The following is a 115,343-nucleotide window of genomic DNA, read 5'->3' as shown; positions in this document are numbered from 1 at the left end:
TGGCCTCGATCTCCGCATAACGCTGGATGGAACGCTGCGCGAGTTCCGCCCATACCGGATCGCCGTCAAACCCACGGGTAATACGCGCTTCGTCGTAGTGGCTTGAAAATACGCCTTTGTGGCTCTTGCGATCAGCAGGCTCGTCCGGCCCGATCAGCGCCACGCCATCCGTTTGCGCCGAAAGGTGCCGCGCCGCGGCCGCTCCCATCATCCCGGCCCCGACCACGATATATTTGAAATCCGGCATGACATGCTCCGTATCAGATTTATTCCTGACTACAGCATGCCCGCGCGAACCGGAATCGCTTTTCGCAAAAGCCTGGGGCGTTCTCGGATTTCCGGGCGGAAAACCCGTTCCGCTTTTCCAGGAAATGCTTCCTGAAAGATACTCGGACCTCAGCTGGCCAGCAGCGCCTGCACCTTTCCGCAATAACGTTTGGACACCGGATTCATCCGTGTGGCGCCATGGCCGGCATTATAACGCAGGATGGTGCTGCAGACCTCACCGCCGCCAAGCTGATGGGCGGTCGCCAGATATTGCATGCCCCAGCGAATATTGGTCTCGGGATCATAGAGCGCCTTTGTCGTGCCGCGAAAGCCCATCATGCGCGCCGTTGCCGGCTTGATCTGCATCAGCCCGACCTCGCCGGCACTGCCGCGCGCCTTGGGGTTGAACTTGCTTTCCACTGACACCACGGCATGCGCCAGATTGGTGGGAACGCCATATCGCTTGGCATATTTGACGATCAGATCGGAATAACCATTCTTGAGCGACGAAGGCAGACTCTTTTCCGGAATGGGATAACCGGGCTTGCGGAAGAAGGTCTCCAGCGTCACGGTTTTGGTCTTGACGTCCTCGTCTTTGGCAAAAGCAATCCCCGCCTGTGAAGCGAGCATAACAACACCCGCTGCAACAGCAACAACAACCCTGTTCATATGTAGAAAAAGTCTCCAGATCGGATGACTGAACCAATGAAATGACAAAAATAGTCAGCGCCCGGAAAGTCGATCGTGACCTTCCGCAGTCCAGTCTCCTTGATTGATATTGACGGCTGGTTCCCCTGAAGAACGGCACCGCATACAGTGCTGTTCTTAAACTTCCTCAATGCGGATTAACTGTGGCACATCAAAAAAAACGACTTGAAAGCCCGGAAAACAAGGAACTATTTTCCAGAATTCGCGTTCAGGCGGCCGAAAATTTCGGCAGGCTGGTGATCAGCCGATGCAACGTGTCGATGGTGGAAAAATCCGCAATGCCATCCACAAGCGCCGGGCGAAAATGCCGCTGGAAGGCAGCCACGGCACCTTCGGTGTTTTCGCAATAAGAACCTGTTATTTCAACGCCATATCCATAAATGGACAGCATCGATTGCAACGCCTCGACGGGCTGACCATGATCGCCGCGCTGGAAAAAACGCCCGCCGCGGATCGGCGCAGGCTCCACCCAATGGCCAACGCCATGCTGCGACAGGATGTCCCACGGGAATTTCTCACCCGGATCGACCTTACGGATTGGCGCCACATCGGAATGCGCCAGCACCCGCTCAGGCGCGATATTCCAGCGCTGGCCGCAATCGCGACACAATTCGATGACGGCGTCGACCTGTTTTTTCGGGAATTCCGGCAAACCGCCGGGGTGGCCCTGATTGGCGATTTCGATGCCGATGGAGCGGGAATTAATGTCTTGATCCCCCGCCCAGGTGCTTTTGCCCGCATGCCAGGCGCGACGGGTTTCCGGCACCATCTGGATGACGCGGCCGTCCTCGAAGACGAAGTAGTGGCTGGAGACCTGGCTTTCGGGGTTGCGAAGCCACGACAGCGCGCCGTCCGCCGTCGTCATGCCGGTATAATGCAGGAGAATGATATCAGGGCCGACAACATCAAGTCTCGCGCCATGGTTAGGCGACGGCGCAACGGCTGCGCCCCCGAAATCCGGGATAAAATCCGGCAGACATTCATTCATGCGACGCGGCGTTCTTTCTCGATGGCCGCATAGGCGGCGTTGAGAGCCGCCATACGCTCATTGGCGGCAGCATGCAATTCCATCGGCACGCCCCGTGCAATGAGCTTGTCAGGATGGTGTTCGGCAACCAGCGAACGGTAACGCTTGCGAATATCCAGAAAATCGTCCGAGGGCGAAACCCCGAGCACGCGATAAGGATCGCGCCCGTCCATATGGACATGCCGCGCCATGATCGTTTCGAAGTGGTCTTCGGTGATATGGAAGATTTCCGCGATCCGGCCGAGGAAGGCCAGCTCCCGCTCGTGGATCAGCCCATCGGCCTTGGCGATATGGAACAGGCCGTCGATGACGCTTTCCAGCATCTCGCAATTGTCGTGGCCGGAACCGCAAAGACCGGCCAGCCGCTCGGCATAAGCCTCGTACCCGGCGACGTCCTGACGCGCGAGATTATAAAGACGTGCAACGTTTCGCGCTTCTTCTTCGGGAAAATCGAAGATCTGCCGGAAGGCGCGCACCTCGGCATCGTTGACGACGCCATCAGCCTTCGCCATCTTGGCGGAGAGTGCGATAATCGCTACGGAAAAGGAAACCTTGCGCCGCGTCTCCGGATCACCTTCGAACAGGGTACGGATGGCTTCAACCACGCGTCCAAGCGCACCACCTGCCGCGTCGCCGATTGCGCCGAGCAGCCGCTCCCACAGGGATGAAATTTGCAGACAGGCAAAATCGAACATCATGACGCCAAGCATGACGGGATATTGCCGTGAATGCAATATGTCCGGCAGTGCTGCGGCATTAACTTTTATTCATCTTTGCGACAGTTTTGCTTCAGGAACAAGAGCGGGGCAAACAGCATGACCGGGGTTTTCCACAGGCGCAACGAGTGGACACCGGCAGCTGGCAGCCTCGATGCGGATTGAAACGATTATATTCGGCCAGTTTCCTCAAGCCGCTGAAAACCCGCGAGAAATCGGCGTTTTTCTTGATAAATTCACTTTACACCTACACGCGGCTGTCGCATCCATTTGCCAGACATGTATTTGAGTATATGCAAAAAGGAGAGCCATGATGGCCAAACAGAAAGTCGCAATGCTGACCGCGGGTGGCCTTGCCCCCTGTCTCTCTTCGGCCGTTGGCGGCCTGATCGAGCGCTACAGCGACATTGCGCCTGAAATCGACATCGTGGCCTATCGCTCCGGTTATCAGGGCGTGCTTCTGGGCGATCGCATCGAGATCAACAAAGACATGCGCGAAAAGGCGCATCTGTTACATCGTTATGGCGGTTCGCCGATTGGCAACAGCCGCGTCAAGCTCACCAACGCCGCCGATTGCGCCAAGCGTGGGCTGGTCAAGGAGGGTGAAAACCCGTTGCGCGTCGCCGCAGAACGGCTGGCCGCTGACGGCATCACCATTCTCCACACCATCGGCGGCGACGATACCAATACCACGGCCGCCGACCTCGCCGCCTATCTCGGCGCCAATGGTTACGACCTCACCGTCGTCGGCCTGCCGAAGACGGTGGACAATGACGTGGTACCGATCAAGCAGTCTCTCGGCGCATGGACCGCCGCCGAAGTTGGTGCCGCCTTCTTCGACAATGTCAGCAACGAACAGAGCGCTGCGCCGAAGACCTTCGTGATCCATGAAGTCATGGGCCGCCATTGCGGCTGGCTGACAGCGGCAACCGCGCGCGCCTATATCCAGAAGACCAGCGGCAATGAATATGTCGAAGGCCTGATGATGAACACGCAGATGAAGAACATCGACGGCATCTACCTGCCGGAAATGGCCTTCGACATCGAGGCGGAAGCCGAGCGTCTGAAGGCGATCATGGACAAACACGGCTACGTCACGCTGTTTGTTTCCGAAGGTGCCGGCCTTGATTCGATCGTTGCCGAACGGGAATCGTCCGGCGAAGCCGTCAAGCGCGACGCCTTCGGCCATGTGAAGATCGACACCATCAATGTCGGTGGCTGGTTCCAGAAGCAATTTGCCGGCCTTATCGGCGCGGAACGCTCCATGGTACAGAAGTCAGGCTATTTCGCCCGCTCCGCCCCGGCAAATGGCGCCGATCTGCGCCTCATCCAGGGCATGGTCGATCTCGCCGTCGAAAGCGCGCTCAACAAGGTCTCCGGCGTCACCGGCCATGATGAAGATCAGAACGGCAAATTGCGGACGATCGAGTTTCCGCGTATCAAGGGCGGAAAGCATTTCGACCTTTCTGCAAAATGGTTTACCGAAGTGATGGAACACGTCGGTCAACCGTTCACAGCGGCCTAATTTTACGATAGGCTAATTAATGCGGTGACAGGGAGGGCAAGGAGGAAGAGAATGTCTGGACAGGCCTGGCTGATTTTTTGTGCAGCATGTGCCGTTGTGTTCGCACTTCCCTCTCCCCTTGTGTTCTCTGTCGCTTCCTATGCCGCCATCCGCGGCAAGAAGACCATCTTCGCCTCCGTCAGCGGCGGCGCGCTCGGCATCGTCACGGCCATGACGATTTCGGCCATTCCGGTGGCCGGTCTGGCTTATCTGCCGCAATCCTTTCTGGGTATAGTGCAATGGGCCGGCATCGGCTGGCTGATGCTGTTTCTGCTGTGGACATTTGCGACGCCCGCCGCCCAGGCGGCCAATGCCGACAACGACAATCTGCCAGGCAAATCATGGAGCGGCATTTTCCGTGATTGTTACGCCATTGCCGCGTTGCGTCCGCGCTACTTCACGTTCTTTCTGGCGCTGTTGCCGCAATTCATGTCCACCTCCGGCAACGCCGTGGAAACGCTGGCCATGGCGCAGGCCGCGATCCTGCTCGTGGCGCTCGCCGTTCTGACCGCACAGGCGCTGTTTGCCGGCGCCACACTGGCGCTGGTGCGCCGCATGTCCGGCGAGAAAAAAATCCGGCCGAAGTACCGCACCCACTTCATTTCCGGCCGCGCCGTCAGCGCCGGATACAGGCGCATCGCGGCCTGAAAAACCGGGACGCCACGTCCCGGCTTGCCGCTATCCTTACAATAGGGTAATGAAGGCTCGACGGGACACTGCCTGCTTCGCTTGACGCGGGGGTATCGAGAGACAGGCATAACGAAGGCGGCAACATGCGAAATTCGGGCAAATTCCGCGGAAGAAGTGCACTTCTTCTGTCTTCCACCGTGGGTCTGGCATTGGCATTGAGCGGCTGCACCAGCGTCGAATATACCGCGAAGGAAGGTCCGAACGGCCCGAAAATCGCGACAGTCAACCCCGCTACGGCACCCGCCCAGGCATCGACGCAGACGACAGCAGCCGAAACGGTACCCGGCGTAACACCCGCCGCACCGGCGACCCAGACCGCTGATGCGGCAACCGCTCCCCAGCCTGCAGCACTTCCCAACGCAGTCGCCGTCAAGGGCGGACGCGTGGCCCTGCCGCCGGCTTCTGAAATCGCCGCCGCCGCGGCAATCTCCGCGCAGATGCAACAGCCGGTCGAAGTGGCGCAGGCAGGTGTGACAACATCCGCGCCGACCGCGGCAGCAGCTCTCGCACCGACAAACGCCACTCCGGCTGCGGCCGCGATCGAAACCGCCAGTGCTGCGGCAAAACCGGCCGCTCACAACGCCGCCGCCGATCTGCCACAGGTCGTTGCCGTGAAGGGCAGTTTCCCGCCCGCACCGCCGCCGCCCGGCTCGCCTTCCATCGGCACGGAACTGACGGCCGAGCGGAAAGTCATCCCGCTGCCGAAGCCCGACAGCACGGTTCTCGCCTATGCTTCCGGCCCGACCAACGCCGCCCTTGCCGCCATCCGGCAGAACGAAGCGATGACGGTGCCGCTCAAAGCAGCGCCCGCAGGGCGCGAAAAGCTGAGCGGGCTGATTTCCAAATATGCCGTCATGTATAATGTGCCCGAAGATCTGGTTCACCGCGTTGTGCAGCGTGAGAGCATGTACAATCCCGGCGCCTATAACAGCGGCAATTTCGGCCTGATGCAGATCAGGCACGCCACGGCCCGCTCCATGGGCTTCGATGGCCCTGCTTCTGGCCTGTTCGATGCCGAAACCAACCTCAAATACGCCGTCAAATATCTGAGCGGCGCGTGGCTGGTGGCCGATAACAACCGCGACAACGCGGTCCGTCTTTATGCTCGCGGTTATTATTACGACGCCAAGCGCAAGGGCATGCTGCACGTTCTGCGGAAGTAATAGCTTTGACTATGGTGAAGAAGCCACGCAGCTTGCAGCTTCTCTGGTAAACATGCCAGGTACTTTGTTTCGTCATCCTTGGGCTTGTCCCAAGGATCTAAGCGCATCGAAAAAATCGATCCGTTACAGATCCTCGGGACAAGCCCCAGGATGACGTCTACGTGAGTGCGTGGCTCGCATTCCCATCTAGCGACGCGCTCTTCTTTGGTGTCCGGTTCAGGGCGGGCACGGGCTGGTTTCCGACCGTCTTTCTGATTCGTTGCTTTCACCCACAGCCCCTGTCATCAAACTGTAGCGTCACGGTTGTAGACGCCTCTCAATCGACTGAGAGGTGAACATATGACGAGTGCGGCACCCAAGACCGGCTTCAGCAAAAACACGAAACTGAAGTCCGCATTGCTCCAGCACAAGGCACTCTCCAAAAGCGGCCTGTCCGAACGGTTCTTCGGAGTTCTTTTCTCCGGTCTCGTTTATCCGCAAATCTGGGAAGACCCGGAAATCGACATGGAGGCGATGGAGCTGGGCGAAGGCCACCGCATCGTCACCATCGGTTCGGGCGGCTGCAACATGCTGGCCTATCTCTCCCGCAACCCGGCCAGCATCGATGTCGTGGATTTGAACCCGCATCACATCGCCCTCAACAAGCTGAAGCTCGCCGCCTTCCGCCACCTGCCCGCCCATCAGGACGTGGTGCGCCACTTCGGCCGCGCCAATACGCGCAGCAACAGCAACGGTTACGACCGTTTTATCGCCGATCACCTCGACGACACGACCAAGGCCTACTGGTCGAAGCGCACCCTGTCCGGTCGCCGCCGCATCTCTGTGTTTGACAGGAACATCTACCGTACCGGCCTGCTCGGCCGTTTCATCGGCGCCGGTCACCTCATGGCCCGCCTGCACGGCGTCAAGCTGACGGAAATGGCCAACAGCCGCACGATGGATGAACAGCGCCAGTTTTTCGACAGCAAGGTCGCGCCGCTGTTCGACAAGCCCGTGGTGCGCTGGCTGACGAAGCGCAAAAGCTCGCTTTTCGGCCTCGGCATTCCGCCCCGCCAATATGACGAGCTGGCCAGCCTTTCCGACGACGGCACGGTTGCCTCCGTGCTTAGGGAGCGGCTGGAAAAGCTCGCCTGCAATTTCCCGCTCAGCGACAATTATTTCGCCTGGCAGGCCTTTGCACGCCGTTATCCCGAGCCGCATGAAGGCGCCCTGCCCGCCTATCTGAAGCCGGAATATTACGAGACGATCCGCAACAATACCGCCCGCGTCGCAGTGCACCACGCCACCTATACCGAGCTTCTTTCCAAAAAGCCGGCAAGCGGTGTTGATCGCTACATTCTCCTCGACGCGCAGGACTGGATGACGGACGGGCAGCTCAACGAATTGTGGTCGCAGATCAGTCGCACCGCCGCAGCAGGCGCGCGCGTCATCTTCCGCACCGCCGCCGAAAAAAGCGTTATCGAAGGTCGGCTCTCCACCGCCATCCGCAACCAGTGGGTCTATCTCGAGGAGCGTTCGCAAGAGCTGAACGCCATGGATCGATCAGCCATTTACGGCGGCTTCCATATCTATCAGAGGGCTATGGCATGAAAACCATCGGCGAGAATGTGGGCCTTGCAGACAGCGCGCATGCGGGCATGATGGACCGCATGTATCGCCACCAGCGGCATATCTACGATATTACCCGCAAATATTATCTTCTCGGCCGCGACCGGACCATTTCCGGCCTCGACGTACCGAATGGCGGCACGCTGCTGGAAGTTGGCTGTGGCACCGGCCGCAACCTGCTTTTGGCCAGCCGCAAGTTTCCGCAGGCAAAACTGTTCGGCCTCGATATTTCTTCCGAAATGCTGCTGACCGCATCGGAAAATTTTGCCGGCAAGGCGGAGCGCCCCATCCTGCGCGTGGCCGATGCCACTGCCTTCCGCGCCGCTGAATTCGGCCAGCCTGACGGTTTCGACCGCGTCATGATCCCCTATGCGCTATCGATGATACCCGATTGGGAAAAGGCGATCGAGCAGGCGCTCACGGCGCTGAAACCCGGCGGCTCGCTGCATATCGTCGATTTCGGCCAGCAGGAACAATTGCCGAAGTGGTTCCGCACCCTTCTGCAGGCGTGGCTCACCCGTTTCCACGTCACGCCGCGCGCCAATCTTCGTTATGTTCTGGCCAATATGGCTGGCCGCTTTGACGGTAATCTTGAATTCGAAGAGATTGCCCGCGGTTACGCCTGGCGGGCCATCATCACGCTTCCGGTCGCCGAAGTGCAGCCGAAAATCAGCCGGATGTTGGCGGACGCCTGATTTTCGACGGATTGCGCCTTGTCGATTCGGATGCAGGCGCGGCACCGCCCGATACTATTCCAACCGCTGCGCACCAGAGAGAACTCCGGCGTTTTCTTGCGGACCGGATGACAAATCGCTTCATATTCAGTGCCTTGCAAGGCCGAAAAAGGCCGTTGCCCCTTGCCATATCAGTTTGTTTACCATGTTATGGCTAAATTGGGAGATGCGCCGCGCCATGTTGCGGCTGCGGGATGGGCAACAACACTTTCATCAGGGTTCAAATGCGGCTGCGTTTATCGGCACTATTGTCGGCTTTGCTATTGATCGGCGGCTGCACCTCCACGAGTTACGACCTGCTTGAAACCGCATCCGTTTCCAAGCCGAAATTCGCCGATACCGATCCGCAGGATTTCGGCATGAACAATCCGCATCGCCATGAGGTGCACGGCATCGACGTGTCCAAATGGAACGGCGACGTCGACTGGCAAACCGTGCGCAAATCCGGCGTCTCCTTCGTCTTCATCAAAGCGACCGAAGGATCAGACCGCATCGATCCGAAATTCGGCGACCATTGGCGCAGTGCGGCAGCGGCAGACATTCTGCACGCGCCCTACCATTTCTACTATTTCTGCTCGACAGCCGATGCTCAGGCCGACTGGTTCATTCGCAACGTGCCGAAGGAAGCCGTCACCCTGCCCCCGGTTCTCGATGTGGAGTGGAACCCCTCCTCGCCCACCTGCAAGACAAGGCCCGCGCCGGGCATCGTTCGCGCCGAAATGCAGCGTTTCATGGATCGCCTTGAAGCCCATTACGGCAAGCGACCGATCATCTACACCTCGGTTGATTTCCACCGCGACAATCTCGTCGGCCAGTTCAAAAACTACCATTTCTGGGTGCGCTCCGTCGCCGCCCATCCGGCCAAGATTTACGAAGAACGGCAATGGGCCTTCTGGCAATATACGGCAACCGGGGTTGTGCCCGGCGTCAACGGCCCGACCGACATCAATGTTTTTGCCGGCAGCGAGAAAAACTGGCGTAAATGGGTCGCTTCCGCCAAATAAACACGGCCAAGAAGCAACACATTCGAAAAAACCGCGTTCTCACCTGTCGTCTGGCTGCGAGACCCGTTTTTTTGTCGCAAACATATGGGTAAAGCGGGCCTACAACCCATTGAGGAAATTCCCATGTCTACCTTCCGGTCGCGCAGCATCGTTTTTGCCGCCGCTTTGTCGCTTCTTTCCACTGGCTCCGCCTTTGCCACGCCGCCCGTCGCCTCGCCTGACGATCCCAAGCAGGTCGCCTGCGGCGGTGATCTCGGCGCATTTCTCGAAGGCGTGAAGGCCGATGCGCTGGCCAAGGGCATTCCGGCCGACGCGATCCAGAAGGCGCTTGCCGGCGCGCAGATCGACCCGAAAGTGCTGTCGCGTGACCGTGCACAGGGCGTCTTCCGCCAGACCTTCCTCGAATTCTCCCAGCGCACCGTCAGCCAGGCCCGTCTTGATATCGGCCGCAGGAAGCTGCAGGAGCTCTCCTCCACCTTCGGCCGCGCCGAAAGTGAATATGGCGTACCGGCCGGCGTCATCGCCGCCTTCTGGGCCATGGAAACCGATTTCGGCGCCGTTCAGGGTGATTTCAACACCCGCAACGCGCTGGTGACCCTCTCGCATGATTGCCGCCGCCCGGAACTCTTCCGTCCACAGCTGCTGGCATTGATCGAAATGGTCCAGCATGGCGATCTCGACCCCGCCGCCAACACCGGCGCATGGGCCGGTGAAATCGGCCAGGTGCAGATGCTGCCCAAGGACATCATCGCTTTCGGCGTTGATGGTGACGGCAATGGCCACATCAACGTCAAGGACAGCGCTCCGGATGCCATCCTGACGGCTGCAAAATTCATTCAGCATCTCGGCTTCAAGAAGGGCGAGCCGTGGATTCAGGAAGTCTCCCTGCCGGAAAACCTGCCATGGGAAAAATCCGGCCTCGGCGGTCCGCTCACCGCCGGCGAATGGTTCGCGCTGGGCGTGACCCCGCGTGACGGCAACAAAAACTTCGCTTCCCTGCCCGCAGCCCTCATCATGCCGCAGGGCCGCAAGGGACCGACCTTCATCACCTATCCGAATTTCAACATCTATCTGGAATGGAACCAGTCTTTCATCTACACGACTTCGGCCGCCTATTTCGCCAACCGCCTGATGGGCGCCCCCGTCTACACCAAGGGCAACCCCGAGCCGGGCTTCGATGACGCGACGATGAAGGAACTTCAGACCAAGCTTGAAGCGCGCGGACACAATGTCGGCAAGGTCGATGGCATCCTCGGTTCCGGCACCCGCGTCGCCATTCAGAAGGAACAGCAGCGCCTCGGCATTCCCGCGGATGGCTGGCCCTCGGCGGCTCTTCTGCAGGCGCTTTAAGCAATCTTAACGACGCTGGCGGGCCTTTAATCTGTCCGCCGGAATCAAGGCGAAATCGTTAATCTCGACTGGATGACTGGGGATAACACCCCGGTCATTTACTTTTTTTAAATAAATGAAGCAGTGCGTGATGAGAAAATAATCCTTTATTTTCAATATATTACAGAAAACGCTTTTTTATGCGGCTGCCAAACGTGCTGCACTGCATCACAGAAACCGCTTTTCAACTGCCACAAAACGGTCATATTATCGAACCTGTCAACAACAGGAGGCACCCATGGGACTTACAAAATCTCTCAATGCCTTGGCAGTCGGTTTGGCGTTTTTGTTCGTAGCGATGATGCTGTTCATCTAACGAGACGTGAAGACCAAACGCAGATAAGAACCGTAGATGACACGAATTTAAAAAGCGCAGGCCCCGAGGGACCTGCGCTTTTTTCATGTCGGTATTTCACTATCAGAAATCAGGCGGCGCTGCGGCGCAGACGCTCCAGCCCGAGATTTTCTAGCACGGCATCCACCAGCGGCGCGCGGTTCATTGTATAGAGATGGAATTCGGTCACGCCGCGCCGCTGCAGATCGGCGATCTGCTCGGCGGCAACCTCGGCAGCGACGCGGGCGCGCCCTTCGAGATCGTCGTCATAACCTTCGAAACGCTCATCCAGAAAACCGGGAACGCTGGTGCCGCAACGGCCGGCGAAACGCTTGAGCTGATGAAGGTTCTGGATCGGCATGATGCCCGGCACCACCGGAATGGTAATGCCCGCCGCCGTCACCCGCTCCATGTAACGCTCGAACACGTCATTGTCGAAGAAGAACTGCGTCAGCGCACGCGTCGCACCATTATCCGCCTTGCGCTTCAGCATGTCGATATCAACAGCCTCGCTGGCGCTTTCGGGATGTTTTTCCGGATAGGCCGACACGGAAATCTCGAAGTCACCGATCTCGCGCAGGCCCTTCACCAGAGCGGCGGCGTTCTCGTAACCTTCCGGGTGTGGCTTGTAGTCCGTGCCGATGCCCGTGGAGGGATCGCCGCGCAGCGCCACGAAATGGCGAACGCCGGCATTGCGAAATTCTTCGACAACCTGATGCACATCGTCACGGCTGGCATCCACACAGGTCAGATGCGCGGCAGTCGGCAGATGGCTGTCACCGATCATCCGGCGCACGGCATCCAGCGTCGGCGCCTTGGTGGACCCACCAGCGCCATAGGTGACCGACACGAAATCCGGGTTCCATTTTTTCAGCTCGGCAACCGTTTCCCAGAGATGGGTTTCCATCTCGGCATTCTTGGGCGGGAAAAACTCGAAAGATAACCGGATATCGCCCCGGATATCGCTATTGTGGCGCATGGTTTCCGACCTCAACATATCATGCCCTCCGGGAGCCAAGTAAAACCGCCTCTTGCACCACATCGTCTGCCATCAGCAGCCGTTGGTCGCGGGCAACCCATATCGTCACGTCCAAAGCTTCGTCGGACGCTTTTTCAGAATGAAGGTCAACGGCGCGGTCGGGCGCGAGCCCGGCCTTTTTCAGCCATTCTTCCATCAGCGGATGCGAAAAGCCGAGCCGGATATGGGCATGGTCATCGCGCAGATATTCGAAGGAATGCGGCGCAAGATCGATGACGATCAGCCGCCCGCCGGGACGCAGCATACGTGCGGCTTCGGAAAGCGCGATTTCCGGCTGGTCGAGAAAATGCAGCACCTGATGGATGACGATCAGATCAAAATCCTGGCCTTCCAGCGGCAGGTTGAGAATATCGCCGTGGCGAACGGATGCATTGATCACGCCCGCCTTGTCGAGATTGGCGCGCGCCACCGACAGCATGTCGCGGCTGGCATCGACACCGATCGCCCGGCGATAGATGCCGCTCAGAAGCTGGAGAATGCGGCCGGTGCCGGTGCCGAGATCAAGCAGCGAATCGACCGGCGTGGTGCCCACCAGCTTCAACAGCGCGCCTTCAACGGCCTCGTCGCTCACATGCAGACGGCGCAGCTCATCCCAGGCGGACGCATTGCGGCTGAAATAATCCTGCGCCCGCTCCGCTCTGACCCGCTTGACGGTTGTAAGGCGTTCGCTATCACGCTGCAGAACGGCGTCAGCGGGCGATGCTGCGCCAAGCAGCTGCCGGACGACAACGGCGGGCTCACCATCCTGCCGAAGGCGGAAATAGGCCCAGGCGCCTTCCTGATAACGCTCGATCAGCCCCTCTTCCGTCAGAAGCTTGAGGTGACGGGAAATACGCGGCTGCGACTGGCCGAGAATTTCGGTTAGATCGGTGACGGTCAGATCGCCAGCCCCAAGAAGCGCCAGCAATCGGAAGCGCGTCGGTTCACCCGCCGCCTTCAGGAGATCCACCAATTTGTCTAAACCGAACGCCACTCTGTCGCGCCTCGCAAGCTAATCAACATATAAAGATATCTTTATGTCGATGTGGCGCGGGATGCAAGCACAAACTGTCTTACGCCTTGATCAAGTCCACTTATACACGCGAAAAGGCCCGCTTTACGGCGGGCCTTTTGCAGAGAGCGGAAAAGGATCAGCGCGTCAGGCGCTTGTAGCTCACACGGCCGGGCTTGATGCTTTCCGGACCGAGGCGGCGGACCTTGTCCTTTTCATAGTCTTCGAAGTTGCCTTCGAACCATTCCACATGGCTGTCACCCTCAAACGCGAGGATGTGGGTGGCCAGACGGTCGAGGAACATGCGATCGTGGCTGATGATAACGGCGCAGCCGGCGAAGGCTTCCAGCGCTTCTTCAAGTGCCGCCAGCGTTTCGGTGTCAAGGTCGTTGGTCGGTTCGTCGAGCAGCAGCACGTTGCCGCCGGCCTTCAGCATCTTGGCAAGGTGCACGCGGTTACGCTGACCACCCGAGAGATTGCCAACCTTCTGCTGCTGGTCGCCACCCTTGAAGTTGAAGGCGCCGCAATAGGCGCGCGAGTTCACTTCGAACTTGCCGAGCTTGATGATGTCGTTGCCGCCGGAGATTTCCTCCCACACGGTCTTGTCACCCGCCAGCGTATCGCGGCTCTGGTCGACATAACCGAGCTGCACCGTTTCACCCACAGTCACGGAACCGCTATCGGGCTGCTCCTGACCGGTGATCATCCGGAACAGGGTAGTCTTACCCGCACCGTTCGGACCGATGACGCCGACAATGCCGCCCGGAGGCAGCTTGAAGGTGAGGTTTTCGATCAGCACCCGGTCGCCATAGGACTTGGTGAGGTTTTCCGCCTCGATAACGACGCGTCCCAGACGTTCGGCGACCGGAATGACGATCTGCGCGTCGCCGGGACGGCGGTTCTCAGCGGCTTCCACCAGCTCGTCATAAGCACGGATACGCGCCTTGGACTTCGTCTGGCGTGCCTTGGGGCTGGAAGCGATCCACTCCTGTTCGCGGCTGATGGCCTTCTGGCGCGAGGCGTCTTCGCGGGACTCCTGCTGCATACGCTTGGCTTTCGCCTGCAAATAAGCGGAATAGTTGCCTTCGTAGGGAATGCCGCGGCCACGGTCGAGTTCGAGAATCCAGCCGGTGACGTTGTCCAGGAAGTAGCGATCGTGGGTGATCATCATCACGGCACCGGGATAGTCGCGCAGGTGTTTTTCGAGCCAGGCGATGGTTTCGGCGTCCAGATGGTTGGTCGGTTCGTCGAGCAACAGCAGGTCGGGCTGCGACAGCAGCAGCTTGCAAAGCGCCACGCGGCGGCGCTCACCACCCGAAAGGCCGGTGACGGCAGAATCGCCGGGCGGGCAACGCAGAGCGTCCATGGCCATTTCGACCTGGTTTTCCAGATCCCACAGGTTCTGGCTATCGATCATGTCCTGGAGCTTTGCGCCCTCATCCGCCGTTTCGTCGGAATAGTTCATCATCAATTCGTTGTAGCGGTCAACGATCGCCGTCTTGCTCGCCACGCCTTCCATGACGTTTTCCATCACGGTCTTGTTTTCGTCGAGCTTCGGCTCCTGCTCGAGATAACCGAGCGTCGCACCTTCGGCGAGCCACGCTTCACCGGTATATTCCTTGTCGAGGCCGGCCATGATTTTCAAAACGGTCGACTTACCGGCGCCGTTCGGGCCGAGGATACCGATCTTGGCATCGGGGTAGAAGGAGAGATGGACGTTCTCCAGAACCTTCTTCGCGCCATAGGACTTGTTCAGCCCAGCCATGTGATAGATGAATTGACGTGCCATTGTAGCGAATGCTCCACATCGGATTTTTAAGAGTACGTATCGGGAAATTTGCCGCTATGTAGGGTAAATAGGACCTTGGGGCAACCTCTGGCACGATTATGACCCCATGATTATGACAAGCTGCGTGATGACACGATGGGTGAGATGATGAATGAGACGATGGATAACTTCGCCTTCAGCCGGATAGAGAGGCTGGACGCCCCCTCCGGCGCATCCATCGCCTTCCGCCACCAGCCTTCCACCCTCGTCCCGGCCTGCGGCGTGCTGATGATCTGCCATGGCCTCGTGGAGCATGCCGGCCGTTACCGCCGTTTTGCCGACGTCATGTCGCAGCAGGGTTTCGAGGTCTATGCCCATGACCATCGTGGCCACGGTCGCACAAAAGCGACGGATTCGCCGATCGGCCGCTTCGCCTGGAAAGATGGTGCGGAGAAGGTCGTCGCCGACGTCATGGCGATGCGGGTCATGGTCGGTGAAAGACATCCCGGCCTGCCGGTCATCCTGTTCGGCCATTCCATGGGCGGCCTCGTGGCGCTCAACACCGCCGTTAGTCATCCGGATGCCTTCGATGGCCTGTCGATATGGAATTCCAATCTCAATCCCGGCGTGATGGGTCGTCTTGCACAGGTGGTGCTGCGGCTTGAAAAAATGCTGAAAGGCTCCGATGTGCCGAGCGCCATCCTGCCGAAAGCCACCTTCCGCGCCTGGAATGCAAAAATGCCGGAAAGGCGTACCCATGCCGACTGGCTGAGCCATGACAGGTTGGCAGTGGACGCCTATGTGGAAGACCCGCTCTGCCAGTTCGAGGCCAGCGTTTCCCTCTGGCAGGACGTCTTCGAACTCTCCTATCGCGCCCCGAAACTCATCGAACGCCTGCCGAAGACATTGCCGCTTTTGCTGGTCAGCGGCGACCAGGACGCCGCTACCAATGATGGCAGGGAGATCGTTTGGCTCGCAGAGCGGTTTCGGCAAGCCGGCTTCAGCCATGTCGAACACACCATCTACAAGGGCATGCGGCACGAAACGCTGAACGAGATCGGCTGGCAGGCGGTAGCGGCGGATTTCGCCGCCTGGTGCGGCCGCGTCGTTAACGGCTGAGGATGTCTTTGCCGAAACGGAATAAGTCCATGAGATAAAATCACATGCGGCGGGGCAAGGCGCGGTCTATAACCGGCAGGCACAAAATACCGGGGGACAGATGACCGACATGCCGAACAGGAAACCGCCGCTATCAGGCATTCGCGTCATCGAGCTGGCGCGTGTTCTGGCCGGACCCTGGGCGGGGCAGATGCTGGCCGATATGGGCGCTGATGTCATCAAGGTGGAAAACCCCGAAGGCGGCGACGACACCCGCACATGGGGACCGCCCTTCGTTGAAGACGCGGAAGGCGAAAACCTTTCCGCCGCCTATTACCACGCCACCAATCGCGGCAAACGCTCCATCGTCGCCGATCTGAAGACGCCTGAGGGCTGCGAGCTGGTGCGCCGGCTGGTGCGCACCGCCGATGTCGTCATCGAAAACTTCAAGCGCGGCGGGCTTGCCAAATACGGCCTCGATTACGAGAGCCTGAGAGTGCTCAATCCAAAGCTGATCTACTGCTCCATCACCGGTTTCGGCCAGACCGGGCCTTATGCCGATTTTGCCGGATACGACTATATCGTACAGGGCATGTCGGGCTTCATGTCGATCACTGGCGAACCGGACGGCCAGCCGATGAAAGCGGGCGTGGCGGTTGCCGATATCTTCACCGGGATCTATTCCGTGACAGCCATTCAGGCCGCGCTGATCCACGCCATACGGTCAGGCGAAGGCCAGTATATCGACATGGCGCTTCTCGATGTGCAGTCGGCCGTGCTCGCCAACCAGAACATGAACTACCTGATTTCCGGCAAGCCGCCCGTCCGGCTCGGCAATGCCCATCCGAATATTTCCCCCTATGAGGTGGTGCCGACGGCCGATGGTTTCCTGATCCTCGCGGTCGGCAATGACGGCCAGTTCCGCCGCCTCTGCAATATCCTCGGCATAGGTTTGATCGCCGATGACGAGCGTTACGCAACGAACAAGACCCGCGTGGCGCATAAGGTTGAAGTCCGGCAGATCATTTCCACGGAAACACTGAAATGGCAGAAGCGTGATCTTCTGACCGCCTGCGAGCAGAATGCCGTGCCAGCCGGACCGATCAATTCCATCGAAGACATGTTCGCCGATCCGCAGATCAAGGCGCGGGGCCTGCGCGTCGATCTCGAAGCGGAAGACGGCACCGTCATTCCCGGCGTGCGCACCCCCATCGTGCTCTCGCAAACCCCCTTGCGCTATGAACGCCCCAGCCCGAAGCTCGGAGAGCATCAGGCACAGGTACTGGCCGAACTGGAAAACATCGAAAGGACCACCACGCCATGAAAAGAACGGGCGGAGAACTGATTGTCGAAGCGCTGAAGGCCAATGGCGTCTCCCGCGTTTCCTGCGTTCCGGGCGAAAGCTATCTGGCGGTTTTGGATGCGCTCTATGAAAGCGGCATTGAAACCGTGGTCTGCCGCCAGGAAGGCGGCGCCGCCATGATGGCCGATACCTGGGGCCGTCTGACCGGCGAACCTGGCATCTGCATGGTGACCCGTGGTCCGGGCGCAACTAACGCTTCCGCCGGTCTGCATATTGCAAGGCAGGATTCCATTCCTATGATCCTGTTCATCGGTCAGGTACAACGCGAAGCGCGTGAGCGCGAGGCGTTTCAGGAAGTGGAATATCGCCGCGCCTTCACCGAATTCGCCAAATGGGTTGGCGAGATCGACGACGCCCGCCGCATCCCCGAATTCGTCACCCGCGCCTTCACTGTTGCCACTTCCGGCCGCCCCGGCCCGGTGGTTCTGACGCTGCCCGAAGATATGCTGGTGGAAGAGGTCGAAGCGCCGGAAGCAAAACCCTATACGCCCGTCGAAGCGCATCCCGGCCCGTCGCAGATCGCCGCCTTCTCAAAAATGCTGGGCGAGGCAAAACGCCCGTTCTTCATCATCGGCGGCACACGCTGGTCGGAAGAGAGTGTCGCGACTTTCGGGGCTTTCGCCGAAAAACACAAACTGCCCGTCGGCTGCTCCTTCCGCCGCCAGATGCTGTTCGACCACTTGAGCCCTTCCTATGCTGGCGATGTCGGCATCGGCATCAACCCGGCGCTGGCGAAGGAGATCAAGGAATCGGACCTCGTGGTGCTGCTCGGTGGCCGCCTCTCGGAAATGCCCTCCTCCGGCTATACGCTGCTCGACATTCCCTACCCGTCGCAGAAACTTGTTCATATCTATCCGGAAGCCGAAGAGCTTGGCCGCGTCTATCGCCCCGATCTCGCCATCTGCGCCGCACCGGATGACTTCGTCGCCGCCCTTGCCTCCGTCTCGCTTCCGGCAAACGCCGCATGGGCCGAGCGCACCGCCGCCATGCACGCGGCTTACCTCACCTGGTCCACCCCGCCACAGACCGGCCCCGGCCCGGTGCAGATGGGTCCGATCATGGACTGGATCGAGGCCAATGTGCCTGACGATGCCATCTTCACCAATGGCGCGGGCAACTATGCCACCTGGGTGCACCGCTTCCACCGCTTCCGCCGCTTCAACACCCAATCGGCGCCGACTTCAGGCTCGATGGGTTACGGCCTGCCGGCAGCCGTCGCCGCCAAGCACCTGTTCCCGGAGCGTGAGGTGATCTGCTTTGCCGGCGACGGCTGCTTCATGATGCACGGTCAGGAATTCATCACTGCCGTGCGTTATGGCCTGCCGATCATCACCGTGCTGGTCAATAACGGCACCTATGGCACCATCCGCATGCATCAGGAACGCGAATATCCCGGCCGCGTCAGCGGCACCGATCTCGTCAATCCGGATTTCGAAGCCTTTGCGAAAGCCTATGGCGGCCATGGCGAAACGGTCGAAAAAACCGAAGACTTCGCCGCCGCCTTCAAGCGGGCGCGTGCAAGCGGCAAGCCGGCGATCATCGAGGTGAAGCTGGACCCGGAAGCAATCACGCCCACCCGGACATTGACACAGATCAGGACAAAAAGCTGACATAACGCATGGACATGCCTCCGGCATGGTGTAAATCCTGACGCTCGCTTGACGTCATCCTCGGGCTTGTCCCGAGAATCCAACCACGTTGCGCTAAATCGATCGGTTGCAGATGCTCGGGACAGGCCCGAGCATGACGGGGAGACGTTTTACGCTTCTTTCAGCATCCACTAACTCAGGATACGACATGCCGGACGTTGCTCCTCCCGTCATCACCCCACGCGGCGCGAAGATCGAGCCCTCGGCCGGTGCGCCTTTCGAGGCCGTGCGCGTGGCCCGTGATGTCCTGCACACATCCCGCACGGCGGCACTTGCCACGCTCGATCCGGTCAGCAGCTATCCCTATACGACTGCCACCAATATCGGCATTGAGCCTGACGGCACCCCGTTCTTCTTCGCGGCCGGCCTGACGCTGCACGCCCGCAACATGGAGGCAGACCCGCGCATCTCGCTGACGCTTGCGCCATTCGGCAAGGGCGACGCGCTGACGCTGCCGCGGCTGACACTGGTGGGCAAGGTGGAAGTGATGGACGCCGATGACGTGCCGCTCGCCAGACAGCGCTACATCGCCCGTTATCCCAAAGCGAAACTCTATCTCTCTCTTCCTGACACACGGTTTTACCGGCTGCGGACGCAAGGCGTGCAGATCAATGGCGGCCCGGCTCGCAACGCCAGCAACATCACCCCGGCCGACCTGCGCACCGATCTGTCAGGCGCGGAGGAGCTGATGGCTGCGACGGAAAGCGAAGCGGCCCGCCTCAACGCTATCAAGGGCGAAGCAGCACGGCTTGCCGTTCTGGCTGGCGCAAAGACCGGCCGCTGGACAATCACCTCAATCGACCCGGATGGCATCGACCTCGCCTCGGCCAACGATCTGGCACGGCTGTGGTTTGCGGCGCGGGTGGAGACGGTTAAGCAGTTTGAGAAGGCGCTTGCTTTGCTTCTGAAATGAAGGGCGCAAACGATTCACAAACCTGGGACAATCGCCTCTCCTCCGTCATGCTCGGGGTCCTCGGACAAGCCCGAGGATGACGAAACGAGTGTTTCGAATTTCCCATAAAAAAAGGCCGGGTCGCATTCCGCGACCCGGCCTTTTTTGGAAAATCAGACTGATGCTCAGAGAGCAGCGGTCACGATGAATTCAACCTTGTAGTCCGGCGTTGCCAGCGCTGCTTCGCTGGTGGCGCGGGCCGGTGGGTTTGCCGGGTCGATCCAGCCTTCCCAGACGGCGTTCATTTCGCCGAAGGTGGACATGTCGGAGAGGTAGATGATGGTCTGCAGGACCTTCGACTTGTCGGAACCGGCGGCGGCCAGCAGGCGGTCGACTTCAGCCAGCGCCGACTTGCTCTGTTCCGTTACGCTGGTGCCTTCGCCAACTTGGCCGGCCAGATAAACGGTGTTGCCGTGAACGACGGCGCCGCTCATGCGCTTGCCTGGCTCGATACGCTTGATGGTCATGGAAAACTCCTGTTGATTGGCATTTAAAAATAGAATGATGCGCGAAAAATCAGCCGCGCAGGTGATGGGTCTTTTCGTAGATCGCCGTGGAGCGCGCGCCGGAACGGCAATAGCCGAGCATCGGGCGCTGCAATTCGTCGAGCGCATCCACCATGCCGGCAACGGCATCGGCATCGACGCCATAACGGCCGACCGGCACGTGCATGATGGTGAGGCCAAGCTGCTCGGCACGCTCGGCAATATCGGCAAAAAGCGGCTGACCATCTTCTTCGCCATCAGGGCGGTGGCAAACGATCGACTTGAAGCCGAGCGTCTTGACCTCATCCAGATCGGCGACGCTGATCTGTCCCGTGACCGAATAGTCGTCGTCTATACGCCTGATATCCATGTTTGCCTCCGCTGAAACCGACGTCCGCGCCGCTGGCACGCTCTCGCCATCCTTAGAAATCCGCATCCGATGTAAGGGCTGAAAACCCATGCGTCAATGATGCGCCGTGTTCATTCGGTACGGCGATCAAAGGATGTAAAAGCGCAGGCCGAAGGAGCGGCTTTCACCCGGCTGGAGAATATTGAACTCGCCGGCAGCCTCAAGCTCCCCGCGCCCCACCCAGCGATGCGAAACCGGCTCGATGCCGAGCACATTGGCCGGGTCCTGCTGGTTACGCCACATCTGCAGATAGGGCAGCGTCTCCGAGCGAAAGCGCACGGTCAGCGTCCTGCCGCCGATGGCCGCAATCGGACCAAGCTGCAATTCCGCCCATTCATCATTGCCGGCGGGAACGCAGAAGACGGTGCCCGGCTCATCCCCGAAACGCCAGCCATGGCCGCCTCCTTCCAGCATCGCGCCTTCCAGCCGCACGGCATCGTCAAACAGACGTGCACCGACATTCATATGATACATGAGAAAGACCGGAATCGGCCGCTCTGAAGTGTTGACGATCCGGTCATCGAGGCTGACTTCGCCGCTTTCGCCATCGATGCGCCATGTCCGCTCCAGCAGCGCAGTCCCGCCATCGGCAAGCTTCACGGGAACCTCGACGCGAGCCAATGCATTGGTCTCATGAACGTCAAAGGCAATGATCGTCGCGGGATGGGAGGAAAAGGACCCATGCAACGGATAGCGACGCCCCTCCCCGTCACCCGCGATTGGTTCGGGATGGCGGATATGGTCGGGACCACAGGTGAAAAGGAAGCCTTCCAATGAGTGGTCGATACGCGCATCGCCATCATCGGGAATGGCACGGCCGGGCGCGATGTCGATGCCATCGACAATACACGAACCAATATCGAAAACAGAGGTTTCATCGAGGAAAATATGGGGCGATCTGCCGGCCTGAAACGAACGCAAGACAACCTCTCCTGTGGCAGTAAAAACGCATGAATCACGGAAACGCTACTAGTCGTGACGGAAATTAAGATTGCATTAACCGCGAATTCACCTTTTTCACAATAGGGTCAAGATTGCGGTGTGTTTATGGGCGAACGAAGCAAGGATAGCAGAATCGTGAAACAGTTTCTTAACGCAGCTCTGGGTCTGACAGTCACGGTAGTGGCGGCTTTCGCCCCGCTACAGGCTGGCGCGCAGCAGCGTTATGGCGACCAGCAGACGATGCTGGTGACACCGGATGGCCGTGTGCTCGACTTCATGCCCGAGCGCGGCGATATCGTCATCAGCCGCGACGGGATGGGTCGCACGGTGTTTTACGACCAGTACGGCAATCTGCTCGCCACCGAAATGCCCTCCGGCTATCAGCAGCAGCGGCAGCAGGCGCGCCAGCAGCGCGACACAACCTATTATCCGCCCGCCCCCGGCGGCCAGTATCGTGAGCCGCAACGCGACTACGGTTATCAGGACAATGGCAGCGTGCGTGACTATCGCGAATATCGCGGCGACGGTTCCGGCGACAATGTCTATACCGGTTCCGTTCCCGGCCCCGGTGCGGTGGAAAGCGGGCCGCTCGGCCAGCCCATGCCCGGCGAAAGCACCACGGCCGCCGTTCCGCAGCCGGATCACCTGATCGAACGCCACACGCCGGTGACGACACCGGTCAATCGCTCCCGTCAGGAAATCGTCGCACTTCAGACTTTCCTCGACCGTGAAGGCATCTCCCCCGGCGTAATCGACGGCAAGATGGGTGACAACGTCAACAAGGCGATTGCCGCCTGGCAGGACATGACCGGCGAAAAGCTGGACCCGAACAATTCCGACGACATTCTGGAACGTCTGCGCTCCTCAGGCGGCATGCCGATCGTCGACTACACCATCAGCGCTGCCGATGCCGCCGGCCCCTATGTCGCCTCCATTCCGGACGACTATGCCGAGAAATCGCAGCTGCCCGCCTTGTCCTTCACCAAGACCTCGGAGGCGCTGGCCGAGCGTTTCCATATGGATGAGAATTACCTGAAGGAACTGAACCCCGGCATCGATTTCACGGTCCCCGGCACCATCATCAAGGTGGTCAATCCGGGCGAGACGAAAAAGGGACAGGTGGCCCGCATCGTCGCGCATAAGGGCATCAAGCAGGTCTTCGCTTATGGTCAGGACGGCAATCTGATCGCCGCTTATCCCGCCACCATCGGTTCCACGGATACGCCTTCGCCGAGCGGCACGCACACGGTGGAGCGTATCGCGCTCAATCCCGGCTACACCTATAATCCGAAGATCAACTTCAAGCAGGGCCAGAACGACAAGATCCTGCAGATCCCGCCGGGTCCGAACGGCCCGGTCGGCACGGTCTGGATTGCCCTGTCGAAGCCGACATACGGCATTCACGGCACCCCGGAACCATCGAAGATCGGCAAAACCAACAGCCATGGCTGTATTCGCCTCACCAACTGGGATGCGACCGAACTGGCCAAAATGGTCCGCCCCGGCGTTGTGGTCGAATTCGCGGAATAGAGCTGACGGTGAAAAACAATAGAAAAGCCCGGCGGATTGTGGTCCGCCGGGCTTTTTTTTCGTTGAGAAAGTTTTATCCGCGCTTTTCCGTCACGAAGTAAAGCAAAGCCGCCACCGGCAACGCAAAGCCGATCCACGAGGCTGCACCCCATTCACCCACAGCATAGGCCCAGCCGCCGACCGCAGAGCCGATCGCTCCACCCATAAAAAACGTCGCCATATAGATGCCATTGAGACGGCTGCGGAATTCCGCACCGAGCGTGAAGATTGCCCGCTGGCCGAGCACCAGATTGGTGGTAACACCGAAATCGAGAACGATGGCGGCAACGACCAGAATGGCGAGTGCCAGATGCGAGCCTTCGGGCGCAAGATGCGTGACGGCGAAGGAGAGCGCCACCGCCACCAGTGCGAGGAATGTGGCCGCATAGGTCCAGCCCCGGTCGGCCATGCGCCCGGCAATCGGCGCGGCAACGGTGCCCGCCGCTCCAGCGAGCGCAAACAGCGCGATCTCGCCCTGGCTGAGATTGAAATCCGGCCCGCTCAGATAAAGCGGCGTCGTGGTCCAGAACAGGCTGAACGCGGCAAACAGGAAGGCGTGATAGATTGCCCGCCGCCGCAGGAGCGGCGTATGCATGGCCAGTCTGCCCATCGAGGCCATCAACGCGCCATAACCCAGTCTTGCCTCAGGCATACGAGCAGGCAAAAGCCGGAAGAGCACGACAGCGAGGATCGCCATAACGCCCGCCGAGGTCAGGAAGACACCACGCCACGACACCACTTCCGACAACAGGCCGGAGACCGGCCGCGCCAGCATGATGCCGGCCATAAGACCACTCATGACGTTACCGACCACCCGTCCGCGAATGGCGTGCGGCGCCATATGCGCGGCATAGGGAACGATGACCTGCACCGCCACGGAACTGACGCCAACCAGAAAGGCCGCGATCAGAAACGGGGCCGCATGTGGCGCGAATGCCGCCGCCACCAGCGACAGTACCGCCATGGAAACGGCACTGACGACCAGCTTGCGATTTTCGATGAGATCACCGAGCGGTACGACGAACAGCAGGCCGACGCCATAACCGATCTGCGTCAGGGTCACGATCAGCCCGGTCGCGCCGGCGGAAAGACCAAGTTCCGCCCCGATGATGCCGGCAAGCGGCTGGGCATAATAAAGATTGGCGGCAATCAGCCCACAGGCTGTCGCCAGCAGAAAAGTCAAAGCCGGAGAAAGGGATGTTGCATCAACATCCTCCCCTTCAATTACACGCGTCGTCATCATGTTCTCCAATATGGAAACAAACGTTTCCTAAATAGACATAAAATCACTCGGCAAGCTTCATGGCGATATCCACCACGGCCACCATGTCCTTGAGGCTGCGCCCCGTCTTTCCCACCACGCGCATGCCAAACATCATGCACAGCATTGCGCGGGCGAGATCATCGGGATCGACCTTCGAATGCACCGAACCATCCTTCTGCCCCTCGGCAACGAGGCGAGCGACAATCCGCTCCCTCACCTTCACGGCCCGTTCGACCACGGCGGCAATGTCGTCATCCAGCGCCGCCAGATCGGCAGCAGCACCGACAACCAGACATCCATCAGAGCCGGCACCGCCATGCGACCGTTCCGCATAGAACATCAACCCTGCCCGCAGGCGTTCGCGACCGGTATCGTAACCGGCCACCGCTGCCTCGAAACGCTCGGTCTGCACGATCCTGTAGCGCTCCATCGTGGCGATGAAGACAGCCTTCTTGTCCTTGAAGGCCTTGTAAAGACTGCCCTGCGCCAGATCCATCGCATCGGTAAGGTCACCCACAGAGGTGGCATGATAACCTCGCCTGGAAAAAACCCGGATCGCACCATCGAGCGCGCGGTCAATATCGAACTCGCGCGGCCTGCCGCGATGGCGCTGTTCCTCGGACTGGTTGTGGCTGATATTGCTCATGACCGGAATATAGGAAACGATCATTTCCAAATCAAGCAAATAATGAAGCTGACAGGAAAAGCCGCGACTGCACTTGAGCGAGCCGAACGGCAGTCGATCGTCTGGAACATCATCCCGCCTCTGCGGCGATGAACTCCGCAGACGGATCGAATGTCGAAAGCAGTGTTTCAGGCAGCCTTGCGGGTGAAAAGGCGCGCGGGTGGTGTGCCGAGCCGCGACAGGCGTTTCGGCAGCAGGCCGAGCACTTCACCCGCGAATGCCTTGGCATTCTCCACCGCCTTGTCGATGTTGCTCACCTTGTTCTTATCGAGACAGAGAAGTGTGCCGCCTAGATCGAAAATATCGCGATAGGCCGCTCTCTCGACAATCGGCGTGCTGAGAACCGAGACATTTTTCTCGGCCAGCAGCATTTTGACGAGCAGTAGCGAACGCGTCGCCACCATGGCGTTCACCCGCGTCAGCACGATGGAATGGGCAATCTCCTTGCCCATCTTGCGGTTCAGGAATTCGATGTGATCAAGGACTTCGGCAGCGCCGCGCGCATCCATGGCGCAGCCCTGAACCGGGATCAGTACATGGTCGGAAATACCGAGCGCCATGGTCAGAAGCGGATTTTTCGCCCCCGGCAGATCGATGATGAAACAGTCGGTGCTGCTTTTATTCTCGCGGATATGGCCCTCGAGCGACGCCATGGTCACATGCGAAATCACCGAAAGATTTTCGATCTCGCCTGATAATTCGTGCCAGCGGGAAATCCACAATTGCGGATCGGCATCCAGAACCGTCACGCGGTGGCCGCTGCGGGCCAGTTCGGTTGCCAGAAGCAGCACGGCCGTGGTTTTTCCGGCACCGCCCTTGGTATTGGCGAAAGTGATGACTGACATGATACCCCCTGTTGGTCAGAGCCGTTTCATGCTCATTCACGCACCGAAGCAATTCATGGTGCTTTCCATAACCTTAACGAACATGGTTAAGAAAAAGCTAAGATCGTTTTGGACCGCAACAAAAAGCCCGCAACAAAAAAACGGCGCGGGCTTTCTCAGTTTTTAAAAGAGAACTCTCAGTGAGTGGGCAAAGGGACTCATATCGCCACTTTTTCACAACAGTTTCTGGCAGGGTCCGACATCATCCGGACGGGGACGCCCCGCCTTCAGATCTTCGTATCGCGGTACATTCGCATCGCGACCACCCATGTATTTTTCAAATGCTTTCCGATCGAGCGTTATTATACGCCCGCTGCTGCTGAAGCTAACCATTCCATTTTTACCGGAATAGGCCACACCCAGCCGGCCGCGGCAAAAATAACGGCTATTCCCTTTCGACAACGTCCAACCCAAAACGCCTGCCTTGTTGCTCGCGAGCGTCGAAGCTTTGTAACCTTGGCCAGAAAGTTCGTGAAAGGACGCGGCATGCGCCGTAGCAGGCAAGCCGAGAAGCACCATTGCAAGCAATAGCGCAGATACTGACGCGTTCTTCTTCACCGCCGATATCCCTTAAAAGCAAGCCTCAAAAAGCGCCTTGGTATTTTCCAGCGTCATCGGCACCGGATTGCCGCCGCAGCTAGGATCCTTGATCGCTTCCGCCGCCAGTTCATCGATACGATCCGGCTTGATGCCCATGGCGGTGAGATTTTCAGGCACGTTGAGCTCCTTGCGAAGTTCCAGCACGTAGTCATAGAAGCCGTCGAAACCACCGGAGATGCCGAGATAGGCGGCTGCGCGGGCAATCTTGTCTTCAATGGCCGGACGGTTGAAACGCAGCACCGCCGGCATGACGACGGCATTGGTCATGCCGTGATGGGTGTTGTAGACCGCGCCGATCGGATGCGAGAGCGAGTGAATGGCCCCGAGACCCTTCTGGAAAGCCACCGCCCCCATCGCTGCCGCTGCCATCATATTGGTGCGCGCTTCAATATCCGTGCCGTCCTTATAGGCGCGCGGCAGGAATTCCTTGACGAGACGCAGGCCCTCCAGCGCTACACCGGCGCTCATCGGATGGAAGAACGGCGACGAATAGGCTTCGAGGCAATGGGCAAAGGCATCCATGCCCGTGCCGGCCGTGATGACCTTCGGCATGCCGACCGTCAGTTCCGGATCGCAGATGACGACGCCGGGCAAGAGCTTCGGGTGGAAGATGATCTTCTTCACATGAGTCTGCGAATTGGTGATGACGCTGGCGCGGCCAACTTCCGAGCCGGTGCCGGCCGTCGTCGGAACAGCGACGATCGGCGCGATCTTCGAAGCATCAGCACGCGTCCACCAGTCGCCAATATCCTCGAAATCCCACACAGGACGTGTCTGCCCCGCCATGAAAGCGATCATTTTGCCCAGATCGAGACCCGAGCCGCCGCCAAAAGCGACGACGCCATCATGGCCGCCATCGCGATAGGCTTTGACGCCCGCCTCCATGTTGATCTCGTTGGGGTTCGGATCGACATCGGCGAAAATCGCCCGGCCAAGCCCCGCCTCCTCCAGCACGTCGAGCGCGTGCGCGGTGATCGCCATATTGGCAAGGCCACGATCCGTGACGAGCAACGGCTTCTTGATGCCGAGCGTCTTGCAGGCTTCTGCCAGCTCCTTGATCCGGCCACGGCCAAGCTTGACGGCGGTGGGATAGCTCCAGTTCGCGACGATATTCATTTCGTGACTTTCTTCAGATGGTAGGATTTCGGACGGGTCAGGTTCTGGAAACCGAGGACGGAGAGCGAACCGCCACGGCCGGTTTCCTTGACGCCGGTCCAGCAAAGGGCCGGATCGAGATAATCGGCGCGGTTCATGAACACGGTGCCGGTCTCGATCTCACGGCCGATCCTTGCGGCCCGGGCCGCATCCTGTGTCCACAGCGAGGCGGTGAGACCATATTTGCTGTCATTCATCAGGGCGATGGCTTCGTCGTCATTCTTGACCTTCATGATGCCGATGGCAGGGCCGAAGGTTTCTTCGGTCATGAATTCCATGGAATGATCGACATTGACGAGAATTTGCGGGGCGACATAAGCGCTCTCACCGTCATCGGCGGGGAACAGCTTGGGATCGACCAGCGCTTTAGCACCCTTGGCAACGGCATCGGCGATCTGTGCCCGCACCACCTTGGCGAAACGCCTGTTGGCCATCGGCCCCAGCGTCGTTTCCTGCTCCAGGGGATTGCCGAGCTTGTAGTTGGAAACCCAGGCCACCGACTTCTCCACGAACTCATCATAGAGGTTTTCAGTGACGTAGATGCGCTCGATACCGCAGCAGCATTGCCCGGAATTATAGGTGCCGCCGTCCATCAGCGTATCGACGGCGGCGTCGAGATCGGCATCCTCCATCACGTAACCGGGGTCCTTGCCGCCAAGCTCAAGCCCGAGGCCGGTGAAGGTGCCGGCAGCGGCCCGCTCGATGGCGCGACCGCCTTCCACCGAACCGGTGAAATTGACGAAGTTGAACAGGCCATCGCCAATCAGCGCCGAGGTCGTAGCGTGGTCGAGGAAGACGTTGATGAAAACATCTTCCGGCACACCGGCCTCAACAAAGGCCCGCACCATGCGCTCGCCGACCAGCAGCGTCTGCGCCGCGTGCTTGATGACAACGGTATTGCCGGCCATCAAAGCGGGAGCCACCGTGTTGATCGCCGTCATGTAGGGATAATTCCACGGCGCGATGACGAAGACCACGCCATGCGCCTCACGCTCGATACGGCGTTCGAAATTGCCGCTTTCCTCGATGACGAGCGGGGCGAGCGCATCGGCGGCAATCGAGGCGACATAATTGGAGCGCTCGTTAAAGCCCTTGAACTCGCCGCCGTAACGCACCGGACGGCCCATCATATGCGCCAGTTCCGGCACGACGTCCGCCACCATTTCGTTGAGGCGCGCCACACCCTTCAGAACCAGTTGAACGCGGTCCTCCAGCGGACGCCGCGCCCAGTCCTTCTGCGCCTTGCGCGATTTCGAAACGGCGGCCCGCGCCGCCTCCAGTGGCATCGCCTCGCGCTCGGCATAAACCGAGCCGTCGATGGGCGAGATATTCTGGATCATGGTCATGATGTTTTCCCGTAATGATTAGGCTCGTTCGAAACCGCGCGCCACTTCCCAGTCGGTCACGCGGCGGTCGTATTCTTCCTGTTCCCACCGTCCGGCATGCACGTAGTGATCGATCACATCGTCGCCAAAGGCCGCACGCAGCATTTTCGATCCGTCGAGGAAAGCAGTCGCGTCGCGCAAGGTCTTGGGTATCTCGCGCACGCCATTGCCGCCATAGGCGTCGCCGACAAAAGCGGGCTCAAGTTCGAGTTTATTTTCGATGCCGTCTATGCCTGCTGCGAGAAGAGCTGCCATTGCAAGATAGGGATTGAGATCCGACCCGCCAACGCGGCATTCGATGCGGATGCCTTTGGTGTCGGCACCACAAAGGCGATATCCCGCCGTGCGGTTATCGAGGCTCCAGATCGCCTTGGTCGGCGCAAACGTGCCGGCCATGAACCGCTTGTAGGAATTGATGTAGGGCGCCAGAAAATAGGTGACGTCGCTGGCATGGGTCAAAAGACCGGCCACATAATGCCGCATCAGCTGCGACATGCCATGCTCGGCATCCTTGTCCAGAAACGCCGGGGTCTTGCCGTCGAGGCTCCACAGCGACTGGTGAATATGCGAGGAACTGCCGGCGGCATTGTAATTCCACTTGGCAAGGAAAGTCACCGCCTTGCCCTTTGACCAGGCAATCTCCTTGGTGGCGTTCTTGATGATGGCGTGCCGGTCGGCCATGGTCAGCGCCTCGGCGTAACGCACGTTGATTTCCGCCTGGCCGGGCGACGCCTCGCCCTTGGAATTCTCCACCGGAATGCCCGCACCCTGCAGGCCCTTGCGCAGCGCCCGCATGACGTCCTCTTCCTTGGTCGTCTGGAAGATGTGGTAGTCCTCGTTATAGCCGCTGGCGAGGTTGAGGTCCTTGTAGCCGCTGACGCGCGCTGCATCGAAAGTCTGGTCGAACAGGAAAAACTCCAGTTCGGTCGCCATAAAGGCTTTCAATCCCATGGCCTCCAGCCGCGCCACCTGCTTTTTCAGAAGCGCGCGCGGCGAATGTGGCACTTCTTCATGGGTGTGATGGTCAAGCACATCACACAGCACCAGCGCCGTGCCTTCCAGCCACGGCACGCGCCGCAGCGTCGAAAGGTCGGGTTTCAGTACATAGTCGCCATAACCCTTTTCCCAACTGGAGGATTTGTAGCCGGGAACGGTTTCCATCTCCATGTCGGTGGCAAGCACGTAGTTACAGCTATGGGTTTCCTCATAGGCGCTTTCGACGAAGAACTCCGCCTGGAATCGCTTGCCCATCAGACGCCCCTGCATGTCGACAAGGCAGGCCAGAACCGTGTCGATGCGCCCCTCGGCGACATCCATCTTAAGCGCGTCGAATGTATAGCTCGTCATTTTGTCCGTTCCCTCTATTGTCCTGGCCGGGCGGCCGGATGCGGCCGCCCGTTTGTTTGAGTATCAGGCCTTTGCAGCCGCCGCTGCCATGGCAGCCTGCTTGTGCTCCAGTGCGAATTCCTCTTCCGGCGACAGGATGAGGCGATGGCGCCCGATAAAGGCGAAATAGGCGATCGCCACGGCAAACCACACCGCTACCCAAAGCACGCCCTTGCTGAAGTTCGGATCCTGGATCTGATAAAGCAGCGTGACGATGGCGATGATGATGGTCAGCACCGCGCCCGGAATGCCGAAGGGCGAGCGGAAAGGCCGCTCGATATGCGGCAGGTTTTTCCGAAGCAGGATGAAGGAAATCGCCTGCAGGATATAGGAGAACATCGCACCAAATACGGCCATGTTCAAAAGCACGCTGCCGATGATGCTGCCGCCCTCTTCCGCACCCAGCGAGAACCAGATGACCAGCATGACCGCAAGACCGACAAGCGCGCCGGCAATGTTGGCGACGAACGGTGTGCGGTATTTCCGATGGGTAATCGACAGCACGGTCGGGAAATAGCCCGCACGCGACAGCGAATAGATCTGCCGGCCCTGCGCATAGAGGATCGTATGGAAGCTGGCGATCAGACCCGTCAGCGCCACGAGACCGAGCAGCACCACACCGCCATCGCCATAGATCGCCTTGAAGCCATCCAGCAGCGGTTCAAGCGACGAGCTGAGATGGAAGGCGCCAACGCCCGGCAGCGACGGGTTGAGCAACACGATCATGAAGGCCGAAACCATCAGCGTGATGACGCCGAGAATGATGCCCTTCGGCATGTCGCGTTTCGGATCGACCGATTCTTCCGCCGCCAGCGGCAACTGTTCGATGGCGAGGAACAGCCAGACCGCGAAAGGCAGCGTGGCGAGAACGCCCGAAAAACCGAAGGGGAAGAACGAACCGCCGCCCTCCGGCAACTCCACCGCCTTGCCGTCAGGACCGACGCCGATATTCAGCGCATAACGTGAGAAATCCATGTTCGGAATGGCGCTGATCCAGAAGAACACCAGAACGCCGAGCGAAATCAGCGTGATGACCAGCGTCACCTTGAAGGAAAGCTCCAGCCCGAAAACGTTGAGAGCAAGGAAAATCACATAGAAACCTATCCACACAAAGGGTGAATAGGCCGGATCGAGCCCTAGAATGGAATTCATATAGGCCGTGATGAAGGTCACGATGACCGCCGGCGTCAGTACATATTCGACATTCTCACAAAGCCCGGTGACAAAGCCACCCCAGGGACCCATCGCCGTGCGGGCGAAGGAATAGGCCGCACCCGTATGCGGCAAGGCCGGGCTCATTTCCGCGATCGAAAATGTCAGCCCGAGATACATGATGGCGATGATGATGCCCGCCACCAGCATGCCGCCCCAGCCGCCGGTGGAGAAACCGAAATTCCATCCGGAAAAATGCCCTGAGATAACCGCACCGACGCCGAGCGCCCAGAGCGACCACACGCCCGCATAACGGGATAGTCCGCGTTTTTCGAAATAGGATGCATCAGCCTTCTTATAGCTGACGCCTGATGATGAACTGTCCATGCCCTTCTCTCCTGAATAAGAAAAAAACAAGCCAGTCAGCCATTATTGGCCGATTGTGCCCCAGTTTTCAGCACTTGCGGAATGTTTCCGCGCTGTGCCGCACGCACTTGCTGTTCCCTTGCCGCTTCATGCCTTTCCGGCTTTCCTTGAATGTCGGCAGTCTCGTTTTGACGGCCGGCCCCGGTGTTTTCACCATCGGCCAGCCCTTTGCTCCCTCACTCATCGATTGATGAGAGCGCCTTCCCCATAACCTCGTGGAGGAAACCGGCAATGGCCGCCTGCTCCCCTTCATTGGTGACAAGATCGTTGCGGATCTCGATCATGACGTTCAAAAGCCCGTCCGGCAGCGCATGTAGCCTTAGCGTATGCGTTACGCCGTCTTCCGGGCCGTAAGGATCGTTGCGGTTGATCGTCAGCACCGACCCTTGCGCACCCGTCAGCATCGCGTCGGCCAATCGACTGTCGGTGTCGTGCAGAATGCCGATCTGCACCGGGCGGAATTTTCCGTGATAGACAGGCGTAAAACTGTGAACCGTCACCACCACCACCTTGCGCCCGGCGGCCTGCCGCTCGGCGATAATCTGGCTCACCCGGTCATGAAATGGCACGTAGAGCGCCGACGTGCGGGCATAACGTTCCGCCTCGCCAAGCTCGAAATTACCGGGAATATCGTAAATCTCGCTCTTCACCGGCATGGCGGAAGGTGATTCGGGCGGGCGGTTGCAATCATAGACGAGCCGCGAGAATCGCTGGTAAACGAGCGTGGCATCCATGGTTTGCGACAGCAACCGGGCAACGGCGAGCGCACCGGGGTCCCAGGCCGCATGGCTTGCCAGCACCTCCGGCGAAAGACCGAGCGTCCCCAGTTTTCGCGGAATGGTGGCGGAGGCGTGTTCGCAGACAAGCAGGACGTCACCACTGGCCCCGGCGTTCTCGACACCGACAGCCTGCCCCTCTGCTTCCGTGAAAAACCGTGAACGCACCGTCATGCAAGCATCCGCTCCGAAACCCGCTATCCCGCCAATGCCGAAAAGAATTCTTCACATTAATGCCAGTGTCAAATGGAATTTTGAAATTTTCTCTTCATTTTTTCCATTGACTCGATAGCTGACTGAGATGTTTATTTGAGCCAGCACACCGGCAAAAAGACCGGAAGGGGAAAAATTTGCGCAGCTCGACCGCAACCGTGTCGGATGTCATTCATGGCCACTACGATGCGCTGACCCGTTCGGAAAAACGGCTGGCGGAGAGCCTGCTTGGCAACTACCCCGTCTCCGGTCTGGGCAGCATCACGACGATTGCCGAAAATGCCGGCGTCTCGACGCCGACCGTGGCGCGCATGGTGCAGAAGCTCGGCTATAAAGGCTACCCGGAATTTCAGGCGCATATCCATCAGGAACTGGAAGCGACGATCTCCGGCCCGGTCGCCAAACATGACCGCTGGGCCACCAATGCGCCAGGCCTGCATATTCTCAACCGCTTCGCCGATGCCATCACCGGCAATCTGCGCGATACGCTGAGCGACCTCGACACCGCCGTCTTCGACAATGCCGCGGCACTGCTTTCCGACCGCAAACGCAGCATCTATTTCGTCGGTGGCCGTATCACCGGTGCCATTGCCGAATATTTCTTCACCCATATGCAGGTGATCCGGCCGAAAACGACGCTGATGTCGTCGAACTCCAGCGCCTGGCCGCAATATATGCTGAATATGAGCGCCGGCGACGTGCTGGTAATCTTCGATATCCGCCGTTACGAACACGATATGACGACGCTCGCCGAGGTCGCGAAAGCAAACGGCGTGCAGATCATTCTCTTCACCGACCAATGGACATCACCTGTGGCGCGCCACGCGCTGCACATTTTCCGCGTCAGGATCGAGGCGCCCTCGGCGTGGGATTCCTCGGTCGTCACGCTGTTTGTGGTCGAAGCGCTGATCGAAGCGGTGCAGAGCGGCACTTGGGATGAAACGAAACAGCGCATGAACGCGCTGGAGGGCCTGTTCGAGCAGACACGTCTGTTCCGCCGACCAGATCGGACTTGAGTTGCGTAGCCGGCATACGACTTGACGCGGATGCCGCTCGCTGATTGGATACCTGTGATCGCCACCAGCACGATAAAACAGGGGAAAACACCAAGCTGGGGAACGTATCCTGCCAAACGGACGACAACGGACAACTCCCGCAATTGCAGGCAAAAAGCCTGATAATGGCGGAAAACGGGCGTAAAGTGACGGAATCCGGATAAATAAATTGCAATCCGGCCGTCACATTAGCTTCATCTAGAATCCGTATCAGCGTCCGCAATATGAGAACACGAAGAGGAGAAAAAAGTGATCTCTCACTGCCGCCGACTGCTCGCTACGACCACCGCACTGGTCATCGCCTCCACCGCCATTGCTGCCGCTGAACCGAGCGCCGAACTGATCGCTGCCGCCAAGAAGGAAGGCATGCTGACCACCGTCGCGCTGCCGCACGACTGGTGTGGTTACGGCGACGTCATCGCCGCCTTCAAGGCGAAGTACCCGGAAATCACCGTCAACGAACTGAACCCCGACGCCGGCTCCGCCGACGAAGTGGAAGCAGTCAAGGCGAACAAGGACAACAAAGGCCCGCAGGCTCCTGACGTCGTCGACGTCGGTCTCGCTTTCGGCCCGCAGATGAAGGCCGAAGGCCTGCTGCAGCCTTACAAAGTCTCCACCTGGAGCGAAATCCCTGATAACGTCAAGGATGCCGACGGTTACTGGTACGGCGACTATTACGGCGTCATGTCGATGTTCGTGAACAAGGACCTCGTCAAGAACACGCCGAAGGACTGGGCCGACCTGCTGAAGCCGGAATATTCCGGTCAGGTCGCTCTTGCCGGCGATCCGCGCGCCTCCAACCAGGCCATCCTCGGCGTTCTCGCCGCTGGTCTTTCCACCGGTGCGAAATCCGGCAAGGAAGCCGGTGAAGCTGGCCTGAAGTACTTCGCCGACCTCAACAAGGCCGGTAACTTCCTGCCTGTTATCGGCAAGGCCGGCACGCTGGCGCAGGGCGCAACCCCGATCATCGTCGCCTGGGACTACAACGCGCTGTCCTGGAAGAAGACGCTGAACGACAACCCGCCGACGGAAGTCGTCGTTCCTGAGAAGGGCGTTCTGGCTGGCGTCTACGTGCAGGGCATCTCCGCTTACGCCCCGCATCCGAACGCCGCCAAGCTCTGGATGGAACACCTCTACTCCGACGACGGTCAGCTCGGCTGGCTGAAGGGTTATTGCCACCCGATCCGCTTCAACGCCATGGTCAAGGCTGGCAAGGTTCCGCAGGAGCTGATCGACAGCCTGCCGCCGGCAGCAGCCTATGAAAAGGCGATCTTCCCGACGCTCGAGGAAGTTGATGCCAACAAGGCCGCGGTTACGGCCGGCTGGGATAGCGTCGTCGGCGCGAATGTGAAGTAAATTGTTGAAAACGCACCCCGGCTGATCAAAGGCCGGGGTGTTTCTCTTATAATAGATACCTTAATAGACAGACCGTTCGAAAACGGCGTTTGGGGACAACGCATGCCATCAACCAACACCGGCGGACCATCCGACGCGGGCAGAAAGTTGCCGTTGCACTGGATAGGCGTCTTACCTTTTGCCGTTTTTGTCATGCTGTTTCTGATCATGCCGACGATGAAGATCGTCATCGGCGCGTTTCAGGATGCCGATGGCAGCCTGACATTGGAAAACATTGCCGGGCTTTTCACCCCGTCCATCCTCTCGGCCTACTGGATTTCGATCAAGATCAGCCTCGCTTCGGCGGCCCTCGGCTGCCTGATCGGCTTTGGCGTCGCCGCCGCCGTCGTGCTCGGTGGCCTGCCGCAGCGCATTCGTGGGCCGCTTCTGACCTTTTCCGGCGTCGCCTCGCAATTTGCGGGCGTGCCACTCGCCTTCGCCTTCATCGCCACGCTCGGCCCGGTTGGCCTGCTTACCGTCTTCCTGAAGACGCAGATAGGCATCGATCTTCGGCTGCTCGGCTTCAACATCCTGTCCTTCTGGGGCCTGACGGTCACCTATCTGTTCTTCCAGATACCGCTGATGATCCTCATCATCACGCCGGCGCTGGACGGCCTGAAGCGCGAATGGCGCGAAGCGGCGGAAATTCTCGGCGCAACCGGCTTTCAATATTGGCGCATGGTGGCATTCCCCATCCTGCTGCCGTCGCTGCTCGGCACCATGTCGCTGCTGTTCGCCAATGCCTTCGGCGCGGTGGCCACCGCAATCGCGCTCACTGGCTCTTCGCTCAACATCGTGCCGATCCTGCTCTTCGCGCAGATCCGCGGCGACGTTCTCGGCAATCCGCACCTTGGTTACGCGCTCGCCTTCGGCATGATCGTCGTGACAGGCATTGCCAATGCGCTTTACATCTGGCTGCGCGCCCGCAGCGAAAGGTGGCTGAAATGAAGAAGTTCTTCGCCTGGGGCGCGCTGGTCTTCGGCCTGCTCTATTTCGCCCTGCCGCTGATCGGCATGACTAACTTTTCGCTGAAAATGCGGCGCGGCGAATATTCCTTCGACGCCTATGGCAAGGTTCTCAGCGATCCGCGTTTTCAGGAAACCTTCAGCTATTCGGTGGTGATGGCGCTGTTCACCATCGTCTTCGGTGTCCTGCTTGTCGTGCCCACCGCCTATTGGGTGCGGCTGAAACTGCCCGGCCTGCGGCCCTATATCGAATTCATCACGCTTTTGCCGCTGGTCATCCCGGCCATCGTCATCGTCTTTGGTTACATCCGGCTTTACAACACCTCCAGCTGGCTGCCGCTGACCGGCACGACCTTCGGCACCAACCTGCTTTTGATGTTCGGCTATGCCACGCTCGCGTTGCCCTATATGTACCGTGCCGTCGATACCGGTCTCAGAACCATCGATGTCTCGACGTTGACGGAAGCAGCGCAAAGCCTTGGGGCCGGCTGGACGACCATCCTGTCGCGCATCATCCTGCCCAATGTTCTGGTCGCCGTGCTGTCAGGTGCGTTTTTGACCTTCGCCATCGTCATCGGTGAATTCACCATGGCAGCCCTTTTGAACCGCCCGGCCTTCGGCCCCTACATGCAGCTGCTCGGCGCCAACCGCGCCTATGAACCGGCAGCGCTTGCCGTGATTTCCTTCGGCATCACCTGGGGTTGCCTGGGTCTGATCCAACTCGTTTCACGCTACCAGAAGGGCGCGCCTCCCAAGGCCTGAGGACAGATTTTCATGAGCTTTTTGACACTTAGCAACATCAAGAAATCCTTCGGTTCCGTGCAGGTCGTGCATGACTTCGACATGGCCATCGAAAAGGGCGAATTCGTCTCCTTTCTGGGACCGTCGGGCTGCGGCAAGACCACCGTGCTGCGCATGATCGCCGGCTTCGAAATCCCGACCGGCGGATCGATCGTCATCAACGGCAAGGACCAGACGACACGCAGGCCCAACCAGCGCAATATCGGCATGGTGTTTCAGGCCTATGCGCTGTTTCCGAACATGAATGTCTACGAGAACGTCGCCTTCGGCCTGAAAGTCGCCGGCAAGCCGAAAGCCGAGATCGACGCCCGCGTGAAGGAAATGCTCCAGCTTATCCATCTGGAACATCTGGCCGACCGTTATCCCTACCAGATGTCGGGTGGCCAGCAGCAGCGCGTGGCGCTTGCCCGCGCTCTGGCGCCAAAACCGGAAGTGCTTCTTCTGGATGAACCGCTCTCGGCGCTCGATGCCAAGATCCGCGTATCGCTGCGCGAGGAAATCCGCCAGATTCAACAGAAACTCGGCATCACCACCATTTTCGTGACCCACGATCAGGAAGAAGCCCTGTCGATCTCCGACCGTATCGTCGTGATGAATTCCGGCCGCGCCGACCAGATCGGCACGCCCTTCGACATCTACAACAAGCCCGCGACCCGTTTCGTCGCCTCCTTCGTCGGCACGCTGAACCTCATCGATGCGACCGTCATTGACTCCTCGACCAACACCATTCGTGTCGGAGAGCAAAACGTGACACTGCACAAACCGGTCGAAACTGCGAACGGTGAAAAAATCACCCTCGCATTGCGCCCGGAAGCTGGCGCGCTCGGCAGCGATGCCAAAGGTGATGTCGCCATTTCCGGCCTCGTCACCTCCAGCCAGTTCCTCGGGTCGGTCATCCGAACCCGTCTTGATCTCGGCGGCTCGACCCTGTCTTTCGACATGTTTAACGATCCCGGCACCGCGCCACCCGCCCTTGGCGAACAGGTAACGCTCAAATTCGCGGCGGGCGATCTGATGGTCATCAAGGACTAAACCGCTTTTCTCCATCGGTGGGAGAAGATAGAGCATTTCCAGTAAAAGTGCGTAGCGGTTTTGCCTCCGGAAAATGCGAAGAAACAAAGATATAGAGCAGGTATTGAACCCGAACCTGCCTGCCAGCGATATGAGGCCATGATGCGCGCGCTTTTTTACGAACGATTCGGCGAGACCCCTGTCGTCGCATCCCTGCCCGATCCGGAACCAACCGATGGTGGCGTGGTCATTGAGGTGAAAGCGACAGGCCTCTGCCGCAGCGACTGGCACGGCTGGATGGGGCATGACACGGATATCCGCCTGCCGCATGTTCCCGGCCACGAATTCGCTGGCGTCATCGCCGCGGTCGGAAAAAGCGTCACCCGCTTTAGGCCAGGCGACCGTGTCACGGTCCCCTTCGTTTCCGGCTGCGGTCATTGCCATGAGTGCCGCTCCGGTAATCAGCAGGTCTGCGAAACGCAGTTCCAGCCGGGCTTCACCCATTGGGGTTCCTTCGCCGAATATGTCGCCATCGATTATGCCGACCAGAATCTCGTGCATCTGCCGGAATCGATGAGCTATGCCACCGCCGCCGGTCTCGGCTGCCGTTTCGCCACCTCCTTCCGCGCCGTGACCGATCAGGGACGTCTGAAGGGTGGCGAATGGCTGGCGGTGCATGGCTGCGGCGGCGTTGGTCTCTCCGCCATCATGATCGGCGCTGGCCTCGGCGCGCAGGTCGTCGCCATCGATATTGCCGAAGACAAGCTCGAACTCGCCCGCCAGCTCGGCGCGACGGTCACCATCAACAGCCGCTCGGTCGCCGATGTTTCGGAAGCGGTACGCGAAGTAACGGGCGGCGGCGCGCATGTGTCAATCGACGCGCTCGGCCATCCGCAGACCTGCTGCAATTCCATCAGCAACCTGCGGCGGCGCGGACGCCATGTGCAGGTGGGTCTCATGTTGGCCGATCACGCCATGCCCGCTATTCCCATGGCCCGGGTCATCGCCCACGAGCTAGAGATTTATGGCAGCCACGGCATGCAGGCGTGGCGTTACGAAGACATGCTGGCCATGATCGAAAGCGGCAAACTTGCACCGGAAAAACTGATCGGCCGCCACATAACCCTCTCCGACGCCATCACGGCCCTGCCCGCCATGGACAGTTTCAGGGAAAGCGGCATCAGCATCATCGACCGTTTCGAATAGTGCAGGCACCCGCAACCACCTTAGATTCGCGAATTGCGTCCGGTTCAGGCACCCCTGCGCCCGAACGCCCGGACAGGAGCGGCTCCCGGGGCAGACGCATGGACCGACGATGCTGCCGGGATACGCGTCGCGTGATCCGTCTGGCTATCGCTCCATTGACGGTTCACCAGCTGTTTCGTGCGGACTTCCAGCGGGTCGGGGGCGTCCTCCTCCTGGTACTGCTTACTTCCCGTGACTGCGGAGGTCGTCGCCAATCGCGAAATCCACCGCACGATCTGCATGCCCTTGTGAACAAGCACAAAGATACCAATAATTGTGACCGCTATGATAATCACGAGGTTCCAGGGAGCATCGCTGCCCCTCGCCGCCCGCTCCATGCGATCTTTTGTCGTCGGATCAAAACCAAGCGTCGCCTTCAGCCTGGCGATGTCAGCATCGCTGAGCCTGCTGTACCGCTCGCCACGATACAGTACATAACCGCTCCTATCCCCGCTGTTGAGATAACCAATGTCGAATGCTTCCCCGTCGCGAAGAAAAGGCCCGTTGTCCGGCAGATCATAAACAAGATCGATGGTCTCGCCGCCGCCAAATCCGGAGACGGCAAAAAACCGAGACCTCCGCGCCTCAGCTTCGCTCACGAATATCGCGGAAAATAGAATCGCGACCGAAAAAAGCGCAATAAGCTTCATTCACCCTCTCCAATAACAACGAGAATGATGACAACTGGCATTACTGAATTAATTTGAAGTTTATACTTACGATAACATCTTAAATTTAAGGTATTTATTGCATATGTCTAATATTTATCGCTTTGTTACTAAGAGTGAACTGTACTAATTTATAATAAAATGAATTTCTAACGATGCGACATGACGTATCTCCGCCAACGCTGTAAACCATTGGTGCGAACAGCGCCCCACGTTAAGCCGCAATCGCACGCAATTGCTTTGAGCATAGCGCCGCGATGATGCGACAGAGCACAACGTCGGTGAACATGACGGATGAGATGCAAGGACCGTGACATGCTGTTTCTCGATAGCGTAACCATGAAAGAAACCCCGGACGGACGGGATGAATATCCTTTCTCGGTTCCGGCGCTGCGCCATCTGGAACGCCTCGAGTTCAAGAGGCCGATCACTTTTTTTGCCGGCAATAATGGTTCGGGTAAATCAACGCTGCTGGAAGGACTGGCGGCCGGAATGACGGCCTACGCCATCGGCAATCATGGCCAGGTTTCGGGTGATCTGTACCTTCAGCATGCCGAGACAGTGGCGAAAGCCTTCTATTTCGCCCGCAAGAAGTATCCGAAGATCCGCATGTTCATGCGTGCGGAAGATGTGCTTGGCTATATACGCCGGTTGAACGAGGAGACGCTGGACGATTTTCGCTGGGAGCGGGAAAAGGCCCTGCAAAAAGGCGAAGATTTTCCGGAAGAAACCCCGGAGACCTTTCGCAGGATCGTCAGGAACAACACCATCGACCGGCGGTCGCATGGCGAAGGCTTTCTCGACATCATGCAGCAGCGGGTCCATGGCGCGGGCCTCTATTTCCTCGACGAACCGGAAAGCCCGCTCTCACCGCAAAAACAGCTGGAGCTTGCAGCCATCGTCCGTCACGCCGCCGATAGCGGCGGGCAGCTGATCATCGCCACCCATTCGCCCGTGCTTTTGGCTATTCCCGAAGCGACAATCTATTATTTCGATGAGGACGGTATCACCGAACGCCTCTATGACGAGCTGGAGAACATCTCATTTCTCAGGCGATTTCTCGATCGTCCATCAAAATTCATGAGCGATTAGGGACCGATAAGGCTTGAAATCCCGCTTCTCTTGCAGCATGCCCATTAGCAACATGTGAATTGGAAAAAGAAGCAGGCTTATGTCTCCCACCAGCACACCGGCAGCGGCCCGGCCCCTGAACAGCCAAGACTACAGAACTCTTGGCCTTTCCGCCCTGGGCGGCGCGCTCGAATTTTACGATTTCATCATTTTCGTGTTTTTCGCCACCGTCATCGGCCACCTGTTCTTTCCGCCGGAAATGCCGGACTGGCTGGTGATGATCCAGACTTTCGGCATCTTTGCCGCCGGTTATCTGGTGCGACCGCTCGGCGGCATCATTCTGGCGCATTATGGCGACCGTTATGGCCGCAAGCGGGTTTTCGCCTTCTCTATCCTCCTGATGGCGCTCTCCACCCTCGGCATGGCGCTCATGCCGACCTATGCCACCATCGGCGTCGCCGCTCCAATCCTCCTCATCATCCTGCGCATGCTGCAGGGTGCGGCCATCGGCGGTGAAGTGCCGGGGGCCTGGACCTTCGTTGCCGAACACGTCCCTTTCCGCCGCGTCGGGCTCGCCTGCGGCTTTCTGACATCCGGCCTTTCCTTCGGCATCATGCTGGGATCGCTGATTGCCTTTGCCATCAACTCGCTCTTTTCGCCGGAAGATGTTGCCGGTTATGCATGGCGTATTCCCTTCCTGCTCGGCGGAATTTTCGGCCTGATCGCCGTCTATCTGCGCCGGTGGCTGGAAGAAACGCCGATCTTCAACGAGATGAAGAAATCGAAATCACTGACGGACAAGCTGCCGCTCGGGCTGGTGCTGAAGCACCATATGCGCGGCGTCATCATTTCCGCCCTGCTCACCTGGGTGCTGTCGGCGGCCATCGTGGTGACCACGCTGATGACGGCCACCTTCCTGCAGAAGCTTTATGGCTACACCCCGACGCAGGCGCTGGCCGGCACCAGCTTCGGCACGCTGTTTCTGATTTTCGGCGTCATCATCGCCGGCGCACTGATCGACCGTGTCGGCTCCGGCATTTTCTTCATGGCCGCCAGCATCTTCTTCGGCGTCGCCACCTTCACCTTCTACAGCTATGCCGGCGCGTCGCTTGAAACCATGTTCATTCTCTACGGTGTCATGGGCCTTTCGGTCGGCATGGCGGGAGCCGTGCCCTATGTGATGGTCCGCGCCTTCCCGGCATCGGTCCGCTTCTCCGGCCTCTCCTTCGCCTATAACGTCTCCTATGCCATCTTCGGTGGGCTGACGCCGATTGGCGTGACCACGGCACTTGCCATCAATCCGATGGCGCATGCCTGGTATCTGGTGTTCATCGCTGTCCTCGCCTTCTGCATCGGCCTTTACCTCTATCTGCGCGGCAGCGAGGTCGAGAGCCATGTCGGCATCGAGGAACTGGCGGCGCTAAGGTCGTAAGCTCAACGACGAGACAAAAAAGCGCGGGCAGGACCCGCGCTTTTTTATTGCTACATTGCTGGCCGAGACCTCACGCCGCGCTGTCGATTTCCTCAGCCCCATTTGTCGGCACGTAGTTGAGCACCGGCCCGAGCCAGCGCTCCACCTCTGTGACCGGCATATCCTTGCGGCGCGCATAGTCGACAACCTGGTCGCGCTCCACCTTGGCGACACCGAAATAATAGCTTTCGGGATGGCCGATATAGAGGCCGGAGACGGAAGAGCCGGGCCACATGGCGTAGCTTTCCGTCAGCTCCACACCCGCCGCATTGGTGGCGTCGAGCAGCGCAAACAGCGTCTTCTTTTCGGTATGGTCAGGCTGCGCCGGATAGCCGGGGGCCGGACGGATACCGGCATAGGCCTCGCCGATCAGATCGTCACCGGCAAGAGCCTCATCCGGCGCATAACCCCAGAATTCCTTGCGCACCCGCTCATGCATGCGCTCGGCAAAGGCCTCGGCAAAACGGTCGGCCAGCGCCTTGACGAGGATGGACGAATAATCGTCATTGGCCCGCTCGAAGCGCTCGGCAATCGCCACTTCCTCGATGCCCGCCGTCACCACGAATCCACCGACATAATCGGCAACGCCGCTATCGACAGGCGCGACGAAATCCGACAGCGCCACATTCGGGCGTCCATCGCGCTTGGAAAGCTGCTGGCGCAGCGTGAAGAAGGTCGCCAGCTCTTCGTTACGGCTTTCATCGTTGAACAGCTTGATATCGTCGCCCACCGCATTGGCAGGCCAGAAGCCGATTACCGCCCGCGGTCGGAACCACTTCTCCTCGATGATCTTCGCAAGCATCGCCTGCGCATCGGCATAAAGCTGCCGCGCCGCCTCGCCCTGCTTTTCGTCTTCGAGAATGGCCGGGAAACGGCCCTTCAATTCCCAAGTCTGGAAGAACGGCGTCCAGTCGATGTAACGGGAAAGCTCTTCAAGATCATAGGTCTCGAACACCCTGGTGCCAAAGAACTGCGGTTTGACGACGCTGTAGCTCGACCAGTCGATCTTGTGCGCGTTGTCACGGGCACGGGAAAGCGGCAGGCGCTGCTTTTCGCGCTCATTGCGGGCATGGGCTTCCGCCACCTTCTGATATTCGGCGCGGATGCCGTCAATATAAGCGGGCTTCTGCTCGGCCGAAAGAAGTGCTGAGACGACACCCACGGCGCGCGAGGCATCAGTGACATAGATCGCCTGCCCCGCCTCGTAACGCGGGTGGATTTTCACTGCCGTATGCACGCGGCTGGTCGTCGCGCCGCCGATCAAGAGCGGAATGTCGAAACCCTGCCGCTCCATTTCAGCCGCCACATGCACCATCTCGTCCAGCGACGGCGTGATGAGACCGGAGAGGCCGATCACATCCACCTTCTCCGCAATCGCCGTTTCAAGGATTTTCGTCGTCGGCACCATGACGCCGAGATCGATGATCTCGTAATTGTTGCAGGCGAGCACGACGCCGACGATGTTCTTGCCGATATCGTGCACGTCACCCTTCACGGTCGCCATCAGCACCTTGCCGGCGGCACTGCGCTCGGAGCCGCCATTCAGGCGCTTTTCCTCTTCCATGTAAGGTAGCAGAACGGCAACCGCCTGCTTCATCACGCGGGCGGATTTCACCACCTGCGGCAGGAACATCTTGCCCGAACCGAACAGGTCGCCGACCACGTTCATGCCCGCCATCAGCGGCCCTTCGATGACATGCAGCGGCCGGGCGGCCTGCTGGCGCGCCTCTTCCGTGTCGGCCTCGATGAACTCGGTAATGCCGTTGACCAGCGCATGTTGCAGCCGCTTTTCGACGGAAAGCTCGCGCCAGGAAAGATCCTGCACCTTCGCCTGCTTTTCACCCGTGCCTCGAAAACGCTCCGCCACCTCGAGCAGCCGCTCGGTCGCATCGTCGCGGCGGTTCAGCACCACGTCTTCGCAGGCCTCGCGCAGTTCCGCATCGATATTGTCGTAAACCGCAAGCTGCCCGGCGTTGACGATGCCCATATCCATGCCGACCTGAATGGCATGGTAGAGGAACACGGCATGCATCGCCTCACGCACCGGCTCATTGCCGCGGAAGGAGAAGGACAGGTTGGAGACGCCGCCGGAAATATGCGTCAGCGGCATAGTCTCGCGAATGGTCTTGGTGGCCTCGATGAAGTCCACGCCGTAGTTGTTATGCTCCTCGATACCCGTCGCCACCGCAAAGACGTTCGGATCGAAGATGATGTCTTCCGGCGACAGGCCCGCCTTTTCGGTCAAGAGCTTGTAGGCACGCGCGCAAATCTCGATCTTGCGCTGATAGGTATCGGCCTGCCCGGTCTCGTCGAAGGCCATGACGACAACCGCCGCACCGTAATTGTGGACGAGCCGCGCCTGCTGGAGAAACTTCTCCTCGCCTTCCTTCAGCGAAATGGAATTGACGATCGATTTTCCCTGAACGCATTTCAGGCCAGCCTCGATGATCTCGAACTTCGAACTGTCGATCATGACAGGCACGCGGGCGATATCCGGTTCGGCGGCGATGAGGTTCAGGAACTCGACCATCGCCTTTTCGGAGTCGATCAGGCCCTCATCCATGTTGATGTCGATGATCTGCGCGCCGTTTTCCACCTGATCGCGCGCGACAGCCAGCGCCGCCGTATAATCACCGGCGGTGATGAGCTTGCGGAAGCGGGCCGAGCCGGTAACGTTGGTGCGTTCGCCGACATTAACGAAGGGAATGTCCTTGGTCAGCACGAAAGGCTCGAGGCCCGACAGCGACATGAACGGCTTGTGCTCGGGAATTTCGCGCGGCTTGTAGCCTTTCACAGCCTGAGCAATCGCCCGGATATGCTCCGGCGTCGAGCCGCAACAACCGCCGACGATGTTGACGAGACCGTCGCGAACGAAGCCCTCAACCTGACGCGCCATCATCTCGGGCGTTTCGTCGTACTGGCCGAATTCATTCGGCAGACCGGCGTTCGGATAGGCGCAGACGAAGGTATCGGCGACATCCGACAATTCCTGCAAATGCGGACGCATCGCATCCGCACCCAGCGCGCAATTGAGGCCGATGGTGAAAGGGTTGGCGTGGCGCACCGAGTTCCAGAACGCCGAAGGCGTCTGGCCGGACAGCGTGCGGCCGGAAAGGTCGGTGATCGTGCCCGAGATCATGACAGGCAGACGGATGCCCTTGGCCTCGAAACGCTCCTCGCAGGCGAAGATCGCCGCCTTGGCGTTCAGCGTATCGAAAATCGTCTCGATGAGGATGATGTCGGCACCGCCGTCGATCAGGCCGTCGATCTGCTCGCCATAGGCAATACGCAGATCATCGAAGCTGACGGCGCGGTAACCGGGATTGTTGACGTCAGGCGAAATCGACGCCGTGCGGTTGGTCGGGCCGATGGCTCCGGCGACGAAACGACGGCGACCATCTTCCCGCTCGGCGCGATCGGCGGCACGGCGAACGATCGCTGCGCCCTCACGGTTGAGATCATAGACCGCATTTTCCATCTCGTAATCGGCCTGCGCGATGCGCGTCGACGAAAACGTGTTGGTTTCGAGAATATCCGCACCCGCCATGGCGTAACGATAATGGATTTCCTCGATAGCATCCGGCTGGGTCAGGATCAGAAGGTCGTTGTTGCCCTGCTGGTGACAGGCGCAGCCGATAAAACGCTCGCCCCGGAAATGGTCTTCGTCAAAACCGAGACCCTGGATCTGCGTACCCATGGCGCCATCGAGAATGAGGATGCGTTCGCTGGCGGCTTCACGCAGCGCCTGCAAGATTTCCGCGCCGTCGCGCTTTGCCCCTTCAGGACCGAACAGGTTGTCAAACACGGGCACACTCCTCATTTCGATTTGCAAGAACGCAAGCCGTCAAGTCACATAAAGATATGTTTATGTCAATATATCTTCAAGGGCCAGACATATATCTTCAAGGGACAGGCATAGCTTGGCGCTGTTGCGGCAGACTACGAAATTTGAACGACAGATGACAGGTTTATACGGCAAGGATATAAGCGCAGCAGCAAATCGCATGGGAGAACGACATGGCCGACGACGATCGCAAAAACTGGAACGCTTTGCCCTGGCACCGCCAGTGGCTGGTCAAGCAGGCAGAGGGGCTTTTCGACTTCTTCCAGTATCGCGCCGTGAATTCCGCCGGCGGCTTTTTCGATCTCGACCCCAAGGGCGCACCGTTACAGAAAGACGACCCCGTGCGCGGCATCCATGCTTCGGCGCGCATGGTGCATTGCTTCTCCATCGGCCATCTGCTCGGCCGACCGGGCTGCGGCGATATCGTCGACCACGGCATGACCTATCTCTGGAACAAACATCGCGACAGCGGGCATGGCGGCTATTTCTGGCAGGTGAACGATGCCGGCCCAGTGGACGCCACCAAGCAGGGTTACGGCCATGCCTTCGTGCTTCTGGCCGCCTCTTCCGCCAAGACCGTCGGGCATCCGCTGGCCGACCGGATGCTGGCCGATATTACCGAAGTGCTGGAAACCCGCTTCTGGGAAGAAAAACACGGTGCGATTGCCGAGGAATTCAACCGCGACTGGTCGCCCATCGATAATTATCGCGGCCAGAATTCCAACATGCACCTGACCGAAGCGCTGATGGCGGCCTATGAGGCGACAGGCGACAGCAATTATCTCAACAAGGCCGAACGCATCGCCGACCTCGTCATTCGCCGCCGCGCCGGCGAACTGGATTTCCGCGTGCCGGAGCATTTCGACGAGAACTGGACGCTGGACAAGGCGTATCGCGGCAACGAAATGTTCCGCCCCTCCGGCTCCACCCCCGGCCATTGGCTGGAATGGGCACGCCTCATCCTGCAATTATGGGTGCTGGGCGAACGCCGCCACGACTGGATGCCGGTGGCTGCAAAATCGCTGTTCGTGCAATCCATGGCGCTTGGCTGGGACCGGGAAAAGGGCGGCTTCTTTTATACGCTCGACTGGAACGACAATCCGGACAAGACAGCCAAACTCTGGTGGCCGATGTGCGAGGCGGCGGGTGCCGCGCACTTCCTCAACGAAAACCTGCCGGCAGACCCTTTCTACGAAGACAGCTACCGCCGCATCTGGAGCACCATCGCCAACAACTTCATCGACCACGACAATGGCGGCTGGCACGAGGAACTGACGGATAATCTGGTTCCGGCGCATACGCTGTTCCCCGGCAAGGGCGATATCTACCACGCGCTACAGGCCTGCCTCATTCCGCTTTTCCCGGCCATGGGAAGCCTGACGAAGGTGATTGCGGAAAGCGGCGGGGATTATTGAGAGTGTTGCGATAGGCGGATGGCGACGGAGGTCGCGAACCACTCTCCGTCATGCTCGGGCTTGTCCCGAGCATCTGCAACCTATCGACTCAACGAGACGTGGATGGATCCTCGGCACAAGGCCGAGGATGACGTCGAGAGCGGTATCAAAAGCCGATGGTTTCCTCGAAGTCATCCCACGACTGATACATCTCATATCTGCCGATACCGGGGATAGGCACATGCCCGTAATAGGGCGAAAGCTGGAATTCGGCCGCCGCCTCACTCTTGCCAGCCACGGCTCCCACATAGATCGCCGAGGCAAGCCCCGTGCGGTTGGCGCCATGTTCGCAATGGATAAGGATCGGCCTTTCCGCATTCTGCAGCACCGCCACCAGCGTTTCAGCATCTTGCGGCGAGAGCTTTTCGCTTGAACTCATCGGAAAATCGACAAGCCGGATGCCATTGCTTTTCGCCGCCTGGCTTTCGGCGTCATACCAGCCTTCGCGCTTTTCATCGCGCAGGTTGATGATGGTCTTGATGCCGTAGGATTTGGCATAGGCTGCGATATCCTTACCGCTCGGCTGGGCCGAACGATAAAGTTCGCCGGGGATGACCTCGTGAAAATTTCCGGTCAGCTGGCCGATGCCCATATGCGCGCCCGCCAGAACCGGCAGGGCAACAAGACCGATGGCCGTGATTTTCAAAAACTTCAAAACAATACGCAAAACATCAACCCGCGACATTCATCGAACGGGTGCGGAGATGGCATCGCAAACCGGCGAAAACAAGTCCGACGCCGGCCGAACGGGCATCGGTGTGGCCGGCGGCCCGATGGCAGCCCTTGCACACCCGTTGCGCCGCAAGGGTTTACCGGTGGCTGCGCAACGGCGCGGGAGTTTTCAAAATGCCGTGATGACGGGAACCGCGCCCAGCCGCTTAGTCGAACTCCGCCGAAACAACGGTAACGCGCCATTCCAGCCGCTGCGGTTCCACGGTTTCATTGTTGCGCAGCCGGAAAGCCCGGCATGCGGCGAAAGTCTCCCCCGCCTCGATGCGCCTTTCGCTGACCTGATAGGGATCAAACGCGACGGAGGCGCGGAAGGCCGGCTCGAACCCTTCAAGCGTATAGGTCAGGCGCTGCACGGCCACATCATTGTCGTTGCGGAAGCTGACGCGAATGGGCAAAGCCGGATCCGCACAGGTCGTATCAAAACTGGCTGTCGCAACAACATGGCCGAGCCGCTGGCTGCCACGCCACCAGTCATAAATGACAAAGGCAGCGGTCGCCCCCCAGATCAACAGCAGGCAGATGACGACGGGTTTGAGATGCCGAGGAAATGCAATGAGGGTGAGGAGAAGAATGGCGCTGAGAACGGCTCCGACTATCACGTCGCCCCTCCCACATAAAAACAAACCCTCATACGATCCTGCCCTCCCTTACTCATTCCCGCCTGCGGCAACCATGATCACCACGCCGTTGCAATGACGATATTAACCGCCCCGCCACACCTTTTCCGGTGCGCCCGAAGCACCGGACACGCCGCAGACAGCACAACTCTATGGTCACGCCCCCCGCTGTCAAGACAACCAAGCGTGACACCGGCCAACCGCGCCGCCGAACCTTTGAGGACACGATCAAGGGAACCAAACACCGCTGAAGACGTTCGCAGCATCAGAACAGCATGACGGGGCGCAAAAAAACGCTCACGATCCGGGCGAGACAGCCAGAGACACAAGGGGAACGATGCCCCTTGGAACTGCCGAGCCCCAACCCATATTAAATTGACCTAATATATGCTAGGAAGGTCATTCAGCTCAGGGAGAATAACGATGAAAACGCTGATCGTAACGTCACTTCTGGCCCTTTCGGCCAGCACCGCAATGGCCGCGGATGCCGTCTACGAAACGCCGGCACCTCCGGTCGCGCAGGAAACCCTGCCGGTCTTCACCTGGTCTGGTCCCTATCTTGGTATTCAAGGCGGCGCGGGCTGGGCGAATGGCGATTTTTCGGCTGGCGGCCCCGTCGCCTCGGATAATTTCGATGGCGGCATTCTCGGCGCCTTTGCCGGTTACAATTACCAGTTCGACAATAATTTCGTCGTCGGCATCGAAGGTGACGTCGATTATAACTGGAATGACAATGACTATGCCGGCGTACAGATCGGCACCGACTGGCAGGGTTCCGTCCGTGGCCGCGTCGGTTATGCCTTCGACCGCGCCCTGCTCTATGGTACGGCCGGCTGGACAGCCACACGCGGTTTCATCGAAACCCCCGGCGCCGGCAAGGACAGCACCACGTTCAACGGCTTCACCGTTGGCGCGGGTCTTGACTACGCCTTCACCGACAATGTGTTCGGCCGGCTGGAATATCGCTACAACGATTATGGCGATAAGGACATTTTCGGCGTCAATACCGATTTCGACCAGCACACCGTCAAGGTGGGTCTCGGTGTAAAATTCTGATCCTGTCCAACTGGATCAAGCATCAAAAGCCCGGCCATCGCCGGGCTTTTTCTTGACTGACACAACAATGCCCGCCTCAACCCGCCGCCAACGTTAGCGACGCGAAAAACATGAACCCCTCAACAACGAAACATTCACAAACCGTTCAGCAGGGCCGTGCCATCATGCGGGCATAATGAGCCTCTATCTCCCAAGGCAGGCTTATGGAGTAGCCCCGATGAAAAAGATCATTCTTTCCACCCTTGCTGCGCTGGTCGCCACCGGCAGCGTCTTCGCATCCTACGGCACCGCTGCCGCGCAGGATTATCCCTATCGTCCGCGCCACGACCGTGGTTATGACCGTGGTGGCCCACCCCCACCGCCCTACCGCGAACACCGCCGCCACAATGATGGCGCAGCGATCGCCGGCGGCCTCGCCGCAGGCGTCATCGGCGGCCTGATCGGCGGTGCCATCGCCAACGGCAACAACAACGCCCCCCGCTACTACGAACCCCCACCGCCGCCCCGCCCGCGCTGCTGGTTCGAAGACCGCCGCGTTCCCAATTCCTATGACGGCGGCTGGCATACGGAAAGCATGCGGGTTTGTAACTGACCGCATCGCTGAGATTTATAAACGGATGATCCGATCAGTCTGAATGGCTGGTCGGATTTTTTTGGACTAACCGTCGGCTCTTGTGCAAGTCAGAATTGTCTTTCACATCAAAGAGCGATTCCGTTAACACATTGATTTTCCCGAAGTGAGCCAAAACTCTCGAGTCATCTGATCACTCTTTGTGATTCTTTCGCGAGATACAGTGATTCAATTAAGGACTTTGCACAGACCCGAAACGCTACAAAATCAAATGAGCATCTGGGTCTTTCTCAGCGATGGCGCCATCTGAAAGCAGTTGCTGTGAAAACTCGATGAGGGGTTCAATACGTTTATAACATCCCAACTCCTTAGCGATCTCGGCCACTTCTTCCGGGCGTCCTCCATCGCTTAAGAAAGCCGACAGAGCTTGATAAGCCAAAAATCTGGGCATCTTACTTTCGAAGCGAAATAAGTCGGCAACAGTCCTGGGCTTCGATGTAAATCGAACGCGGACACCCAGAACTACTCGCTCTTCCACACCATACCCGTAGTTGAACCTACCTTGCCAATGATGCATCCGAGTACCATCAGGGGCCGTGGGGCGGCATGTCGTGCCGGTAAAGCCGAGGGTCCAATGGGCTAGTCGCTCGTCAACTAGGCTATGGAATATCAAAGCGCCTCCCAGACAAAGTATGCCGTCCGGATAACGAATCGCCAATTCAGCAGCCTTGTAGTTCGATCGAGGCTCGCCAGGTCGCCTTAAACAATAGATCCCGTAGTGGATCAGGTCGATTTTACCGCTATTTCGCATTGTCTTGAGTGCTTCAAAGGGGATTCCAGACCTTAAGAAATCTTTACATCGCCGCACGCTCTGCGCTTCAAGCATCGCGAGGATTTTCTCTTCATGGATGTTAAACATGGGCGTCATTCAACTTGCGTTTGTTGGGTTCCGACGGTTCATAGCCGTTAGCGACGGCCTGGAACATTCTGACCTCTACTCAAAAGTGGCACCGTGCCAGGTGGGCGGCTTGCGAACGACAGAGGATTTTTGTCCATGACCATGTCGACTTCCGCCCTTTTCCAAACAAGCTTGGTTGCCCTGCTGACCAACGGAAGGGGATAGACACCCTGAGCTTCAAGACGGTCGCGGATCACTCGAACAGAAGCCGTCACGAACCTTCCAGCAAGTATCCGCTGTATTTCCGGGGTAAGAACGTAGTTCTTGCGGAACTCGACCAGATCGGAAATTGAAAGCGTACGCGGCAGAAGCCCTGTCAGCATCATGTCGTTCACATTCGGAACATGCGTGCCCAATAAAAACGCTGCGTCGGTTTGCGATATCACCATTTCCGGAATCTCGCTTCCAACTGTGACCTCGAGAAGCTACAGGAGCTCTCCCAGACTGCAATAAAGGCGCTGCACCCCGAAGTGACTGCCTGTGTCGCTCGATTGCCAAACCTGAAGACGTTTCTCGATAATGGCGGAAGCAGTTTCCGGCCAACGATTGGTTGGCATCGGAGAAAATGTCGCCATCGCGACTGACAACCTTACGGCATCCAAGGCTGGTGTGCTCGTTCTGACCACGTTGTCGATCGCCATGATCAGTTTGTCCGTCGAGGCTTTTTCGTAGTATCCGCCAGGCTCCGGAAGCCTTATGAGATGCGAGCATGCACTTTCGTCGCGGGTCAGCAGCCCCGCTGCCGCGAAGCTCGGGAGGAGCGGCTCCGAAAGCCCGGTAAGATGGGCGACCTGTCGAGGAGCAAGGAGCTGCTTGGATCTCTCGATGAGCAGGAACAGCTCTGGCTTGAGAATAAGCACCGGACTATGGCAATCAGTCGAGCGTAGAACGGCCACCCTCGGATCAGACGCCAGAGCCGAGAGGCGCTTGCGGGGAATTCCCGTTAGACCAGAGGCCTCCTCGATCGATATCATCTCGGGTCTGAACCTATTCTCGGCCTTTCTCACCGAGAAAGTCGCCTGCGCACTTAGCCGCATATTTTCCAGCAGTTCCTGCTTGAGGAGACCACGCAAGTGCGGTGCAACCATCGTGTCGTGCGTGATCCACAGAAGTGGACCCAACTCCTTCCCGATCCCATAGTGATGATCGCTTCTAAGATGCGCGTCTGCTCGCACCTTGTCTGCCACATCATAGAGCGCGTTCGGCCAGTCGATGAGGACTCTTCCAGCTTGAGACAGATATCGCGGCTCGATATTTACAAAGCGTCGGTCCGCGCGCCGGCCTCCGGCCGAGAGACTGAGCGCCTCCGCGACAGCAATCACGAATTCCCACAGGTGGCCAGGCTGCTCGTTAGCGAAGATTTGGGAAGGTTTGGGTCCTATATTCCTGAGACACGGATCGACAAGCGCGCTCACAAGGTCGAGGCCAGCTTCACAGTCGATCGTCACAAGCGGCCTGACGGCGTCCCGCAGATCCTCGCTTCCAATAAGCAATCCGAAACGGTCCCTCGAAACGCAATAGCCGCATTTCTCGACGCCGTACCTGTGGCCAAACCGAAGCTTCTTCTTACATCTGGGACAGTGGTCAAGAAGAAGCTGCTTAGTCTCAGGATCGTAGGGCAAGGGCAACAGTGACCAGACTGCGCGAGAATGAAGGGAACGCCTGAGAGCCAGGGGCGACACTCGTCGGAACTGGACAATCAGGTGCGACGCCCTGATCGGAACACCGAAGAAGTCGACAAAGCCCGCTCTCCCCGGAATTTCGGGCTGCAGAAGCGGGCGGAGATCGTCCACTCCCCCAGGAAGACCGAGCATGTCGGCAATTTTATCGGCGAAATTGATGAGTAACGTCGACATCGTCACCGAATCCCTGAAGTAGCGCTTTGAAATCATTCTCCGCAATACAGAACTATCGGGATAGCCATTCACGAAAAGCGCACGCATGATTAGGTCGGCTGCCGACTCGCCCAATATCGGGCGAACCGGAATCACAAGGGTCTTGCCGGCGAGTTCCAAGCGACGTTCGGCCATTTCGGAGGTAAACCTCAGAGTGCTCATTTTTTAGGAGCTTTCATGAATTCGAGGTAGGACGAATCTAGGCTTGGACCGTCCCGAAAAGGATTGGTGGAAACGAGTTTCAGCGGGATCGCCCATGAATCCACCGCCATCTCCAGATGAATGCGGTCCACGGCGGTGGCCTTTTGCGTGAACGCGGCCTCTGCGGCGGCTCGAATAAGCTTCGCTGCCACCCCGATCCGACCTCCCGACACGATATGAACAAGTGCAGGAATGTCGCCGAAAAAGAAGTTGGACTGCCGTTCGAAAAGCCCATGGCTCCAAAGCTTGCCGCCAAGAGTGCCCAGAAAGTTGGTGAAGATCTCACGCTGTTCCTGCACGAAGAAATTCAGTCGGCTGAAGTCGAGTTCCGGAACTCCACGGAACTTGACCTGATCCTCGCTAAATATCAGGTCGCGAGCGATCGGTGTCCCGATAAACATGAGAGGAACCATGCCGTCGATGAGATATTTCTTAAGATTGTCCTGGACGACCATCGTCCTCTTGTCTGCAAGTCCTGACCGTTCGAGCGCGTGAAATGAGGTCGCGGAGGACAGATGCTGGATCTCGTCAATCGCGATGAGTTCTGTCTCCCACTCCACGATGTGTTTATAGATCCTGCGGCGCTTCCAATGCAGGGTTCCCAGCTCCGGGTTGGGATCCCCGAGCGCATTGAGGAGATCAGTGGCAAGCGACATCGGTGATGCGGGCGCTGAGAGCGTGACGTGGATCACTTTTTTCTGCAGCTTGGCGACGGTCGCTGGCTTCGTGTCCGGAGCGAAGATTCCAAGTTCCATGACATAGGGCACGATCCGGTTTTCGATGTAGGTCGTGACGGACATGGACTTGCCGGAATGCGAGTCGGCCAGGAGCAGCCCGCAGTCCTGCTCTCCCCCTGGCTCCCTGCGTTTCGCTTCTCGAAGGTCGTCGAAAAGCTCGTAGGCGGCATCAAGCCGTGGATGTGGGATGCGTATTTTCTTGAACTCCGCGCGGATATGACCCTTGGAAGTGGCTAGGCACATTGTCGCAACCTTTCGATCAGAGGAGGTGTTGGATTGCCGCGAGCGCATCGTCGGCATCAGGTATGACGAACATTCCAAGATCCTCCACGGTGGTCAGAGGCTTTACCGGATCCGGAAAGTACTCGAAGGAGGACTTCGGCTTGGTCGACGTGTTAACCTTCTGCGCATTTCGGGCTCGCGTCTGGGCCGCTTTGCGAGCTCCTAGAACTGGTCCTTTCACGGGCAGCGCCGGACCTTTCCGTTCCTTGGCGGGATAGGCGGTGGGAACCTCGTGGCTCTTGCTACCGGATGCCGAAGGGGTCACGAACTTCTCCTCGACGAGACTGCCGGCAACGAGTCTTCTGCGCTCGGCCTCGAGCGCCCTAGCATCCTTGCGGGACTTCTTGACCGGCTTGCCCTCGATTGACGGCACCAGCGTGGCATAGTGCGCATCGCGCGCCGCCATCATTTCCACATCACTGTGGAATTCGAGATTGCGGGCGTCGGCGAACTCTCTGATCCGCTTTGCGATGGCCCAGGAAAGCATTCGAGAATAATCTGGAAACTTGTTGGGAACCGTTACGAAGCATTTCCTCTTCGGGTTCCAGACATCGATGTAGGAGCAATCCTCCTGATGCTTGACCGCGGCGCACTCGATGGAGTGGCGTTTTGGGACCTTGTGACGGTAGCTGATCGCCGATCCGAAGGCAGCAAGATCGTTGATGAGACCGCTGATGATTTCCGGATGATGGAAAATCTGTCCATCCAGCTTGATACCCTGGGGAGTGATCATGCAGGTGACGGTCTGGCCGAGAGAGACGTCCAATGTAGCGATATCGTCGACCATGGGCCGCCCATGCCGCTCAATCCCCAGCTTCCACTTTCTGGCGGGAGCCATGCCGATTCCCTCATGGACCTCGACATGGTGCATCGTCACGATGGTACGCCAGAGCCGAGGATAGACCTCCTCGATGGACAAAACGGTATCTTCCTGAGGCTTCAGTTCCAGTTCCTTCATACCGTCCGGTTTCTTCAGGATTCCGCCGGGCAGCCTGTGCCACAGGTGTTCATTCAAGATTCCAAAGAACCGTTCGACGCTCGCCTTATACTGGGGCGTGCCCTTCGGCGCGAAGATCAGTCCGATCCCGGCCCTCTCGCACATCACCTGGAACGAGACCCCTACGTTCTCGCGGCCGTTGTCCACGACGAAGTAGATCGGTTTGCCGAACCCGTCCGTCGCCCCCCTTGTGCTCGCCATATTCGTCAACGAGGAAATCCTTGTATCTGACGACCTGCTTGACGCATTCCATCAGCGAGTAGACCGATGGAGGTTCGAGACTGAGGAAGGCTCCGAGGATCATCCTAGAGAACAGATCCATAGCGATGACGAGCCAAGGTCTGACAAATCCGATCACCTCGCCTTGATCGTTTAGAACCCTGGTCCACCAGTCCACTTCGGTCTGATCGAGAAGGACGTAGTGGAGCGGCCGCAACGGCTGCAAGGGAAGAGAGTGCCCTTTGTAGCGGGTCAATGCGGCCTTCAGCCCATAACGTTGGACGCACCGGTCGTAGGTCTCAGACTCGTTTATCCAGTTGTCCAACGTCGTAGCGCAGGGGCGCTTCATCGCGGCCCCGCCCAGTGAGGCAGTTTCGGCATTCGCGCGATCGAAACGTGAATAGAAGAAAGCCTTGGCCTGGGGCTTCGACACCGCAATGCTCGACCAGTAGTGCTCGAACATCATGGCCTTGAGCTCAAGAACGAGCTTGGGCCACCATTTCTCGGCGCTGTGTTTTCCTCTCTGCGAGACGAAATCGTCCAAATGCCGCCTTCCGGGCACGCCTTTGAGCCATGCTCGTCGGATTGCGCTTGCGGAAGGACGCCACATGAATCCCATCGCTAGGGCGGATTCGTGTGTGGCGGCTATGAAGCGGTTCAGCTTCTTGGTTGAACGCTTGACGTTGCCGAGAGCGTCCATAGCCAAGACATAATGAAAAAGCGTACGTCCTTCGAATAGAGCCTTCGCGGCCGCTATCCTCCGATCCCTCTCCCGCCGGTTGATGCCTCCCTCCTGCGGATCCATGTTCGCTCGCGGATCCGGCATAGTCCTTTCCATCGCCGAACCCTGCCCCGACACTCTCGCGATGGCCCCAAGACCTCTCAGGCGCTTGAAGTCGCGCTGCGGAAGATTTCGCTTGTTACCTGTCTTCGAATCCCTGAACTGAAGATCGCCATTCGACAGCACCGACTTGAACTGCCGCAACCCGGTACAGCCGTTAGTTTCCTTGAACGCATAAAACTCGTCGATCTCGAGATCGAAGTCCCTAAGCATTTCTCACTCTCCTATTGTCTGACGACGGTAACGACCGACGCTCCGGTTATCGGGGATCTGAGATCGATGGAGATGACCCTCCGAACCTGGAGCGCATGCAGAGTCGCCTCACCGCGCGGACCGCCACCGAAAGCTTCCAGGAGCTTCCCGTAGTGGCCGACGCCCTCGCTTCCCAAGACAGCAACGGCGATCGCGCTGTGCCGTGCGTCGACAGAGGTCATCGCGTTCAAGGCGATGGGCACGAAGCGGGCGAGCAGCGAAGGCTTCAGATCGACCGAGCGCCGAATGACGATGAAGTGGATTCCTTTCATCCGGTATGCTTGTCGTGCTAGCTCCAATTTCTCCTGATAGACCTCGTCGCCGTTGCGCGGGTCGTCATCGTCCTTCACCTCGACAACCAGCGTCTTGCACAAGCGACGCGGGGTTCCGAGAAGAGGGTGGCTCGCCGCGTCAGCAAACGGCACGCCACGCTGGATGTTCTGGAGAAACTGCGGTTCTACTTCCAGTTCGAGGTCCGGGAAGTATATCAGGGGGGCGTCCTCGCCCTCGACATAGATTTCCAACCTGTGGGACTGCGACATCAGCGCATGGACTGCAGTCGCGACCTCCGAAATCTGCAACGTCGGCAGCTCGCATTTCATGGATTCCACCGGCATGTTTCGAAACCCTGATTTCAGGCAGGGGACCGTCGCCGTGGGCTTCGTCTTCCTGCCGGTGATAATCCGCCTCAAGGGCCCTCCCTCCTCTGAACGGACAATGGTGGCGACCACTCCATTGTTTCTGACTGCTCTGATGTTCTTCTTGGGTACAGGCATGATTCATCCTTCTCGGATCGAAGCGATCCGGTTTTTAAGGTTACCGGTGATTGTTTTACTGGTGGCCGGCGACTAACTGGCCAGGGCTTCGCGAAATCCGGGTGGGCACGCGAAGACGCGTGCGAGCGGAGCGCCGGTAGGCTCAAGATCTAGAAGGACCGGAAATAGGCAACAGCGTTCGATGAGGAGCGAAGGTACTGCCCTCATGACTGCTGTAAGGCCGGCTCCGGGGTGGTACGCGGGCAACCGCCGCCCGCTGCGAGCTGCATCTCGGTCAAGTAGCTCGCCCGAGTCTCAGGCGCTGCATCCATGGCGAAAGGCTGGCAGAAGTAATCGGCTCCTAAGGCATTTGGCATGAGACTTTCCCCAATCATTGAGTTGTTTCTGAAAGGTCCATCTAAAAGCTCGTCGCATGCGACGTGCCCGAACCCTACCGCAGCAGTCACAGAAGCAGAAAAGATTCCGTAAAACCCAATACCATTAGCAGGATTTAACAGCATCTATTCCATTGCTCATCAGGATCCATCCTCAAAAATTCCAAAAGACAGAGAAAGGACTCAAGGCCTACAGAACCAGAGACTGAGTCCTACGAAAACCTGCACGACATCCTGACTTTCAAGGATTCGATGTAGCCAAGGAAGAGAGACTGACCGGACGAAGATGAATCCTTTCAATCTCAAATGTGCATCAAGCTCAATCGCACGAATCTCCTGCCACAGCCACTTGACTGCAAGAAGTTGAAACAAGCATTTTGAACATCGGAGATGGCGACACAAAACACCCGATGGCGCACGAACGGTAAGCTTTACTTTACGGCTAGTTTAATGATTTAAAGAAGTTAGCACGCAACTTGCCACGCTTCAGCAAGAGCTTCGCCTTCGACCGTGTCCGGGTAAAAAGGCGCGCGACGCACATCCGCCAGGCCCAAATGGTTCGAACATCATGCTTCTCCGATCTGTGATTCATTGAGTTCAATCCTCCGCAGGCAGAGTATGAAAAACTCGGTTGCAACCGGTTATCCTCAAAAAGATCCCGGCGGGCGCACTTAGAGATCCTGTTCGCTAGCATCGCGACCAGATAAATGGTATGATTTGCTCCTGAATCCGGGACACTGATTGCTCTGATGCCATCATCCCGGATGTGTTGACGGCGTAGTCAATCAATAGCCGATTCGTATTTGATTGACATCGATAAAATGGATGCAAACGGAAATAGATGCTGAATTTTCGGGATACGCACATGAATGAAACTGAGACCGTTGTCGATCCTGTCTCCGGTAGGATGCTGGATGAGCTGAAGTCCGCCGTGGCGGCTGAAAGGCGTGCAGTTGAGGCTAGCCTCGACAAGATAAGGCGGTGGGAAAAGGCCATTTCCAACCTGCGAGGTGTCCCGGAGGTTGACGGGAACCAGCCGCCACAGCCTACGACGGTCCGTCGCGTGCATATGGGTAGTCAAGCGCACAAGCTTCGAACTCATGTGATCGAGCTTCTGCATGAGAAAAATCGGCCCTTATCTCGCTCCGAAATCCTGGAGGGACTAGCCTCTAAAGGTGTCGAGCTTAATTTCAAGGACCCTATTAAGCGCATCACCAAAGTCATGTGGGAAGCGAAGGAATTCCAACACCTGCCGACTGGCTACTGGTTTGCGGGAACAGTCCCTGAAAGCGACACACCCTAGCCGAGACCAGTCAATAGTATCTCCCGGCCGACTCATTGCCACACTCTGCGAATAAAGAGCTTTCCCGGCTTCTACACCGACTTTTCAAATTTCAGTGGTAAAAGGCGGCCGTGAGCAAGCTATCAGCCGATAAGGGCTAATATTCCGGAGAAAAACGCCTGGGCTTGAGTGGCTCTGCCGTCTCAGGCCCAAGCGGCACTTTGACGACTAATGTCGGCGTTGGGAAAGCCGCTTGCCAGACGGTGTTGGCACAAGAGCGGCGATCCCCGACTCCTACAGGTATCGGGTTTGTCAACCTTATCACGGCGTCCCTCGCTCGCCGAGACCTTGTATTGCCCCGGATTGCGTCGCCGTTAAGGTAATTGTTCTTTCCCAGCCGGTTCCATAGATGGCTGTGATCAGTGGTCCAGACGGTTTCACAGCGCAAAGAGATCCCCATAAAGTCACCCTCGACGCGTAGGATCGAAAGGCTATCCAGTCTGCATTGCCTCAGAGATCTGCATAAGCATCGTTTTGCTCTAGCTCTCACTAGAATGCGGCCATGCATCGATCGGCCGAGGGGTATCCAACAGCCCTGTGCACCGCCGTCAGGCAATATGTCAATCTCGGCTTCGGGCGCGATATCCGGCCTGCCCTTCTCCGCCATCGAAGTGATCGCTGGGAAGGCGTTGCTCATGTACATTTCCAACTTTTTGGCCCTCGCGATCCCCTACCTCAGATTGCAAACAGGGCGTCGTAAATGTATTTGTTTGGGCACTGGGAATCGTCCGGCTGCCCTGTGGGCTCAGTAAAGGAACGTTCATGCGCTACGTCAATCGTAACAGAGTATCCGTTCCCGCTGTGCTTGTTTCCGGCCGAGTAAAGCAGGCGCTCGCCAATGTTGAGCACTACCTAAGACGCACGGAGGATGAGCAGGCGCAACGCCGAAGCCCTTACGACGAGACCATCATCCATCGCTCCGAAGTACCTGAGGCACTGTCGACGCTTTTTTTCTACAAATGCGCCTATTGCGAAACTCGCACAGCAAACACGATCGACCACTTCCGTCCTAAATCGCTTTATCCTTGGCTCGCCTACGATTGGGATAACCTCTATCCAACATGTGTGGAATGCGATCGCCGTAAAGGTAGCGCTTTTCCGGTAATGAGTGCATATGCCGCTCCATTCTCGACCATCAGAGAGGCCCGTGCAGCCGAGCACGCCTTGCTCATCGACCCTTGCTATGACGATCCACGAATGCATCTCCTCTTCTGCTTTGATGGCCACTACGAACCGCTAACTGAGCAGGGGCAAATTACGATCAACCAACTCGACCTCAACAGGAAGCTTCTGGTACGGAACCGTCAGGAAGTTGCGGAACGCCTCGCAACCCAGCTTGAGTATGGAATTCGAAGCGGGCCTCCACTAGAGCGTTTGGTCGGTCCCGATACGGAGTTCACTGGCGCGGCGATGCAGTTTCTGAACCTAGTTATCGAGGCAGCAACCGGCATCCGTCCTGCATGGCGGAGATCGGGACCTTCTCCAGAAAAAGTTATGAGAGACCTATACCGTCTTGGTGACACCACGCTTCGGACCGCGATCGGGCAGGTTCGGGCAAACGGTGGGGAGTCTCGTCCGTTTTACATTGATCGTAAAGTGTCTAGAGCAAAGACTGACGTTCGCGCTCCCGCTCCGGCCGCTATCAGCACAATCGAGATCAAGAATTTCAAGAGCATAGGCGAGCTTACGATACGCGTTCCCCCACTCCGAAAAGCCAGCGGGACGGCAGGAGCGCTTATGGTTCTAGGTGAGAATGCGGCTGGGAAGAGCAGTGTTCTTGAAGCTATCGCACTCACGGTACTTGGTGAGCGTGACTCATCTAGTCTCGTGGAAGCCGAGGATCTGTTGCGGCGAAAGGGCGAGCAACGTCTTGAACTCGTCGACACGGAACGATTGTGCGTCAAGATAAGCTTTCACGATCGCCCGGAGCCTGCAATCCTTACCGTCGATCCCCTGGTGAGGCGCATGGAGAGCGCTCCCCAGCCGTGGTCTGTAGTGATTGGCTACGGACCACGGCGCTATTCGAAGGATGGCGCTCCTTGGTCAAAATCAAAATCTGCTCGCGTCCGAAGTCTTTTCCGCCCTGCGGTTGCTCTTCCAGACCCAGCTGCTTGGCTGCGCGAAATTGCGGTGAGAGAGCCCAACAAATTCAATGCCGTCGCCCGAGGCCTGCGGGAGATTCTTGCGCTGAGAGAGAGCGACGATCTGGTTCTCGATGAGCTGATGGGCGTTTGCGTACGAGTACAGGGTCGGCTTGAACCTCTGGGCCGACTTAGCGAAGGATACCGTTCTCTTTTCGCCATGGCGGTCGACATCATGCGCGAGCTTTTACAAGACCAACCCGAGTTGGAGAATGCTCGCGGCGTCGTACTTATCGACGAGGTGGAGACCCACCTTCATCCGCGCTGGAAGATGAGAGTAATGTCGGCCCTGCGACGCGCCATGCCCAATGTCACGTTCATCGCAACGACCCACGACCCGTTATGTCTTCGCGGCATGGAAAGCGGCGAGGTTATCGTGTTGTTCAAAGATAAAAATCGACAGATCGCATTGATGGAAGACCTTCCTGATATAACCGGGATGCGGGCAGAGCAGATTCTGACGTCGGATTACTTCGGGCTGAACAGCACGGCGGACCCCGAGATTGAGGCAAATCTCAACCAGTACATCGACGCGCTATCGAGGGCCGGCGCTGGAGACCTGAGTGCTAAAGCGGAGGCAACCCGGCTCGGTCAAGGGCTTCGTAGCACCTTGGTCCTTGGCGACACTGCCGTGGATCAGCTTGCCCAAGAGGCACTGGGGCGCTTCTTGTCGGAGCGGCGAGACCTACCTCCGATAGGAGGATCGCGTTCCAGAAAGGAAGTAGTTCAGCGCATGCTTGATGCCTTTCGCAAACCCTTGGATGGTGCATGAGGTACATTGACCGCTCCACAACACCCCCGCCCGAAAGCCTGACCGCTGCCGACGGCGCTGGCCTCAAGGAATACGCCAAGGCCAAGGCGTACTATGGTCACGTGCCGCCCCATAAGAACGCCTATCCTTTCAAAGCCTATAAGGCTGACGGCGTGAAGCTTGCCCTTCGCAACCTCTTCAACGGCAAATGCGCCTACTGTGAGATTCGGTACGAGGGTGGCCAACCTATGGACGTTGAGCACTACCGACCAAAAGGTGGGATTCAAGAGCGGGATGATCACCGCGGATATTGGTGGCTCGCCGCTGACTGGAACAACCTCCTCCCCTCTTGCATCGACTGCAATCGCCGCAGAGGGCAAACCTCGGCAGACGCCGGCATGACCCTCAGCGAACTCGAAGCCGCGCTCGCATCTATGGGTGATACAGAACCCGGCGGAAAGCAGGACGCCTTTCCTACGTTGGACGACGTGTGGGCTGACCCGGAGACAGATCCAAATACCATAGAGAGCCCGGCGCTGATCGATCCCACGCAAACCGATCCGGCGAACCACCTGCATTGGCCGCAGTCCGAGTTGTCTGTGGTGCTGCCGATGGTGGACTTCGCAGGAAGCGAATGTCCTCGCGCCACAGCTTCCATCTATATCTATGCATTGAATCGACTAGGCTTGGTGCAAAGCCGACTGGAAATTAGGCAAAAGTTCGACGCTCACATAAACACTATTCGGGAGGTGGTAATCGGAGCAATGGAGTTCGATGGGCCGCACCGTCAGAGATTAATGAAAATCGCCGAAGACGGGATAGCAAGTTTACGGATCGAGACGGGAATCAAGCACGTTTATTCAGCGATGCTCTCGGCGCGTTTAGATGCGTTCGAGGCGGAGTTTAGTGCGCTTATCGAGGCTGACGAAGCTTAAAGTGGTTTGGCATCACGACGAGCTATCAAAGTTTCGCGCAGATCTAGCTTCTGTACGGCCCGCGCCAAAAAAGTCTTCAATATTGGTAACGAATTATTTCGGTAAAGAACTTGCAAGAGCACGTTCAGGCAACGCCCGCGAAGGTGTTGATGATTTGCAACTCACGCATTTATCAAAAAAAACTCGGCATTATGTAGCAAGTGCCACAAGATTCCGACGAGGTCAGGTGCTATTTCCTGAAGAGGTTCAGGAGTGGTGCGTATGGCGGCAGATGTCGTTGAATTGAAGCATGAGTTGGCTGGGATCGTCGCCAGGCTGGCGGATTTTAGATCGCAGATTTCGGTCCTCGAAGATCAGAAAGCCGCCTTCGAGAAAGTCATCCAGTTCTACGATCCCGAGTTTAAAAGCTCCGGTTCCACGACGACGCCCAAACCGACGCGAACGTCATCCTGGAATTCATCGAGCGGGCGTGTCACCGAACTCCTCAAGGGGAAGAATAATCGCCACATCGTCCTCGACATCCTGAGACGCTTCGAGCATCCGTCTTCGACCTCTGACATCGCAAAGCAGTTCTCTTTGGATGAAGATTTGGGTGAGGAAGCGGAGCGGCTGCAAGCTGCTCTCACCACCAGATTCTCTGGTACCTTGGACGGGTTGTTGAAGCAGGGCCTTGTTAGCCAAGCCTTAACTGTCGATGGAGGCCAGAACCTCTGGGAGGTCAACCGTCAGTCGGGCGGGACGCCGCGCACCCAAACCTGATCCTGAATATTCGAGGCCGCCTCCTGCCAGTAGCCACACAGGTTTCTCGACGTCGGCTTTGACGTGACCGTGCGGAGGAGGTCGGCGAACTGCCAGCGCAAGCCCATGTAGCGCGTATCCTCCTTCCACGCCAGCATCGCCATGTACCAGTCAAGGTACTTCGCCGAGAAGCGATGATAGATACCCTTGTAGGCTTTCTCGACGCGGCTGAAGAAACTTTCGATCACGTTCGAGTTCGTGCCGTCGTCCTCCTGGTACTGCAGGCTGTGGTTTACGCGGTGCATGGAGACAAGGCCGACCAGATCGTCGTATGCCTTGTGCTCGTCGGCGATCAAGAGCGCCTTTGGATCGACGTGCCTAGCGACGGCAGCCCAGGCATCCGTCCCGTTCTCATCCATGATCACCCGTGTCAACGTCCTGTTTGGAGCGTGCTTGTTCGCCTCCCTCAGCGCCAGCACGCACATGCGCTTGCCGTTCTGGTTCTCACTCTTTCGTCCGTCCTTGCGCTCTTCCTTCTTGTTCGCCTTACGGAGAACCCCGCCGACGTACTTGCCGTCGATCTGCACCAGCCCCTGGAGCGTGACCGCCGTGCGGCGCAGACCGACAGCCTCTCGAAGCTTCTGCAGCAGAACATAGGCCGTCTTGTATTGAGTGTTGAGCTTCCTTGTCAGGTGAAGAGCCGCCACGCCCTTCGAGGCCGTGATCTCCTCCCAGATCGCCATGATGATCTTCTTGAAAGATAGCTTCCGGTTGGCAAATACCGTTCTGGATGTCACCGAAAACTCTGCACGGCATTCCGCCTCCGAGCAACGAAATCGGCGTCGGCGAATGCTGTAAGGCTCCAAGCAGCCGCAACGGGGGCAGTTGGGTTCTCCGCCGTTGTCGGCCCATCTGAAGTCTACGAACAGCGCGTAGGCGTCGTCTTCGGTAAGAGACCAGATCGCCTCCGGATCGAGGTTGCGGGCCTTCGAATTCAGCAGCGGATGTTGTCCAAACCCTTCGCTGGGATCAGGCCATGCGCAGCGGTCGTATTTCGAACCTCCGGTCTCCTGCGGAGAAGGGATCGTAGGAGTTCGGCTTCACGATGGGATTTTGCTTCTGGAGCGTGTTCAGATTTCCGTTCGATACGCATCACATAAGCAGACCTTCCGTCACTTGGGACGGATAAGAAAGGTCAGTGCTCTATTCGTATCGATCTGAACATGAAGGACCTGATACCAGGATGATGCGATTGAGTCGAGCCTTCTTCCTCATTCAGAATAATGGGACGTGCCAAGCATTTCATTTTTGGTCGTTGCGCTTTATATGCAGGCAAACATCGCGGAAATTACATGCCAAACAGGCCACTCATCAATCCGACCACCAAAACGCTCTTGTTCGGCAGGGTTCCCGATATCGCAAAGCGGGGAGTTAATCTACCCGGTGGAGCTATCCATCTTCTGCGTGGTAAGCACACTGCGCCCAATCGTGGATATGGCGCGTGCCACATTTGGGCTGAGCATAGCAGGGAAATGATCGATGAGGGTTTCGCAACCGAGGCCGATGTACCAGCCTACGTCGCGTTCGTCATTACGGCAGCATCGCAGCTCTATTACAGCGGCGAAAGTTTTAGATATTCGAGACTGATGGCCGTCAGAGGCATTGCTTGGACTGCGATTTTGGAGCTACGCGATAGAGATGAACCGTTCTGGTCTGTGATTACGGCCTACAGATCAAACAAAAAGCACGGCACCTTTGTGGGGTCCGTGCTTTTGTAATGTGCTCGCAGTAGCAGCGCCTCCTTAGCCTAAAGGGTCGGATGCCAACTTAATGTCCTGCGAATAAACCTCCTGTCAGGTTTACCATCCACATGAGCGGGCCGATTTACAGGTGAAGCCGACTCAAAATGCTCTTTATGTCACAGCACATATCTAAGGGTTTGGACGGCCAAGGTCAAGGGGTGAAGTCCTTCGGCTTTTTCAGCCACCAAACATCGGCCGCTCGTCTTTGTGGCACTTGCTACATAATGCCGAAAAAACTCGAGATCAGGTGTTATCGGTATGCTGGATATTAGCGGCTACCATCAATTCTCTCACGAGGAGCTCGATTTCGTGGGAAGTGCTCTCGTTCGACAGGCTGACGCGGATCGTCCGGAAGGCATTTGCATATGGCATGCCCATCGCCGTGAGAACGTGGGAAGGCGCGTCAGAGCCGGAAGAGCAGGCGGACCCACCAGCGATACAAAGTCCCCTGCCCGCCAATACGTCAACTGCTTCGTTTGCTTCCAGAGAGGGCAATGTGACCGAGCTCGTATTTGGAAGGCGTCGCGTGCCTTTGCCGTTAATTTTAGCCTCAGGAAACGCTTCGATGAGGAGCTTCTCAAAGTGATCCCGCAGGCTAGCCACACGTTCCATCTCCGGCAATCTAGCAACAGCGATCTGGGCTGCCTTGGCCATTCCGGCAGCGCCGGGAGTGTTGATGGTACCGCCACGCCGACCCTTTTCCTGTTCTCCCTCAAGTAGGGCATCTAGTCTCGTTCCAGACCGGATAAAAAGGCCGCCGACACCCTTTGGGCCATGAAATTTGTGTGCCGAAAACGACGCGAGGTCCACCTCGAACAACTCTTCGAACAAATCCACGCGTATTCGGCCAAGCGCCTGGGTTAGATCGCAATGGATCACGCAGTTTGGTGCGATCTCCCGAGCGATTGTTGCAAGCTGGGCAACCGGCTGGATAACGCCCGTCTCGTTGTTCGCTAGCATCAAGGAAACTAAATTAGTGTCTGGTCGCATCGCTGAACGAAAAGCCTCCAGATCCACCACCCCATCCTGCGTGCATTTCGCGAGCTGGACTATGACCCCTTGACGCTCGATGGCACTTAGCGCCGCCAGAACAGATGGGTGTTCGATTGCGCTCGACACCACGTTGTCGCCATCACCGAGCATGAGCCCCTTGATGGCCCAGCTATTCGCTTCCGACGCCCCGGAGGTTAGCACGATCTCTTCCGCAAGGTCGGCGGATCCTAGCAGTGTCCCGATGGCGCGCTTAGCTTCACCGACAACCCCGTCAACCCCGAAATGCCGCCCCGCCGCGGAGGATGCATTGAGGTAGAAGTCCGTGAAGTGAGGCATCATCGCCTCGATGACTTCCGGGTGAGGCCTCGTAGTGGCGTTGTTATCGAAATAGCTCAGGATCACGTCGTTGCCTTCGCCAAATCTTCGACAATAGCATCGACCAGAGCCTCGAGACGTTCCTCAGAGATATAAGGAACCTGCGCGAACACCGGCTCGGTTCCGCCGCCGATGATGGCCGCTATATGCCCTTTGCCGAGCAGCCGTTCGGCGCCTCCGCCCTTGACGCCCAGCGACAAATCTGACGTTCCCGCGCTATCTACGCGTAAGATGAGTCGGTTCCCGAGGTTGCTCCGCAATTGCATTGGAAACACGCTGCTATCCGGGCGCTGGGCCGCGAAGATAAGGTAGATTCCCGCGGCACGAGCTTTGACGCCCAGCCGGGACACAAAAGCATCGACCGCTGTGCGGTAAGTGTCGACCTGCATCCAATCTGCAAACTCATCGTGTATCAACCAGATAAGCGGTACGCGTTCCTTTGCTGCGGCGTTGTAAGCGTTCACGTTCGACACTCTGGCTTCTTTGAAGAGAGCATATCGACGCTCCATTTCGAAGACGAGCTCCTCCAGTTTCTCGAGTGCCTCATTCTGCTGGTCAATGACCGGTCCGTCGAGATGCGGGAGCCTGTCGAACGCGAAGTAATCGACGCCCGACTTTGGATCGATCAGCACGATCCTTGATTCTGCCGGGCTGTTTGTGGCACCGATACCAAGGATGATATTCTGGAGCAGCACCGACTTTCCGCTTCCCGTACTGCCCGCCACGAGAGTATGGGGCGCCGGAGACGGTTCGAGGAAGAGCGGTAGGCCGTCATCTTCCTTCACCGCGATCAGCAGCCTGCTGTTCGGGTGGGTACCCCCCATGTCCCACTTCGTCCAAACTTCTTGAAGCGTGAGCATTCGCCGCTGAGGCCGTTTGATCGAAAGGACGACTCTGCCCGGTTCTGCTCTGACGTCAAAGAGCTGTATACCGTGGGTCGTCTCCAGCTCGGTCGCCTTGGCCTCGACCTTTGCAACCGTAAGGTCGTCAGCTCCCTTGAATTTTAGGAGCGCAGCGTTCGGCGTCAATATCTGAGCTTCCAGTCGCGCAGACATTCCATACCGCAGGAGCGCACTGCGACAACTTGCGGAAATTTGGTCGAGCCAGTTCTGATCAGCTTCCGAGCCGTCGCTCGCTTCGTTCCAAGAGGCAAGGAGGTCCTGGAAACGAGATCCTGTCGATATCATCTGGACTGAGGGGATTGCTTCGGTTGGCACAGGCACCGGGTCGGGCTCGTGCCGCGGTGAATTTTCGGACGACCTCGGAGCGGGAGCCTTCGCCTTCGCGGCCGCCGCAGGTAAATTCGAAATCTGACGAATGCCAGAGGGGTCCGCGCCTTCCGCATAGGCGCGCACGATCGCGCCGACGCTCTCGTAGCCGAATTTCTCCTGGATACCCGCCGTACCGGGCACTCCAGTCATCGCGTCCAATACCGCCGGTCCGACGTCGTTAGAGCTGGTGAAAACGTGTGAGTATCCGCGAACGGAGATTCTGCAATTTCCGTCTCGGAGCTCCGTGCGCCAATCGACGGTGTCGTTAGCCTGATCCCTGAGGCCGTCCAGCAACATTTCGGACAATCGCGCGAGCCAGATGTCTTTGTCAGCGGGATCCTCATCGTTCGAAAAGACAAGCTCAAACCTTTTAAGGGTGTCTGCGAGCTGCTTTTTGCTGTCGTCTGCCTTCGCACCGACGCTAGGCGCTCGGACGTACTTCGCCTCGGTGATGACGATGTCGAGAACAGGCTTTCCGTCCCCGTCAAGGTAAGGTGCCAGACAAAGCAAATCGGCCATACGTTGTTCGTCTTGACCGAGCCACGACGCGTAGTCGTCTAGAAAGATCCAGACGAGAGGGCGATCGGCCCCAAGTTCATGCTGGACGAGATACTTGCTGAGCACCACTCCCATGAGCTCGCTCGCATTCGCCCCTCTTCTAGCCGCGCGAAGAACGATGTCGCCAGAAACTTCGTTCGCCTCGTCGATAAAGCTGCTGGCGACGTGGTCCAGCCGGGCGTCGTCGTAGCCGAGCGAAAGCGCCCTTAGACGCGACTTTAGCGTCGCGCGTAGGAAATTGTCGGCCGCCTTCGAGGAGATGATAAGCGATCGCTCACCGTCCGCAGCATGCTTATAGCGAATGATCTTGATGTCGTTGTTCAATAGCTGGCGACGGTCCAACAGGTCGTCGAAGTTGACGACCCAGTTTCCGAGCTGGTGCGTCTCTTCGAGAACACGGTGGGTGAGAGGCGACTTCACGTCGGTATTGCGAACCGGGATCCGGCATTGCCCCCTCATGCGACTGTTGTGCGCATCATCTGGATTGAAGAGAGCTGCAACCGCATCCAAGTGGCTCCAACCTGCTTCCGTCTGCGCCGGACAAGTAAGGTACATCGTTGCGTCGCGCTCACCTTTACCAATCGGTTTACGACGCGACCAACGGCCGGTCTGGATAGTCTCCGCGGATCTCGTGACTTTTTGGACGTCCACCCACGACTGATCAGCCTTTCTGGAGATGACGTCGTGGCAGAAGACGATGTCGAAGGGGGCGCCGTCCTTGTGGCTACTCGGTGCGTGCTGGTTGACGAGGATCGATATCCGCAACCTGGACATGAAGTCACGGGTTGCCTCGCTTGCGTGGAGTGTGTCCATCTCCAGCTCGCGCATAACGATCTGCTGATATAGATTGCGAAGCTGAAGGTCGTCGGTGTGCCGAAGCACCACTTGGCACATCGCGTCGCCGCCTTCTTTTTCAGCGTCCGCTCGGATGCTATCCACGACAGCCTGCGGCAGCGCGGCTGCGTCGCAGTCGAACAACACGATGGACAGATTATCCTTCTCATGCGGCTGGAGCTTCAAATAGCTTTGAGCAAGGCCTGCAATCTGCTTGGCGACCGCTCTTACGTTCTCGTTGGTCGCTGCGCCGCGCGAACCTGTCGAGACCGGCGGCTCGTGAAGACTATAATCGTTTTTCTCTCCGACCTGTGTGACCAAAACCTTCTGTTCCCGTGGCCAGGTGTACAGCAGTTCCGGGCGAGCGGCTTCCTGCAGTCCCTCGATCAAATCTTCGAAATACAGATTTCCGCTATTGTCCGTGAAAGCTATGTGTTGCCGAGAAAGCGTAGTCTGGAATATCGACTTCAAGCGATTGATACGACCGTGTTGCGCCTCCAAGCGAAGAGGATGCCAAGGGCAGACGATTACGACAGGGCGGCTGGGGTCCGGACTTTCCACCTCCGCAACGCCGACCTGCACAAGCGGCCTAAGTAATTCCTCCAGCACGACCGGCCGTCTCGTTGCTGAAACGATCGTGTCTAGCAGGCCGGCATACGACCGCGCCTGCTGCTCCAGCGAAGCGGAGCCGGCACCGAAATTAAGGTAGTCCTCGATCGCCTTGCGGTAATCCTCTTCAAACACCGAAAAGGCGTTGATGATCTTATCCGCGTCGGCTCGATCAAGCAGGTCACGTGACTTCATCGTTGCTACGCTGCTGCGAAATTCCTTTGCCAGCGACTGGCATGCGGAGGGCGCGGGGATGAATGAGCCGCGATTGCGAGAAAATGTCGGAGCCAGGGTGGCTAGATTTTCGAGGCTGACGCCACTTGGGCCTCCTTTCGTCCTTGCACGACTAAGGCCAGCCTTTGCAAGCACCAAGGGAGATTTCGTCCTGTTCTGTAGTAGGTTAGTCAGATCGCCGCGCAGTCCGATCCCGGCGGCGTTCAGCTCCGCCTGCCACACAAGCTTTATCCACCCAGTTTTCTCGCCGTCACTTCCCTTTATCGCAACTTTGAACTCCAATTGCCGAGCTCGCTTGTTGGTCGAGTCCGCTTGTCTCTTCGCCCTTACCGCTATCTCTGCCGCGAACTCGAAATACTTGAACGCGAGCACCTTCTGGAATTCGATCATCCCATTGAAAGTTGCCTGAAAGCCATTATAGCGGGTGGTGAAGAATGCGCAGGCGTCGTGATTCAAAGGGAGGAAATCGCCGGGTCGGTGCTGCAATCCCTCGACAACCAGCACGCCTTTCGAAACTTGATCCTTGGGCCTTAGTCGTTGAAGGCAACGCACGAGACCTTCTTGAAAGTCGGTACAGACGACCTCCCGCCCGTAGATGAACTTGTCCCAAAGCGCATAAAGCCGGGCTTCGCCCCGTAGCTCGGTCGCGTGCCGATTAAAGAACTCAACGTCGATATCGTCTTTTTCCGGGGATCGTCCCCGGTTGGTGGCGAAATCAGTCAGATAAGATTTCTCCGCGTCCGACACCAAGTCGGGGAAAAGCGCATAGTAGGCCTTCGTTTCCACTCCCATCGATCGACCGGTCTCGCGCTGTGTCTCCTCGAAGAACGGGCCGATCTCCGACCAGTCAAGTAGGAACGGTGCGAACGCCGCCTCCCTGTCCTCTGCGGGCGCCGCGATATATTTGCCGAGGTCCCTGACCGCCTCTTGCGATAGGCGCGTACTCTCGGTCTGCAGTCGCTCCCGCAGTTTGGCCATGGACAACGGAATTTGGTTTTGATCACGCCTGGCAATGTAGCACTCTCTTTTCCAGTGCTTCTGATATCTTTTCGACCACTCGCTAGGGCGTTGACGATGCTCCAGACGTATGTCGTCAAACAGAAGATCCGCTCGCGGCAGCCTGAGCTTAGGCAGCGTCGTGCCCAAGGCTACGGTCAGCTTTTCGCCATTCTTTACCAATTCAGCGGCGGCAACCAGATAGTTAGCCACTTGGCGCATCGAAACCCGATCGATTTGGATCAAGGCGTCGAGAGCAGCCTGCATATGACGATAGTAGTCGTCGAGCGCGACGTTCTCGCCGAGCACGAGCGCCACCCAGTCCGGCGCATTGTCCCTGTTCAAGAGAGCAGCGGCATCAAGAGGTTCAACCTGCGCGAGCGACTGGTTCTGACTGTCGTCCAGCAGAGCGATGAGCCGGCCTTCCCTATCGCATTCGGCATGGCGAAGGGTCGTCGCAGCTTCGTCGGTCAAGTTGCTTTCGTCAATGCCTGGGTAGCCTTCGAAAGCGTACCGGGGGAGTGCGATATCCAACCGCTCTCGGATCGACTTATCTTGCTGGGCGGAGATGACGATCGAGGCGATTTCTTCCTTTGAAAGTCCGGTCATAACAAACCGGACCACGCCAGGTTCGCCACGTCCTACGTCGAGTGCTTTGCGAACGACGTTCACAGCCATCGCGCCGATTAGGTCCAGATCCTGCATCATTCCGTTCCGTTCGCGGCGAATGGATTTATGACATATGCGCAACCATCGGACAGTCTGTTGAGGAGACCCATGCTGGCTAGCCGGACCTCAAGCCTCGTGCGATTGCGCTCGAATGCGGATGATTGGAACGTCGAACCTTCAAGGGCGTCGGCTGCCTCTGTCTCGCCGAACACCAATCCGTAGCGCGCGTAAACGTCCGCGAGAAACTTCTTAAATTCAGTCCGCTTGGAAACGAGCGTGATCACGAGCATCTTGATGAAGGCATCGGTGGGCGCATACCGATACCGGTTCGTGCCCCGCCTTGAGCAAAGTCCTATCGACCTACCGTAGTCGCTATGTACCTTGCCGCAGTTGGCCTCATGTTTGATCACGACGCTCTCCCGCAGTGCATCAACAAGAGTTTGGACCGTCTGTTCGCCTTCTTCCGGCTTGAAGTAGAAATGGCGCGCGATGAAATCCTTTGCGGCGTCAAAGCGCTCGCCGTCGGAAACATCCGCACTCTCTATTTCTTTCCATTCGTCGCCTGCCAGGCTTTTGTCGATCGCATGATCCAAGGCCTGCAAGGAAAGGGAGTCGTTTTCCTGATATGATGCGATCGCGCGCTGGCGAACAAACTCACGTTTCGGGGCTATCATTTCGCACACCATCACCGGCCGGCGCTGCCGCCCCGCGAGCGCGGCGGCGGTCTCCAACTGGTACAGCATGATGTGGAACGAGCCCAACGGCACAAGGTATGCGTACGCGTCTTGCTCTGGAAGCTGCAGTTCTAGAACCGCAAGCCAATCCTCCGCAAGGCGGTCATACGAGGGGTGGGTCCTATATGGTAGGTAGGTCTCACCTCTGTTGTCACGATTGGTTTCGGCGTCGGATGGCGCACCCAACGTCTTGACCAGTTGGTTTTTTGGTTTTTCAGGATCCAGAAAATCGGCGAAGTAAGACCGTAATCGATCCGCGTGCGCGGACCGACTGATCATCATGTAAAGGATCTCTCCCGTGCGACCGAAGTTGTTGTAGTCCGGTTGCGGGGATTCTTTCTTGATAATGGTGTCGCTGTACAGCGCGTCAGGGCCAAAAGGGAAGATAAATTGCGACGACCACCTACGCTCGTTGTCGTTCTCGAGCGTCGTCTGTTTTACCAGTGACACGAGTTCGACAAAACTGCTGAACTGACGGAAGCGCTCCTTCAGATATCCGAAGCCGCCGTCCACCCCCCTGCCGTTCATCGTGCTGAACCAGGCAGCCCATCTTGCCTCTTCGCTACCAATCACTTGTGACGCCCTGACAAGCTCTTCATTGTCGAAAAGGATGTGCCTGAGACCCATGCGGTATCGCATTTTGAAAGCGCGCATTTCAGTGGGATCTGAATATGCAAAAAGTTGCTCTTTGCCGCCGCGTAAAAACGCTTCGGCAACATTGAGGAACTCAAGGAACAGAAGCCAAGGCGTCTGACGGTACCAGAGGCGGTGGCCAAAAAGAGTTTCCTCTAGCCAGACGCTCGTGCTTTTGGGCGCGGTGGACTGCACAGGTACTGGGCCGATATTCTCAGGATTAAGAAAATTCAAAGCGAGACTCCGAGCCGGCGCTTATTTATACCGCCATCGTCGCCGACCCACATGACGTTGATCTGCGTGGCGCGCTTGCTACTCATCTGAAAATACTTGCTGAGTACCTTGGTTTTGAACGCCATCACGTCCTCGTAGCATTCTTTCGAGAACGACGACGGGAGGGCGCCCTTGGCCACGCGGATCAAAAACTCGAACCGGCGCAAGAACAGAGTGAAATCGACGTAGTGCGTATCGTTGATTGAAACACGAAGAACTGGAAGCTCGAGGTCCTTGTCGAACCGCACCGAAACTTCGTTGCCGTAGAGACCTCCCTGCATTGGCACTTCCGCGAGATAGATTTCACTGACTCGCGCGCTGCTGAAGTCCAGACCGGCGCTAAGATATAGCGTTTCCAGTTCTCCGACGAGCATCCCAGTCCAAACCCGGTTGAGTCCTTGCACGATGAGCGACAAAGCGTGTAGCTCGACACGACCCTCGGTATCCAAAGACCAAAGAACCTCCCGTTGATATATCCCGGCGGATTCAAAAACAGTGAGCTTCCAAGGGTCGAAACGGGTCTCATGATCGCCGAGGCGGAAAAAGAGCCTGCGCCTTTCGCCCACCAGTGCGTCGACGAATTCTCCAGCATCTGCGCGATCCTCGTCGGCGTTGAGATACATGGTTCGAAGGTTTTCAAAGTAAGGATTGTTTCCGAACTGCGCGTCGCTCGCCAACAGCCGCGCGTGGTCGACAGCGAGATCTTCGTCATCTGGACCAAAGACGATCAGGGCGTCATGAACGTTCGACGTTTCATGACCGATGCGAAAGCCGTTTAGATAGTTGAACACTGCAAACTGCTCACGCTTCTGTTCACGCAGATTGGCGCCGAATACATTCTGGTAGAGAGAAGCCTCGTAGTATTTCCCTGCCGCCGCAACAGCTCGGAGGTCGTCTGGACGCATCACGTTCTCGTCTGATGGCCGATGGCCAAGCAGGCCGTTGACGAGAAGCAACAGGATTTCACGGATAGAAACGTGGAACCCATTGGCGTCGCAGAGTTCAGCCAGTGATTCGAGTCGTTTCCTCACGAACGGATCGCACAGCAGTTGATAGTTTCGTCTAAGGGGCGACGTTTCACCGAATGCCGGATCGCCTGCCTCATCCTCGAAACAGGTCCATTCGGCTCGGCCTACGAGGCAGTCGACAGCCGCTTTCAAAATGTTCTTAGTGGACATTCTGCTGAGATTTAGAAACAGAAGGCGCAGGTCAGAGCGTCTGGAATGGCCGGAAGCAAGAAGTTCTTCGATCACGGCGTTTAGACGGCGCGCCGGAGATCCGGCCGGCAGGCCTTCCCACTCGTTCACAAGCTTTCCGTCGTTTGCGGCGATGACGAAGAACTCGGTTGGGTTTGGATCCAGAATGGAAGCCGCAAGTCTTTTTACGAGGTCGTGCTTGTCTTCAGGCCACGCTTGGCCATGTTCAGGTGCAAAGCCGCTGAACTCAAAAATAAAGTGGATCGTTCGAGGACCGTCAGGCGTCTGAACATCCAGAGACGAGTAGCTTTTTCGATTTCTACCGCGACGCCGACTATCATCGCCGCCCAGTCCTTCCCAAAGATCATTACACAACGTTGTCTTGCCGTCTCCCGCCGTGCCGGTCAGGATCAGGTTTGTAAGTACGCCTTCTTCCGGACGGAGCGCGTCCGATATCTGGCCTTCGAACGGATGAAGAAATCGAAGTGGTTCGATGCCATAGTTGTTCGCCAAATCCATGATGGTTTCAGCATACATCCCGTCGCGGCGGCCTACCGGCCCGTACCCGCGCAGGAAAGATACCCATCTCTCTCCCAGAGATGTTTCACTGTCCGTCAAAGTTGGCAAATCATGCATCCATCCCTCGGCGTGTCGTCGATTTCTAGTCCGCCGAGCGTTTTGACAAGCGGCTGGTTCCCTCGCCGCGCCTTCTTGCGCTCGCGCATCTTGTTCCAGTTGTCCTCGATTGATTCCATGCGCTCTGGCTGTTCGAGATCCTCCAACGGCTCGTCCGTCCAGTAGAATACCTGTCCGTTGACCCTATTTGGCTTTTCGTAAGCTTTCGCCTCTTCATAAAGTTCTGGAAAGTTCTGCTTGAGACGTACCCACTCGATCTTCTGCTGATAGAAGCAGAAGAAGCACCCGGATCGGGTCCTTCCCCATTCCGTATACGGGGGCATGCCCAGGCCGGCTTCCTCGAGAATCCTTACAACGCCGTCATAGTCGATGCCGTCTTCGCGAAACGGAAACACGGCCTTGATATTTGGCTTGTGACTAATGTAGCCAACCCGATCCTCATCGGCCCGAATGCCGACGTAGTTCACGCACGGCTCTTCCCCGATGTAGTTTTCGAACGGCTTGAGCTTCAGGTAGTCGGTGCACCACCTACGGTGGCCGGATGGAAGCATGCCGCCCTTGCTTCTTAAGATGTCGTCGAACGTCTCGCGGGTCGTAGTTCTGACAACCTTTGTACCAAGATACGATTCCAACCGCTCGATGTATTCAAGCGTGTCAGGAAGTTCTTTGCCCGTGTCATGGAAGATGTATTCCATATTCTCAACGCGATCGCGCAGGTAGATCGCGAGCGCCGTACTGTCCTTGCCCCCAGAAAGGCTCAATATGTGTCGGACAGGCTTCTCTTCATTCATCATCTACCTCATTTCAGCACGAAATTATGCCTAGCTGCTGCTGTCGGCGCCGTCGAGCGCAAGGAGGGCTCGGGCAGTAGCCACTCGACCGAGCTTTCCATTGGTCTCCAAGAACGCGCGTAGCTCATCCTCGATAGCGGCAATTTTCTCAGTTTCTGCCTTCGAAAGCCTGTAGACCTGTTCCACCTCATTGCCGTCCGCGGCAGTAACAACCAGTCTGTAACTATTCGACGGCTCTTCTTCCTCTGCGAATCGTGTTGCTTCAACATGCTTAAATCTACGGGAGAGTAAGTTCAAGCGGTGGTTGAACTCCACTTCGTCTGCGTCCACCCACCGCTCTGACGGCTTTCTGGCCACGAGACTTGCGATCGACTCGAGCCATGCCTGATCGTCTAGGTTTCCGTCGGCGAGACGCAGCACAAATGACTTCAGTTCCGGCTCGACCAGAGCAGCCTTCACTCTTCCGGCGCGGCGAAGAAGCTCTACCCGCTGTGGCCCGAGCGCCTCTTCGGCATCCAATGCGGCGCCCATTGCCGTGGCGACTCTCCTCAGCAGCGATGGATACGCCTCACGAAGCTCACCTACGGAGCCGCTCATGGCTTTGATGAATGCATCGATATCCTGTTCCGCTGCCGCTTGGCCCGGCGCGAATGCATCGATGCCAAATGCGAGGGGCAGGTCGCGGAACACTAGCGCCGTGGGATCCCGCCCGGCAAGAAGGGCATTGCGGGCGGCGATCGTTGATGCACTAAGCTGTTTTGTTCTACGCGCATGGTCGGGAAGTCTAGCAACGAACGTCACGAGCGGCCGTACCACGTCAAGAAGATCGATACCGTCCCGCGGGCCGGTCATCCCCAGCGCGGCCGCCAGCCTGGCAAAGATTTCTGCACGTACGCCTTCGACGACGCAATGCTGAAGCTGGAAATGTTCGGGCTCTTTGACGATACGCGAAAACTCGCGATCACCAACCTGCTGCAAATACGTCCCGTCCTCGTACACAGCGGTCCGATGCCAATTGACAGCTAGATAGATGGCGATCAGCAGTGGGACGAGACCTTCCCGGACGCCATATCGACCACCACGAAGAGAATCCGCAACCTCTTCATAAGGAACAGGACGATCTCCTGCACCTTCCAGCACTTGCCCGATTTTTAGCAACGATGGCCGGAGGCGGAGAGGATCCGACCCCTCTGGAGGCATCTGGACAGCCCAACCCCCATCCCGCTCGATGTGCACGTTCCCTGCCTTGATCACGGAGAGATAGACTGCCAGCTCCGGCGGAGTTCCCCCCTTGTCGAGCCCGAGCGAAGGCGTGCCGGCCGACGCGGAAAGTCCTTCCATCACGCGAAACCGCGCGGACGCTGCCGCCGAGCTCAAGTTCCGACGGTTAAGGAGCTCGTTTGTAACCTTTGGCGAGAGATCGAAGACCTTGTCACATATTTCCGATACGAGACCCGTAAGGCGCCGGCCGGTAGAAATGTCCATCTGGCGCCCTGCGTGGTACCAGGACATCGAGCTTGCGGCGGTACCGCGAATGTCTAGGTACGCGTCTAGGAATCGCGACAGCCGCGCCTCCGCTAAGGCGAACTGTCTAGCAGCCTCATTGCGCGCAATACGATCACCCGCCATGGTCGATACGTTCTCTCGCACCCATTTCCATGCTGCCACTTCATTGAGGAATGGCAAGATCGCGGCAATCGGCTGGGGAACACATCCTATAATCGTCGGGGGCAGCAACGAAGCAACATCTTCCAGGCTTTGGACCGCTTGCCGACGCTCTGCCTCGCTCGTGCTCAGAAACACAAGGATCTGGCCGTCGGAAGTGAAAGCTTCGCTTGCAGCTTTTTCAAGAACCTCACTCGCATCACTTGCGTTGACGTGCCTCACATCGAAATGTCTCAGCGCTCCCGTCTGCACATAGTGTCGTCTAGCGACGACCGGCTCGTTGGAAAGGTTCGCCTTCAAGGCCTGCAGAGTGACTCCGGCTCGCTTGGTAGCGGCGAGACCCTTGGCATACGCTTCTTCGAGATCAACACTGGTATGCGGCCAGAGGCATAGCGCGCCACTTGCACCACGGTCATAGATCGTCTTTGACGACTTTTTAAGTCTCTCGATCGTCCTTTCGACTTTCTGACGAGAGATCGGGTTCGCACCAGCGACGCAAAGCGAGACGGCTGCCGGCGTCGCGGCTAGCGTCTGCTCGTCCAGTAGGTTCAGAACTGCGATCGTCCGCACAATCAACGAGCCTTCTGGCTCAAGGTTTTCCAGACTTGCAACAACCTCGCCGATCATGCCCCACCGGGAGGCCATGGTGCTGGAACCGATCAAACCGGCAAGGTTCGCCACCAGGTAGTCGTATAGATCACCGACTCGATATGGAGCGAACGACTTCAACGGCCTCGAAGAATGTTCTAACAACCCGTGCGGCTCGGCCGAAGACAGAAATCCAAAGAGGGAGCGTTCGTTTTGCCCGAAACGCCGTAGAAGCCGGGAAAGAACTGGCAACGTGGTCGGGTCGATAGGCAGCAGCGACGGTGATAGGGCAATAAGACTTTCACGTCCGGCGGACACACCGTACCAACCCAGATCGAGGGCTGCGGTCATCGTCAACTCCGCAGCCTTGGAAAGGTCCTTCGGAATCGCAGCACGATCGACGTCGAGCGCGGCGGCGATAAGGTTGGCGGTTTGCTCGATCGGCGGCGCGAAAACGACCTCCTCGAACCGGCTGGAAACCTTCTCCCATTCCTTCCGCTGGACGGCGGGCAAGCTTAACGCGTAGCTCCCTACAGCTTGATGCAGGACCGCTATGACCATGATTGGCGACGATCCGCTTCGGACCGACAACTCTGCGAGATGCTGCAGCAGATAGACGTCGTCGGAAAGTGCGGAGTTAACCGCAAACTCCAGGTTCTTGCCGAGCTCGTCCAAAACGATGAACAGCCCGTCGGCTTTCCCTGCATTCGATAGGGCTTCGTTAAGAGCGCCGAGAGCTTCGACTACTTTGAGCGGTTCCGAAACTTCGGGTTGAGCAAGCAGCGTTGCAAGCGCGCGCGGTACTTTTCCAAACGCACGAGTCGCCGTTGCCTCGACGGCTCGTAGCACGCCCTTCCCGATCGGTTCTCTCTCGCCCACGAAGAGGACGGGCTCGAGCCTAGATGGCGAAACCGATCCGTGCAGAGCCTCGGGCAAGAGGTCCGGTTCCGCTGCAGCCAGCCGGGCGAGTGCGAGCGCGAGGCTTGATTTGCCGGAACCGTAATCGCCGGTGAGGCGCCAAGCACGCTGGGTGGAAGTGGGTTTGAAACCCTGCGACAGCCGCTCGACCGTCGAAGCCACGAATGGCGTGACAGCGTAGTGAAGCGTCGATCCCAGGTCCGCGTAGTCTCTCTCAATCTGGACCGATCGAAGATGATGCGGCCGTACCTGAAGGAGGTCGCGAAAAACCGGATCGGAGGTTCGGACGCGGTTTTTAAGCATGGGCGAGATCCTCGGCGGCGTAGACCTTTGATAGCAGGGCGAGCGGTTCCCGTCGCTGCCTTCGGCGGACCATAATTTGATTAAGGCTTTCGAGTAGCTCGAAGCTGGCGTTCTTCTCACGCGATAAGACGCCCAGACGTTCGCGAACTTCGTTTTCGGGCAGTCTTAAGACACGCCCTGGACTGAGCCGCGAGAATGCGACCTCGTTGAGCGTGACTGTCTCTTCGTGCTGAAGCTCTCGGTTCCACCAGTCATGCAGGCAAAACTCAAACGTCGTCTGGCTCAGGCTATTCTTCGGTTCGAGATCGAAAGCATACACTTGCTCGTTACGCCCCTCGGCAAGTTCGCGAACACCCACGTGACGGATCAGCCGCAGCGACGAAAGTGGACTGTCCAACGCCTCTTCAGATCGCCCCGATCGCCCCGGAAGGTAGGTGTGAAGGCAGACGTCGAGGTGCTGTTTTGCCGAGACTGGAGACAGGGCACGCTGCGCCCGCTCCGCTTCTTGGGAGAAGGCCAGCAGCGCGGCGGACGCCGAAAAAGTCGGCTCGTTCCAGCGATTGAAGAGAAGTTCCCAGGCGAAGAAAGGCGCCGTCTGCAACGTGGCGATTTTCCAGTGAAGCAGCCAAAGGGTTTGCTGGTCTTCAAGGTAGGGATCATGCCCATGCGCGCCGAACAATGCACGTCCGAAGGCGGTCAGCGACCACCTGCCATCGGTTTTCGACGCGACGCCGTACGCATCAATCCAGCAGCGCAGCGCTTCGACCATGTTCTTGCCAAGTCCTAGGGACACCACGCCGACGAGCGGGTTCGACAACGGATCCTCGCCCCGTTCGATGGCGGCCGCCGCCTTGGGCAGCCAAGCGATCCGAAGAGCGAAGGTCTGATGTCCACCAAAACGGAAGTCGTGCTGAGGAACGCTGGCCAAATCATCTACCCTTTTGATATGCGAAACTACAGTTAGCCGGTACGTGTGTCCGATTCCAAGCTTTAATTTGAAACCCGTCAGTCCAATGTTTAGTTGTCAAAGGTTTTGTTGCCTCAAGGCCGATCTCCCTCCCTTGATCAATATCACAGTCTCAGTCTTGCGGGACGTCCGCAAGCCAACTCTCGGCATGCTCCTTCGTGAAGAAGAGTCCAATCGCAAAAGGTTCTTTGGATAACGATGCAGATGCCAGCAGACCGTCGCGCCGCTTTGTGCGGAGCCCATCGAGGTCTGTCGGGAAGCGCCGTACGACCTTCCCGGCATTTTTCAGGCCTGCCAGCACGGTGTCTCGTGAGAGCTCGTCGCCATAAGCAGTATGATGAAATTGGCATAGGAGCAGCAAGTTGCTAGCTCCCAGTCCGCCGGCGTTCTGAAGGTGGGTCACATGATGAGCTTCGATCAGACGTCGGCGGAACCCAGGAGAATAGACGTAGGTGCCGGGAGGTGCCGCCTTGACCACGTCCATTGTCCCGATGCATGCTTGGCAGTGCCAAGCATAATGCTCCTCCTTCAGAGCTCTGATGTGCTCTTGCTCCTCGAGGGAGTTTCGGACGTCATCCGTGGCGGTCTTTCGCCTCACCGTCGAGCCGCCACGTCGGCTCGCTAAATACGTCGCTTTGGAGATAGGCGAGAAACGTTTCGGCCGAGGTGCCTGCGGCGTCATCTGCGCGGAAGCCGGCGCGCCGTGGCCGGATCGCATTGTCGACTCCTTGCTAGTGTCTGTATCCGAGTCCAGCCGACCGGCATCGTCCGCTTCCCCGTCGCCGCCCCCCTCGTCTTCCTCAAGAAGGGAAAGCTGATCGGCGGGACGCTTCTCCCTGACTGCCATCATGAGGCCCCATGCGTTCTGCGGAGTTGCCCCCGCACGAAACAGATATCCAACCAAAGCGCTGAAGAATCCGGCGGACGGATCGTCTTCGCTACTAACGAAGACTGTAACGGTGATGGCATCCACCGCGCTTGCTGTCTCTATTTCCAGGGTTTTTCCTGCCAATTCGTACGTAGCGACAAGTCCCTGGCCGAACCGGACGCCGGTTATGCCTCGGACAAGATTTCTGATGTCGTTTCTTATATCTGCAAGCGCGACGCCATGCTTAGGAAGCCTCGATTTCAGCGACGCCGCGACTCGTGGCGATTGGAGGCGACGCAGGTCGTTAGTCAATTGACTTGGGACTTGGGCCTCTTCCCGGATCGTAACGGCGCTCGGAAATGGCGCTTGGCGCCTGAGAGAGCGGATGCCGACGGTCGCGAACTCGCCGATGACGGATGCATGCTTGTTATCCGTATCGATCGCTAGCCTGACTCGCCCGCTCGATAGAGCGGCGTCGGAAAGATCGGGAAAATCGTCCAAGTAAACGTGATTTCGTGGATTTAATGCTTCTGTTAAAGAGATCAGCTCCAGCACCTTTTCCTTGCCGCGAACAGGGATGCATTTGAGGCTTGGTACTCCTGACGCCCAATAGGCCGGTCCGTGAGTGACATCTCGCCAGTGGCGCAGAATCTGTGGTAGGTGATCGTGCTGAACCCGTCTGCTTTGCTTGGAAAGCCATTCGAAAAATGCTGGAGACTGCCCTCCCTTCAGCGAAGCTATCGTCACCCCTAGCAAAACGAGCAGATCGTGGTCGGCGGGCACCGACGTCAGCTTTTCCAGCTTTATCTTGTAGCCGCCCCATAAGTCTCTGTCGGACTTGAACGCAAGATCTGCGGCCTTGAATACGCCAGATGGTGTTGGAACGATAGGTTCATTGGCGAGGTCCTGGAGGTCAAAGCCGCCTTTCCGGTATTGATCCAGACGTATGAAGAAGGCGGATAAGTTTGGATCTTGCCGAAGCGCCGCCACGAGAGACTCTGAAGACGGACGTGACCGCGCGCCAAGCTTGCGGTAGAGTTCGCCCCTGCCGGGCTTGCACAAATACTCCGCGGGTAATGCGCACGCGCCGATCAGGCTGGAGACCTCGTGAAGTTGAGCGATTGGTCGGATTGTCCCGTCTTGCGCCACGGTACTATGCTGTCTTGCAACGTCTTCAACGGCAACGCCTCGTGCATGAAGCGCAGCCAGACCCGTTTCGATCTCCCCCAATATTTGCGACGCCGATATTTCGTTTAGCGCGTCAAGGCTCTCGGTTACCTTTTCCATGGCGAGATCGTACCACGCCACGTACTCGTCCATGATTGGCTGCGTCCGCAGCTTCAAAGCTTTTTTCGCCGCCCGGCTGCCCGCGAGCGTCACGACGTCCCGAGACGGTTCGATGCAGGTGCTTTTCATGACCCCGGCGATATGGCGATCTCTGGGCAGGCAGTATTCGGGCAGTGATCTGTGAATGCCGTCACGGCCCGGCCATATCGGATAGTTGGCGATTTCGGTAAGTCGCGCCTTCGTCACGGCACTCGCGTTGGACTTCAACCAGTCAAAGAAATTTTGGCGGCCTACCGCGTTGACTGGCTTGAAGTCCTTGTTGTGCAGAAATTCGTCGAGCTTGAATTCCTTCAATCGAGCGGCGGACGAAACCAGGAACGGGTGGCCTGCAAGATCGGCATGAATTAACTTCGGATCCACAATGCCTGGCACCGATGGGAGCCCGGTTTTCGACCAACGCACGGCCTTCCACAAATGAATTCCGCCACCCACCACGGGAAGCTTGCCTTTCTCGGTCAGCTCCTTTGGAAGTTCCCCGGATACTTTCCGAAATCGTTCCAGAACCTGAAGGACTTCACGAAAGCGTCTGAGATCCTTGTCGTCGACTTGCTCCGGGACTTCTTCAATAAAGGTCTCGACCGCTGCCTTCTTCTCATCGAATACCAAGATCGCTGACGAACAGACGCGCGAGATTCGAGCAGCAAGTTCATGCGGTGTTGCGGGATGTAATACGTTCTTTTTGTCGCGTGCGATAAGGCAGAGCGCTTCGCTCACCCTTCCCGGATCAGCTTTGCTACTTGCCAGAACCAGTGGCTCAGAACGTTTCATAAGAATAGCGTCGAACGACTTCCCCAACGGCTTGCCGCATACCGAAAGGCCGCCTTCCGCCACAAGCAGTGCCGCTAGCTTGTCCGACACCGCATTGTCCACCCTGCCTTCGCTCTGGATGAGGGTGCCGAAACGCGGACCATAGAGTTTCGCCAACCCTTTTCCGCCAGCCTCCGCAAAGGCGACACGCCCTGCATCTATCAACCGCAGATTACGATCATCTTCGCTGAGCGCATGTCGGGAACGCCCCGCGAGAAACGGCGCTGAAATATCGAATCCGGCGCCGGACGAAGCGCTTTCGCTCGGAAAGGCGATTGGATACCGAAGAAGGCCAACGGATGCGAGTGGCCTGTTGCGACGGTCGACGCTCCACGACACCTCACCATACGTGCGCGCTCCGGACCTGTACAGACGGGGAACCTTGCCCGCCCCGAGATCATTTTCACTCACGGGGAATCTGATGCAATGGCGGCGGACTATCTGTTCCAAAGGGCCAGTTCCATCCCTTTTCTTACATGATCGGAGAAATAGGGCTTTGAACACACCGCCCAGACGATTGCACTCAAAGACAAAGGCTCGAGGTGGATGTCCGACTCTTTGCAGCACCAGTTCGTATCGCCACTCCTTTCCCGGTGCGGACGCCGCGACGAACCTTTCAGGAGCCTCGTCCGCCGACACCAACCAAAGTTCGTCCAACATTTTCGTGGTAGGCGGTTCGAGATACGCTCCGTCGCCATCCGGTTTGCGCATTCGCTCGGTGCGATACTCTGCCGTGATCCTCGTTCCAACGGCTGGCGCGTCAGGATCCTCTACGCGATCCCAAGACGCCGGGTAAAATTCCTTCGGCGCTCCGGATCTACCTCGCGCTGTCAGTTCTACGCGATATCCACCCGACTGGAGCCACACGTCGTCGGCCAACAAAAACAGTGCACGAAGCCCATGGTTCTTGGATCCTATGCCGTCCTTCTTCGCCTCAACCTCGCCACCGGCTCCGAGAACATAACCTAGACGTTTCCAGCCATTTGGGTCGATCGGGCTCCCATTGCCCTCGGAAACGAGCGCCGTCTCGCCAAACGTGATGACTGTTTTCGTCGCTCCTGCGTCGAGATCGTTCTGAACCAATTCGACCACCAAATCGTTCAGCGATACCTCGGCAAGAAATTGTCCGACCACCGCTGCTATATCGATTTTAGATTGCGGCCTCCCCTGCCGGGCAAACAAAGTCCTGTCCAACATCAGAATCACTTTGAGTTTAATTGTTATGCAACTCAGCGTACATCCTTCACGCGGCATATCACAACTACTTTGGACCAATTGATCGGATATGGGGCAATATGGCGGCGGTGGGAAGCCGACACCCTTGCGGTCCGAGTGCCTAGTCAAGAACGTCGAAGTCCGGCGGCGCGAAGCTCTGACGAAACGGGGACCCTCCAGCGCGGACGCGTGAAGGATTCGCTCGTAATTTTGTGCGCTATTTGGCCGACGTACTCTCGGTGAATCCTTTCGCTGATTGTTGACAACGCATTTCAAATGAAGCCACGCTCGAATTCATGGATTCGACATCGGACATAATGAATGCGCTGCGCGCCGCGCGGGCGCTGCTGGACCTCAGTCAGGAAGAACTTGCGGTTGCCGCAGGGGTTAGCCGTCAGATTATTGTCCGGATCGAGAAGTGCGAGGGTAACGTGCTTGCTGAGGCAATCGAGAAGGTGCGTTTCGCACTGGAGGCTGGCGGCGTCGTGTTCGTCGAAGGCAACGCGACCCGAGGGCCGGCTGTCGCGCTTTTACGCCTTCGTGGCTCCAGAATAGAGCCTACCGCCGAATAGACAGCCATCTAGAATTCACGCCGCCCGCGCGTTCCTGGCAATTGTCGAGGCGACCTCATCTGCGACAAGCGCGCCTCTTTCAAGGAGTTCTGCAGCAATTTCCTCGAGAGCGACAGAGTGCTCGGCGACAAGCAATTTCGCTCGTGAATACTGTTGCTCAAGGATTCGACCAACCTCTCCGCGAAGATCGTTCGGTAGCCTTAAGACGTAAGTCGAATTCACGTTGTGTGTCTCGATCAAGAACGGCAGGCTCCTGCCTAGCCCGTACGAGCAGAGCATTCGCGTGGCGGTGACAGTCGCCGTCTCCAGGTCGCTTCCGATTGATCCGCTGAAACCGGTCGATCTCGATCCTAGCACGTGCTCCTCCGCGGCGGCGCCTGCCAGGGCCCTGCAAATGAAATCTTCGAAATCTTCACGCGTCTGGAACAGATGGTCTTCGTCGGAGACCTCATATCGGGTCACACCGGGTGCTACTTGCTTTGAATCGAACCGGTGGAATTTCTTTCGCATAGAGACGCTGACCCGGCATCCCGGCGAGAGGACACAGGTGGCCACCACGTGACCGGCCTCATGTAATGCAACGCGCCGGGCCTGGGCACCTGACAGCTCCTGCAAAGGCGGTAGCGATTTGACGACGTCGTCGATCTGAACAGTGCGCTGAAAAGAGCGTCCGCGCTGCTTCGCCTCCCGTGCCAGCATTTCTAGGTCCGCGCCATTCCATCCTTCAAGATCAACGGCAACCATTCTGAGTACATCTTCCGGATCTTTGATTCTCAGATGGTAGCGAAGGATCTCGAAACGCTCATCTGCCTCTGGTAGCTCGATTTTAATGTGGCGTTCGATGCGACCGCTGCGCAAAAGGGCAGGGTCGATGACATCTGGATAGTTAGTTGCCGCGATGACCACTATTTGGTCTCGGCCTTGCGCGCCGTCGATGCACTCGAGCAGGAAATTGACGACTTGGCGCGAGTAGTCCACATGCTTTCCGCTGAACTTCGCCCGATCGCCGACCGAATCCAATTCGTCCAGGAATAAGACTGATGGCTGCTTCGCCCGCGCCTCCTCGAAGGATTCTCTCATGGCACCGAGGAGATCTCCAAGGTGCCCGAACGATTGCCATAGCGATACAGACGCCGCGATCAAAGGCAGACCGGCCGATCGCGCAAACGCGCGAGCAAAGAGAGTCTTTCCAGTGCCTGGAGGACCATGTAAGAGAACGCCTCGGTCCATCTCGGCCCAATCCAACGCTCCGCTTTTGACGCGGGCGAGATCAGCGATGAATCCGCGGGCCCAAACCTTTGCGGGGCCGTATCCAGGAAGATCTTCAAGAAATGGACTATCCGCGGTGGCACACTCGACGGTGGTTACGAGACGCCGCGCTTCGGCCTCCGAGAGACTGTGTTTACTAGCAATTGAAACTAACAGAGAAAAATCTAACGTTGCTGCGATCTTCGCCGCCTCTTCGCCGAAAGGCCTCCGGCCAAGCAGTCGACGCACAGCGTGTATATGCTCCACCGTCGGACGGACCAGATCAACGATCCCGTCCGCCGCTATTGCGAGGTCAGAGGGGATTTCGGAGCGGCTACGGGCAAGCACTATGATGAAGTCACATTTGCCGTGCTCCTCTAAAATTGGATTAGACACCTTGGGCTTGTTTCCCCGCGGCACCTCCAATACATGCACAAGCGCCCTTTGCTCCTGAGCCCGACGGGGCCGAGATTCAAGCGGCCCCATAAACAGCAGCTCTGCGGCCTTTCGATACGCCTCGCTGACTTTTACGCCACCGGTGACGACAACAACGATCGAGGGAAATCCGTGCATCAGAAGATATTGCGTTCGCACGGTAGCCCGCAGGGCGGCATATCCCAGGAATAAAGCTACTGACCGACGGATCTTCGCAAAAACACGCGGGGTCACGTTCCAGCTATGGACGTTAGCAGCGGCAATCGCCCTACTTGCCATCGGACTCGGCCCAGATCCGGATCATGTCCTTGGCGAAAGGCGAGGGTTTCCCAAGCCTGTACCAACGCTCCATAGACCTGACGACGCCGCCCTCGACAGACAGCAGCTCCAACGGCGCCGTGAAAGTTAGCCACTCCTCTCCGCAAAGATCCATTTTCTTCTGATACCGGAAGTAGCCGGTTAGCATCGGCACCATACGGGACTCAATGTTCCAATCCTCCACCAGAGGACCATGATCTGGATTAAGTAGGGGAAGGGCGCGATCCACTAGAATTCTGCTTAGGTCTGCAGTGAGACTTGCAGATGAGTTTATGCGCGCGCTGATCGCACGCGGCGACGAGTTACCCTGAGGCTCTCCAAATCGAAGTAGTTCCATTGCTAATCCTTTAAAGAATCATGATCATAATGCTCACATGGTAATCATTTTGTCAGACTACACCGCAATTTGTCAACAATGGTGGCTGATAGCGCAGGCGACGATTCACGATTAAGCTGCGGCTGACTGGAGCTTTGTGGACGATGTGAGCGATGCCGTCCGTAACGCCGCGGGCAACAAGCCTGGCCAAAGAGGGACGCGGTTATCCGCTCGCGCCGATGTAATCGGCCGCGTATCGAAAAAGCTGCTCGTTGAAGCGTATAGATTGAGCGTCACTTCCGACGTCATGGTGATCGAAAACTAGAAAGCGCTCAAGACAAGCTGCGGGAGATGAGCGACAAGCTAGAGCGGAACGCGGCCATGCTCGATAAGACCGCCGACAAAAAGTCGTCGGCGTTGGCACTTAAGAAACGAATCCAAAACCGAACTAATCGCTTTCGATCTCCGTCACGAAATGTTCTTCAACGAGTCAGATCCGCAAATAAAGGACTGGCCAAATGAATCGCTTACTCTCGACCGATCGAAATTGCTCCGAAAGAAACAATAGAAGCATGCCTATCGCAGCGTCAAAAATGCCGATCGTTTTAGCCGCATCCAGCGAAAATTCCTGAACCTTTACAATAACGCTCAGGAAAACTGGAGTGGAAGCCGCCCGCAAATGAAACCGATTACGTTGAAAATTGAACCGCAATCAGTGTGTTTTGAGCCGCTATTAACTATACGGGACAAGAATTTGATCAAGAATGGTGGGCCTGGAGAGACTCGAACTCCCAACCAAGCGGTTATGAGCCGCCGGCTCTAACCATTGAGCTACAGGCCCTATTCGGAAACAAGGTGATCCGAAATACCGGCTTCGCAATGGTTCGAATCCGGTGGGTCACGCTCTAACGTAATTTTTATAGCCCGACAAGCCATTGATGCTTTCGCAAGGCAGCGCCGCCGTAATAGCTTCACAATCTAAGGCAATACCCTCCAAAGGGACACAATCAACGAGGAAACACCATGACGACAAAAAAGGTCCGCCTTTTCGCACTCACCGCTTTGACCGCAGCAGCAATGGTGCCGCTGGCCAGCCAGGTGCTTGCGCAGGACGCCAACCCGCGTGAAGCCACCATCAGTGTTTCCGGTGAAGGCCAGGCGGCCATTGCCCCTGATATGGCGATCCTGTCCTTCAGCGTCGTCAAGCAGGCGGAGACGGCGGCTGCGGCGCTTACGGAGAATTCCAAGGCGCTCGCCGAGGTTCTGAAAGCGCTGAAAGAAGCCGCCATCGAAGACCGGGATCTGCAGACCAGCAATTTCTCGGTACAGCCGCTTTACAAGCATTATGAGCCCAAGGATGGCGTTTATATTGCGCCAGAGATCACCGGCTATCAGGTTTCCAACGGCCTGACCGTGCGGGTGCGCGACCTGAAGAAGCTCGGCGCGATCCTCGATACCTCCGTCAAGCTTGGCATCAATCAGGGCGGCGATATCACCTTCACCAATGACAAGCCCGAAGCCACGGTGACCGAGGCCCGCAAGCAGGCCGTGGCCGATGCTATCGCCAAGGCGAAGACGCTGACGGAAGCGGCAGGCGTGAAGCTCGGCCGCGTCATTCAGATCAGCGAAAACTCGCAGCGCCCGATGCCGGTACCAGCCGGCGCGATGCGTGCTTCGATGATGAAGGAAGCCGACAGCGTGCCGATCGCTTCGGGTGAGAACAATTACAGCGTGGTGGTCAACGTCACCTTCGCCCTCGAACAGTAAGCACACTTCAGGGGCGGCACCTGCGTGTCGCCTCCCGCCTGTTTTTAAATCCGGCCATCGGCCGGTTAAAAAAGAAATGCCCCTCGCATGCCTTTCCGGACGAGCGAGGGGCATTTTTTATCCATCCGGCGGACGGGGATGTCACCGGATCGATAGTGTCCGCTTTAGCGGCGGATGACCGGGCAGCCGCGCTCATTAGCGAAAACGATGCGGTCACGGCCTCTACGGTCGAAGCCTGCAACCACAACGCGGCGCGGCGATACATCAACAACGCGGGCACGGCGAAGACCCATGCGGCTTGCCTTTTCTTCCGCAAAACGCGGCGAGCAACCAAAGCGCGGGCGATCAGGACGACCCCAGCCCGGGCCACGGCCTCTGTCATGGCCATAGCCATCCTGAACCTGAACTCTGAACTGAACATCCGAACCAGCCGAAGCCGCAGGAGCGGTGACGGAGATGCCGCCGAAGGCAATGAGAGCGGCGAGGCCGGCTTTTGCAAAGGTGTTGAACATGAACTCACTCCATTTGTTCTTCGCCGGCAGGGAACGTCCCTCAGCGATTGAGGAGACCCTAGCCTCAAACATCTGAATATGAACAGAACCGCATGTTCAGCAGAGGTTCATGGTTGTTAACGGGAGAACACACATTATCGAACGAAATATCAGGCGGAGATATGCAGCACGATTTCGCGGCGATGCGGTCGGTCTCGGTGCTCGAACAGGTAAAGCCCCTGCCACGTGCCAAGCGCGAGCCTGCCCTGCCCGATCGGTACGCCAATGGAAACCGCCGTCAGGGCAGATTTGATATGGGCAGGCATATCGTCAGGGCCTTCCAGCGTGTGGATGACCCAGCGCATCGAGGCGTCGTCCGAAGGCGGCACGAGGCGGGAGAAGAACGTCGAGAGATCGCGCCGGACATCCGGATCGGCATTTTCCTGGATAAGCAGCGAGCAGGATGTGTGCCGGACGAAGACGGTCAGCAAGCCTTCATCCACGCCGGTCTCTCTCACGAAACCCGTGGCCTCGGATGTGAATTCGTAGAGCCCCTGACCATGGGTGGCGATGGTTATTGTCTTTTGCGGCACATTTTTTCTTTCAAACAGGCTGGAACAAAATCGGCGCTGCCAACGTTACGGCATGTCAAATTCTATCCGATAACGATAGAGATAAAATAATAACGCGACGGCGGGCCGTAACAACTAACGGAAAAGCAGCGTCACGGTTGCAAGAAAACGGGGAAGGGTTGGCAATATCAGAATGAACTATTCAGGCTTCCCCGTCCCTCGACGAACAGATCATTTTCAGCGCAAGACAAGAACCAAGCCAGGCACAGGGTGCGAAAGACTTCTTCATGGCATCCACTGACTATCAAGTCGACCTGACCAATTGCGACCGCGAACCCATCCACATTCCAGGTTATATTCAACCGCATGGCTGTCTGATCGCCTGCGACAATTCCCTGCGCATGGTTCTGCGGCATTCGGAAAACTGTCGCGACATTCTGGGTATCGAGGGCGATCTGAACGGCAGGACTGCCGAAGAGGTGCTCGGAAAAGACCTCGTCCACGATCTTCGCAACGCGCTGACTGTCACCGGCAGAACCACGCGCCCCGCCATGCTGCCCCACATGCAGATGATCGATGGCCGCAACTTCGATATTGCTCTGCACCGCTACAAATCCACCACCATCATCGAGTTCGAACCGTCGCAAAGCGAAACACAGCCGCTCGGCACGGCACGCAAGATGGTGGACCGCATCCGCGAGGCCGACAGTCTCGAAAGCCTGATTTCCAGAACGACCCGGCTGATAAAGGCGACGCTCGGTTACGACCGGGTGATGATCTATCGTTTTGAGGAAGACGGGGCCGGCAAGGTCGTGTCTGAGGCAAAGCAGCCGGAACTGGAGAGCTTTCTCGGGCAGTATTTTCCGGCCAGCGACATACCGCAGCAGGCGCGCGCGCTTTATCTCAAAAACACGCTGCGCATCATTTCTGACGCCAGCGGCGCACGCGTTGCAGTCCTGCCCGCTCTCGATGTCTCCGGCGAACCGCTCGATCTGTCCTTCGCGCATCTGCGCAGCGTCTCACCCATCCATTGCGAATATCTTCGCAACATGGGTGTCGGCGCCTCCATGTCGATTTCGGTGATTGTCGATGGCGCTCTCTGGGGCCTGATTGCCTGTCACCATTATTCTCCGCGCGTGTTGACGATGCCGGTCAGGATCGCCGCCGAAATGTTCGGAGAGTTTTTCTCCATGCATCTGCAGGTCCTGAAGCAGAAGCGCCGGCTCGATACCGTCAACCACGCCCATGCTGCACTTGACCGCTTCCTGCGGCTTGCCGCCCACCACGCCAACATCGAAGAACTGCTGATCGACAGTTTTCAGGATTTTGCCGATCTGATGCCCTGCGATGGCGTCGGGCTCTGGGTGGGCAACAACTGGCACGGCCATGGCGCAACACCGCCGCAGGACACCATTCCAAGACTGACGCGTTTCGTTGCATCCGCTTCCGAAGGCAAGGTCTGGGCCACCCATGCGCTGTCGCAGGCCATACCGGAAGCGGAGATCTATGCCAGCACCGCTGCCGGAATGCTCGCTATTCCGTTGTCGCAGGTCAAGAACGACTATCTGCTGTTTTTCCGCAAGGAGATCGTGCAAAATCTGAACTGGGCAGGCAATCCGGAAAAATCCTATGAGACCGGGCCGTTGGGCGACCGCCTCACCCCCCGCAAGAGTTTCGCGATCTGGAAAGAAACCGTTCGCCTGCAGGCGCAGCCTTGGTCGGAAGCCGACCGGGAAATTGCCGAAGCCGCCAGAATTGCGCTTGTCGAGGTCGCCTTCCATCACAGCGAGCTGATGGCCGACGAAAGGGAGCGCGCGGAAGTGCGCCAGCGCATGCTGAACGAGGAACTCAACCACCGCGTCAAGAATGTTCTGGCCATCATCAAATCGCTGGTCGGCAATCCCTCGCAGGAGGGCAAGACCCTGCAGGAATACGTCACCGCGCTGAAGGGCCGCATTCAGGCGCTGTCCTTTGCCCATGACCAGATCATTCGCGGTGAAGGCGGCGGAGCGCTGCGCGACCTGCTGGATGCTGAATTGTCACCGCATCGGTCCACGGAAACCATGGTGCACCTTTCAGGTCCCCAGGTCACGCTCGATTCGCGCGCCTTCTCCGTCATGGCGCTGGTTCTGCATGAACTGGCAACGAATGCCGCCAAATATGGTGCGCTTTCGCAGACCGGCGGGCAATTGCACGTGCACTGGGAAATCAACGAGAACCGCGATTGCGAAATCCAATGGCGTGAAACCCTGCCAACCACGCTGCCGACGCCCTCGCGCGCCGGTTTCGGCACGGCGCTCATCAGCCGCAGCATTCCTTATGATCTCGGCGGACGCAGCACCATGCGATATTTGCCGGACGGGCTGGAGGCGGACCTTGTCCTGCCCTCCCGCCACGTTTCATCGGTCGCGGCGGCTTCCACCGCAAAAACCGAAGAAGAAATCGCGCCACAGGCCAGACGTTACAATCGGGAGGAACCGTTGAAGATATTGCTTGTCGAAGACCAGATGCTGATCGCCATGGATGTCGAAAACATGCTGGAAGACAACGGCATCAAGACGATTGAAACAGCGACCTCATCGGCGATGGCGATCGAAAAGCTGAAGACTTACGTGCCTGATGTCGCCATTCTCGACATCAACCTCGGTTCCGACACTTCGATCCCGGTCGCCAGAGAACTTCACCGCCGCGGCGTTCCCTTCCTCTTTGCCACCGGTTATGCGGATGGCAGCATGGTACCGGATGAATTCGGCAATGTGCCGGTGATACGCAAACCCTATGATGAGGATGCGCTGATGGCGGGTATCGGCTTGCTGGTGGGTGATCCGGAGAGGGTGTAACGCCGTTGATTCGCGAGAACGCTGACGCCGTACTCTAAGACATCCTCGGGCTTGTCCCACTGCTGTCCGGTCTGAATTTCCGTGCAGGCTGCAGTCCCCTTGCCGTGAATCGTGAAGGGTGCGCACTCCCTCAACGTCATCCTCGGCCCTGTGCCGAGGATCTAATCACGTCGAATGAAATCAATACGTTGGCAGATCCTCGGGACAGGCCCGAGGATGACGAAAGAGATGTTGGGAGTTTCACTGGCGACATCAGAATCTACCGCCACTACTGGAAACGCGTGAAGCCCCGCTTTTTCGCATCTTCCGGGCTGATGGCGTTCCCGATTTTAAACCGGAATTCCGTGACTGCGTAGTTTTCCAGATCGACGTCACACTGGAACGATACATCATACCAGGTTCCACCGACGTTGAATGCACCGCCAGTCGCGTCGATCGAACTTCCGGAAATCTTACGACCGGTATCCGATGTCGGTATCATGCCACGGGCGGGAAAACCCGCATTTTGAATTTGGGCCAGAGCTTCCGTGCTGCAAAGATTAACAATACGGCGACGCGGCGGCAAATCACCGAACATCTGACGTCTCTGGGCGGGGGAAAGCAGCGACGAGGAAAGCAGACTTTTGGCAGCAGGAAGTTTTGCGGGCTTTTCTTCCGCCACGTCAGCTGGCTTTTCCTCAGTGGGCTTCGCCTGCGGCACAGGCGCCCGCTCCGGCTCAGCCTCTTGCCTGACGGGCGAAACCGCAATTTCCCCCTGATCGGCGGACGCCTGAAGATCGCTATTGGCGGCAGCAGGCGCGGGCTTCTCCTCTGCCGTTTTTTCCGGCTGGCTTTCTGGTTGCTCGGAAGGCTCGGTCTTTTCCGCTTCTTCCGCCTTTCCCGGCTTGTCTTCGGGGTCCGACTGCGCCTCTTCCGGCCTCATGGCGATGGCGGGCAGCGTTGCCGGCATGGGCGGCAAAGGTTTTGCTTCCTCTGCCGGCGGCGCAGGCGGTGGTGGTGGAGGTTGCGGTTTCTCCTCCTGCTTTGCCTCTTCCGCACCGGGCGGCTTGCCTTCCTCTGCCTTCTTCTCCTCGGGCGGCGGCACCAGATCGACGCTGATGCTTTCCGGCTCCTGCGGTTCGGCTATCCGTTCCGGCAGTTCGAAAAGGAAGATCGCGACAACGGCAAGATGCAGCAGTACGGAGACGGGCACAGCCCAACCTCTCCACCGCCATTTTTCTGCCGAAACCTGTTCCATCTCATCGAACCTGAGCATTGCCTGTCAAAGCGAAACCGCCGTCACATCAGGACAATGCGTAAAAACAAAGGGATAAAGCATCTGGCTTTTCAGAGAAGAGCGGAGCGCTTTATTTTCACACATAAGGCTTGTCGCAGAGTTCGCCAGTGCGGGAAACAAAAAACCCGGCCAGAGGTGACTGACCGGGTTCAATTTTAAAGGAAGCGGAACGCTTAGCTGTCGAGGAAGCTGCGCAGCTTTCTTGAGCGGCTCGGATGCTTCAGCTTGCGCAGCGCCTTCGCTTCGATCTGGCGGATACGTTCGCGCGTGACCGAGAACTGCTGGCCGACTTCTTCCAGCGTATGGTCAGTGTTCATGCCGATGCCGAAGCGCATGCGCAGAACGCGTTCTTCACGCGGCGTCAGCGACGCCAGAACGCGGGTCGTCGTCTCGCGCAAGTTCGCCTGAATGGCGGCGTCGATCGGCAACAGCGCGTTCTTGTCCTCGATGAAGTCGCCGAGATGCGAGTCCTCTTCGTCACCCACGGGGGTTTCGAGCGAAATCGGCTCCTTGGCGATCTTCAGAACCTTGCGCACCTTTTCAAGCGGCATGGCCAGCTTTTCGGCCAGCTCTTCCGGGGTCGGCTCGCGGCCGATCTCGTGCAGCATCTGGCGCGAGGTACGAACGATCTTGTTGATCGTCTCGATCATGTGAACCGGGATACGGATCGTGCGCGCCTGATCGGCAATCGAACGGGTGATCGCCTGCCTGATCCACCAGGTCGCATAGGTCGAGAACTTGTAACCACGGCGATATTCGAACTTGTCCACCGCCTTCATCAGGCCGATATTGCCTTCCTGAATGAGATCGAGGAACTGAAGACCACGGTTGGTGTATTTCTTCGCAATCGAGATCACCAGACGCAGGTTGGCCTCGACCATCTCCTTCTTGGCGATACGCGCTTCGCGCTCACCCTTCTGCACCATCGAAACGATGCGGCGGAATTCGGCGATGGAAATGCCGGTTTCCGTGGAGAGGTTCTGGATTTCCTGGCGGATTTCCCGGATCGTGTTGCTTTCCTCGCGGGCGAATTCCTTCCAGCCGCGAGCGGCCAGATTGGTAATCGACTTCATCCAGTTCGGATCGAGTTCCGCACCGTGATACTGCTCGAGGAAGCTGTCGCGCTTGACGCCGTAGGATTCGGCAAGGCGCAGCAGCCGGCCTTCATTCTGCATCAGACGCTTGGAAATGTCGTAAAGCTGCTCGACGAGGCTGTCGATACGGTTCTGGTTCAGCGACAACGACTTGACGGCCGTGATCAGCTGATCCTTCAGTTCCTTGTAACGACGCTCCTGTCCGGAAGACAGGGTGCCCGTGCAGGCAAGACGTGCCTCGACCTGCTGATCCTGAAGCTTGCGCAGCTTCTTGTAGGTGTCAGCGATGGTGTCGAGCGTTTCCATGACCTGCGGGCGCAGTTCGGCTTCCATCGCGGCAAGCGAAAGATTGGACTCGTCGTCGTCCTCTTCTTCCTCTTCCGGCGGAAGGCCATCGCCGCCCACGTCAGTCACATCTTCGTCGCCGGTCGGCGCGCGCAGCCTGCGGGTCTTTTCCTTCTCTTCGGCAGCCTTGCGGTCCGCCTCGATCTTTTCCGGGCTCTGGAACTGCGGTGCCGCCTTGGCTTCCGGACCGGAATAGGTGGTTTCGAGATCGATGATCTCGCGCAGCAGCGTCGTGCCTTCGTTCAGTTCGTCGCGCCAGATGATCAGCGCCTGGAACGTCAGCGGGCTCTCGCACAGGCCCGAAATCATCGTTTCGCGGCCGGCCTCGATGCGCTTGGCGATGGCGATTTCGCCTTCGCGCGACAGAAGCTCGACGGAACCCATTTCGCGCAGATACATGCGCACCGGGTCATCGGTACGGTCGGTCGGTTCTTTCTTCTTGGCGGTCGCGAGCGCTGTGCCGCTGGAAGGCGCCAGTTCGCCGCCTTCGGACTCTTCCGATTCCGAATCGTCGCTTTCAGCCTCGCCAGACGCTTCTTCAGCATCCTCGTCTTCGATGACGTTGATGCCCATATCGGACAGCATCGCCATCGTGTCTTCGATCTGCTCGGACGTCACCTCTTCGGACGGCAGGACGGAATTCAGCTCGTCCATCGTCACATAGCCGCGCTTTTTGGCGGCCTTGATCATTTTCTTGACCGCGTCATCCGAAAGATCGAGAAGCGGACCGTCCGTCGCACCGTCGCGTTCGTTTTCTGCTTCTTCGTTTTCTTTGACTTTGGTTGCCATCTATCTCGTCGCTTTCCCTGACGCTAACACCTGTTCCGCCGCATCGCCGTCCGCCCCTTGAGCATCCAGCGGTTTGCCGCGAATCACTGTCAGACACCTAACGGAGTGATCTTTAATTGCCGATTAACCACGGCAGCCTCAGGCAGAATGCAAAGACAGTGCACCCGGAAATGCTTGCTCATGCAATTTCTATCCGCCAAGGCTCATTCCACTTTACTATTCATGAAATGGTGATTCCCGCTATTTCCCGCCCCGTCAAGCCTTTGAGGGCGAGACAGCCACGGAATTTCTCAAAAAAGGCCGCATTTCGCGGTTATCACCAGACTATCCCCTATTTAGGACGCTTGCCGGAAAAGGCAACCCCACACGTCTTTCAATTCTCTCAGCCATGGCCGAAGGCTGGCCCCTTCACCCGGCCAGACATGACCCCGAAACCATCGATGATCGCTTCCTGATTTTCCATGCGGCCGATTTCGAGCTGCACCTCGGCCAGCGCCCGTACCAGAAGCGTGCCGCGCTCGTCATCCGTCGCCTCGGCAATTTCCCGCTCCAGCTCCCGCTTCTGCCAGAGCAGGGATTTCGTTCTCTTGTGCAGCGAAAGCGCCTGTACGTAGCCCTCACGCGCATCTTCCATCGCCGCCTGTTCGGTCGCGGTCCACAGGCGGGCATTGCGCACCTGCTGGTCCATGGTCTTCAACAGCACCTCGAAATCCTGCAGTGACAGGCGTTCGATCAGCCCTGCCCGCGATATATCAGCCGCACTCTCGGCCGCGTATGTCAGCACTGTCGACCACAGCCGCTGCAGATCGCGGTTCTCGTAGTCAATCGCAGCGATCTCGTCATATTCCTCGAGCAGCAATTCAGGATGATTGACGATGGTGATGGCAAGAACGCTTTCCCGGAGCGAGGGTTTGGTCTGATGCCCCCTGACCAGACCCGACTGCGTCAACCGGTCCGATATACTGCTGGCCGGCGCGGACATGGCCCCGCCCCGCCCCGACGCATTGCGCTGGAAGCCACGGCCCGTGGTCTGCGCACCATTATTGCGGCGGAAGTTATTGCCCTGTTGCCCGCCCTGCTGAAAGCGGGGCTGGAAGAAACCATTCAGCCTGTCGCGCATATCCTGCTGGTAAAACCGCCGTACCGCCTCGTCGCCGATGACGGCAACGATCTGCCGCAGGCGGCTTTCAAGCTGGGCGCGTTTTTCCGGCGTATCGAAGGTCATCGACGACGTCTCGCGGCTCCAGATCATCGCGGCAAGCGGCTTGGCTTCCGAAAGCACTCGGTCGAATGGTGCACGCCCTTCGAGCTTCACGAGATCATCCGGATCCTTGCCATCAGGCAGAAGAGCGAAGCTGACGGAGCGATCCGGCTTGATATGCGGCAAAGCCAGATCAGCCGCACGGTTGGCGGCGCGAATGCCCGCACCATCGCCATCGAAGCAGAGAACCGGCTGCGGCGACATTTTCCAGAGGAGATCGAGTTGGCTTTCCGTCAGTGCCGTGCCGAGCGGCGCCACCGCATTTTCGACACCGGCCTGATAAAGCGCGATGACATCCATATAACCTTCGACGGCGATGACCGTGCCGCCGGCCGCCTGCGAAGCGCGGCGCGCACGGGCGAAATTGTAGAGAACATTGCCCTTGTGAAAAAGCTCGGTCTCGTTGGAGTTCAGATATTTCGCCACCGCATCCGCCGCCATGGCGCGGCCGCCGAAAGCAATGACCTTCTCGCGCGACGACAGGATGGGGAACATGATGCGGTCGCGGAACCGGTCATAGGAAACCGGCACATTTTCATGCACCACCAGCCCGCAGGCCTCCATCTGCTCCTTCGCCACGCCCTTGCTCGCCAGATGCTCTTTGAGCGCGTTGCGGCTATCCGGCGCAAAGCCGAGCCTGAATGTCTCGATGGTGCGCCCTGTCAACCCGCGATCGCGCAAGTAAGCCCGCGCCCGCGCACCAGGCGCCGTCTGCAACTGATCCTGAAAGAACAGCGTCGCCATTTCCATGACGTCCTGCAGGGAGGTGCGCTCACGTTCACGCTTTTCCGCCTGCGGATCGGGCTGCGGCATGGAAATGCCAGCCATATCGGCGATCTGCTGCACGGCTTCGGGAAAACTCAGGCCCTCAAGGTCGGTCAAAAATCGGAAATGATCGCCGGACACACCGCAGCCAAAGCAATGATACCGCCCCTTGCGGTCCTCGCAGTGAAAGCTCGGACTTTTTTCGCCATGGAACGGGCAGCAGGCCCAATAATCACCCTTCGGCGTGTTGGTCTTCTTCTTGTCCCAGGACACACGTCGGCCGATCACATCGGAGATGTTCACGCGGTCGCGTATCTCATCGAGAAAAGAATTGGAAAAGCGCATGGGTTACCTGTTGGAGGCCAGTCTTTCATATAAGCGCATAAAGGCCTGAGCACCAACTCAAAGAAAGACAATACCCGATATTCACAGGCCGTGGCGATGAAAACTAGGCCGCCATTGCGCCGGCCTCCGGCAAATTTATGGCAGTGCAACATCACCAAAAATTATGTTTTTGTAATTTGAGCGGCCCATCGCGACGATGTAAAAACAAAGCACAGTCAAAGGCAGTGCTTGAACATTCCCATAAATCTGCCGACGCCCGCAGGCACGTCCCCCGAAAAAAGCCTGCGCGGGAGAGCATTTTGATCCGCCGGAATGCATCTTCGTCGGCAGAAAAAAGGCAGGGTAGCTCCGGCTACCCTGCCTTTACTTCTCTGACATGGCGGAAACCTACTTCAGCAAATCCTTGACGACGCCAGAGGCCTTGGCGAAGTCGATCTGGCCGGGATAGCGTTCCTTCAGCGCATTCATGCATTTGCCCATGTCACGCAGGCCAGACGCGCCGGTCTCGCTGATGACGGCCTGGCACAGTTCACGCACCTTTTCGGCTGGAATCTCTTCCGGCATGAATTCCTTGATGATGACGATTTCCTCGCGCTCCTGCGCGGCAAGCTCGGGTCGGCTGGCGCCTTCATAGATGGCGGCCGACTCTTCGCGCTGCTTCACCATCTTGGTCAGGATCTGCATGATATCTTCATCGCTGACGGGGTCTTTTCCCACGCCGCGATTGGCGATATCGCGATCCTTGATGGCCGCCTGAATGAGACGCACGGTCGATGTACGTCGGGCGTCACGAGCCTTCAGCGCATCTTTCAAAGTATTTGCGAACGTGTCGCGCATCATTTTTCTTCTCCTTGGGAAAGCCCATTCCGCAGCTTCGCGATAGGCAAACTTTCCACCTTATTTTTCGCAACGACATAAACGAGCAACTACGCTCAAGCAAATCAATTGCATAAGCCCTTGAATCCACGGCATCTTAAATCCGCGTAAATCTTGAGCCTGCGGTTGACCGCTTGGGCTGCTTTCGTTATTTTCCGGCACCTGCACGAGATTTTAACGAAGGGTCGGAACGCGAGTTTTTCGCGCGCCCCTTTATGTCACGAAGCCTGCGACAAAAATGGCCCCTTACCCCCTGCCTTTCAAGAGGCGGGGTGCGAAGCGGCAGAAACGGAACGAGATGACCGAGACAGCGCCCTGGACTACCCGCAAACCGACCGCAATGCTTGTTCTTGCCGATGGCACGGTGATCGAGGGCACAGGCATCGGCGCAACCGGCAAGGTTCAGGCCGAAGTCTGCTTCAACACGGCGCTGACAGGTTACGAGGAAATCCTCACCGACCCGTCCTATCTCGGCCAGATCGTCACTTTCACCTTCCCGCATATCGGCAATGTCGGCACCAATGAAGAAGACATCGAAGACCTGACCCCCGCCGCCCGCCGCGGCGCTGTCGGTGTCATCTTCAAGGCCGACATCACCGAACCGTCGAACTTCCGCGCCGTCAAGCATCTGGATGCCTGGCTGAAGGCCCGCGGCGTCATCGGTCTTTGCGGCATCGATACGCGCGCGCTGACCGCATGGATCCGCGAAAACGGCGCACCGAACGCGGTCATCGCCCATGATCCGAACGGCGTCTTCGACATCGAGGCGCTGAAGGCGGAAGCCAGGGCATGGAGCGGCCTCGTCGGCCTCGACCTCGCCATCGAAGCCACCTCCGGCCAGTCTTCGACCTGGACGGAAACGCCGTGGGTCTGGAACAAGGGTTATGGCTCGCTCGGCGAAGCCGATGCGAAGTACCACGTTGTTTGCGTGGATTTCGGCGTCAAGCGCAACATCCTGCGCCTTTTCGCCGGTCTCGATTGTAAGGTGACGGTGGTTCCGGCCCAGACATCGGCGGAAGACATTCTGGCGCTGAAGCCGGATGGCGTGTTCCTCTCCAACGGTCCAGGAGACCCGGCCGCAACGGGCGAATATGCCGTTCCGGTCATCCAGAACCTCATCAACAGCGACCTGCCGATCTTCGGCATCTGCCTCGGCCACCAGATGCTCGGCCTCGCCGTCGGCGCGAAAACCGAAAAGATGCATCAGGGCCATCACGGCGCCAACCATCCGGTCAAGGACTTCACGACAGGCAAGGTGGAAATCGTCTCGATGAACCACGGCTTTGCAGTCGACGCCAAGTCGCTGCCTGAAGGCATTGAGGAAACCCACACGTCGCTGTTTGATGGCACCAATTGCGGCCTGCGCATTATCGGCAAGCCGGTCTTCTCCGTCCAGCATCACCCGGAAGCATCGCCCGGCCCGCAGGACAGCCACTACCTCTTCCGCCGCTTCGTCAACTTGCTACGCGAGAGACAAGGTGAGGCAGCGCTCGCCGAGCGCTGATAGACTTTCAGAATATCCGGTAAGAATATGCGGCCCGCTATCAGCGGGCCGTTTGCATTTCGCGCTTCACCAGAATGACGAAACGGACGGTAAGCAGAACAGCCGCCGTCGAAAGGCCGATCACGAAACCGAACCAGACGCCGCGCCCGCCAAAACCGAGCGGGAAGGCCATGGTCCAGGCAAGCGCCAGCCCGATCGGCCAATAGGAAATCAGCGCCAGCATCGCTGGAATACGCGCATCCTTCAGCCCGCGCAGCAGCCCCGCCGTCACGGCCTGAATACCATCCACCAGCTGGAAGACGCCGGCGATCACCACGAGGCTGCTGGCATAGGCGAGCACTTCCGCCGCTTCCGGCAATTTTGGATCGAGGAACCATTTCGCCAGAAAGTCCGGAACGACCGCAAACAGGATGCCGCCGCAAAGGGCAATGCCGCAGGCAATGGCGTAGATCATGATCGATGCGCGAATGAGGTTTTTGAAATCGCCCTGACCACGGGCGATGCCCACGCGCACGGTTGCCGCCTGTGACAGGCCGAGCGGGATCATGAAGGCGATGGAGGCAAGCTGCAGGGCAATGCCATGTGCCGCAAGCTGCACGGTGCCGATCTGCCCCATCAGGATCGATGCGGCGGCAAACAGCGTCACTTCGGCAAGGATGGTGATGCTGATCGGCAGGCCGAGACGCAGCACTTCGAACAGCGCATGCCAGTCCGGCCGCCAGAAACGCACGAAAAGCTCGTATTTCTTCGTCTCCTCACGCGTCTGCACATAGGCAACGATGAAGATGAAGCTGAAGGCATTAACGATGACGGCAACGACGGCAGCGCCATTCATGCCCATTACCGGCAGGCCGAAATGGCCGAACACGAGCGCATAAGCCATCAAACCGTTCATCACCAGCATGATGATGGTGACGTAAAGAATGATGCCTGCACGACCGATGGCGCTGACAAGTCCGCGCAGCACGTAAAAAAGTAGCGCCGGCAGGAGGCCGAATTTGGCGATGGCGAGATAATGGCCGGTCAGCGCCGAAACTTCGGGGTTTTGCCCAAGATAGACCAGAATTCGCTCGGCATTGACGAATATCGGCAGGGCAAGCACCCAGTAGGCAATCGCCACCCACATGCCCATGCGCAGCGAACGGCGGGCCGCCGTCGCATCGCCCTGCCCGTAAGCCTGCGCCACCATCGGCACCACGGCCACGGAAAATCCCGAGCCAAAAATAAAGACGACGAAGAAGAACTGCCCGGCCAGCACCATGGCCGCCAGCTTTTCAGCCCCCAGCTGGCCGACGATGACCATATCAGTCGTATGGATGCCAAGCTGTGCGAGCTGCGCACCGATAAGCGGAATTCCAAGCGCAAGCGTAGCCTTGAAATGCGAAAGCCACGACCCCGATCCGGAGGGAACGGTTTCTGCAACAACCGACGAAGACATTGTAATTCACCTGAATTTTGGCCGTTGCCCGCGAATTGCGCAACGGCAGCAGGGTGATGAATAAAATATTCCCTTCCTGCACGCAACCTTTGCAGCCCAATGATCAAAATTTACGCAGAATTGCAAAGCCTGCCCGCACCGACTGAAACGGCATGAACCAAAACAAATTTAGTCGAATTTTACCATTTCACTTTACCTATTAGAACATCGCGTAGTTCTTTTAAATCATAAGCTGCATGACGCAGAATATTCCCGCCTTAGAGGCATGTCTTTCCCCCCATTCTCCAAGATGACCCGACCGGGTACATCTGGTTTCAAGGACGTGTAGCTTGCCAAAAAAATCCAACCTCATGACGCGCATTCTGTTTGCGGCGTCATCATTGGTCGTCGCCGCCTTTGCGGGCTTTTCTTTCTATATCGATAGTCTTCAGCACCGAGTCACGACGGAAGCGGTGGCAGAAAACATCGATTCGTCCGGCAAACAGGCCGCACAGAGCATCGCCAACTGGCTGAACGGCCGCATCATGCTCACCGACACGGTGGCGAAAACGCTCGCCAAGCTTTCCGACGATGACGCCAAGGTGCAATTCCTGCAGAACGACGTGCTGACCGCACAATTCATGTCCACCTATTTCGGCAATGCCGAAAACGGCGTCTTCACGACATTCCCGAAAACATCGCTGCCGGAAGGTTATGATCCGCGCAAGCGCCCCTGGTATCTGGATGCGGTGAAAGCCGGCAAGCCGGTGTTGACCGAACCCTACAACGACGCATCGACCGGTGGTCTCATCATCACTGCCGCTATTCCGGTCTCCATCGACGGCAAACTGGCCGGCGTAACAGGAAGCGATTTCTCGCTGGAATCACTGGTGACGATGATCAAGTCGGTGGATGCCGGCACGGACGGTTATGCCTTCCTCGTCAGCAAGGATGGCAAGATCCTTATTCATCCCGATCCGAAATTCGTCGACAAGCCGCTGACCGATCTTTTCAAGGTCAACACACCGACAATTTCCTCGGCAATTTCCCAGACCGAAATTGACGGCAAGGGCAAGATCACCAGCTTCATCCCGGTTGCCGGCCTGCCTTCGGTCGACTGGTATCTCGGCTTCGTCGTCGATTCCGATGTCGCCTACAGCGCAATCGGCCAATTCCGGCTGGCGGCGACCATTGCCACGGTTCTTGCCGCCGCAATCATGATCGCGCTGCTTGCAACCGTGCTCTCCCGTTTCATCGTCCGCCCCGTCACACAGATGACCTCGGCCATGGAAGGCCTTGCGGCCGGCAATCTCGATGTCGCCATTCCCGGCCAGGAACGCAGCGACCAGATCGGCTCGATGGCCGCAGCGGTCGCCGTTTTCAGATCGAACGCCATGGAGCGCCTGCGCCTTGAAGGTGACGCGGAACAGAACCGCACGCTTTCCGAACAGGAACGCAGCGACCGTGAAAGACTGACGGCAAAAGAAGCGGCAGACATCCAGTTCGCAGTCGACTCGCTGGCCAAGGGTCTGACGCATCTTTCGAACGGTGATCTCAATTACCGTATCGACACGCCGTTCGTGAGCCGCATCGACCGGCTTCGCGACGATTTCAACAATTCCGTCGCCAAGCTGAACGTCGCGCTCAGCACCGTCGGCCAGAACGCGCTGGCAATCGACGCCGGGGCTGGCGAAATCCGCCAGTCCGCCGACGATCTGGCACGGCGCACCGAACAGCAGGCGGCTTCCGTGGAAGAGACGGCGGCAGCACTCGAAGAAATCACCACGACGGTCAAGGATTCCGCCCGCCGGGCAGAAGAAGTCGGCCGTCTGGTCGACCGCACGCGCAACAATGCCGAACAGTCCGGTGTCATCGTCGGCGACGCCGTTCGCGCCATGGAAGGCATCGAAAAATCATCGTCCGAGATCAGCAATATCATCGGCGTGATCGATGAGATCGCCTTCCAGACCAACCTGCTTGCGCTGAATGCCGGCGTGGAAGCCGCCCGCGCCGGTGAAGCCGGCAAGGGTTTTGCAGTCGTCGCGCAGGAAGTCCGCGAGCTCGCCCAGCGCTCCGCCAATGCGGCAAAAGCGATCAAGACGCTGATCAACGCCTCGACCTCGCAGGTGCAATCCGGCGTCGATCTCGTCGGCAACGCCGGCAAGGCACTGGAAACCATCGTCCGCGAAGTGCAGGAAATCAACCGCCACATCGACGCCATCGTCACATCCTCGCGCGAACAGTCGACGGGGCTTCAGGAAATCAACACCGCCATCAACACCATCGATCAGGGCACACAGCAGAATGCCGCCATGGTCGAAGAACAGACAGCGGCAAGTCATGGGTTGGCTTCGGAAGCGGCAGCGCTCAACGATCTGCTGGCCCAATTCCAGCTCGCCACGGCAACCCGGCGGCAGGCGGAATATGGGCGGGCTGCTTAGGGGAAAACGACAGTGACTGGGGCGCTATCGTAACCAGATCGCTGCCAACCCTTACCTACTCTCGACGTCATCCTCGGGCTTGTCCCGAGGATCCAACCACGTCGCGTTAAATCGATCGGTTGCAGATGCTCGGGACAAGCCCGAGCATGACGGAGGCGAGGTTTTGCGCGTTTCTCACCACTCTTATGGCCGGAGCGATGCGGCCATTTTTCGTATCCAACCGCAGCAATCGAAAAAAGCCTGTTCCCGCCCCCGGCACGATCCGCTAGAGCTTGATCGATCATGATTTGCGGAGGGATTTATGCTGGAACTGATTTGGCGCGGCATTGCCATGGGCATTGGCGGCACGGTGTTTATGGATATATGGGCGATTGTGCTGCACCGGTTTTTCGGCCAGTCAGCGCCGAACTGGGCGCCGGTCGGCCGCTGGTTCTGGCATGTGCCGAAGGGCAAAGTGTTTCACGACAGCATCGCCACGGCCGCACCTTACGAGCATGAACTGGCGCTCGGCTGGATTTCGCACTACGCCGTTGGCATCCTCTACGGCATCATTCTGGCGCTGGTGGTGCCGGCTGCCTGGTTTGCGAACCCGTCCTTCATCCAGCCATGGATCGTCGGCATCGTCACGGTCGGCGCGGGCTGGTTCCTGCTGCAGCCGGGTCTTGGCATCGGCTGGGCGGCATCGAAAACGCCGAATCCCACCAAGGTTCGTATTCTCAACCTCGTGGCCCACACGGTCTTTGCGCTGGGCATGTATGCCGTGGCGCTTTTGATGCGCTAAATAAAAAGGGGGCTGAAAAGCCCCCTCACCTGTTTAAGTCTCAGATATTCGCCGAGAAGGTGTCGCAATCTTCGACACGGCCGTTCTGGAAACCGCGCTTGAACCATTCCATGCGCTGCGCCGAGGTGCCGTGGTTGAAACTATCAGGCACCACATATCCTTGCGTCTGTTTCTGCAACGTGTCGTCACCGATCTGGTGGGCGGCGTTGAGCGCTTCCTCGAGGTCGCCGGTTTCCAGAATGCCCTTCTGCTCGGTGAACTTGCCCCAGATACCGGCATAACAATCGGCTTGAAGCTCCACACGCACCGACATCTTGTTGGCGTCCGCCTGGCTCATGGACTGACGGCGACGGTTGAATTCCGGCAGAACGCCGGTCAGGTTCTGGACGTGATGGCCCACTTCATGCGCAATCACGTAAGCCTGCGCGAAATCGCCGGAAGCGCCGAAACGCTTGTCCAGTTCATTGAAGAAGCTGGTGTCGAGATAGACCTTGCGGTCACCCGGGCAATAAAACGGACCGCTGGCCGCCGAAGCAGAACCGCAGGCAGACGATACCTGGCCGGAAAACAGCACCAGCGTCGGTTTCTGATAGGTCTCGCCGGCGGACTGAAAAATGCCGCTCCACGTATCTTCGGTCTCGGCCAGCACGGTGCGCACGAAAGCCGTCGTCTCATCGGACGATTGGCCCTGCGGACGCGTGCCGGACTGCTGGGTTCCGGATTGCTGCTGTGTCGTGCCACCGCCATCCAGTGAAATATCGCCGCCTGAAAGCAGCGTCAGCGGATTGATTCCAAGCACCCAGCTGATCAGGAGGATGACCAGAATACCGCCGATACCAAGACCACCGCCGCGACGCCCGATCGGCACGCGCATCCCGCCTCGGGAAAAGGGATCGTTGCCAGAAGGCCCCGAACCCGCCGACATGCCGCGCCGGTCCTCGATATTGTCCGACTGGCGACGCCCTCTCCATTCCATACTATTCTCCCGGCGAACATCGCCTCAACAAGCTGCCTTATAACGGCACTATAATACATCTTGTTCCGGAAGAAAGCTTGGCCCGCTCAGACTGTTCTCCTTCTTTGCCTGATGACGGTCAGAAGCAGGACGGCAAAAACGAAAATGCCGGCGGAAAGGGTGGCAAAACCCGCCTTGCCGTCAGCGAAAACAACCTCATGCATGATACGTCCCGGAACGAAGGTGAAGCCGCCAGCAATCACGATGCCGCCGAGATAAACGCTTTGCATGATGCGCATATGGCGTCTGATATCACCACGGCGCGCAAAATAGACCGATTGCAGACAACCATATATGGTGAAGATGGACAGCAGGTGGATCGGGCTGAAACCATAAAACATCCTGAGTTCATGGATGAAGAAGGTTGAAATTGATGTCATGACCATCAGCGCCACCCAGATCTTGCCCAGCAGCCGATGGATGGCGGTGCCCTTGGGTCGCAGAAAGACAAAGGCCCCGAGAAGGGCGGCGGGAACGACGGTGAAGACATGAAATTGCACGGCAAGCGGTGCGTCTAGCAAAGGCTGGAGTGACATGGCTTTCCTGTCTGGCCCGGTTGAAATCACCGGCAATTTCGGCAAAACATGCACGAAAGAAAAATGGATTGGCGTCAATCGCAGGAAAACTTCGTGGATCACCCCTATCTGCAATCCACGCTTCGTGAAATGCACGCCATCCTGCAGTCCCGCAGGCTGTGGCTGACGTTCCTTGCGATACTGGCGATCTTCATCCTGACCGGACCTTTCGGAACCAGCGAAACCATGAGCTTCGCCGACCGGCTGCTTTACTGGACGATCGTTCAGACTGGGGCCTGGGCAATCGCCATAGTCTTCTCCATTGTCGCCAATGCCATCCTTGCAGCTCGTATAGAAAGCATGCTGGCGCGAATGATGATCGGCTCGCTGCTGGCGTCTTTGCCGATCGGTTTGTTGCTCGGCCTTACGAACCACACCTTTTACGACAAGCAACTCGGCGTCCTCTCCATTCTTAAAAGCAGCCTCACCGCCCTGCCGCTCTGCGCGATCTTTTGTCTGCTGAGTTATCTCACCGCCCGTCAGTCTCTCCAGACGACGGCCGAGACACATGATGATGCCGCTCGCAAGGAGACAAACACCGCAACGCTGCTGGAGCGGCTACCCCCGCAAAAGCGTGGAGAACTGCTGCGGCTGTCCGTGGAGGATCATTACACCGAGGTGGTGACGACCAGAGGACGTCAACTGGTTCTGCTGCGTTTTGCCGACGCCATGAAGGAAATTGGCGCTACGCAGGGCTTGCAGGTACACCGGTCCCACTGGATTGCAGACGCAGACGTCGCCTCACTGCGCAAACATGCAGGCCGTCTGCATCTCATAACAGGGGACGGCACGGAAATTCCCGTCAGCCGCTCCTATAATGCCGCGGTACAGGCCCGTTTCTCCGCCCATGGCCCTAACCGTTAAGAGTTTCTGTCGATTCCGGAATTTATGGGGTTCCGTTCTCAAAAACATTTGCCTATAAGCCGCTTCTAGCCTGAAAACTTTGAATTGCGCGCCCCGGCCGGTGATCTTTCACCCTGGCTGGTGTTTTGCGCAACCAAAACGCGGAACGAGAGAGCCATGCCCAAGCGCCAAGATATCAAGTCCATCCTCATCATTGGCGCAGGACCGATTGTCATCGGTCAGGCATGTGAGTTCGACTATTCCGGCACCCAGGCCTGTAAGGCGCTGAAGGAAGAGGGTTACCGGGTTATTCTGGTGAACTCCAACCCGGCGACGATCATGACCGATCCGGGCCTTGCCGACGCAACCTATGTCGAGCCGATCACGCCGGAAGTCGTCGCCAAGATCATCGCCAAGGAGCGTCCGGACGCGCTTTTGCCGACCATGGGCGGCCAGACCGCGCTCAACACCGCGCTTTCCCTGAAGCGCATGGGCGTTCTCGACCGCTACAATGTGGAAATGATCGGCGCAAAGCCCGAAGCCATCGACATGGCCGAAGACCGTGCACTCTTCCGCGAGGCGATGATGCGTATCGGCCTTGAAACGCCGAAATCGATGCTGGCCAACGCCACCGAAATCAAGGACGCCGACCGCAAGACCCATGAGGCGGCGCGCGCTGAGCTGAAGGCAAAGCTTTCCGGCCCGGAACTCGACAAGGCGCTGGACGATCTCGAAAACCAGTGGAACCTTGGCGAGACCGACCGCAAGCAGCGCTACATGGCGCATGCAATTGCCATTGCCGCCCAGGCCATCGACCATGTCGGCCTGCCCGCCATCATCCGCCCATCCTTCACGCTCGGCGGCACCGGCGGAGGCATTGCCTATAACCGCTCGGAATTCTTCGATATCGTCTCGGGCGGTCTCGATGCCTCGCCGACCACCGAAGTGCTGGTCGAGGAATCGGTGCTCGGCTGGAAGGAATATGAGATGGAAGTGGTCCGCGACACGGCGGACAATTGCATCATCATCTGCTCCATCGAAAACATCGATCCGATGGGCGTCCACACCGGCGACTCCATCACCGTTGCGCCGGCGCTGACGCTGACGGACAAGGAATACCAGATCATGCGCAACGCCTCGATTGCGGTGCTGCGCGAGATCGGCGTGGAAACCGGCGGCTCGAACGTGCAGTTCGCCGTCAACCCCAAGGACGGCCGCCTCGTCGTCATCGAAATGAACCCGCGCGTGTCGCGCTCGTCCGCTCTCGCCTCCAAGGCGACCGGCTTCCCCATCGCCAAGATCGCCGCCAAGCTTGCCATCGGCTACACGCTGGACGAGCTGGAAAACGACATTACCGGCGGCGCGACGCCCGCCTCGTTCGAACCATCGATCGACTACGTCGTCACCAAGATCCCGCGTTTCGCCTTCGAGAAATTCCCCGGCGCTTCGCCGATCCTCACCACGGCCATGAAGTCGGTCGGTGAAGTCATGGCCATCGGCCGCACCTTCGCCGAATCGCTGCAGAAGGCGCTGCGCGGCATGGAAACTGGCCTCACGGGTCTCGATGAAATCGAAATCCCCGGCTTTGAGGAAGGCGAAGGCTCCAAGAACGCCATCCGCGCCGCCATCGGCACGCCGACGCCGGACCGCCTGCGCATGGTCGCACAGGCGCTGCGCATGGGCATGACGGCAGAGGAAGTCCACGAAAACTCGAAGATCGACCCGTGGTTCATCGCTGAACTCAAGGCCATCGTGGATATGGAAGCCCGCATCCGCGAGCACGGCCTGCCGCAGGACGCCGAAAACCTGCGCATGCTGAAAGCCATGGGCTTCTCCGACGCCCGCCTTGCCATTCTGACGGGCAAGCGCCCGAAGGAAGTGGCCGAACTGCGCAATAGCCTCAACGTTCGCCCGGTCTTCAAGCGCATCGACACCTGCGCGGCCGAATTCGCCTCGCCCACCGCCTATATGTATTCGACCTACGAGACGCCCTTCGTCGGTGTGGCCCGCTCGGAAGCCCAGGTGTCCGACCGCAAGAAAGTCGTCATTCTCGGCGGTGGCCCGAACCGTATCGGCCAGGGCATCGAGTTCGATTATTGCTGCTGCCACGCCGCCTTCGCGCTGAAGGATGCCGGTTTCGAAGCGATCATGATCAACTGCAACCCGGAAACGGTGTCCACCGATTACGACACCTCCGACCGTCTGTATTTCGAACCGCTGACGGCCGAAGACGTGATCGAGATCCTGCGCGCCGAACAGGAAAAGGGCGAGCTGGTCGGCGTCATCGTGCAGTTCGGTGGCCAGACGCCGCTGAAGCTCGCCGAAGCGCTGGAAAAGAACGGCATCCCGATCCTCGGTACCGCGCCTGACATGATCGACCTCGCTGAAGACCGCGACCGCTTCCAGAAGCTGCTGATGAAGCTCGATCTCGCCCAGCCCAACAATGGCATCGCCTATTCGGTCGAGCAGGCCCGCCTCGTCGCGTCTGAAATCGGCTTCCCGCTGGTGGTGCGCCCGTCCTACGTTCTGGGTGGCCGCGCCATGCAGATCATCCATTCGGAAGGCCAGTTGCAGACCTACCTGCTCGACACCGTTCCGGGTCTCGTGCCGGAAGATATCAAGCAGCGTTACCCCAACGACAAGACCGGCCAGATCAACACCCTGCTCGGCAAGAACCCGCTGCTGTTCGACAGCTACCTGACCAACGCCGTCGAAGTCGACGTCGATGCGCTCTGCGACGGCGAAAGCGTCTTCGTTTCCGGCATCATGGAACATATCGAAGAGGCCGGCATCCATTCGGGCGACTCGGCCTGCTCGCTGCCGTCCCGTTCGCTCAGCAAGGAAACCCTTGACGAACTGGAGCGCCAGACGACGGCGCTTGCCAAGGCGCTGAAGGTCGGCGGCCTGATGAACGTTCAATATGCCATCAAGGACGGCACGATCTACGTTCTCGAAGTCAACCCGCGCGCCTCGCGCACCGTGCCTTTCGTCGCCAAGACCATCGGCGCGCCGATCGCCAAGATCGCCGCCCGCGTCATGGCCGGCGAGAAGCTCGATGCGGCGATTGCCGCCTATGGCGAAAAGCCCGATCCGCGCAACCTGAAGCACATTGCCGTCAAGGAAGCCGTCTTCCCCTTCGCCCGCTTCCCCGGCGTCGATATTCTGCTTGGACCAGAAATGCGCTCGACGGGTGAAGTCATCGGCCTTGACACGGATTTCGCACTGGCCTTCGCCAAGAGCCAGCTCGGTGCCGGCGTCGATCTGCCGCGCTCAGGCACGGTGTTCGTCTCGGTGCGCGATGATGACAAGGATCGGGTTCTGCCCGCCATCCGCATTCTGGTGGAAAGCGGCTTCAGGGTTCTGGCGACCGGCGGCACCCAGCGTTTCCTTGCCGAACAGGGCATCAACGCCGAAAAGATCAACAAGGTGCAGGAAGGCCGTCCGCATATCGAAGACGCCATCCGCAACCGTCAGGTTCAGCTCGTCATCAACACCACCGACAGCAACAAGGCGATTTCGGACAGCAAGTCGCTGCGCCGCGCGACGCTGATGCAGAAGGTGCCTTACTACACGACGATGGCCGGTGCGGAAGCCGCCGCCCTTGCCATCAAGGCACTGAAGGCCGGCAATCTCGAAGTGAAGCCGCTGCAGAGCTATTTCCAGTAAGCAGCCTGCGTGAGAAATCCGCGGATTGAATACTGAATGAAAACGAAACGCCGCAGGTCGCAAGATCTGCGGCGTTTCGCATTGCGTAATCCCCCTGCAATCCGTTTCCGGTATCAAAAACGCATCATTCCCACGTGAGGTCCGTGATGCCCTTATCCATTGCCGAAACACCGTCTCCGGCCACAGGCGGATATGCGCTTGCCCGCATGATCGCCGGCATTTCCGCGCCTATCGACGCAACCCCGATGATCAACACCGAAACCTTGCGGGGCTGAAGCTATGGCAGGACGTCCGCCGGGACCGGAACGGGTGGCTTTTCCGCTGCGAATCGAACCCGCAATATTGAACGTGATCAGGAACACCGCCAGCGGCGAATTGCGCAGTATCAATGCCCAGATCGAAATTTTGCTCAAGGAAGCCCTGCACCATCGCGCCGCGGCGGATGAAGTGAGCGAGCCGCGAGGCTAGGCCGCCAGCGCCTCGCGCACGCAGTTGCGCCCTTCGCTCTTGGCGCGGTAAAGGGCGCGATCTGCCATTTCCGCGAGCGTCTGGAGGTCGCAGCGCATCTCGCCGGTGGTCGCAACGCCAATGCTGATCGTCACGCCGACGCGCAGCCCGCCACAATCGACGTCATTGACCGCAACCGCATTGCGAATACGCTCGCCGATAACAGAGGCTTTCTGACCACCTGCACCCGGCAGGAAGATGATGAACTCCTCACCACCGTAACGCGCCAGCACATCGCCGCCGCGTATGCTGCCGCCGATGCGTTTTGCCACTTCCTGAAGGACGCTATCGCCGACGGCATGGCCAAAACGGTCGTTGATCGATTTGAAGTGATCGATATCGAGCAGCATGGCCGCATCGGCGGGATCGGGTGCCGCAGGCATGGCCTGGAAAAAGAACCGGCGGTTCTTGACGCCGGTCAGCGGATCGGTGTTGGCGAGAACCAGCAATTTTCGTTCGGACCGCTCGGCTACCAGCATCATCACGAACAGCGCGATGGCGAAGTTCAACATGATGATGAAGAAAAACGCATTGACCAGATTGATAGTGGCATAGTCCGGGAAGAATATGCTTTTCACCACGGATAGCGAAATCAGACCGGAAATGCCGGTGATTGCGCCGAGCGCCAGACGGGAGAGAAGCCGCTCCTTGCTCCACCTGGCGAAAAGCCCACCCGCGCCCGCAAGATAGGCGAGAGCCGCGCAACCATTGAAAAGAGCCGCACGATACGCATTGTTTTCAGCCACCTGCAGCGCGACGACAATCGCCAGCAGCGCGACAAGACAGAGGGCGACCACCGTCCGCCGGCCCACAGGGCGTCCGTCGCTCAAAACTTTCAGACCGAGCCAGATCAGCGCATAACCAATAATGCCGAAAACGACACTGCCGAGCTGCCATAAAGCCGGTGACATTATCCCCCATTCGCCGTAACCGGCGAGTGTGGAGCCAATTGTCATGGCTGCAAAGCCGGCGGCAAGAGCAACCGGGCCACGCAATCCACGATTTGACAACTTAAGATAGATGAAACTCAGCAATCCCACAATATAAGAGCATTTTTGCATCAGTATGACGGTCGTGAGGTCGAGTTCACCCAACATGATATGTCCACGCAATAAATAAATAAAACCGATTCAATTATCGTCGATAAGTATAAAATTTCAATAAAAATACCGAACCAAAAAATAGTAAATTATATTCATAAAAGTAAAAGAA

The 115,343-nt window shown here is 58.1% G+C and carries 87 protein-coding genes, 1 tRNA gene and 2 pseudogenes (1 of these 90 running past the window's edge); 37 read left to right on the top strand and 53 right to left on the bottom strand.

Features of this window, described 5'->3' with window-relative positions; all coding sequences use genetic code 11:
* The 4 genes from JZX89_RS09425 to JZX89_RS09410 all read right to left on the bottom strand — a co-directional run.
* Nucleotides 1-247 carry the beginning of an NAD(P)/FAD-dependent oxidoreductase gene (locus tag JZX89_RS09425; protein WP_207133916.1) on the bottom strand. It extends 941 nt beyond the left edge of the window, so only the first 247 of its 1,188 coding nucleotides appear in the window; its start codon is at nucleotides 245-247; its stop codon lies off the left edge, out of view.
* 149 nt (nucleotides 248-396) lie between these two features.
* A complete protein-coding gene (locus JZX89_RS09420; RefSeq protein WP_149900166.1) occupies nucleotides 397-936 on the bottom strand; it encodes a lytic transglycosylase domain-containing protein in 540 nt (179 codons plus the stop codon).
* Nucleotides 937-1,183: 247 nt separating this feature from the next.
* Nucleotides 1,184-1,963 carry an N-acetylmuramoyl-L-alanine amidase gene (locus JZX89_RS09415; RefSeq protein WP_207133915.1) on the bottom strand — a complete coding sequence of 260 codons (780 nt, stop codon included), beginning with the start codon at nucleotides 1,961-1,963 and terminating at the stop codon, nucleotides 1,184-1,186.
* Nucleotides 1,960-2,700, bottom strand: a complete 741-nt coding sequence (locus JZX89_RS09410; protein ID WP_035220735.1) for a J domain-containing protein — start codon at nucleotides 2,698-2,700, stop codon at nucleotides 1,960-1,962. Before JZX89_RS09410 ends, JZX89_RS09415 begins: the two co-directional genes overlap by 4 nt.
* Nucleotides 2,701-3,031: 331 nt before the next feature.
* On the opposite strand from JZX89_RS09410, the gene JZX89_RS09405 reads away from it, so the two are divergent.
* The 7 genes from JZX89_RS09405 to JZX89_RS09375 all read left to right on the top strand — a co-directional run bounded on the left by JZX89_RS09405 (nucleotide 3,032) and on the right by JZX89_RS09375 (nucleotide 10,831).
* Nucleotides 3,032-4,243, top strand: a complete 1,212-nt coding sequence (locus tag JZX89_RS09405; protein ID WP_149900164.1) for a pyrophosphate--fructose-6-phosphate 1-phosphotransferase — start codon at nucleotides 3,032-3,034, stop codon at nucleotides 4,241-4,243.
* Nucleotides 4,244-4,294: 51 nt separating this feature from the next.
* A complete protein-coding gene (locus tag JZX89_RS09400) occupies nucleotides 4,295-4,930 on the top strand; it encodes a LysE family translocator (RefSeq protein ID WP_207133914.1) in 636 nt (211 codons plus the stop codon).
* Nucleotides 4,931-5,055: 125 nt separating this feature from the next.
* Nucleotides 5,056-6,135 (top strand): lytic transglycosylase domain-containing protein, encoded by a 1,080-nt coding sequence (locus JZX89_RS09395; RefSeq protein WP_207133913.1) that lies wholly within the window; start codon nucleotides 5,056-5,058, stop codon nucleotides 6,133-6,135.
* 339 nt (nucleotides 6,136-6,474) lie between these two features.
* Nucleotides 6,475-7,725, top strand: coding sequence for a BtaA family protein (locus JZX89_RS09390; RefSeq protein WP_207133912.1), 1,251 nt, complete (start codon nucleotides 6,475-6,477; stop codon nucleotides 7,723-7,725).
* Complete coding sequence (locus JZX89_RS09385) at nucleotides 7,722-8,438, top strand: class I SAM-dependent methyltransferase (protein ID WP_174373454.1); 717 nt, start codon at nucleotides 7,722-7,724, stop codon at nucleotides 8,436-8,438. Before JZX89_RS09390 ends, JZX89_RS09385 begins: the two co-directional genes overlap by 4 nt.
* A gap of 263 nt (nucleotides 8,439-8,701) precedes the next feature.
* Nucleotides 8,702-9,481: a glycoside hydrolase family 25 protein gene (locus tag JZX89_RS09380; protein ID WP_149900160.1), complete on the top strand. Its 780-nt coding sequence runs from the start codon at nucleotides 8,702-8,704 to the stop codon at nucleotides 9,479-9,481.
* Nucleotides 9,482-9,604: 123 nt separating this feature from the next.
* A complete protein-coding gene (locus tag JZX89_RS09375) occupies nucleotides 9,605-10,831 on the top strand; it encodes a lytic murein transglycosylase (RefSeq protein WP_207133911.1) in 1,227 nt (408 codons plus the stop codon).
* A 464-nt stretch (nucleotides 10,832-11,295) separates the two neighbouring features.
* Here JZX89_RS09375 and metF read toward each other — a convergent pair whose 3' ends face one another.
* The 3 genes from metF to ettA all read right to left on the bottom strand — a co-directional run bounded on the left by metF (nucleotide 11,296) and on the right by ettA (nucleotide 15,023).
* Complete coding sequence (gene metF, locus JZX89_RS09370; RefSeq protein ID WP_369809541.1) at nucleotides 11,296-12,201, bottom strand: methylenetetrahydrofolate reductase [NAD(P)H]; 906 nt, start codon at nucleotides 12,199-12,201, stop codon at nucleotides 11,296-11,298.
* Between the two features lies 1 nt (nucleotide 12,202).
* Nucleotides 12,203-13,216 (bottom strand): metalloregulator ArsR/SmtB family transcription factor, encoded by a 1,014-nt coding sequence (locus JZX89_RS09365; RefSeq protein ID WP_207133910.1) that lies wholly within the window; start codon nucleotides 13,214-13,216, stop codon nucleotides 12,203-12,205.
* A gap of 157 nt (nucleotides 13,217-13,373) precedes the next feature.
* On the bottom strand, nucleotides 13,374-15,023 hold the full coding sequence (gene ettA, locus JZX89_RS09360; RefSeq protein ID WP_149900157.1) for an energy-dependent translational throttle protein EttA: 1,650 nt from the start codon (nucleotides 15,021-15,023) through the stop codon (nucleotides 13,374-13,376).
* Nucleotides 15,024-15,170: 147 nt separating this feature from the next.
* Between ettA and JZX89_RS09355 the strand changes: the two genes are divergently transcribed.
* From JZX89_RS09355 to JZX89_RS09340, 4 genes are all read left to right on the top strand, one after another.
* Nucleotides 15,171-16,121 (top strand): alpha/beta fold hydrolase, encoded by a 951-nt coding sequence (locus JZX89_RS09355; RefSeq protein ID WP_207134041.1) that lies wholly within the window; start codon nucleotides 15,171-15,173, stop codon nucleotides 16,119-16,121.
* Nucleotides 16,122-16,221: 100 nt separating this feature from the next.
* Nucleotides 16,222-17,424, top strand: a complete 1,203-nt coding sequence (gene caiB, locus JZX89_RS09350) for a succinate--glutarate CoA-transferase (protein ID WP_207133909.1) — start codon at nucleotides 16,222-16,224, stop codon at nucleotides 17,422-17,424.
* Nucleotides 17,421-19,073: a thiamine pyrophosphate-binding protein gene (locus JZX89_RS09345; protein ID WP_207133908.1), complete on the top strand. Its 1,653-nt coding sequence runs from the start codon at nucleotides 17,421-17,423 to the stop codon at nucleotides 19,071-19,073. Before caiB ends, JZX89_RS09345 begins: the two co-directional genes overlap by 4 nt.
* Before the next feature lie 187 nt (nucleotides 19,074-19,260).
* Nucleotides 19,261-20,025, top strand: a complete 765-nt coding sequence (locus JZX89_RS09340; protein ID WP_207133907.1) for a HugZ family pyridoxamine 5'-phosphate oxidase — start codon at nucleotides 19,261-19,263, stop codon at nucleotides 20,023-20,025.
* A 164-nt stretch (nucleotides 20,026-20,189) separates the two neighbouring features.
* Here JZX89_RS09340 and JZX89_RS09335 read toward each other — a convergent pair whose 3' ends face one another.
* The 3 genes from JZX89_RS09335 to JZX89_RS09325 all read right to left on the bottom strand — a co-directional run bounded on the left by JZX89_RS09335 (nucleotide 20,190) and on the right by JZX89_RS09325 (nucleotide 21,879).
* Entirely contained in the window at nucleotides 20,190-20,531 is a 342-nt protein-coding gene (locus tag JZX89_RS09335) for a RidA family protein (protein ID WP_052818029.1), read from the bottom strand.
* 49 nt (nucleotides 20,532-20,580) lie between these two features.
* Nucleotides 20,581-20,919 (bottom strand): protein tyrosine phosphatase family protein, encoded by a 339-nt coding sequence (locus tag JZX89_RS09330; RefSeq protein WP_149900153.1) that lies wholly within the window; start codon nucleotides 20,917-20,919, stop codon nucleotides 20,581-20,583.
* A gap of 126 nt (nucleotides 20,920-21,045) precedes the next feature.
* Entirely contained in the window at nucleotides 21,046-21,879 is an 834-nt protein-coding gene (locus JZX89_RS09325) for an aldose 1-epimerase family protein (protein WP_207133906.1), read from the bottom strand.
* Nucleotides 21,880-22,035: 156 nt separating this feature from the next.
* On the opposite strand from JZX89_RS09325, the gene JZX89_RS09320 reads away from it, so the two are divergent.
* Nucleotides 22,036-23,430 carry a L,D-transpeptidase family protein gene (locus JZX89_RS09320; protein ID WP_149900151.1) on the top strand — a complete coding sequence of 465 codons (1,395 nt, stop codon included), beginning with the start codon at nucleotides 22,036-22,038 and terminating at the stop codon, nucleotides 23,428-23,430.
* Nucleotides 23,431-23,503: 73 nt separating this feature from the next.
* On the opposite strand, the gene JZX89_RS09315 is transcribed toward JZX89_RS09320, so the two are convergent.
* The 9 genes from JZX89_RS09315 to JZX89_RS09275 form a co-directional block, all read right to left on the bottom strand.
* On the bottom strand, nucleotides 23,504-24,709 hold the full coding sequence (locus tag JZX89_RS09315; protein WP_207133905.1) for an MFS transporter: 1,206 nt from the start codon (nucleotides 24,707-24,709) through the stop codon (nucleotides 23,504-23,506).
* A 46-nt stretch (nucleotides 24,710-24,755) separates the two neighbouring features.
* Nucleotides 24,756-25,403 carry a TetR/AcrR family transcriptional regulator gene (locus JZX89_RS09310; protein WP_207133904.1) on the bottom strand — a complete coding sequence of 216 codons (648 nt, stop codon included), beginning with the start codon at nucleotides 25,401-25,403 and terminating at the stop codon, nucleotides 24,756-24,758.
* A 143-nt stretch (nucleotides 25,404-25,546) separates the two neighbouring features.
* Nucleotides 25,547-26,263: an AAA family ATPase gene (locus JZX89_RS09305; RefSeq protein ID WP_153515028.1), complete on the bottom strand. Its 717-nt coding sequence runs from the start codon at nucleotides 26,261-26,263 to the stop codon at nucleotides 25,547-25,549.
* 213 nt (nucleotides 26,264-26,476) lie between these two features.
* Nucleotides 26,477-26,860 (bottom strand): hypothetical protein, encoded by a 384-nt coding sequence (locus JZX89_RS09300; protein ID WP_369809540.1) that lies wholly within the window; start codon nucleotides 26,858-26,860, stop codon nucleotides 26,477-26,479.
* A gap of 12 nt (nucleotides 26,861-26,872) precedes the next feature.
* On the bottom strand, nucleotides 26,873-28,018 hold the full coding sequence (locus tag JZX89_RS09295; protein ID WP_207133903.1) for an iron-containing alcohol dehydrogenase: 1,146 nt from the start codon (nucleotides 28,016-28,018) through the stop codon (nucleotides 26,873-26,875).
* On the bottom strand, nucleotides 28,015-29,403 hold the full coding sequence (locus JZX89_RS09290; RefSeq protein WP_207133902.1) for an aldehyde dehydrogenase family protein: 1,389 nt from the start codon (nucleotides 29,401-29,403) through the stop codon (nucleotides 28,015-28,017). The genes JZX89_RS09295 and JZX89_RS09290 overlap by 4 nt, the downstream gene beginning before the upstream one ends.
* Nucleotides 29,404-29,421: 18 nt before the next feature.
* Complete coding sequence (locus JZX89_RS09285) at nucleotides 29,422-30,789, bottom strand: glutamine synthetase family protein (protein WP_207133901.1); 1,368 nt, start codon at nucleotides 30,787-30,789, stop codon at nucleotides 29,422-29,424.
* A 63-nt stretch (nucleotides 30,790-30,852) separates the two neighbouring features.
* Entirely contained in the window at nucleotides 30,853-32,367 is a 1,515-nt protein-coding gene (locus tag JZX89_RS09280; protein WP_153515024.1) for an amino acid permease, read from the bottom strand.
* A 215-nt stretch (nucleotides 32,368-32,582) separates the two neighbouring features.
* Complete coding sequence (locus JZX89_RS09275) at nucleotides 32,583-33,356, bottom strand: N-formylglutamate amidohydrolase (RefSeq protein ID WP_207133900.1); 774 nt, start codon at nucleotides 33,354-33,356, stop codon at nucleotides 32,583-32,585.
* 176 nt (nucleotides 33,357-33,532) lie between these two features.
* Between JZX89_RS09275 and JZX89_RS09270 the strand changes: the two genes are divergently transcribed.
* The 6 genes from JZX89_RS09270 (at nucleotide 33,533) to JZX89_RS09245 (ending at nucleotide 39,828) form a co-directional block, all read left to right on the top strand.
* Nucleotides 33,533-34,411 carry a MurR/RpiR family transcriptional regulator gene (locus JZX89_RS09270; RefSeq protein ID WP_149900142.1) on the top strand — a complete coding sequence of 293 codons (879 nt, stop codon included), beginning with the start codon at nucleotides 33,533-33,535 and terminating at the stop codon, nucleotides 34,409-34,411.
* A gap of 288 nt (nucleotides 34,412-34,699) precedes the next feature.
* Complete coding sequence (locus JZX89_RS09265) at nucleotides 34,700-35,806, top strand: ABC transporter substrate-binding protein (RefSeq protein WP_149900141.1); 1,107 nt, start codon at nucleotides 34,700-34,702, stop codon at nucleotides 35,804-35,806.
* A 102-nt stretch (nucleotides 35,807-35,908) separates the two neighbouring features.
* The gene (locus tag JZX89_RS09260; protein ID WP_149900140.1) at nucleotides 35,909-36,793 is read left to right on the top strand and encodes an ABC transporter permease; all 885 of its coding nucleotides are present in this window, start codon (nucleotides 35,909-35,911) and stop codon (nucleotides 36,791-36,793) included.
* Nucleotides 36,790-37,572: an ABC transporter permease gene (locus JZX89_RS09255; RefSeq protein ID WP_174373441.1), complete on the top strand. Its 783-nt coding sequence runs from the start codon at nucleotides 36,790-36,792 to the stop codon at nucleotides 37,570-37,572. Before JZX89_RS09260 ends, JZX89_RS09255 begins: the two co-directional genes overlap by 4 nt.
* Nucleotides 37,573-37,584: 12 nt before the next feature.
* A complete protein-coding gene (locus JZX89_RS09250) occupies nucleotides 37,585-38,643 on the top strand; it encodes an ABC transporter ATP-binding protein (RefSeq protein ID WP_207133899.1) in 1,059 nt (352 codons plus the stop codon).
* Nucleotides 38,644-38,784: 141 nt separating this feature from the next.
* Entirely contained in the window at nucleotides 38,785-39,828 is a 1,044-nt protein-coding gene (locus tag JZX89_RS09245; protein WP_207133898.1) for a zinc-dependent alcohol dehydrogenase family protein, read from the top strand.
* A gap of 44 nt (nucleotides 39,829-39,872) precedes the next feature.
* On the opposite strand, the gene JZX89_RS09240 is transcribed toward JZX89_RS09245, so the two are convergent.
* Nucleotides 39,873-40,517 (bottom strand): hypothetical protein, encoded by a 645-nt coding sequence (locus JZX89_RS09240; protein ID WP_207133897.1) that lies wholly within the window; start codon nucleotides 40,515-40,517, stop codon nucleotides 39,873-39,875.
* Between the two features lie 333 nt (nucleotides 40,518-40,850).
* On the opposite strand from JZX89_RS09240, the gene JZX89_RS09235 reads away from it, so the two are divergent.
* Nucleotides 40,851-41,627 carry an AAA family ATPase gene (locus JZX89_RS09235; protein WP_207133896.1) on the top strand — a complete coding sequence of 259 codons (777 nt, stop codon included), beginning with the start codon at nucleotides 40,851-40,853 and terminating at the stop codon, nucleotides 41,625-41,627.
* Nucleotides 41,628-41,706: 79 nt separating this feature from the next.
* Complete coding sequence (locus JZX89_RS09230) at nucleotides 41,707-43,038, top strand: MFS transporter (protein WP_207133895.1); 1,332 nt, start codon at nucleotides 41,707-41,709, stop codon at nucleotides 43,036-43,038.
* A 70-nt stretch (nucleotides 43,039-43,108) separates the two neighbouring features.
* Here the strand turns inward: JZX89_RS09230 and metH are convergent, their stop codons facing one another.
* Nucleotides 43,109-46,882, bottom strand: coding sequence for a methionine synthase (gene metH / locus JZX89_RS09225; RefSeq protein WP_207133894.1), 3,774 nt, complete (start codon nucleotides 46,880-46,882; stop codon nucleotides 43,109-43,111).
* 212 nt (nucleotides 46,883-47,094) lie between these two features.
* Here metH and JZX89_RS09220 point away from each other — a divergent pair, with 212 nt between their 5' ends.
* The gene (locus JZX89_RS09220) at nucleotides 47,095-48,336 is read left to right on the top strand and encodes an AGE family epimerase/isomerase (RefSeq protein WP_207133893.1); all 1,242 of its coding nucleotides are present in this window, start codon (nucleotides 47,095-47,097) and stop codon (nucleotides 48,334-48,336) included.
* 145 nt (nucleotides 48,337-48,481) lie between these two features.
* Here JZX89_RS09220 and JZX89_RS09215 read toward each other — a convergent pair whose 3' ends face one another.
* Both JZX89_RS09215 and JZX89_RS09210 read right to left on the bottom strand, forming a co-directional pair.
* Complete coding sequence (locus JZX89_RS09215) at nucleotides 48,482-49,042, bottom strand: dual specificity protein phosphatase family protein (RefSeq protein WP_153515016.1); 561 nt, start codon at nucleotides 49,040-49,042, stop codon at nucleotides 48,482-48,484.
* A 211-nt stretch (nucleotides 49,043-49,253) separates the two neighbouring features.
* Nucleotides 49,254-49,706, bottom strand: a complete 453-nt coding sequence (locus JZX89_RS09210; RefSeq protein ID WP_207133892.1) for a hypothetical protein — start codon at nucleotides 49,704-49,706, stop codon at nucleotides 49,254-49,256.
* Nucleotides 49,707-50,147: 441 nt separating this feature from the next.
* On the opposite strand from JZX89_RS09210, the gene JZX89_RS09205 reads away from it, so the two are divergent.
* Both JZX89_RS09205 and JZX89_RS09200 read left to right on the top strand, forming a co-directional pair.
* Nucleotides 50,148-50,780 (top strand): outer membrane protein, encoded by a 633-nt coding sequence (locus JZX89_RS09205; RefSeq protein WP_052818041.1) that lies wholly within the window; start codon nucleotides 50,148-50,150, stop codon nucleotides 50,778-50,780.
* A gap of 217 nt (nucleotides 50,781-50,997) precedes the next feature.
* A complete protein-coding gene (locus JZX89_RS09200; RefSeq protein ID WP_149900128.1) occupies nucleotides 50,998-51,372 on the top strand; it encodes a hypothetical protein in 375 nt (124 codons plus the stop codon).
* 238 nt (nucleotides 51,373-51,610) lie between these two features.
* On the opposite strand, the gene JZX89_RS09195 is transcribed toward JZX89_RS09200, so the two are convergent.
* From JZX89_RS09195 to JZX89_RS09170, 7 genes are read right to left on the bottom strand one after another with little or no spacing between them, the layout of a single operon-like run.
* On the bottom strand, nucleotides 51,611-52,270 hold the full coding sequence (locus tag JZX89_RS09195; RefSeq protein WP_207133891.1) for a type IV toxin-antitoxin system AbiEi family antitoxin domain-containing protein: 660 nt from the start codon (nucleotides 52,268-52,270) through the stop codon (nucleotides 51,611-51,613).
* A 47-nt stretch (nucleotides 52,271-52,317) separates the two neighbouring features.
* On the bottom strand, nucleotides 52,318-52,698 hold the full coding sequence (locus JZX89_RS09190; protein ID WP_207133890.1) for a hypothetical protein: 381 nt from the start codon (nucleotides 52,696-52,698) through the stop codon (nucleotides 52,318-52,320).
* A 36-nt stretch (nucleotides 52,699-52,734) separates the two neighbouring features.
* Nucleotides 52,735-54,339, bottom strand: a complete 1,605-nt coding sequence (locus tag JZX89_RS09185) for a hypothetical protein (RefSeq protein ID WP_207133889.1) — start codon at nucleotides 54,337-54,339, stop codon at nucleotides 52,735-52,737.
* Nucleotides 54,340-54,362: 23 nt separating this feature from the next.
* On the bottom strand, nucleotides 54,363-55,385 hold the full coding sequence (locus JZX89_RS09180; RefSeq protein WP_207133888.1) for an ATP-binding protein: 1,023 nt from the start codon (nucleotides 55,383-55,385) through the stop codon (nucleotides 54,363-54,365).
* 16 nt (nucleotides 55,386-55,401) lie between these two features.
* Nucleotides 55,402-56,568: a TnsB C-terminal domain-containing protein gene (locus JZX89_RS09175; RefSeq protein ID WP_501985967.1), complete on the bottom strand. Its 1,167-nt coding sequence runs from the start codon at nucleotides 56,566-56,568 to the stop codon at nucleotides 55,402-55,404.
* Nucleotides 56,468-57,694, bottom strand: coding sequence for a TnsB C-terminal domain-containing protein (locus JZX89_RS28995; protein ID WP_501985965.1), 1,227 nt, complete (start codon nucleotides 57,692-57,694; stop codon nucleotides 56,468-56,470). The genes JZX89_RS09175 and JZX89_RS28995 overlap by 101 nt, the downstream gene beginning before the upstream one ends.
* 11 nt (nucleotides 57,695-57,705) lie before the next feature.
* Nucleotides 57,706-58,509 carry a hypothetical protein gene (locus JZX89_RS09170; RefSeq protein WP_207133886.1) on the bottom strand — a complete coding sequence of 268 codons (804 nt, stop codon included), beginning with the start codon at nucleotides 58,507-58,509 and terminating at the stop codon, nucleotides 57,706-57,708.
* A gap of 1,239 nt (nucleotides 58,510-59,748) precedes the next feature.
* Here JZX89_RS09170 and JZX89_RS09165 point away from each other — a divergent pair.
* The gene (locus JZX89_RS09165; RefSeq protein WP_207133885.1) at nucleotides 59,749-60,186 is read left to right on the top strand and encodes a hypothetical protein; all 438 of its coding nucleotides are present in this window, start codon (nucleotides 59,749-59,751) and stop codon (nucleotides 60,184-60,186) included.
* A gap of 559 nt (nucleotides 60,187-60,745) precedes the next feature.
* Here JZX89_RS09165 and JZX89_RS28865 read toward each other — a convergent pair.
* A pseudogene (locus tag JZX89_RS28865) lies at nucleotides 60,746-60,871 on the bottom strand (ABC transporter substrate-binding protein); the annotation flags it as partial.
* A 116-nt stretch (nucleotides 60,872-60,987) separates the two neighbouring features.
* Here JZX89_RS28865 and JZX89_RS09160 point away from each other — a divergent pair.
* The 3 genes from JZX89_RS09160 to JZX89_RS09150 all read left to right on the top strand — a co-directional run bounded on the left by JZX89_RS09160 (nucleotide 60,988) and on the right by JZX89_RS09150 (nucleotide 64,811).
* Nucleotides 60,988-63,138 (top strand): retron system putative HNH endonuclease, encoded by a 2,151-nt coding sequence (locus JZX89_RS09160; RefSeq protein WP_207133884.1) that lies wholly within the window; start codon nucleotides 60,988-60,990, stop codon nucleotides 63,136-63,138.
* Nucleotides 63,135-64,052, top strand: coding sequence for an HNH endonuclease (locus JZX89_RS09155; RefSeq protein ID WP_207133883.1), 918 nt, complete (start codon nucleotides 63,135-63,137; stop codon nucleotides 64,050-64,052). The genes JZX89_RS09160 and JZX89_RS09155 overlap by 4 nt, the downstream gene beginning before the upstream one ends.
* Nucleotides 64,053-64,313: 261 nt before the next feature.
* A complete protein-coding gene (locus JZX89_RS09150; RefSeq protein WP_207133882.1) occupies nucleotides 64,314-64,811 on the top strand; it encodes a hypothetical protein in 498 nt (165 codons plus the stop codon).
* On the opposite strand, the gene JZX89_RS09145 is transcribed toward JZX89_RS09150, so the two are convergent.
* The 10 genes and pseudogenes from JZX89_RS09145 to JZX89_RS09100 form a co-directional block, all read right to left on the bottom strand.
* Nucleotides 64,778-65,533, bottom strand: coding sequence for an IS1595 family transposase (locus JZX89_RS09145; RefSeq protein ID WP_207133881.1), 756 nt, complete (start codon nucleotides 65,531-65,533; stop codon nucleotides 64,778-64,780). The genes JZX89_RS09150 and JZX89_RS09145 overlap by 34 nt on opposite strands.
* A gap of 123 nt (nucleotides 65,534-65,656) precedes the next feature.
* Nucleotides 65,657-65,719, bottom strand: a pseudogene (locus tag JZX89_RS28860) (hypothetical protein); the annotation flags it as partial.
* Between the two features lie 1,116 nt (nucleotides 65,720-66,835).
* The gene (locus tag JZX89_RS09135; RefSeq protein ID WP_207133880.1) at nucleotides 66,836-67,987 is read right to left on the bottom strand and encodes a cysteine desulfurase family protein; all 1,152 of its coding nucleotides are present in this window, start codon (nucleotides 67,985-67,987) and stop codon (nucleotides 66,836-66,838) included.
* Entirely contained in the window at nucleotides 67,984-73,167 is a 5,184-nt protein-coding gene (locus tag JZX89_RS09130) for an FtsK/SpoIIIE domain-containing protein (RefSeq protein WP_207133879.1), read from the bottom strand. Before JZX89_RS09130 ends, JZX89_RS09135 begins: the two co-directional genes overlap by 4 nt.
* Nucleotides 73,167-74,732, bottom strand: coding sequence for a hypothetical protein (locus tag JZX89_RS09125; protein WP_207133878.1), 1,566 nt, complete (start codon nucleotides 74,730-74,732; stop codon nucleotides 73,167-73,169). Before JZX89_RS09125 ends, JZX89_RS09130 begins: the two co-directional genes overlap by 1 nt.
* Entirely contained in the window at nucleotides 74,729-76,603 is a 1,875-nt protein-coding gene (locus tag JZX89_RS09120; protein ID WP_207133877.1) for a hypothetical protein, read from the bottom strand. Before JZX89_RS09120 ends, JZX89_RS09125 begins: the two co-directional genes overlap by 4 nt.
* Nucleotides 76,582-77,394: a phosphoadenosine phosphosulfate reductase family protein gene (locus JZX89_RS09115; protein ID WP_207133876.1), complete on the bottom strand. Its 813-nt coding sequence runs from the start codon at nucleotides 77,392-77,394 to the stop codon at nucleotides 76,582-76,584. The genes JZX89_RS09120 and JZX89_RS09115 overlap by 22 nt, the downstream gene beginning before the upstream one ends.
* Before the next feature lie 30 nt (nucleotides 77,395-77,424).
* A complete protein-coding gene (locus tag JZX89_RS09110) occupies nucleotides 77,425-80,868 on the bottom strand; it encodes a hypothetical protein (protein WP_207133875.1) in 3,444 nt (1,147 codons plus the stop codon).
* On the bottom strand, nucleotides 80,861-81,796 hold the full coding sequence (locus JZX89_RS09105; protein WP_207133874.1) for a DUF4007 family protein: 936 nt from the start codon (nucleotides 81,794-81,796) through the stop codon (nucleotides 80,861-80,863). Before JZX89_RS09105 ends, JZX89_RS09110 begins: the two co-directional genes overlap by 8 nt.
* Nucleotides 81,797-81,947: 151 nt before the next feature.
* The gene (locus JZX89_RS09100) at nucleotides 81,948-86,054 is read right to left on the bottom strand and encodes a hypothetical protein (RefSeq protein WP_207133873.1); all 4,107 of its coding nucleotides are present in this window, start codon (nucleotides 86,052-86,054) and stop codon (nucleotides 81,948-81,950) included.
* Between the two features lie 314 nt (nucleotides 86,055-86,368).
* Here JZX89_RS09100 and JZX89_RS09095 point away from each other — a divergent pair, with 314 nt between their 5' ends.
* The gene (locus JZX89_RS09095; RefSeq protein WP_207133872.1) at nucleotides 86,369-86,644 is read left to right on the top strand and encodes a helix-turn-helix transcriptional regulator; all 276 of its coding nucleotides are present in this window, start codon (nucleotides 86,369-86,371) and stop codon (nucleotides 86,642-86,644) included.
* Between the two features lie 15 nt (nucleotides 86,645-86,659).
* Here JZX89_RS09095 and JZX89_RS09090 read toward each other — a convergent pair whose 3' ends face one another.
* Together JZX89_RS09090 and JZX89_RS09085 are read right to left on the bottom strand one after the other, a co-directional pair.
* Nucleotides 86,660-88,606, bottom strand: coding sequence for an AAA family ATPase (locus JZX89_RS09090; RefSeq protein WP_207133871.1), 1,947 nt, complete (start codon nucleotides 88,604-88,606; stop codon nucleotides 86,660-86,662).
* Between the two features lie 1,120 nt (nucleotides 88,607-89,726).
* Nucleotides 89,727-89,802: transfer RNA gene (locus JZX89_RS09085), tRNA-Ile, on the bottom strand.
* A 182-nt stretch (nucleotides 89,803-89,984) separates the two neighbouring features.
* On the opposite strand from JZX89_RS09085, the gene JZX89_RS09080 reads away from it, so the two are divergent.
* Nucleotides 89,985-90,728 (top strand): SIMPL domain-containing protein, encoded by a 744-nt coding sequence (locus JZX89_RS09080; RefSeq protein WP_153515013.1) that lies wholly within the window; start codon nucleotides 89,985-89,987, stop codon nucleotides 90,726-90,728.
* 164 nt (nucleotides 90,729-90,892) lie between these two features.
* Here JZX89_RS09080 and JZX89_RS09075 read toward each other — a convergent pair whose 3' ends face one another.
* Together JZX89_RS09075 and JZX89_RS09070 are read right to left on the bottom strand one after the other, a co-directional pair.
* Nucleotides 90,893-91,240 (bottom strand): hypothetical protein, encoded by a 348-nt coding sequence (locus JZX89_RS09075; protein ID WP_149900104.1) that lies wholly within the window; start codon nucleotides 91,238-91,240, stop codon nucleotides 90,893-90,895.
* 149 nt (nucleotides 91,241-91,389) lie between these two features.
* Nucleotides 91,390-91,812 carry a secondary thiamine-phosphate synthase enzyme YjbQ gene (locus tag JZX89_RS09070; RefSeq protein WP_207133870.1) on the bottom strand — a complete coding sequence of 141 codons (423 nt, stop codon included), beginning with the start codon at nucleotides 91,810-91,812 and terminating at the stop codon, nucleotides 91,390-91,392.
* A gap of 266 nt (nucleotides 91,813-92,078) precedes the next feature.
* Here JZX89_RS09070 and JZX89_RS09065 point away from each other — a divergent pair, with 266 nt between their 5' ends.
* On the top strand, nucleotides 92,079-94,631 hold the full coding sequence (locus JZX89_RS09065; protein WP_207133869.1) for an HWE histidine kinase domain-containing protein: 2,553 nt from the start codon (nucleotides 92,079-92,081) through the stop codon (nucleotides 94,629-94,631).
* A 268-nt stretch (nucleotides 94,632-94,899) separates the two neighbouring features.
* Here the strand turns inward: JZX89_RS09065 and JZX89_RS09060 are convergent, their stop codons facing one another.
* The 4 genes from JZX89_RS09060 to JZX89_RS09045 all read right to left on the bottom strand — a co-directional run bounded on the left by JZX89_RS09060 (nucleotide 94,900) and on the right by JZX89_RS09045 (nucleotide 101,346).
* Complete coding sequence (locus tag JZX89_RS09060; RefSeq protein WP_207133868.1) at nucleotides 94,900-95,823, bottom strand: DUF930 domain-containing protein; 924 nt, start codon at nucleotides 95,821-95,823, stop codon at nucleotides 94,900-94,902.
* A 257-nt stretch (nucleotides 95,824-96,080) separates the two neighbouring features.
* Nucleotides 96,081-98,135, bottom strand: a complete 2,055-nt coding sequence (gene rpoD, locus JZX89_RS09055; protein ID WP_149900100.1) for an RNA polymerase sigma factor RpoD — start codon at nucleotides 98,133-98,135, stop codon at nucleotides 96,081-96,083.
* Nucleotides 98,136-98,517: 382 nt separating this feature from the next.
* On the bottom strand, nucleotides 98,518-100,506 hold the full coding sequence (gene dnaG, locus JZX89_RS09050) for a DNA primase (RefSeq protein ID WP_207133867.1): 1,989 nt from the start codon (nucleotides 100,504-100,506) through the stop codon (nucleotides 98,518-98,520).
* Nucleotides 100,507-100,893: 387 nt separating this feature from the next.
* Nucleotides 100,894-101,346: a GatB/YqeY domain-containing protein gene (locus tag JZX89_RS09045; RefSeq protein WP_207133866.1), complete on the bottom strand. Its 453-nt coding sequence runs from the start codon at nucleotides 101,344-101,346 to the stop codon at nucleotides 100,894-100,896.
* A gap of 334 nt (nucleotides 101,347-101,680) precedes the next feature.
* Here JZX89_RS09045 and carA point away from each other — a divergent pair, with 334 nt between their 5' ends.
* Complete coding sequence (gene carA, locus JZX89_RS09040) at nucleotides 101,681-102,886, top strand: glutamine-hydrolyzing carbamoyl-phosphate synthase small subunit (protein ID WP_149900095.1); 1,206 nt, start codon at nucleotides 101,681-101,683, stop codon at nucleotides 102,884-102,886.
* A 40-nt stretch (nucleotides 102,887-102,926) separates the two neighbouring features.
* On the opposite strand, the gene JZX89_RS09035 is transcribed toward carA, so the two are convergent.
* Complete coding sequence (locus tag JZX89_RS09035; RefSeq protein ID WP_207133865.1) at nucleotides 102,927-104,324, bottom strand: MATE family efflux transporter; 1,398 nt, start codon at nucleotides 104,322-104,324, stop codon at nucleotides 102,927-102,929.
* 329 nt (nucleotides 104,325-104,653) lie between these two features.
* On the opposite strand from JZX89_RS09035, the gene mcpU reads away from it, so the two are divergent.
* A complete protein-coding gene (mcpU, locus tag JZX89_RS09030) occupies nucleotides 104,654-106,744 on the top strand; it encodes a methyl-accepting chemotaxis protein McpU (RefSeq protein ID WP_207133864.1) in 2,091 nt (696 codons plus the stop codon).
* A gap of 301 nt (nucleotides 106,745-107,045) precedes the next feature.
* Nucleotides 107,046-107,525: a DUF2938 domain-containing protein gene (locus JZX89_RS09025; protein ID WP_207133863.1), complete on the top strand. Its 480-nt coding sequence runs from the start codon at nucleotides 107,046-107,048 to the stop codon at nucleotides 107,523-107,525.
* A 40-nt stretch (nucleotides 107,526-107,565) separates the two neighbouring features.
* Here the strand turns inward: JZX89_RS09025 and ypfJ are convergent, their stop codons facing one another.
* The gene (ypfJ, locus tag JZX89_RS09020) at nucleotides 107,566-108,501 is read right to left on the bottom strand and encodes a KPN_02809 family neutral zinc metallopeptidase (protein ID WP_153515002.1); all 936 of its coding nucleotides are present in this window, start codon (nucleotides 108,499-108,501) and stop codon (nucleotides 107,566-107,568) included.
* An 86-nt stretch (nucleotides 108,502-108,587) separates the two neighbouring features.
* Nucleotides 108,588-109,076 carry a DUF2306 domain-containing protein gene (locus JZX89_RS09015; protein WP_207133862.1) on the bottom strand — a complete coding sequence of 163 codons (489 nt, stop codon included), beginning with the start codon at nucleotides 109,074-109,076 and terminating at the stop codon, nucleotides 108,588-108,590.
* Nucleotides 109,077-109,124: 48 nt separating this feature from the next.
* On the opposite strand from JZX89_RS09015, the gene JZX89_RS09010 reads away from it, so the two are divergent.
* The 4 genes from JZX89_RS09010 to JZX89_RS09000 all read left to right on the top strand — a co-directional run bounded on the left by JZX89_RS09010 (nucleotide 109,125) and on the right by JZX89_RS09000 (nucleotide 114,092).
* On the top strand, nucleotides 109,125-109,979 hold the full coding sequence (locus JZX89_RS09010; RefSeq protein ID WP_207133861.1) for a LytTR family DNA-binding domain-containing protein: 855 nt from the start codon (nucleotides 109,125-109,127) through the stop codon (nucleotides 109,977-109,979).
* A gap of 156 nt (nucleotides 109,980-110,135) precedes the next feature.
* Nucleotides 110,136-113,624, top strand: a complete 3,489-nt coding sequence (gene carB / locus JZX89_RS09005) for a carbamoyl-phosphate synthase large subunit (protein WP_207133860.1) — start codon at nucleotides 110,136-110,138, stop codon at nucleotides 113,622-113,624.
* 146 nt (nucleotides 113,625-113,770) lie between these two features.
* A complete protein-coding gene (locus JZX89_RS28775) occupies nucleotides 113,771-113,899 on the top strand; it encodes a hypothetical protein (RefSeq protein WP_256438131.1) in 129 nt (42 codons plus the stop codon).
* 4 nt (nucleotides 113,900-113,903) lie between these two features.
* On the top strand, nucleotides 113,904-114,092 hold the full coding sequence (locus JZX89_RS09000; protein WP_149900087.1) for a type II toxin-antitoxin system antitoxin: 189 nt from the start codon (nucleotides 113,904-113,906) through the stop codon (nucleotides 114,090-114,092).
* Here JZX89_RS09000 and JZX89_RS08995 read toward each other — a convergent pair.
* On the bottom strand, nucleotides 114,089-115,228 hold the full coding sequence (locus tag JZX89_RS08995) for a GGDEF domain-containing protein (protein ID WP_149900086.1): 1,140 nt from the start codon (nucleotides 115,226-115,228) through the stop codon (nucleotides 114,089-114,091). The two genes, JZX89_RS09000 and JZX89_RS08995, sit on opposite strands and share 4 nt — an antisense overlap.
* Nucleotides 115,229-115,343 lie beyond the last annotated feature (115 nt).

The sequence above is a fragment of the Agrobacterium burrii genome (assembly GCF_017313405.1).
Lineage (GTDB): Bacteria > Pseudomonadota > Alphaproteobacteria > Rhizobiales > Rhizobiaceae > Agrobacterium > Agrobacterium burrii.
This window is presented reverse-complemented; position numbering and strand designations above follow the sequence as displayed.

Excerpts from the sequence above, each read along its gene's own strand:
- JZX89_RS09025 (WP_207133863.1), top strand. The coding sequence starts at position 107,046 with ATGCTGGAACTGATTTGGCGCGGCATTGCCATGGGCATTGGCGGCACG.
- JZX89_RS09150 (WP_207133882.1), top strand. The coding sequence starts at position 64,314 with ATGGCGGCAGATGTCGTTGAATTGAAGCATGAGTTGGCTGGGATCGTC.
- JZX89_RS09130 (WP_207133879.1), bottom strand. The coding sequence starts at position 73,167 with ATGCAGGATCTGGACCTAATCGGCGCGATGGCTGTGAACGTCGTTCGC.
- JZX89_RS09390 (WP_207133912.1), top strand. The coding sequence starts at position 6,475 with ATGACGAGTGCGGCACCCAAGACCGGCTTCAGCAAAAACACGAAACTG.
- JZX89_RS28995 (WP_501985965.1), bottom strand. The coding sequence starts at position 57,694 with ATGCTTAGGGACTTCGATCTCGAGATCGACGAGTTTTATGCGTTCAAG.
- JZX89_RS09185 (WP_207133889.1), bottom strand. The coding sequence starts at position 54,339 with ATGGCCGAACGTCGCTTGGAACTCGCCGGCAAGACCCTTGTGATTCCG.
- metF (WP_369809541.1), bottom strand. The coding sequence starts at position 12,201 with ATGTTGAGGTCGGAAACCATGCGCCACAATAGCGATATCCGGGGCGAT.
- JZX89_RS09200 (WP_149900128.1), top strand. The coding sequence starts at position 50,998 with ATGAAAAAGATCATTCTTTCCACCCTTGCTGCGCTGGTCGCCACCGGC.
- JZX89_RS09345 (WP_207133908.1), top strand. The coding sequence starts at position 17,421 with ATGAAAAGAACGGGCGGAGAACTGATTGTCGAAGCGCTGAAGGCCAAT.
- JZX89_RS09205 (WP_052818041.1), top strand. The coding sequence starts at position 50,148 with ATGAAAACGCTGATCGTAACGTCACTTCTGGCCCTTTCGGCCAGCACC.
- JZX89_RS09295 (WP_207133903.1), bottom strand. The coding sequence starts at position 28,018 with ATGAATATCGTCGCGAACTGGAGCTATCCCACCGCCGTCAAGCTTGGC.
- ettA (WP_149900157.1), bottom strand. The coding sequence starts at position 15,023 with ATGGCACGTCAATTCATCTATCACATGGCTGGGCTGAACAAGTCCTAT.
- JZX89_RS09045 (WP_207133866.1), bottom strand. The coding sequence starts at position 101,346 with ATGATGCGCGACACGTTCGCAAATACTTTGAAAGATGCGCTGAAGGCT.
- JZX89_RS09110 (WP_207133875.1), bottom strand. The coding sequence starts at position 80,868 with ATGCTTAAAAACCGCGTCCGAACCTCCGATCCGGTTTTTCGCGACCTC.
- dnaG (WP_207133867.1), bottom strand. The coding sequence starts at position 100,506 with ATGCGCTTTTCCAATTCTTTTCTCGATGAGATACGCGACCGCGTGAAC.
- ypfJ (WP_153515002.1), bottom strand. The coding sequence starts at position 108,501 with ATGGAATGGAGAGGGCGTCGCCAGTCGGACAATATCGAGGACCGGCGC.
- JZX89_RS09155 (WP_207133883.1), top strand. The coding sequence starts at position 63,135 with ATGAGGTACATTGACCGCTCCACAACACCCCCGCCCGAAAGCCTGACC.
- JZX89_RS09080 (WP_153515013.1), top strand. The coding sequence starts at position 89,985 with ATGACGACAAAAAAGGTCCGCCTTTTCGCACTCACCGCTTTGACCGCA.
- JZX89_RS09035 (WP_207133865.1), bottom strand. The coding sequence starts at position 104,324 with ATGTCTTCGTCGGTTGTTGCAGAAACCGTTCCCTCCGGATCGGGGTCG.
- caiB (WP_207133909.1), top strand. The coding sequence starts at position 16,222 with ATGACCGACATGCCGAACAGGAAACCGCCGCTATCAGGCATTCGCGTC.
- JZX89_RS09310 (WP_207133904.1), bottom strand. The coding sequence starts at position 25,403 with ATGATCGTTTCCTATATTCCGGTCATGAGCAATATCAGCCACAACCAG.
- JZX89_RS09235 (WP_207133896.1), top strand. The coding sequence starts at position 40,851 with ATGCTGTTTCTCGATAGCGTAACCATGAAAGAAACCCCGGACGGACGG.
- JZX89_RS09285 (WP_207133901.1), bottom strand. The coding sequence starts at position 30,789 with ATGACGAGCTATACATTCGACGCGCTTAAGATGGATGTCGCCGAGGGG.
- JZX89_RS09170 (WP_207133886.1), bottom strand. The coding sequence starts at position 58,509 with ATGCCTGTACCCAAGAAGAACATCAGAGCAGTCAGAAACAATGGAGTG.
- JZX89_RS09245 (WP_207133898.1), top strand. The coding sequence starts at position 38,785 with ATGCGCGCGCTTTTTTACGAACGATTCGGCGAGACCCCTGTCGTCGCA.
- JZX89_RS09190 (WP_207133890.1), bottom strand. The coding sequence starts at position 52,698 with ATGGTGATATCGCAAACCGACGCAGCGTTTTTATTGGGCACGCATGTT.
- JZX89_RS09010 (WP_207133861.1), top strand. The coding sequence starts at position 109,125 with ATGCACGAAAGAAAAATGGATTGGCGTCAATCGCAGGAAAACTTCGTG.
- JZX89_RS09420 (WP_149900166.1), bottom strand. The coding sequence starts at position 936 with ATGAACAGGGTTGTTGTTGCTGTTGCAGCGGGTGTTGTTATGCTCGCT.
- JZX89_RS09220 (WP_207133893.1), top strand. The coding sequence starts at position 47,095 with ATGGCCGACGACGATCGCAAAAACTGGAACGCTTTGCCCTGGCACCGC.
- JZX89_RS09385 (WP_174373454.1), top strand. The coding sequence starts at position 7,722 with ATGAAAACCATCGGCGAGAATGTGGGCCTTGCAGACAGCGCGCATGCG.
- JZX89_RS09095 (WP_207133872.1), top strand. The coding sequence starts at position 86,369 with ATGGATTCGACATCGGACATAATGAATGCGCTGCGCGCCGCGCGGGCG.
- JZX89_RS09280 (WP_153515024.1), bottom strand. The coding sequence starts at position 32,367 with ATGGACAGTTCATCATCAGGCGTCAGCTATAAGAAGGCTGATGCATCC.
- JZX89_RS09315 (WP_207133905.1), bottom strand. The coding sequence starts at position 24,709 with ATGACGACGCGTGTAATTGAAGGGGAGGATGTTGATGCAACATCCCTT.
- JZX89_RS09015 (WP_207133862.1), bottom strand. The coding sequence starts at position 109,076 with ATGTCACTCCAGCCTTTGCTAGACGCACCGCTTGCCGTGCAATTTCAT.
- JZX89_RS09305 (WP_153515028.1), bottom strand. The coding sequence starts at position 26,263 with ATGTCAGTCATCACTTTCGCCAATACCAAGGGCGGTGCCGGAAAAACC.
- JZX89_RS09275 (WP_207133900.1), bottom strand. The coding sequence starts at position 33,356 with ATGACGGTGCGTTCACGGTTTTTCACGGAAGCAGAGGGGCAGGCTGTC.
- JZX89_RS09415 (WP_207133915.1), bottom strand. The coding sequence starts at position 1,963 with ATGAATGAATGTCTGCCGGATTTTATCCCGGATTTCGGGGGCGCAGCC.
- JZX89_RS09255 (WP_174373441.1), top strand. The coding sequence starts at position 36,790 with ATGAAGAAGTTCTTCGCCTGGGGCGCGCTGGTCTTCGGCCTGCTCTAT.
- JZX89_RS09410 (WP_035220735.1), bottom strand. The coding sequence starts at position 2,700 with ATGATGTTCGATTTTGCCTGTCTGCAAATTTCATCCCTGTGGGAGCGG.
- JZX89_RS09090 (WP_207133871.1), bottom strand. The coding sequence starts at position 88,606 with ATGGCAAGTAGGGCGATTGCCGCTGCTAACGTCCATAGCTGGAACGTG.
- JZX89_RS09075 (WP_149900104.1), bottom strand. The coding sequence starts at position 91,240 with ATGTTCAACACCTTTGCAAAAGCCGGCCTCGCCGCTCTCATTGCCTTC.
- JZX89_RS09000 (WP_149900087.1), top strand. The coding sequence starts at position 113,904 with ATGGCAGGACGTCCGCCGGGACCGGAACGGGTGGCTTTTCCGCTGCGA.
- JZX89_RS09405 (WP_149900164.1), top strand. The coding sequence starts at position 3,032 with ATGGCCAAACAGAAAGTCGCAATGCTGACCGCGGGTGGCCTTGCCCCC.
- JZX89_RS08995 (WP_149900086.1), bottom strand. The coding sequence starts at position 115,228 with ATGTTGGGTGAACTCGACCTCACGACCGTCATACTGATGCAAAAATGC.
- JZX89_RS09165 (WP_207133885.1), top strand. The coding sequence starts at position 59,749 with ATGAATGAAACTGAGACCGTTGTCGATCCTGTCTCCGGTAGGATGCTG.
- JZX89_RS09340 (WP_207133907.1), top strand. The coding sequence starts at position 19,261 with ATGCCGGACGTTGCTCCTCCCGTCATCACCCCACGCGGCGCGAAGATC.
- rpoD (WP_149900100.1), bottom strand. The coding sequence starts at position 98,135 with ATGGCAACCAAAGTCAAAGAAAACGAAGAAGCAGAAAACGAACGCGAC.
- JZX89_RS09180 (WP_207133888.1), bottom strand. The coding sequence starts at position 55,385 with ATGTGCCTAGCCACTTCCAAGGGTCATATCCGCGCGGAGTTCAAGAAA.
- JZX89_RS09355 (WP_207134041.1), top strand. The coding sequence starts at position 15,171 with ATGAATGAGACGATGGATAACTTCGCCTTCAGCCGGATAGAGAGGCTG.
- JZX89_RS09250 (WP_207133899.1), top strand. The coding sequence starts at position 37,585 with ATGAGCTTTTTGACACTTAGCAACATCAAGAAATCCTTCGGTTCCGTG.
- JZX89_RS09065 (WP_207133869.1), top strand. The coding sequence starts at position 92,079 with ATGGCATCCACTGACTATCAAGTCGACCTGACCAATTGCGACCGCGAA.
- JZX89_RS09395 (WP_207133913.1), top strand. The coding sequence starts at position 5,056 with ATGCGAAATTCGGGCAAATTCCGCGGAAGAAGTGCACTTCTTCTGTCT.
- JZX89_RS09195 (WP_207133891.1), bottom strand. The coding sequence starts at position 52,270 with ATGTTTAACATCCATGAAGAGAAAATCCTCGCGATGCTTGAAGCGCAG.
- JZX89_RS09230 (WP_207133895.1), top strand. The coding sequence starts at position 41,707 with ATGTCTCCCACCAGCACACCGGCAGCGGCCCGGCCCCTGAACAGCCAA.
- JZX89_RS09145 (WP_207133881.1), bottom strand. The coding sequence starts at position 65,533 with ATGGCGATCTGGGAGGAGATCACGGCCTCGAAGGGCGTGGCGGCTCTT.
- JZX89_RS09260 (WP_149900140.1), top strand. The coding sequence starts at position 35,909 with ATGCCATCAACCAACACCGGCGGACCATCCGACGCGGGCAGAAAGTTG.
- JZX89_RS09160 (WP_207133884.1), top strand. The coding sequence starts at position 60,988 with ATGCGCTACGTCAATCGTAACAGAGTATCCGTTCCCGCTGTGCTTGTT.
- JZX89_RS09335 (WP_052818029.1), bottom strand. The coding sequence starts at position 20,531 with ATGACCATCAAGCGTATCGAGCCAGGCAAGCGCATGAGCGGCGCCGTC.
- JZX89_RS09115 (WP_207133876.1), bottom strand. The coding sequence starts at position 77,394 with ATGAATGAAGAGAAGCCTGTCCGACACATATTGAGCCTTTCTGGGGGC.
- JZX89_RS09240 (WP_207133897.1), bottom strand. The coding sequence starts at position 40,517 with ATGAAGCTTATTGCGCTTTTTTCGGTCGCGATTCTATTTTCCGCGATA.
- JZX89_RS09290 (WP_207133902.1), bottom strand. The coding sequence starts at position 29,403 with ATGACCATGATCCAGAATATCTCGCCCATCGACGGCTCGGTTTATGCC.
- JZX89_RS09100 (WP_207133873.1), bottom strand. The coding sequence starts at position 86,054 with ATGTTGGACAGGACTTTGTTTGCCCGGCAGGGGAGGCCGCAATCTAAA.
- JZX89_RS28775 (WP_256438131.1), top strand. The coding sequence starts at position 113,771 with ATGCCCTTATCCATTGCCGAAACACCGTCTCCGGCCACAGGCGGATAT.
- carB (WP_207133860.1), top strand. The coding sequence starts at position 110,136 with ATGCCCAAGCGCCAAGATATCAAGTCCATCCTCATCATTGGCGCAGGA.
- JZX89_RS09400 (WP_207133914.1), top strand. The coding sequence starts at position 4,295 with ATGTCTGGACAGGCCTGGCTGATTTTTTGTGCAGCATGTGCCGTTGTG.
- JZX89_RS09375 (WP_207133911.1), top strand. The coding sequence starts at position 9,605 with ATGTCTACCTTCCGGTCGCGCAGCATCGTTTTTGCCGCCGCTTTGTCG.
- JZX89_RS09380 (WP_149900160.1), top strand. The coding sequence starts at position 8,702 with ATGCGGCTGCGTTTATCGGCACTATTGTCGGCTTTGCTATTGATCGGC.
- JZX89_RS09120 (WP_207133877.1), bottom strand. The coding sequence starts at position 76,603 with ATGCATGATTTGCCAACTTTGACGGACAGTGAAACATCTCTGGGAGAG.
- JZX89_RS09330 (WP_149900153.1), bottom strand. The coding sequence starts at position 20,919 with ATGGATATCAGGCGTATAGACGACGACTATTCGGTCACGGGACAGATC.
- carA (WP_149900095.1), top strand. The coding sequence starts at position 101,681 with ATGACCGAGACAGCGCCCTGGACTACCCGCAAACCGACCGCAATGCTT.